Source organism: Mongoliitalea daihaiensis (assembly GCF_021596945.1).
Lineage (GTDB): Bacteria > Bacteroidota > Bacteroidia > Cytophagales > Cyclobacteriaceae > Mongoliitalea > Mongoliitalea daihaiensis.
Genome location: NZ_CP063779.1, coordinates 3,805,397 through 3,920,739 on the forward strand (window position 1 = coordinate 3,805,397; position 115,343 = coordinate 3,920,739).

Below are 115,343 nucleotides of genomic sequence, written 5' to 3' on the forward strand. Positions count from 1 at the left end.
AGGTGATCTGAACGATTGCAAAAGAAAAGTCTATCAAGATTTTTGACATCCCTTTTTGTAGATTCACTGCATCAAAGAAGCGGTTAACCAATTCAGGAGTATAGTTCTTTTCCAATTCATCCATCTTTAGGCGCGGAAGTCTGTAAGCAAAACTAAAACCTACCTTTGCAAATATCCGCTGTTCCAGTTTCTCTGTTAGATACAATTGTGAAATCTGAAGAAATCCACTGAAAGAAATGGCTACTGTAACAACTAAAACCATGATCAACCAAGCCGTACTCACTCTACCTCCAAGCACGAAATTGATAATGGCCTGAATACCCAGTGGATACACCAAAGATAAGGTACCATTCAATAATGAATAGAAATAAATTGCATAAACCTCTTGTTTCTCCTCATTGATCAGTTTGAAGAATCGTTTGAGAGGTGTCAAACCGCTATCAGCTTTCATGTGCGATTGTTTTAAATACTAAGTGATTGAAGAAAATTACTTTTTTGTCATGACCATCGCCTTTTTCCGTAAGACCTGGCAAATGGTTCTCATAATACGTTTGCATCAAACTAGCTTCCATAATCGTTGTCACGAGTGTTTTTGGAAATTCATATTCCGGATTGTAAGCACTTATCAATTCAGCGATTCGCTCCCCAAGTTTATAATACTGATGAAAAAATCCCAGCTTCTGCTCCTTATCAACCTCCTTAGTCATGATTGCTTTAGTAGATTCATCGGTAAGTAATCGGCGCAATTTCACTGGATCAATAAAATCATTTTTACTGAAAATCGGACCTTTTGCTAGCAGCTCTATGGCTATTTCTAACTTTTGCCGCGCTGAGGTAAGATTGGCAGTACAATAAACCAAGTTTTGTTCTAAAAATCCCCAATACCACCCAAATAAATATAATAAAAGTTTGTGTTTGTTTTCAAAATATCTGTAAATCGCTGCCTCTGTGCAGCCAACTGCCTGAGCTAATTTTTTAAAAGTAAAGTTCTCAAAGCCAAGCGCCAACATCATATCCATGCTTTTTTGCACAATATCCACACCCAAATCCGAACTAAATGGATCCTTGAGGTAAATATTTTCATTGACTTCAACTCTTACTCTTTGTAAAATTTTATCCATAGTAAGTTACAAGAACAATGGGCATAACGTAGGCTACTTACAAAAGGTTTTAAGATCTTAACTTTTTGTTAGTATTACTTACAGAAAAATTAAAAAAAGCCTCTGAAACAAATCTGAGGCTTTTTATTTTACTTTTTATGCATTTCCGCTTTCATACCAGCAACCATTTGCAATACTAACTGAAGCATATTTTCATCGACTGAGGTCGGATGACTTACGACCTCAGAGGATTGTCAGCATGATAGTAATTGAAATATTGCATACTGGTATAATTGCAGATAATCATACTACTTTTTCATGTAACTTTCTCTGATACTTTTAAATTCCGAGCCTTCTTTCCATTGAGGTCAACTTGTAGTATTTGACAATTTTTTACCTACTTTAAACAAAACCATTAAGTCTTCCACTGCACTGTCTAAATCCCAAGCTTCAGCGTCATATTTATCCGATGGCTTATGATAGTGATTTGTGATATAATCTGCCATTTGTTGCTTCCCATACTCAACACCAAACTCCACATGATCTGTCCCTGCCCCTACATATAACGCGGGGACACCTATTTTAGCAAAATTGAAATGATCTGAACGGTAATACAAGCCAGCCGCTGGAGTTGGATCAGGTGTAGAAAATCGATTTTTTTCAGATAAAACCGCATCTAAGAGATCTTCCAAATCAGATTGCCCTTTTCCAATCAAGGTCATATCCCGCATAGACCCAAAAATATTTAACCCATCAATATTGATGTTCGCTACCGTCTGAGAAGCTGGATAAACTGGATTTTGGGCATAATATGCAGAACCCCATAGCCCCTGTTCTTCAGCGGTGACCGCTAAAAAGACTACTGTGCGCTCTGGTTTTTCTCCCTCGATAAAGCCTTTCGCTAAAGCCCACATAGCTGCAATACCAGAAGCATTATCTAAAGCTCCATTATAAATACTATCACCACTTGCATCTGGCGAACCGATTCCAAGATGATCCCAGTGAGCAGTATATATAATGTATTCATTCGGCCGCTTGGTGCCTGTAATTTTAGCAATAAAGTTTTTAGAGCTATCAAAAATACCTTGCGCACTAACAGAAGAACTAACTTTCAAACCCATTGGTAAAGCTTTAAATTCCGAAGTTTTTGCCTGTTGGAATAACTCATGAATGGACAAACCTGCTAAATCAACTAGCTTTTCTGCAGTCTCAGATGTTATCCAGCCTTCAAATTTTGGCTGATAAATATCTTTTCCCCGGTTGTCTAAATATAACTTTGTTCCATTCCACCCATTTTGAACCACTCCAAATCCATAGCCTGCAGCACCTGTTTCATGAATAATGAGTGTTCCTAATGCACCTTGCCGCGCCGCTTCTTCAAATTTATATGTCCATCGACCGTAATAAGTCATGGTATTCCCATTGAACAAATCACTTCCTTCTTGACCATAACCAGGGTCATTGACGATCACAACAGCAATTTTCCCGGACATGTCCACATCTTGGTAATCATTCCAACCATACTCAGGCGCCACAATTCCGTAGCCGACAAAAACCAGCTCCACATCTTCAAAAATCTGCTCCTCTTCTATTCTCTGCGTCCACAGTACATAATCTTCCAAGCCTTTTAATTCAATACTCCCTTTGGGTCCTTTCACTTGCATCGTAGGAGCAGCCTTTGATGTAATGGAAACCATAGGAACATCCTGATAATAACTCTCCCCATTGCCAGGTTCTGCACCTATTTCGGAAAAAATCTTTTCCATGTAGGTTAAAGTCTTGGTCTCTCCATCGGTAAATGGCATTCTTCCAGCGTACAGATCGTTTGACAACTCAATAATATGTCCTTCTAAATCTGCTGGAGTTATTTGGTACTCAGAATCCGAGGATCCACCGCAAGCCAATAGCAAATAAGCTAAGGATGGAATTAATACGTATGTAAGTTTTTTCATAATGGTTTAAATTCAAGCGAATTTAACACATTATCAATAAATCCATATCGTATAATGAATGAAGTATGAACAGAAATTAAAACTAAACGCAATTGATAGCAGTATTTTGTAAAGTTCATATGAATTTAATCTTAAATTCACGGCTGATTCTACTACAAGCCTTACCTTGTTGCAGGTTTAGAATGGATTACCCACTTGGTTGACTGTAGGCCAATGGTAAATTTGCTAGTTTAAAGCACAAGCATACATTGAAGACAAAAATCATATCCCAAAAATGAAAACCTTTTTGAAAATTATCTTGGCCTTAGCCATCGTCTTGGCTATCGTTTATATCGCAGGACCTAAGGCAAAAGTCCAAGCTCTTGAGGGTGAGTACACCGAAGTACCGAGCGATCCCTTGCAGTTAGAAGTATTTATCCAAAACATTGAAGATACTGTCAGTCAATTAAAAATTGGCAATGAAGCTAAAATCATATGGGCAGATAGTTTATTGAAAGGAAAAACCCCTTACTCTATTGTCTACATCCATGGTTTTGGCGCCAGCCAAATGGAAGGCGATCCGGTGCACCGAAAAATCGCTGAACATTTCCATGCAAACCTCTATGTGGTCAGATTGCCTGAACACGGCATTGACCGACCCAATGGCATGGAATACCTTTCTGCTCAACTATTGACTGACGCGGTGAGACAAGCTTACATGATCGGCAAAAGCCTAGGAGATGAAGTGATTGTCATAGGTACTAGCATGGGTGGAGCTCTTTCTTTACTCTTAGCATCTGAAAGACCGGATATGAAAGCCTTGGTAGTCTACTCTCCTGCAATCAGGGAATATGGAGAAGCACTTCAACAGTTTTTCAACCCTTGGGCAAAATTTTTAGCTAGCAACTTTGTAATGGAGAATGGAGTCAGAACGGTCAAAAGAGATGGTGATAAAGCGAAGTATTGGTCTGAAACTTATCATGTCAATGGCTACGAGGCTTTAGCTGTATTGCTCCGAAGCAAAATGGTACCTGAAACATTTCAGGCAATTAAAACCCCGGTATTTCTGGGCTATTTTTATAAAAATGATAGTATCCAGGATTTTGTTGTCTCCGTGCCTAAAATGCAGGAAATGTTTCAACAGCTTGGTACTCCAAATAGCTTTAAGCGTGAAATGGCTTTTCCTGAAACAGGCGACCATGTAATTGCTTCGTCTATCACTTCACAAGACTGGGAAACAGTTCTGGAGCAAACAATCGATTTTCTTGAAAATGTAGTCAATCTCAAAGCCTTACAAGAAGTAGAAATTGAGTAACTTAAAAATGGCTAACGTATAAAAGTGTACAAATCCACACGTTAGCCATTTGCTTATTTCTCTAAAAGTCTTCGATGGTAGTTAATCTGTCCTAAATGATAATTGAGATGGCTCACGAGGTGAAACATATAGTATTCATAACTCATAGGTTCTTTGACAGCTCCTCCCGGATAATCCCTAGAAAACCAATCCTCTGGAAACTGCAAGATAGAATCTGTTATCATATGATTAGTTTCATCCAGCATAAGGAGTAATTCCTCTCTTGGGATGCCTTTGACTGAAAATTCCGATTCACGATCCCTCTCGTAACCTGTATCACCCATTTTATTACCAATGTAATGATTCAAGTTACCTATGATGTGCATGGTTAAATTGCCCGCAGAGTTGGAAATACCAGGAGCTATTTCCCAGATATTTTGCTCGTTTTTATAGCAGATAAGTTCGTTTTTCACTTTTTGCAAATCGCGATCAAAAAAATACAGCAATGAACTTTTCATAATTTTTCTATTTAGTCTCCAAAAGATATCCCCAAACCCTTGGCGGCTTGAATAAGGTAATTGTCTGCACCTACATGATTGTAGTCCCGAGTTGCATCCTCTAAAGGTACCGATATGAAATCGTTATTCTTGAATGCAACCATTTTCCCGTATTCTCCCCCCAAAACCATTTCAAACGCCTTAACTCCAAAGACCGAAGCCAGTACTCGATCAAATGCAACGGGCGTTCCTCCTCGTTGGGTATGTCCCAATACAGTTTCCCTGATATCTGCTGTCACTCCTACGTCTTTTAGTTGCTGCGCTAGCTGAAATGCTACTCCTCCTAAGCGCACATGGCGGCTTCCTTCATCTCCTGCTCTTGATACAATACTTCCCTCTTGTGCTTTTGCTCCTTCAGCAATCACGATATTGACAAATCCCCTGCCATTGTCATAGCGGGAATTAATTCGTTTCACTAATTCATGAATATCGTAAGGAATTTCAGGGATTAAACATATTTCTGCTCCGCCCGCAATAGCTGTGTGCAAAGCAATCCATCCTGCATCTCTTCCCATCACCTCCATAATCATTACTCTAGAATGGCTTTCAGCAGTTGTCACCAATCGGTCAAAACTTTCAGTAGCTATCTGAACAGCTGTTTGAAACCCAAAGGTCATATCAGTAGCAGATAGGTCATTATCAATGGTTTTCGGAACACCAATAACAGGTAGTCCATAGTCAAATAATGCTTTGGATATTTTTTGAGATCCGTCTCCACCAATATTGATCAAGGCATCAAATCCCAAAGACTTGATGCGTTCTGCCAGTTCTCTAGTTTTATCAACATAAATGATCTGCCCATTTTCATCCTTTACAGGATAATGCAAAGGATCTGCTCGATTGGTAGTTTTTAAAATTGTACCACCCTTGACATGAATACCAGCTGTCTTGCTTTTAGTCAATTTAATCAAATCTGTGGGATCGCTCCATATCCCCACAAATCCCTCTTTACTTCCATACAATTCCCATCCTTTTTCTTTCCTTGCTCTTTTGGCAATTCCGCGTATCACCGCATTCAATCCGGGACAATCTCCACCTCCCGTAACTACTAAAAGCTTCTTCATTTTGCTAAAATTTTATATTGCAACTTACAAAAATGATGGAAAAAAGGCTCTATACAGTGGAGATTTTTATTTTTTGAGTTTCCACCAACCTACCAACGTGCCCATGCTACTTCCAATACCTAGTCCTAGGAGAATCCACATCACCAAACTTTCTTGATAAACTCCTATGATCAATCCATTAAACAGTCCTGCCATTAATCCGGCCATGATATAGGAAAGGATGGTTTTTTCTTTTTTTGGCTGCATATACTCAGTATTTAAAGTAAAGTTACTCGTTTAGATCCATTATCTGCATGAAATAAAATCCTCACAGGTACAAAAATAGCCGTATATTTAAAGCAACAAGTAAATTTTTATAATGGAAAAAGATATTAAAATAGCCGTTTTGATAGATGCGGACAATGTTTCTTCACACCCCATCAAAGAAATGATGGAAGAAATTGCTAAGTATGGTAACCCTACCATCAAACGGATTTATGGAGATTGGACGACCCCACGGTTAGGGAAATGGAAAAATATATTACTGGAAAATGCCATCACCCCTATTCAGCAATACGGCTATACTGTTGGAAAAAATGCAACCGATGCTGCCATGATTATTGATGCCATGGACATCCTGTATTCCCAAAAAGTCAATGGATTTTGCATCGTCTCAAGTGATAGTGATTTTACTCGATTGGCAACAAGACTGCGGGAGGCAGGTATGTTGGTTATCGGTATGGGAGAGAAAAAAACACCTGAACCTTTTATCGTTGCCTGTGACAAATTTATTTACGTAGAAATTCTTCAAAAAGCAGAGCCAGATACGTCTCCAGGAAAAGCTAAAGATGCTCCAAAACCACAAGTAGATAAAGCTGGACCTAAAATCATTCGGCTAATCCATAATACCATTTCAGATTTAGCAGACGATGATGGCTGGGCCTTTATGGGAGATGTGGGTAATTTACTTCAGAAAAAACAACCCAACTTTGATTCCAGAAATTTTGGTTACCAAAAACTAACGCCTTTCATCAGTTCACTTCCGTATTTTGAAATCGAACAACGAGAAGGAAGCAAAGGCAGGCATAAGTTGATATATGTCAGGAGTAAAGAGTAGAAGCGAGAGTTTAGGGACAAGAAGCAATACTTGCTGATGCGATAATTAAGGTTGTCGATATTTCATCCTTTGTACCTCACCCCTCTTCCTTCATCAACTCCAAACTAAAATCTGCCTTCTAAAATCTAATGTAATATTTCTAGCTTTGTGAACTATCCCATTTGGGAAGAATGTTAGCAAGTATGTATGAAAACTCATGGACCTTGAATCCATGAACAATTTCTCTTATGGAAAAGAAAAAAAGAGTTGTGGTAGGTTTATCTGGAGGGGTGGACTCCTCAGTAGCTGCTTACTTATTGAAAGAGCAAGGGTATGAAGTCATCGGGATGTTTATGAAAAACTGGCATGACGAAAGTGTCACAATCTCCAATGAATGCCCATGGATGGAAGATAGTACAGATGCCATGTTAGTAGCGGAGAAGTTGGGAATTCCCTTTCAAGCAATAGACCTAAGTGAAGATTATCGCGAACGAATCGTAGAATACATGTTTACAGAGTATGAAGCTGGACGAACACCCAATCCGGATATACTATGTAACAGGGAAATAAAGTTTGATATTTTTCTCAAAGCGGCTGAAAAACTCCATGCTGACTATGTGGCTACAGGACATTATTGCCAAAAAGACAGCTTCGAAAAAGACGGTCAGACCATACACAGTCTCTTAGCCGGTGCAGACCCTAATAAGGATCAAAGTTATTTCTTGTGTCAGTTGAGCCAACAACAATTGAGTAAAGCGTTATTCCCCATCGGACACCTACAAAAATCAGAAGTTCGTGCCATCGCCAAGGAGCAGGAACTCATTACAGCAGAGAAAAAAGACAGTCAGGGATTGTGCTTCATTGGAAAAGTGCGCTTACCAGACTTTTTGCAGCAACAATTGAAACCAAAAAAAGGGGATATTCTGAACATTTCAGATAATTATCCAGCATATGAACAATGGAAAGTCCCCCAGGGCATCGATCTATCATCCCTTAATGATGCGGAATTAGACGCTATGTGTACACCTATACATTATCACCCACATGAGGGGAAAAAGGTAGGTGAACATAATGGTGCGCACTATTTTACTGTTGGCCAACGAAAAGGGCTTCAAGTAGGTGGAACTGGGAAACCTTTATTTGTCATCGCAACCGATACTCAAGAGAATGTAATTTATACGGGACTAGGTGAAGAGCATCCTGGTCTTAACAGACTTGGCCTCTTTGTCAAGAAGGAAGATATACATTGGATTCGGGAGGATTTGAAACTAGAGGTAGGAGAATATCAGCGATATCAGGGAAGAATCCGCTACCGTCAGCCTTTGACTGGTGTCACTTTATTGATGCGGGAAAAAGGACTCTATGTGATTTTTGATCAGCCACAAAAAGGAATTGCCTCAGGACAATTTGTAGCATGGTATGAGGGAACGGAAAGTATTGGCTCTGGAACAATTTTCTAATCTAAACTTATGAAACAATCACTTTTCCAAATCGCTCTTGTGATCCGGGATTATGATGAAGCAATCCACTATTACACCACTATTTTAGGGTTTGAATTAGTAGAAGATACCGTCATATCTCCAAGTAGACGTTGGGTAGTCGTAAGACCAATAGGCTCTTCGTGTGCCTTGCTTCTAGCGAAAGCAGCCAACGAGCGCCAAGTACAAAGCATCGGAAACCAAACAGGTGGACGCGTTTTTCTATTTTTACATACGGATAACTTCGATCGGGATTTTGCCCGACTTCAAGAGTATCAAGTTACCATAGTAAGAGGTCCTGTTTTAGAACCCTATGGAAAAGTTGCTGTTTTTGAAGACCTCTATGGTAACCTTTGGGACTTAATAGAACCGAAGGATCATGATTAAGCTAGAGATTATCTTTGAAGATGATTTTTTCATAGCCATCAACAAACCTGCTGGTGTTCTAGTGCATAAAACCCATCTTGCAGATGCGGAAGAAGATTTGATTGCAGTCAAAATTCTTCAGTCTCAAACAGGTGTCAAGGTATTCCCTATTCATCGAATTGACAGGCCCACTACTGGAGTCTTGCTATTTGCAAAATCAAGTGAAGCAGCATCTAAAATGCAGCCTATCTTACGATCCACAGATGTTCAAAAACACTATCTCTGCGTGGTAAGAGGTCATTTCAAAGAAAAAACGGGCATCATTGACCAAGCACTCAAGAAGAAAATTTATGGGGAATTGCAAGAAGCACAGACAAGCTATTGGGTATTAGAGGAATCGAGTATTCCTTACGACACTACTGGCAGGTATCCTTCCAGTAGATATGCCCTGCTGCTATGCCACCCGCATACGGGCCGTATGCATCAGATTCGTAGACATTTGGCTCACAGACGCCATTATATTATTGGAGATACAACCCATGGGGATAATACACAAAATAACTTTTTTCGAAAAGAATGGGGACTCCATAACTTACTCTTACATGCTTGGCAACTGTCTTTCCTTCATCCATTTACCGGGCAGCAAATAACTATCCAAGCAGAATTATCAGAGGTATTTATTAATATGCTGCTGAAAGTTAACTTTTCATGGAAGCCAGAAAAATTTGATGCAAAATCACTACCTGTTATCCCTTAACAATTCACCTTTGGAAGGGGTAATTTCCCTAAAAAGTAGTTTTTATCTGCATTTTTTTAGGATAAACGTTATCTTCCACCGTCAATACACAATCCTATGAAGAAACAAACTCTTATCATCGGCTTTCTTATGACAGCAGCAAGTATGGCTTGCTTGGGTCAGGGAGGAAAAGAAGCCATAGAACGTAACTTCCACGAACGGGAAGCCCTTTCTCATTTTCGATACCTAGCTTCGGACGAACTGATGGGCAGAGACCCGATTCGCCCAGAGATAGATGCTGCCGCACGTTACATTGCCGAACAATTCTGGAAATACGGGGCTAAAGAATTATCCAATGCCAATGGGTATTACCAACACATTCCATTCAGACTTTCTTCCCCTCCTACCAAAGGAGAAGTTGCTTTTGGAAGCAAGACTTTCAGCCAAGGTGATGAAATGTTGGTTCTAGACGGGCCATCTTTAGCTGGATCCTATGAATTAGTAGTAGCAGGCTATGGGCTAGAAGCTGATTTTGAAGGGAAGGATGTTAGCGGCAAAGTTGTGGTTTGCAATGTAGGTGGTCCAGGCAATCTTTCTCCCCGTGGGTTATTTGCTGCTGGAAGACAAAAGTTAGCGCTGGCACAATCCAAAGGCGCTATCGGTTTGGTGGAAGTTTACAATGTTCCGACTGTGCCATGGCCATTTGTGGCTAATTTTCTTAACAGCCCGCAGTTGACCGTTGATAAAACAGGCGGAGGCCAAAGCATTCCCTACATTTGGATTAAAGATTTGAACAACGAGACTATCAATGCCATTGGCAATCGCCAACTGACCAGTGCGGATTTTCAAATCGAAGGAAAAATCAATAAAGCCATCGTAGGTAAAAATGTCGTGGCTGTAATTGAAGGTACAGATCCTATTTTAAAAAATGAGTATTTGATGCTATCTGCACATTATGACCATATAGGTGTAGGTAGACCAAATGCCGAAGGTGATTCCATCTACAATGGTGCAAGAGATAATGCCGTCGGTACGGTAGCCGTTATCAATGCCGCTCGATATTTTGCAGAAAATCCTCCTAAGCGTTCCATCTTATTGTGTGCTTGGACAGCAGAAGAAAAAGGGTTGCTCGGCAGTGAATACTTTGCAGAAAATCCATTGATTCCTTTAAAGCAAATTATTTATAACCTGAATATTGACAATGGAGGATACAATGACACCTCGATTTTCACCGTAATAGGTTTAGGAAGAACGAGTGCAGACTTTTTACTGGAGGAAGCAGCAAAAGCTTTTGGAAAAGAGGCGATTGCGGATCCATCCCCAGAGCAAGGATTATACGACCGCTCTGATAATGTGAATTTTGCCAGAAAAGGGATCCCTGCTCCAACCTTTAGCCTGGGTTTCCGTGCATTTGACGATGAAATCAACAAGTACTACCACCAAGCTGCTGACCAAGTCGACAATTTCGATTTAGATTATGCAGTAGCATATTGGAAGTCCTACATACTAGCTGCAGAAAACATCGCCAATTGGAACCAACGCCCACGTTGGGTAGCTGGAGATAAGTATGAAGAAGTAGGAAAGCAATTATATGGGAATTAGTGTTCTGAAAATAGTGCGCTTCGGTTGTTAATCAATCGCTGCTTCATGAAAACACGTTAAAATACCGAGTCGAGGAAGTCGTTACTAGCTCCCTCAACTCGGTTTTTTTTGTTAGTAACATCTAAAGAGATCTTAGCTCTTTCGTTTCTACGATAGTGGCCCCTGCTGCCTTCATTTCTTCAAGAGCTAAGTCGAAATCATTCACTTGCAAATTGACTGCGCGAGTCGCATCTGCAATTAAGTGTACCTTAAAACCTTCTGCTAAGCCATCCAAAACAGTGAATTTCACACAATAATCAGTCGCTAACCCACAAACAAAAAGTTCAGAAATTCCCGCTTCCTTTAAATAAAAAGCAAGCCCAGTATCTCCCTGTCTATTATTATCAAAAAATCCGCTATATGAATCAACTAATGAGTTGGTTCCTTTTTGGAAAATGGCTTTCCATAGTTTTGTTTCTAATGCTGGATGAAAAGCAGCGCCTGCTGTCCCCTGTACACAATGTACGGGCCATAAGATTTGTTGAACTCCATTCAAATTCACAAACTCCCCTACTTGTTTCCCTTCATGATTAGCAGCAAAACTTCCATGGTCAGCGGGATGCCAATCCTGCGTGGCTACAATAAATTCAAACTTAGATTGAAGCTCATTAATCAAAGGAACAATTGTATTTCCCTCTTGTACAGCCAAAGCTCCTCCGGGGATAAAATCGTTTTGAACATCTACAATTACTAAAGCTTTCATTCGGATAGTTGGTTTACGATGATGTGTGCAATACTTTTTACTTCAACAAAATCTTGGTCTAACCGGGTTGAATTTGGATGCGAATTGGTCGTGATCACTTTTTCGATGACACCCGATGATTTGATTTTATCAATGGCGTTATTCGTAAATAGCCCGTGGGTAGTAATCGTATAAATTTTTTTTGCACCGGCAGCTTTATAAGCTTTGGCAGCATTGATCAGGGATCCACCCGTTCTGACCATATCATCATAGATGACTACATCTTTATCCTGAACATCCGCCGAGATACTGGTGACTTCTGTTTTCACGCCTGATACTCGACGTTTGAATACGAATGCGGCATTTACTCCCATCTCATTGGCCAAGGATTCGACCCATTTTGCACGGCCTGCATCCGTACAGGCCATTACAAAACCCTCATCTGCCAAATTATTCGCAGCCTCAATAATGATGGGTTTACAATAAATATGAGAAATCAATGCTTGTCCTTCAAAATAATGAGGGATACCCTCCGAGTGAAGATCAAAAAAATAAAAGTGATTACCCAAGCTCGTACGAGGCAAAGATGAAAACATGACTGCCCTGGATTTAGCTGTGACAACCTCCCCAGGTTTTACTGCCCTTTCCATTGTTGAGTACCCAAAATAAGGGAAAACCAATCGGATGGAACGAGCACCGTATTTGATGAGGGCGTAGGCCAAATCATACATTTCTAAAGTATCGGTATCAGAAATGGTTCCTCCAACAAGCGCTACGTCCCTACCATTGACAAATGTAAGGATTCGTTGATAGCGCTCACCATCTGGAAATATCTTCACTTCCAGTTCCCCTTTTTCAAAATCAGAGTAACGCAGAATTTCTTCCAAGAGGTATTCATAATCTTTGATTGCAAAAACAACGAGTTTATGCTCCTTCATAATTCTTCATTTTAAGAACCAAGTTGGTCCGTATTTCAAATAAATTCTCTTCTAATCCTACCGGATAAATATGCGGGTTGATCAAACGCTTATGTGCTTTATCGAACATCTGAAGATTATCTTGGGCATTGGCACGAATAGCTTGAATCGTAGGTATCTTATATACTTTTTCTCCTTGGATAAAAATTGGTTTTAATAAAGGTATAAGCTCTAAGTTAGACGATTTTATTTTTTTTCGCTTGGTGGAGTCGGTTGGGTCAATGATTAGGTAATCTGACTTTGTCGCTAAGTCTTCTTCCAAACAAATCATATCGGCAATGGCCTTTCCGTCTTTAACAAACCGAATTACTTCTTGTCTTCCAGGAATATTGATTTTGATACTTTGTTGCGAGACCTTGATTTTTGGGATCCATTCTCCTAATTCATTCTGAATAGCTGCGAGTTTATACACAGCCCCCAGCGCTGGTTGATCGTAGGCAGTCACGAGCTTGGTGCCAACGCCCCAAACATTGATCGATGCCTCCTGAATCTTAAGCGATGTGATGATATGTTCATCCAAATCGTTGCTTGCTACTATTTTGGCACCTGGAAAACCTGCTTCATCTAACATTTTTCGAGCGATGGTACTGTAATATGCCAAATCGCCAGAGTCTATCCGGACCCCTAACATCTCATTGCCCTGCTCCCGCATCCAATAGCCTACCTCTATAGCATTTTTGACACCTTGGATTGTATCATAGGTATCTACTAAGAAAATGCATTTATCAGGAAAAGCTGTGGCATAGGCTTTAAATGCTTCCACTTCCGAATCAAAAGACATGATCCAGCTGTGTGCATGGGTACCTGAAACTGGAATCCCAAACAACTTACCGGCCATTACATTGCTTGTAGATGTACAGCCACCGATGTAAGAAGCTCGAGAAGCCGCTAAGGCCCCATCTATACCTTGAGCTCTTCTTAAGCCAAATTCAAGAACAGGATCGCCTTTGGCTGCTATGCAGATGCGCGCTGCCTTTGTTGCGATCAGTGTTTGGAAATTGATGATATTTAAAAGTGGCGTTTCCAATAATTGACATTGAACTAATGGACCTGTAACCTTCACAATAGGCATATGCGGAAAAACAACAGTTCCCTCCTCTACTGCTTCTACATCACAGGAAAATTTCATTTTTTCTAAATAATGAATAAAGGCAGTTTCAAACGTTGGCGAACCATCGTTATTTTTCATATCCGCTAAGTATTGTAGATCACTGGCATCAAAATGAAAATTTCTACAAAAATCTATTACATAATCAAGTCCTGCCGCGATGGTAAACCCACTTTGAAAAGGATTTTTTCTAAAAAATAGATTAAAAGTAGCGATATCATTGGCTTTACCAGACTTCCAATAAGCATAGGCCATGGTAATCTGGTAAAAATCGGTCAGCAATGCCAAGGAACCTTGATACAGATCTTTGGTTATTTTCATAGTTTAGTAATTGGCTTAAAAATTATCTTACAAATAAAACTATATCCAAACAGAGTGATAACCCTTTATCGAATAATTTTCGAATTTTACCCCAAAAACTCTTTGATATAAAAAATAATTCAGCAAATACTGTTACATATGATATATGAAAAACGACTAATGAGCAGAGAATAATGAAAAAGCATTCTGGATATTCTACCGAAGAATTAGTAAATGCCATTCGTTCCACTATCGGAATAAATGAAGCTATTCAATATTTGTATACTCAACACTACAAATACTTAGAAAATTATGTGCTTCGCAATAGTGGTAATGAAGATGATGCTGCTGATATCATCCAAGAAAGCTTTTTGGTTTTTATCAAAATGGTAGAATCAGATAAATTTAGGCAGGAAGCTGCTATCAAATCTTATCTTTATTCCATTACCAAAAATCTATGGATTACAGAATTGAGAAAAAGAAAAAGTATGGCAGCCAGACAAGAAGTATATTCAAAACAAATGGATGATTTAGAGGTGGACGTTACATTGACGATTGTTCAGAATGAAAGCCATCATTTAATTCTAGATCTCTTTTCTGAGTTAGGAGAAAAATGCAAACAAATTCTTTACAATTTTTACTACGAAAATTTAAGTATGAAAGAGATTTTAAAACTACAAAACTTTAGCAATGAACAAGTTTTAAGAAATAAAAAACATAAATGTTTGAAAGGTTTGATTGAAAAAATCCATTCTGACCCGAAAGTATACACTACTATAAAAAATGCCTTGCAATATGTTAAATGAAAAATACATTGGATTAATTGATGATTATTTGGATGGAGCTCTCCATCAAGAGGATAAAATGCATTTTGAGAAAAAACTTCAGGAAGATTCAGAATTGCGCGAACTACTAGGAATCCAAAAAATGATCAGAGAAAGTATTAAACTTCACGGTCAAAGAGAAATGGTAGCCAAGATTCATCAGAAGCATAAAAAGGCTCATTCAATAAAACCAACCAAAGAAGTTACAATCAAAAATTGGTGGATAAGTATCGCTGCTTCTCTTACATTCTTAATTGTAACCAGTAGTTTCTGGATAAATACACAGGTAGAGACATTTTTTGACAAAAACTATATGAGATATGAATTACCTACCATGCGATCGGCAGAAAATACACAAGATAATCTGCATGAACTGTATAAAAACAAAGATTTTGAAAAAGTACTTGCTTCACTTGGAGAGTCATATGAAAATAGAGAAGTCCTTTTTTTAGCTAGCCTTGCTGCTATTGAACTTAGAAAATTTGACAAATCGGCACAATATTTGAAAAAGTTGGATTTAATAAATAAACAAAAATCAATTAAAGAGCAGCTATTTGCTGATGAGGTAGACTATTATCTTTTTTGGAGTTTGTTGAATTTAGGGCATATAAATGAATCCGAATATTACTTTAAAAAAATGATGGATAACAAGAGCCATAGTTTTCATAAAAGCTTTAGCAAGATCGATCAGTTGAGATTCTCAATCTTTAAAATAAAACACAAAAATTAAAAAAAATTGAAAAAGGAGGTTACATATTCCTTACTGACTACGACCAATTATTAAACTACATAAATTATTATTATGAAAAATTACATCAATTCACTACCAGCTTTAGCAATTGCAGCGATCGTTTCTTTTTCCTCTTGCAACTCAGAGGATGATATCCCCGCAATTGGACAAGGAGAAGGGAGAATAGGTATTGCCTTAGTGCTTAAAAACAATTCCACTACCAGCAACAGTGCAAGAATGGAAAATAGTAATCTTTCCATCGAAAATGGATTTATCCAAATAAAAGAAATTGAATTAGAGCTTGATGGCAGAAATGAGCAGGGAAGCTTTGAAAAAGAAATTGAATTCGAATTCAATGAAATTAAAAAAGTAACCTTTAATGAATTTGACAAATCAGTAGATTTCTTTATCAATATCCCGGAAGGTGAGTACAAAGAAATTGAACTTGAACTTGATCTGATTGATTATAAAAATGAACCATCCATTTACTTTGAAGGAACATTTACAACTAATGATGGCGCTTCTATTCCTTTTCAGTTTGAGTTTTTCGGTGATGAAATAGATTTTGAAGTAGAGATTGAAGCTGAAGACGACCGATACTTTAGAATTGATAGGATCAATAATCCACTAGCTTTATTTGAATTAAATGCATTAAATTGGTTAAGAAATGTGTCAAGTATCGAAATGACTAACGCTGAGCAAACTAACGGTGTTATTCTGATCAATAGAGATAATAATAGCTCGATTTACAGCAAAATTAAATCAAACATTAAAGCTTCTTCAGAAATTGAAGTGGAGATAAATTAAAAAGTAAGTTTTCTTTTTGAAAATAAAGGCAGGTATTTCGTTTACATAATTATATAATTATTTTACTCGAAGCTACCTGCCTTTTTTATATATCCACCAACCTATAAGCCCAAGTAGCGTCATCGAAATATAAAAATAAATAGTACCAAAGAAACTGTTTTTAGACGACCCTACGTCTCCAACTAAAACTAAATGAGACCAATAGATTGGATGATGATATTGAATCATTTTTGGATCATCTAACAATTTCAATTTTGCTTTTCGAAGGGATTGAGCATAAGAACTTCCTTTTTCCAGATTTTTGTAGAATTCAAGGGTAAGATAAGCTGTTGCCTTATCTTCAGCTTTCCAAAGAGTGGAAATAATATTTTGACAACCCGCTAGCATAAAAGCACGAGATATTCCCAATACTCCCTCACTCCTACTAGTAGCTCCAAAGTTAGTTTCGCAAGCACTCAAAAATACAAGAGATGTATGATTCAAATCCAAGTTTACAATTTCATTGGTATATAATCGGCTTTCGATAGTTCCTGGATAAAATGCAATAAATGCCAAATCAGGGTTTTCAGGATCTGGATTAGCGTGAGTAGAAAGCTGAAGATAATCTGCAAAAGGCAATACTTCCAGTAACTTACTTTTTGTTGAAGTTGATCCCAAAAATTTATTTCCTTGAAAAACTCCCACTTCTTCGTTTGAAAAAGACAGTTCTTCCAGCTCAATTTCATGATCTTTCCAGTAATGTCCGAAAAAAGGTGCGAATCCAAATTTTTTTGTTTTTTTTAATGGTTTTGAAGAAGACTTTCCAAGTAATGAAAGCGAATACTGATAAGTAATCGAATGGTCTTCTAAAAGAAACCGGCCAGGCATTTTTTCCAAAATTTCGAATGGAAAATCCACGAGCGTTCCATGCGGAATAAAAAGAAGGTTTTCGAATGGCTCAAGAAAACCACTACTTTCCCCGAAAATTTTCTCGAACAATAATGCACCTTGCTCCCCCTTACTATAGTTTTGTCCAAGTTGATAATTAATCAACCTCTTTTTCATTTCATTGATGTCATCTTCTAAACTAGAATCCAATCCAATAATTCGAGCTGTTAGACTTCGATTATCTAAAAAAAATAGGATTAAACTTGACTTGGTTTCAAATAACGAGACGACTAAACTATTTTTATCCAATATTTCGTTTTGAATTTTAGGAATGTCCAGCGTATTGACCCTCAACTTCTCAGCAACATATGCAGGTATATCATTAAACTCGTTATGCAACCGAGAAAGTTCTAATCGCTTATCAGTAAGTGAATTTTGAAGTTCTTGAATTAGCAATTGATTTTTCTCAATAAGAAGGGATTGTTGTATTCTGGAAATAGCGAATTGAATATCCCTTTCTTTTTGAAGCTTATCTTCAGAAATACCTCCAATTTTCTTAAGTTTTTTTTCTTTTCTACCAGTATATAAGCCCGTAGATTTACTTCTTTCTGCCCACTCAAAAGCTGTAAATAAATAAATATCATCACCTGTATTTTGATACTCACGCAATGCTAAGGAGACTGCATCTTGAAAAGTATTTAAAACAAAATCTCCCAAAAAAATACGGGCTTCCTCATTGTCGTAATGATTAGTAACGTAATAAACCATATCAAATGCAGATCGAAACGTTTGTATCCCAGAGGTTAAAAATTTCTGTTTACCAGTCTTTTCATAAAGCTTAATAAAGGATTTGGCTTTTTCAACCATACTCTCAATCAATAAAAAAGTAGCAAATCCCAACGAATAATCTGTTGGATTAGCATAGACATCATCATTTTCAAAAAAGCCATCTAACTGCATAATCGATTGATGAAAATTAACTAAAGCACTTTCATAATTACCCTCTTCAAAAAGAATTCTTCCTAACAATAGATATGATTTTCCTAATCGAAAATCCTTCTCGGAAGAATCGCTGGAGATTTCATTTTTAACCAATTCATGAAGTGTATTTTTAGCTATTTCTTGGTTACCTTGAAGCCAATAAGTTTCTGCTAGTTGATTCTGATAGGGAATAGATTGCAAATAATCCTCAGACTTGACCTTAATTAAATGTGACAATGCTGAATCAGGTAAATTTTTAGCTAAATATATACTTGCAAACTGAGTATGAATTTGATCCTGATCAAGTTTCAAGGCCTCTAATGTTGCATAAATACTCAATGCGCTATCTAATTCATTGAGCTGCAATAAGGCACTTCCAATATTATTAAGAAAACTAAAAACTGCATATTGATAATACGGATCCAGTTGATCCAAAGACCTATCGCTAACCAAGAGATTTTTTGCTTTGTTAAAAAAATTGATCGATTGAGTGTAGTTCCCCGATTCAAAATAAATTATTCCCAAGGAATTGAATAATCGAGCGCTTTCTTCACTGGATTGTTTATTTTTGAGAAGTGCCTCTGCTTCCTCTAAAAAATATATGCTGCTATCAGCTCTGCTTTGTAGGTAATATGTTTCCCCTAAGAAAAGGTTTGATCCAAAAAAAAGAGTATCTGTTATTGTGTTGTTTTCACGAAGTTTTAATCCTTCTCTGTAGTAAAACACAGCATTCTGGAGCTCTCCTTGAATTAGTGAAAGATTCCCACTTTTCTCATATATATCCAGTTGTGTCTCAGGTGCCAGCTTTTGTATTTCTTTAGAAAATAAAACTTCTCTAAAAAGTGCCAAAGACAAACTATCTGAATAATCCGTCGGCATTTCTGAATCATAAAGCTCGCATGCTTGGGTGTACTTTTGCATGAGTACCTCCAAATTAACCTTAGGAAAATCTTGAAGAGCAATGAAAAGAAATAACAGAAACCACCTATTCACTATCAGAATGCCAAATTAGTCTAAAAGGTAATATTACCTAATTTATTCTAACCTGGCAACAATAATCAAATACGGAGGCCTTGGCTTTACATTAGGATTAATAGTTGCAATTCTGGCATTGGAAAAAGCCTTAGTTTGTGGGTTTCCCAAAATTGATCTTTGCTTTGCTTCCAACTCATCAATAAGACTTTGTGGTACATCTTGCAAGGTATTGAAATAGAAAATTTTGAGATCAATGCGATTCAATGCTCCTAAGCTGTTATCCTGTAATCTGTAATATAATCGAGCATCTAAGTTGGACCCATTAACTGGATTTAAACCAAATGCATTATTTTCGACCGTTTTTTTCAAATCAATGATACCCGTTGAGGAGTCAACTTCTATTCCTATATCTGATAATTGCTGATTGTCAGGCCCTTTTTCATCAAATTTACACGAATCATCATCGTCATCGTCATCATCATCATCGTCATCGTCATCGTCATCATCCTCGTCATCATCACAAGGGTTTAAAGCGGATGCAATCCCGTTAAATACTGGCTTTGCTTTAAAATCTTCTTGGTCAATGATATAGAGCCTATCCAAATAATTTATACCTGCTAAGGTTAACTCAAATTCGCAAGAAGATGATGAGTCTGATGCTGGAAAAAAGGTAACCCTATATTTTAGGCCTGTTTCACTTTTATTAATATCTATCTCACCAGACAAGGAATCTAAAAACAAACCTTCCGGAAAAGATTCAAACTTACCCGTAAGTTGATTTACAGGCCTAATCAGATTCTCAGCAGCATCATTAATGTAAAAAAGAGTATCACTGTAACTAAAAAGAGAGCAGGCAAATGGCGCACTTTCACCTCCCGCAGGATTTATATCATCATCCTGATAATCAGTATTACATGCTACAGAAAATAGTATACTAAGGAATAGAAAAAGTCTAAAATTTTTCATTGCTAATGTTTTTTGGTTAGTCGAAACAGACTGCTTAAATGTAACCTTTACACACACTTAATATTATCAATCGCTGGTCCACAATCATTAATTTCTTTTGATAGCATTTAACAAAACACCTGCCAAAACAATAATAATCCCTAAAAATGTAACGAAGTCATACGATTCTCCAAATATAAAATAGCCAAAACCCAAAGCATAGATGATTCCAACATAGCTTAAGCTTGAAATCTTGGCAACTTCAGCATTTTGATAAGCGATGGTCATAAAATACTGGGCTGCCTGCGTCAATATCCCTACCAATAATAAAAATAGCCAATCCCAACCTCGTGGTTGCACCCAAACCCAATACGTCAACAACGAAGCAATCGGAATAGTAATCATGGGAAAGTAAATCATTATGACCAAAGGGTGTTCACTATTTTTTAGCTTCCGAATTATATTATAAGCAAGCCCCATCGAAAGAGAAGCAATCAAGCCAATAGAAAGATCCATTAAAGAAATTCTGGGATCAAACCCCTGAATAACTAACACACCCAAAAAAGAAATTCCAAAATAAAAAAACTGACGTACCGCAACTTTTTCTTTGACAATAAAGATCCCTAAAATACTAGTGAAAATGGGTGCTAAATAATTGATCGTTACTGCACTTGCCAAGGGAATAGCTTGCAGGGTATAAAAAAATGCAATCAAACCAATAGAACCAACCACTCCACGAGCAATCAGAAGTTTTTTATTGGTTCCCAAAATAGGAACTGTACTTTTTTTTAAGACGGCATAGGTGAAGAAAAAACTAAAAACCGACCTAAATAAAATAATCTCAATAGCAGGTATATGAGGAATCATCTTGACAGATACATTCATCAAGGCAAAAAAGAAGCCTGCCAGTAGCATGTGTAAAATACTCTTATTGCCCAAAACGGATTAATATGGATGATTACCAAACAAAGGAAATTTCAATCAGAATAGTTCGTCGGATCGTGAGTGAAAATTTTTGGATCAATGCCTATTTAAAAAAGAAAGAATATTGCCGTCTTTCATCGTAAGTGTACGATCTGCCATTTTTGCCAATTCCTGATTGTGAGTCACAATTACAAAACTTTGGCCAGATTCTTCTCTCAAGGTAAAAAAAAGTTCGTGCAAGGCTTGTGCATTTTTGGTATCTAAATTACCGCTCGGCTCATCAGCAAAGACTACTTTAGGATTGTTTACCAATGCCCGGGCTACCGCGACCCGTTGCTGTTCTCCCCCTGACAATTCAGATGGCTTGTGTGAAAGTCTAGAAGAAAGACCTAGTAAGGAACCCAATTCATTGGCCCGCTTTTGAATATCCGAAAGCTTCTTACCTGCAATTAATCCTGGGATCCAAATATTTTCCTCAGCAGTAAATTCAGGAAGTAGGTTATGGAATTGAAAAATAAATCCGATATGTTCATTTCTGAAGTCTGCGAGTTGATCTCCCTTAAGACTGGAAATGGTCTTGCCATCCAACCAAACATCACCTGCATCCGCATGATCCAAGGTTCCCAAAATATGCAAAAGCGTACTCTTACCTGCTCCTGAGGCTCCTACAATAGATACAACTTCTCCCGCACTAATGCTAACATCCACGCCCTTAAGCACATGGACTTCTCCGTATTTTTTCTGAATTCCTTTTGCTTCTAACATAAATATTCTTTGTTCACTCTGCAACAAATCACCACTGATGTATTTATTGTCAAAATTGGCATATTTTTCCTAAAAAGAGCATACAGTTGTTTGAAAAATCGGTTGAGAGCGCTTAACTTCGGGCAAAAATTTACAAGGATGAATATACACGAATATCAAGCAAAAGAACTTTTGAAAAGCTATGGGGTTAAAATTCAGGAAGGTATCGTTGCAGATACGCCAGAAGCAGCCTTAGAAGCAGCAAAGAAGCTTAATGCAGAAACGGGAACTTCCTGGTACGTAATCAAAGCTCAAATCCACGCAGGTGGTAGAGGTAAAGGTAAAGTAAAGGAAACTGGATCAAATGGTGTGGTATTGGCGAAGAAGTTGGAAGATGTTTCTACAAAAGCTGCCGACATCCTTGGAGGAACCTTGGTAACTATCCAAACTGGTGAAGAAGGTAAAAAAGTAAATAAAATTTTGGTTGCTGAGGATGTATATTATCCAGGAGCATCTGAGCCTAAAGAATATTATTTGTCTATCTTATTGGACAGAGCCAAAGGTTGTAATGTGATCATGGCTTCCACTGAAGGTGGAATGGACATCGAAGAAGTAGCGGAAAACCATCCTGAGAAAATCATCAAGGAGTGGATTGACCCTAAATTAGGTCTTCAAGGTTTCCAAACAAGAAAAATTGCTTTCAAACTTGGTCTTGAAGGCAATGCATTCAAAGAGATGGTGAAATTTATTACATCCCTTTACAATGCCTATGTTGGGTCTGATTCTTCCCAATTTGAGATAAACCCTGTATTAAAGACATCCGATGACAAAATTTTAGCTGTAGATGCTAAAGTAAACATAGATGACAATGCACTTTACAGACATAAAGATTTAGCAGATCTTAGAGATTTAGCTGAAGAAGATCCCTTGGAAGTAGAGGCTGGTAAATCAGGCTTGAATTATGTAAAATTGGATGGTAATGTGGGCTGTATGGTAAATGGTGCCGGTCTAGCTATGGCTACTATGGATATGATTAAATTATCCGGTGGTGAGCCTGCCAACTTCTTAGATGTGGGAGGTGGTGCCAATGCTACCACAGTTGAAGCTGGATTTAGAATTATTTTACAAGATCCTAATGTAAAGGCTATCTTGATCAATGTCTTCGGTGGTATAGTGAGATGTGACAGAATTGCTAACGGTGTAGTAGAAGCATATAAGTCAATTGGAGATATTCAAGTCCCTATCATCGTTCGTCTTCAAGGTACAAATGCAGAAGAAGGAGCTCGAATCATTGATGAGTCAGGCTTGAAAGTTGCTTCCGCAATTACGCTCAAAGAAGCTGCTGAAAAAGTGAGAGCAGCTATTTCTGCCTAAGATTTTGTTGCACCCGTAGTTCAACTGGATAGAATATCGGATTTCGGCTCCGAGGGTTGAGGGTTCGAATCCTTCCGGGTGTACAAATTATTACATTCCCTGCTTGTAGATACAAGCAGGGTTTTTTTATGATTTTATTCAGGTTAAGAGATGACTCTGGACAGCTTAAATGGCTAAATTAAAGGGTAACTTTAAAATACTAAGAATTAAACCCACAAGAGCCATGAAAAAAATACTCGTCCCTACCGACTTTTCCACTTGCGCAAATGCGGCAGTGGACTATGCATTTGCCATAGGCAAAAAGCTTCAAAGTGAGTTGTTATTTCTTCATATCGTAATCACTCCAGTAGATTGGAGTAAGTTGAGAAAAGATCAAGAAGAATTATTCCCAGAAACCAAAGAGCGCATCGCAAAGGCAAAAACAGAACTTAGTGAGCTCGTTAAAAAAGCTGAAAAAGAAGGATTAACTGCCAAGAAATTACTCGTGTTTTATGATGGAAACGAAAAAATCCATCACTATGTTAAGTCTGAAAATGTAGATCTTGTAATTATGGGCTCTCATGGCCAATATGGCTTCAAAGAGCATATTTTAGGCACAAATACTTACTCTATGATTCGTCGCTCTGAGGTGCCTGTAATCATCGTCAAAGAAAACAACCCTAAAACGGATCTTGAAACGATCGTGTTTGCTACAAACTTCAAGGAAGAGACAGGAAAAAGTTTTCAAGCTACTGAACGCTTAGCAGAAGCATTGAAGGCGAAATTAAAAATCTTGTTTGTGAATACCCCAACTTACTTCCTAGAAACAGACGATATATACAATATAGGTAAGTCGTATCTTGAAGAGTTTGGAACCTACAACCATGAAATTGAAATTTATGATGCCTTTAAGGAAGAGCGGGGAATCATTCAGTATGCTACAAAAATCAAAGGAGACGGTATCGCCGCCATCACGTATGGCAAATCCGATTTAATGCAATATTTCTCTCCTAGCATTACAGAAAACCTAATTGCCATGACAGAACTTCCTGTAATCAGCATACGAGTAAAAAAATAAAAGTACACCAAGTTTAATTGCACTATTCCGGCAGCTTTGAAAAGGCTGCCTTTTTTAATTCAAAGCCAATAAAAAAGCAGGAGAAACTCCCCTGCCCTTTATATGAAAACTAAACCAACTATTATTTAACTACCACAATTGAAACAAAAATAATACATATTTATAAAAATCAAAATAATTTGGTAAAATCTAATTTACAAACCTATTTTTTATTACTGACTTTGTATAAAATACCCATTGCTAGCGCTTGCGAAAATTGAATTCCAGGATCCATATCAATATCATAGACATTAATACTTGTAAAGGTAACATCCACATATTTAGTAATTTTTGCTATCACGGTAAAGTCCAATCGATGATCAATAGTATTAAATGCTAATGTCTCATAATTGGCAAATAATTGGTACCGTGAATTGATAGTCAAATTTTCGGAAATCTTTTTATTGTATGTAGCAAATAATTGAAATGCAAGCCACTCAGTTCTAACGGTCTGACCTGCAGGAACTCCATAATTTTCAGGAACATTTGTGATGATATCAGGATTGCTGACAAAGGTAAATCTTGGCGAAACTGGTGCTAATCGCAGGGCGAAATCTTTATTCGGCTTATATTCCAAACCAAAACCAGTCGTAAGAAATGCTGGCGCAAAAAACCCTGATATCAATCGATTTTCAGGGCCTGAAAAATCAAACCCATCTGTAAACTGAGTAATAAAATTAACAGAGGAAAAATATGCCCATTTCTCATTGATTTTATACCCTACTTTGGAATCGAAGAAGATACGGTCATTTGACTTTCTAAAATCTTGTCCTTCATTTTTCACTACCCCATAGATTAATTCCAGTTGATTATCCCATGAAAACTTATCCTTCGCATAATTTGCTTTCCCTGTAGCTATGGAACCAAATGCAATAGAATTGACCCCTCCTGCTTTCCAATTGCCGCTAAAAGATGCCTGATTAAAGTTAAAACCAACACTGAATTCTGAATCCCAATACGTAGTGTCTCTAGCTTCTGAAACTCCTGCATCCTCTTGGGCTTGTAGACCTCCTACGAAGAATACGCATAAAATAATGAATGTCATTTTTCTCATTTTGACAAAATTTAAAACGTTAAATTAGATGAAGATCTAAAAGTATTAGATGATTTATAAAAATCCTCAAAATTTATGAAAATTATTGAAGCACAGGTTTGATTTTTGTAGACCTACAATCGATCTATTTTCAATAATTACGTTAGTATAAACGAGCTTCGAAGGCCAATGAGCTAAGAACGCTCCATTCTTCACAAGAAAAGGGAACATTGGTATGAATGCAATTCACACCATACTTGTTCAGGGTTTGACTTCTAGAAAACTTACATAAAAATGAAAAAACTACTCATTCTCACACTATTCTTAGGTGCATGCAGCTCAATTGATATCTTTAAAGAAAAGATGGAAGTTAGGCCTATCCCACTGTACCAAACATTTGTGATCGTAAACCAAGAAGCAAAAATTGCAGGATTTCAGGATAACTTCTTAGACGCTATTGCTTCAAGTGGTCTCCAAAACTTTCTTGAAGAACAAGGAATGGTATATGATCAAACCAACCCCGATGTGGTCATTCGCTACACCTCTAACCAAGACCCTAGACAAAAAGACACATACAATTATCCAATCATGCCCATGTGGGGTATGCGGGTTTGGGATCCTTGGATGTTTGACCCCATGTGGAATAATCGCATGAATCCAGTGACTACCAAAAATTATGAACTGTTCCAGTTTATCGTCGATTTCATTGATCCAAAGCAAGAGAAACTCGTGATTCGTATTACGGCAGTAACCGAAACCTCTAATCCAAAAGAACAACAGAAAAAATTAGAAAAATCTGTAAATCTAGTCGGGAAAGCTTATCTTGAACATATCAACAATCAACCCAAAAGATAAATGGCAACAGAACGTATTAAATCCCTGAAAGAATTTTATCCCTATTACCTCAGTGAACATCAAAATCCAACCTGTAGAAAACTACATTTTATAGGTACTGCACTGGTCTTTTTAACCCTTTTTATAGCAATATTTACAGCTAATGCATGGATTCTATTTCTGATTCCTGTGATTGGTTATGGATTTGCCTGGGTAGGACATTTCTTTTATGAAAAAAATAAACCTGCCACTTTTCAATACCCATTTTACAGTTTAGCATCTGATTTTATACTTTTTTTCGAACTTTTAATTGGGAAGCAAAGGTTTTCACCTGATAATTAAACGTTTATTTATGATTTAGTGAAAAAAACCTATTGCATTTATCAAACGAAGCATTATCTTTGTACATATATTTTTGCATTTCAAACAAATCAAACTGCATTACGATGTTAAAGATAGTTCTAATTGATGATGACCCAATCAGCACTTTTGTGACTGAAAAATTGATATCCAAGAATATCACGCTTCCGCACAAAATTTATAAGTACCAAAGTGCCTCGGAGGCTTTAAGGGAAGTTTCTCAAATTATTCCGAATGTTTTATTTCTGGATTTAAATATGCCGGAAATGACAGGTTGGGATTTTTTAGAGGAATTCGAGCCTTCAAACTATCGTCCAGATGTTTATATATTAAGTAGCTCTGTTGATGAAAGAGATATTAATAAAGCGGCCAATTATACATTGGTGAAGCAATATCTTTCAAAACCTTTGATAAAAAAGTACATCAAGAACATTTTTAATTAAGGTTTTTAAAGAACTATCAAACATCATTATTTTTTAATTGTTATATTCATAGCATTAAAATTCTATGAGTATGGCAATTATATCTTTGAAGCTTATCGAAGCGTTTAGAAGAACTATCTCCAAATTAAAAAACAATGCCCCTTATCAGTGGGGTCACATGGGTGCGTGTAACTGTGGAAATCTTGCCCAGGAATTAACCCAATTATCAAAATCAGAAATTCATCAATTTGCAATGCAAAGAAGTGGTGATTGGAATGATCAGCTCCTGGACTATTGTCCTACGAGCGGATATCCCATGGATTTGATGATCTCCAAAATGGTAGAGGCGGGATTAAGCATTGATGAATTGAAACACCTAGAGCGTTTATCAGACCCAAAAATTCTCCAGCATATTCCATTTGATCGTCGGGAAAAAATGGAAAAAAATAAAAAAGAAGATGTCATACTTTACATGGAAACTTGGGCTGATCTTTTAGAAAATGAATGGATTAAACAGAATCCAATTGCATTGGAAGAAATAAATAAAAAAAATATCCTCTCAAAGGTATTGGCTTAATTCTATATTTTGACGTATTTAGTATCCGTCAAACCAAATTATAAGTTACTACTAAATCATTATCACACTATGGAGGAATTTGAAGACGATTTCGATGATTTCGATGACATTGAAGAAGATGAGTTTGCAGAAGATTTCCAAAATGAAGTCTATGACATGGATGAAGAAAGCGAACTAATTGATGACAATTTCGTAGACTTCGATGATGAAGACTTTGATGATGATTTCGAAAATGAAGATCTTGATGACTTTGATGACGAAATCGACTAAAAAAAAGCAGCGAAAATTGATTTCGCTGCTTTTTCCTTTCAAGAGCTTTGAAGAAAACAACAACCGACTTATCTTTGATTCGTTAAAGAAAAGAAACTAAAAATCAGTCTTCATATGTTACTACAAATTTTCAGTTCTCCTATCGCTCCAGGAGCTCAATTATTCTTACTAATCGTATGCATTCTTGCAGGTTTGGGAGCAGGTATATCAGCTATTGATTTCAGAAATACAGTCTCTAAAAAAGACGACAAATAAAAAAGGAGGCCTTGGCCTCCTTTTTTAATGCACATCGCCCATCATTTTTCGAATAGGTTTACTTAGTAACAATAACAAAAGACCCGTGCCAACGGTCGTAGCCACAATCATCAAATATTGACTTGGCATTTGTGCTAAGGCCTCATCTGTTCCACCACTTGCCTCTCCTGCAATCAGTCCAGCTATTAGATTTCCTAATGAAACAGATAGGAACCAAATACCCATCATTTGCCCGCCGTATTGTGCTGGAGCCAATTTAGTCACTAAACTTAATCCGACAGGGCTCAAACTCAATTCACCAAAAGTATGGAGCATGTATGTGAAAATCAACCATGTAGGCGCAGCCAAATCTCCTGAAGCTGCAATTTTAGCTGCAAAATACATGACTAAAAAACCCATACCCAAAAGAAGTAGTCCAAAGGCAAATTTGAGTGGTGAACTTGGTTCTAAATTCCTCCTACCCAACCAAACCCACAGCGCCCCAAAAAAAGGAGCAAATAAAATAATAAATAAAGAATTCACCGACTGAAAATATCCAGCAGGAATTTCCCAACCCATTAAATTCCTATCGGTAAAACGTTCCGCAAATAGATTTAAGGTTGATCCAGCTTGTTCAAAACCTGACCAAAACAACGCTGAAAATAGAAAAAGAATAGCAATGACCCCAACTTTCTTTTGATCACTTAGATCTAGTCCACCGAAGAAAATCACATAACCTAAGTATAGGATTGCTACAGCGGCAATGATGTTGCCCGAAGCCTTGGCTACAACGGCTACGTCAATGGGAATCAATCCTGCAAACAACAAAACTAATGTGAAAGAAAATACAGCTACTCCAATTAAAGCTATTCGTTTAAGCTTATCTTTTTCTCTCAATTCCTCTGGACTAACAAAAGAAACCTCTTCTCCGTAACCATTGAGAGACCCTCCAGTTAACTTGTATTGAATTAGGCCTATGACCATTCCCAAACCCGCTAACCCAAACCCTAAATGCCAATCATAGATAGCCATGGTACTGCAAGCTATTGGAGCAATAAATGCTCCTAAATTGATCCCCATGTAAAATATAGAGAATCCAGCATCTCTTTTTGAGCTACCAGCAGGATACAACTGTCCTACAATGGAACTGATATTTGGTTTTAAAAGCCCTGTACCAAGTACTATCAAAATAAGTCCTAAGAAGAATGAGTTGGTATCTAAAGAAGAAAGCGACTCTTTCACCTCCGTACTAGGAGAAACCCATTCCATTAACCCCGGTAAGGCCATGGTGAAATGCCCAATGGCAATAATTACACCGCCGTACCATACTGATTTTTTCAAACCTAATAATCGGTCTGCAAACCACCCCCCGGGTAAGGCAAAAAGATAAACCCCCATGGTGTACAATCCATAAATTGCTCCCGAAGTTTTATCATCAAACCCTAAGCCACCATCGGCTATGGCGGCTGTCATAAATAGGATTAAAAGTGCCCGCATTCCATAATAACTGAATCGCTCCCACATTTCAGTAAAAAATAAAGTCATCAAACCTTTCGGATGGCCAAATAATGTTGGGCCAGGAAATAAATCAAGTTGCTGATTTTTCATGCAGAGTTGTTGTAATTAATTATCTTTTTATTCAATGCGATCTAAATACAATGATAATATTTTTTTCTTGCTTCCATGCATTCCTAATCATAAATCCATTTTCCTTTTATTTTGCATCATTTTATTGCAAATCACTTACTTTACTATCGAGTTTTTTTCAATTTTGAAAACTATATCAGTTTAGCATAAAAACTTAACGAAATCGATTGAATTGCAAAAAAAAGGGCATTTATCACAAACTCTAGTAATTTTTATCAGTATCTTTAGGCCTTCATTTGCACAGCTAACCTTTTATGGAAACACAAGATTTACTTCTTCAAAACACCACTCAGAAACTTTCATCTTTAGGCATCCAGACTTCTAAACATGTGTTTTGGAACCTCACTCCTGCCGAGCTTGTAGAACATTCACTTCAAAATGACGAAGGAAAATTAACCGATGTAGGGGCCTTGATGGCTGATACAGGAGAGTTTACTGGAAGATCTCCAAAAGATCGCTTTATTGTACTAGATGAACAAACCAAGGACTCTGTATGGTGGGGTGATATCAATATTCCCATTAGTGAAGAAAAGTTTGACATTCTCCACCAAAAGATGTTACTCTTTTTAGAACAGAAAGATTTGTACGCCCGACAAGCTTTTGCGGGTGTTGACCCACGATACAGGCTCAACTTGACAGTTGTGAACACACTAGCTTGGCACAATTTATTTTGTAACAACATGTTTCTTCGCCCCAGCAAAGAGGAACTTGATCATTTTGTAAGTGACTTCACTATTATTTGTGCCCCAGAATTTGAAGCAGATCCCGAAACAGATGGCACGAGACAAAAGAACTTTGCTATCATTAATTTTACCAAGCGAATACTATTGATTGGGGGTACCGCTTATGCCGGTGAAATGAAGAAAGGAATTTTCTCAATCCTCAATTACATTTTACCGTATCAACACCAAGTACTTTCCATGCATTGTTCTGCTAATAAAGGAGCAAACGGAGATACGGCCGTTTTCTTTGGACTATCCGGGACAGGTAAAACCACCCTTTCTGCTGATCCCAAAAGAGCTTTAATCGGAGATGATGAACACGCTTGGACAGAAGATTCAGTCTTTAATTTTGAAGGGGGATGTTATGCAAAAGTAATCGATCTCAGTAGGGAGAAAGAACCCCAAATATGGGATGCTATCAAATTTGGCGCCATTGTGGAAAACACCCGATTCTATTCAGGGACTAGAACTGTGGATTATACAAATAAGGAAGTTACAGAAAATACCCGTACCTCCTATCCTATTGACCATATTTCTAATGCGCTGATCCCATCAGAGGCTGGCATTCCTAAAAATATTTTCTTCTTGACGGCAGATGCATTCGGAGTTATCCCACCGATTTCAAAATTGAACAAAAGTCAAGCGATGTATCATTTTATTTCGGGATACACTGCTAAAGTGGCGGGAACCGAGGTGGGCATTACGGAGCCTAAAACCACATTTTCTGCATGTTTTGGTGCTGCTTTCCTTCCATTGCATCCTACACAATATGCGGCCTTATTTGGTGAAAAAATGGAAAAACATCAAGTAAATGTTTGGCTCGTAAATACAGGTTGGACCGGTGGTCCTTATGGAGTAGGAAACCGTATGAAGCTTGCCTACACCCGCGCAATGATTACTGCCGCCTTAGAAGGAGATCTAGACAATGTTGGCTACCGTAAGCACAGTGTTTTTGGAGTCGGTATACCAGAAACATGTCCCAATGTACCAGATGAAGTCTTAAGTCCACGAGCAACTTGGGATGACAAAATAGCGTATGATAAAAAGGCGCGTGAATTGGGTGCTGCATTTATACAGAATTTTGAGAAGTACAAAGACTTTGCAAGTGAAGACATCCTGGCAGGTGCTCCAAACCTATAAAATCTAATTCTTTTCCGAGTTATAAACCCAAACAGTGAGGGCACTAGCGATAGTGCCCTTTTTGGTTGATCGGAGATGACTGGATCCGCTTGTTCATGATTAGCGGAAGTCTTTGGTTGAATAGTAAATTGACTGAAGCATTTATTCTGTTTTGCTTAACAAGAACTGATGAAAAACACTTATTTTTGAAAAAATTAATAGTTGCGAATGGATAACTAGTCACCCGAATCCCTATTGAGTTAAAACTACCATGGGATTTTATTATAATTTAGCTAGGTCCAAAAAATATAATAATTTAAAAACATCAATGAAAACAGCAGAAATACACACCGCTAAAGGTGTCATGAAAGTGGAGTTTTACGAAAAAGATGCTCCTAAAACCGTTGAAAATTTTGTGACACTTGCTCAAAAAGGGTTTTACGATGGATTAACTTTCCATCGAGTTATTCCGAATTTCGTAATCCAAGGAGGTTGTCCTATCGGAAATGGTGCTGGTGGACCGGGTTACAAAATCAACTGTGAATTGACCGGAGATAATCAGTACCATGACCGTGGTGTCTTATCCATGGCCCATGCAGGAAGAAATACAGGGGGTTCCCAGTTTTTTATCTGTCATAGCCGCACTAACACTAGTCACTTGGATAGAAACCACACTTGCTTTGGCAAAGTAGTGGAAGGTTTGGAAGTGATTGATGCTATCAAAGCAGGCGATGTTATTGAGAAAATCGTAGTCAGTGAAGCGTAATTGAGGTTTTTAAATCATCGTTTACGTTAATAAAATAAAAAAGGCTGTCTTATAAGCTAATGCTTTAAAATATTTCCTAAATTTTATTTGGTATTCATTCAGTGAAACTTAGTGTCTTAGATTTATAGCTAACTATGCCACTAATCTAAGACACTAACTCACAAATGGATAAATCCTTAAACTAAATTTTGTTTGGGTGACAATTCTGAAGTTCTATTTATAAAACAGCCTCTTTTTTTTAGCTCTGTTTTTTTATTATTTATCCAAACAAAGCTCCTGCGATCGTAGCAGTCATCAAACAAGCTAGTGTGGCTGCCAACAACGCTCGCATACCCAATTTAGAGAGATTTCCCTGCTGATTGGGTGCAATGCTTCCAATACCTCCTACTTGAATAGCGATTGAACTAAAGTTTGAAAATCCACATAAGGCATACGTTGCAATGACCACGGACTTTGGCGATAACGAATCTGCCATTTTCATATCGGCTAAACTTAAGTAAGCTACAAACTCATTGATGACCGTCTTTTGGCCTAAGAGAGAGCCTACTTGTAAGGTTTCGCTCCATTCCACTCCGATCACCCAAGCAAAAGCTCTGAAAATATTTCCTAAAATATACTCAAGTGAAAATCCATTAAATTGACCATTCGTGCTACTGACCACCCAAGCGTTCAAGCCGGTGTGTTCTCCAATGACTCCTGATAAAATATAGTTCAAAGCAGCAATGACAGCGATAAAAGCTAAAAGCATACCACCAACATTTAGCGCTAACTTTAAACCCTCTGATGCACCAATAGACATAGCATCAATCAAATTCACACCCATGTTTTCCTGACTAACCTCCAATTTATCATTGACAACTTCTTTATCGGTTTCAGGAATCATGATTTTAGACATCACAATCGCTGCTGGAGCATTCATGATACTTGCACCTAAGAGATAGGCAGCAAATTTTGTCTGCTCCTCTAAACTATCACCTCCCAAAAAAGCTACATAGCCCGCTAAAACTCCCCCTGCTATGGTAGCCATACCTCCAGTCATCAAACACATGAGTTCGGAACGGGTCATTGTTGGAATAAATGGACGGACCAGTAAGGGGGCCTCTGTTTGTCCTAAGAATATATTACCCGCTGCTGATAAACTCTCTGGCCCTGATAATCGCATAGTACGGGACATTACCCAAGCAATCCCAAACACTACTTTTTGCAAGACTCCCAAATAGTACAAGCCCGAGGATACAGTCGAAAAGAAGATAATTGTGGGCAGTACCTTGAAAGCGAAAATAAAACCAAAGGTATTGGTGGCTAAATCTCCAAATATAAATATTGCGCCATCTTCAGAAAAGCTCAAAAACTTAACAAATGCCTCACTAACAGCTGAGAAAATACGTGCTACGAACGCAACTTTGGTTATCAAAAAACCAAAAATTGCTTGTAAAACAACTCCAATTCCTACAAGCCTCCAGTCAACAGCCCTTTTATTGGCTGAAAACAAAAATGCTACCAAAAGGAGCACTATAATACCAATCAGACCTCTGAAATAATCCATGGGCGCTTTTAAGTGTTGGGGTTAATGGTGGTTGATCGCTAAAATAAGTAAGCCTGGCAATGTACCAGGCCTATTTCTTAGTTTCGTCTATTGATTTCGTCTCTGATTCGTGCGGCCCTTTCGTAATCTTCATCGTGAATGGCCTTTTCGAGTAATTGATTAAGTTTGTCTAAACTAAAGTCCTTCAATCCATCAGAACTTTTACTAGACTCTGATTTTCTCGAACTTACTTTTGATTCTTCTTTTTTCTTCTCCTCTTCATCATTGGATTCCAAACCCGCTTCTTCCATTACTTTGGAAATACAATAGACGGGAGAATCAAAGCGAACAGCAATAGCGATCGCATCAGAGGGACGAGAATCAATTTCTACAATTTTAGAGCCACTGCGACAGATGATTTTAGCATAAAAAACACCTTCTCGCATATCTGAGATCAAAATATGATCAATTTTGAAATTAAAATTACTGGAAAAAGACTTAAACAAATCGTGTGTCATTGGACGATTGGGGATGATTTTTTCAATCTCAATGGCTATCGCCTGAGCCTCAAACATCCCAATGACTATTGGTAATCGTCTTGTACCTCCAACCTCTCCCATCACAAGAGTGAATGACCCCGATTGGGAGTGATTAGATGTTAATCCAAGAATTTCAAGTTCAATTTCTTGATCCACGCTACTTATTTTAATGCTTTGACTGCTTCAGTTAACTTCGGTAAAACTTCAAAAGCATCACCAACGATCCCATAATCTGCAGCTTTGAAGAAAGGTGCTTCTGGGTCTTTATTGATGACAACTATACACTTTGAAGAATTTACGCCTGCAAGATGTTGAATCGCACCCGAAATTCCAACAGCTACATACAATGTTGGTGCAACTTTCACACCTGTTTGTCCTACGTGCTCATGGTGAGGTCTCCATCCAATATCAGAAACTGGCTTGGAACAACCTGTGGCAGCACCCAATTCTTTGGCTAATGATTCAATCATGCCCCAGTTTTCCGGACCTTTCAAACCTCTACCACCAGAAACTACAATATCTGCTTCAGGCAATAAAATATCTCCTTCCGCTTTATCGGTAGCAGTAATTTTTCCTGCAAAGTCCGCATCTGATAAGTTTACTGAAATAATTTCAACAGCTGCTGCTGCACCGTCAGTTTTAAGATCTACGGCATTTTTCTTAACCGCTAATATCTTATGCTCTTTGGTAACCTCCGTTACTGCAAACGCCTTGCCTGTGTAAATACTTCTTTTAACCTGGTAACCAGCACTTGTATCAGGCAATTCCACTACATTGGAAACCAACGATGCGTCTAATTTTACAGCCAAACGTGCCGCAACAGCATCTCCTAAAGATGACTTCGCTAGAACTAGCGTGCTTGCGCCGATACTTTTATACACTTCTGCTACAGCCGTAGCATGCGCTTGAATAATACCTGCTGTCAATCGTTCATCTGACACATGCAATACTTTGGAAGCACCAGCTGTACCCGCTTTCGCCAATTCTGCCTCAGCGATGCTACCCAAACCCAGGGCAATTACATCTCCGGCACCTAACTTATCAGCCAAGGCTTTTCCGTATGATACAGCCTCTAAACTCGTTTTTTTAACAGCACCGTCTGCGTGCTCAAGATATACTAATATACTCATGGTCTTATATTTATGGGATTAAGGATTAAAGCACTTTGGCTTCATTTTTCAACAACTTCACTAATTCATCTACATTATCTTTATCTATCAATTTCACAGCTCCTTTGGCAGGTGGCAACTGGAAAGTGCTAACGCTTGTCGCTACCTCATCATTGCTTGGCTCCACTACTTGTAAAGGCTTCGTACGGGCAGACATGATTCCTCTCATGTTCGGGATTTTCCACTCTGCAATTGGCTCTTGGCAACCAGCAATCAAGGGTAATTTAGCCTCAACTTGCTCCTTACCACCTTCAATCTCTCTAGCCATTTTAACTGTGTCACCATCTACTTCCAACTTCATTACAGGAGAAAAAGAAGGCATACCTAATAGTTCTCCTACCATGCCATGGACCATACCTCCATTGAAATCAATAGACTCCCTCCCCATCAAAATCAAGTCATATCCATTTGATTTGGCAATCTGGGCTATTTGATTGGCTACAAATAAGGAGTCTTTTGGATGAGCATTGATACGGATAGCGTCGTCAGCACCAATTGCCAAAGCTTTTCTAAGGGTTGGTTCAGTATCAACTTCTCCTACATTCAATACAGTTAAACTTCCTCCTAACTGTTCCTTCAATTCTACTGCTCGTGCCAAGGCATAGTCATCGTATGGTCCAATAATGAATTGAACACCGTTCTTATCAAACTTGGTATTATTGTCAGTAAACTGGATTTTGGATGTGGTATCCGGCACGTGTGTTATACAAACTAATATCTTCATTATGTATATTTGGATTGATTATTTAATAAATTGCGTGAATTTAGTGATTAAGGCTTTAAGAAAAAAAAGAAATCATGAGCAAATTGTCCCGAATCGAACTCTTACAATCGTTTGCAGAACAAGAGCCTGAAAATCCATTTAACTGGTATGCACTGGCAATAGAGTTTTTGGAGTCTGAACCAGAACAAGCACTTAATTATTTTGATAAACTCTTAATTGAACATAAAGGTTATCTTCCTACCTATTATCATGCAGCCGCTTTATTTGCTGAATTTGGAGATCTTGAAAAAGCTAAAAGAACCTACGAAGAGGGGATTGTTTTAGCAAAGAATCTTTCAGAAACCAATGCTTTGAGGGAATTACAAAATGCCTATCAGAATTTCCAATTTGAATACGAGTGATCTCTTACGAAGTCTCTCGCAGATATAGGAGATTTGGCAGATAAAGCGCAGGTTTTAAAAGATCCGGCAGGATTTAAAATCCTGCCGGATCTTTTTGTGTTATGACACTTGTTTCTCGTTTCTCGCTTCTAAACTCTCGCCTCTAACTTTATCCTTTCAACACTATCTTCCCCATCTGACTCCCTGCCTTCATTCGATCGAAGGCTTGAACAGCTTCGTCTAAGGAAAATACATGATCAATCACGGGCTTGATTTGATGTTGATTGACAAAGTTAAGCATAGCCTCAAAGTCTTTGTCTGAACCCATGGTAGAGCCAATGATTTGGAGTTGGTTCCAGAATACTTTTCTAGCATCAAAACCAGTAGGATTGCCTTTGGTAGCTCCATAAAAAACTATTCGGGCACCTGGATTGGCTAATTTAATCAAGTTATTAAAAGTATCCCCTACCGCAGAATCGATGATCAAATCAAAACCTCCGGTAAGAGCAATTGCTTCTTTGACCCAGGCTTCATTGGTATAGTCAAAAGCTCCTGTTACTCCTAAAGAAAGTGCTTTTTGGCGTTTTTCTTCACTACTGCTGCTTACATAAACTTCAGCCCCTGCCGCTATTGCAAATTGTACAGCAAATTGGGCTACGCCTCCTCCGAAACCAGTTACCAATACTTTCTCATCTTTTTGAAGTCTTCCTTGAACCATCAAGGCTCTAAAGGCAGTCAAGCCACCCAAAGGCAGGGCTGCAGCCTCTTCCCAAGACAGATGGGATGGTTTTTCATGAAGACGGTCTGTCTTTATGTTGATAAACTCTGCCAAAGTACCATTATCAGGCATTCCCAAAATTTTATACTCTTTTACTTGCACTCGCTCATCTTCACCCCAATTCAAGGAAGGGTTGATGATTACCTCTTTTTTTAACCAAGAGGAATCCACCCCTTCACCCAATTCAACCACCACACCAGCACCATCCGAACCTAAAATCACACCATCCTTTAAATTAGGATACAATCCCTGTCTACACCATTCATCCCGATGATTTAAGGCACCTGCTTTTACCTGTACTATTACCTCCCCTTCACCCACCTTTGGCTTTTCAACATTTTTTATTTCTAACTGATTGGCAACACTTCTATTTAAAACAACTGCTTTCATGGTTTATGTTGGATTTATTGGATTTTAACACGATAGGGATGGAATTAGTTTGGTTCTCCCAGATAAAACGGATTGAGCGGATTTGACGCAGATTTTGATGGATATTGGCTGATGCGATATTGGTGGATATTATTGGATATTGAAGGATATTGGCTGATGCGATATTGGTGGATATTATTGGATATTGGTGGATATTGGCTGATGCGATATTGGTGGATATTATTTGATATTTAGATTTATGGATATAGAAAGATTTTTGGGGGTAGTGGGGGGAAATATGCTAGGCGAAATAATGTGGAAATAATTTTTTGGATATTGATGGATATTGGCTGACGCGATATTGGTGGATATTATTGGATATTTAGATATTTGGATATAGAGGTTTTGGGAATTAAATTATGTTGATTCCTTTTGTAAGGTTGGTAAAACCCATAAGGGGCGTTAGCCGGGTAATCTTCGTAGAACATGCCTGTTTGAAATCATTCAGAAGGTCGTAGCCCTGAGGTCTTAAATCAGAAACTATCTGCGTATTCGTGCCAATTCCTGAGTCATGCGACCAAATTTTTCATCTACTTTTTTTCAGCGTTTTCTGTAGATTCTGCGAGAAATATCTATCTGTGGCAATCTGTGAAATCTGTGGACCGCCTTAAGGGAGTCATGCGACCGAATTTCCGCAATAACTTTCAGCGCTTTCTGCGTATTCCCCAAGAACTCCCCTCTTCGTGTAATTCGTGCCATTAGTGGACAGCCTACCCATGTAGTACTGCGCCTACAGGGCAGATGAGAGGTGCCTTGGTCTATCAATCCATGGGTTTGGAAACCCATGGTTACTATTGTGCTGACCCTCACGGGTCAGGGCTACAACATCGATTTCAAAGTTTTCTGTGTATTCTGCGCTTTCTGCGAGCCCCAATTTGCGACAGCAAATCCATCTGTGTCAATCTGTGAAGATCAAATTATCAATCTGTGTCTAATAATCATCTAGCTGGACAAGACCTCAGCGCTACGCGCCTCTAGTTCCCTGCATTATATCAATTGCTACGAAGACCACAGGGCTACGCCCCTGGTTGTTCGGGTACACCAATAAATTTTAGATTTCAGAAGGCAGGTTTTAGATTTGGTTTTCTCCTTTTCGCAAGCTGCAGGCATTCCTTATCTGTGCAAATTTGTGAAATCTGTGGACCGCCTTAAGGGAGCCCTGCGGCCAAATTTCCCCAATAACTTTCAGCGTCTTCCGTGGATTCCGCGAGAACTCCCTATCTGTGCCAATCTGTGAAATCTGTGGACCGCCTTAAGGGAGCCCTGCGACCAAATTTCCCCAATAACTTTCAGCCTCTTCCGTGGATTCCGCGCCTTCAGCGAGCCCCAATTTGCGATGGCAAATCCATCTGCGTTAATCTGTGAAGATCAAATTATCAATCTGTGTCTAATAATCATCTGGCTGGACAAGACCTCAGCGCTACGCGCCTCTGATACCAAGTATTATATCAATTACTACGAAGACCACAGGGCTACGCCCCTAGTTGATCGGTTTCATCAATAAATTTTAAATTTCAGAAAGCAGGTTTTAGATTTGGTTTTCTCCTTTTCGCAAGCTGCAGGCACTCCCTATCTGTGCCAATCTGTGAAATCTGTGGACAGCCTTAAGGGAGCTATCCGACCAAATTTTTCCATATTCTTTTTTCAGCGTTTTCAGTGGATTCCGCGAGAACTCCCTTTCTGTGCCAATCTGTGAACCGCCGTAAGGGAGCTATGCGACCGAATTTCCCCAATAACTTTCAGCCTCTTCCGTGGATTCCGCGAGAACCCCAAATTCCTGCCTGCGGCAGCCAGGCGCGCCATTAGTGGACAACCTTCTTCCCGTGGTAAAAATCTTCGAGGTCTGAAAGACCTTAAAGGTTACATTCCTTTCCTTTCCGTGGATTCAGCGCTTTCTGTGAGCATACTCCTTAGAAAGGTGCAGGCTCACCGCCCCATCCTCCTGCCAATGGATCATCATCTCCGTTGGCTTTGCTTTGTAACCTGATAGTATTTCCGGTTTCAAAATCTCCAGAAGCTGCACTCGGGAATTTGGTGCTGTAAGATACATCTTGTGGCTTGTACGGTACATTCATTTCCAAATCTGTAAACTTCGTGTATTTTCCAATAAAGCGGAGTTTGACATTCTCCAACGAACCGTTTCTGTGCTTAGCAATGATCACCTCACCCACACCCATGGTGGAATGTCCATCTTCATCTTCTGTGATACCATAATATTCGGGCCTGTACAAAAACATTACCATATCCGCATCTTGCTCAATCGCTCCTGATTCCCTCAAATCGGATAATTGTGGACGCTTATCTCCACCTCGTGTCTCCACAGCTCGGGACAACTGCGAAAGCGCAATCACTGGCACACTCAACTCTTTCGCCAATTTTTTCAACCCTCGGGAAATACTCGCAATCTCTTGTTCACGGTTACCACCCGAACCACCAGACTTACTATCCCCTGACATCAACTGCAAGTAGTCAATTACAATCAGCTGAATATCATGCTGAGCTTTTAATTTTCTACACTTGGCTCGTAACTCCAAGATAGATAAGGCAGGGGTATCATCCACAAACAGCGGCGCCTTTGAGAGCTTTCCAGTTTTGTGAACCAACTGCTGCCATTCATATTCTGCTAAGGTTCCCTTTTTGATTTTTTCTGAATCTAGTTCAGCTTCTGAAGAAATCAGACGATTGACCAGCTGTATGGAAGACATCTCCAATGAAAAAATTGCAACCGGTCTTTCATGGTCCACCGCTGCATTGCGCAAAACAGACAATACAAATGCTGTCTTACCCATGGCAGGACGGGCAGCTATGATCACTAAATCAGATTTTTGCCAGCCCGAGGTAACTCTGTCCAAAGCAGTAAAACCACTGGGCACACCCGTCAATCCATCTTTCTGTCCTTTTTTCGCTTCTAATTCCAAAATCGCTTCCTTCATAATAGAGCGCATATCGGAATAGTTTTTTCGGATATTCTTTTCTGAAATTTCAAAAAGTGACTGCTCCATTTTATCAAGCAGCTCGAATACATCCGTGGTATCCTCGTAAGCATCCCGCTGAATTTCTGAGGCTATGCTGATCATTTCCCGCTTCATAGACTGCTCCATGATGATACGGGCGTGATATTCTATATTGGCAGCAGAAGATACACGCGAGGTTAATTCTGTTATAAAAAATGCTCCCCCTGCAATTTCCAATTTCCCCGTTTTCCGTAACTGATTAGTGACGGTCAGCATGTCAATCGGTTGGGATTCAGAAAACAACTCTAAAATAGCCTGATAAATAACTTTATGCGCTTCTTTGTAGAAACTTTCAGTTTTTAACAAATCCACCACATTAGTCAACGCCTCTTTTTCAAGCATCAATGCCCCTAGCACAGCCTCTTCCAAATCAAGTGCCTGTGGTGGTAACTTTCCTAAATTGGTGTTCAAATCGGGTTTTTTCCTACCGATCACTCTATCTCTAGAGCCGGGATTATTCTCTGCCATATCAACAAAAGTACTTCCTTTAACCCAATGTTTTTGAACAATTTACCCACGAGATATCCACAACGCTTTCAATTACTTGAAAATCATCACTTTCTAAAAATATCAAAAGAATCCAACATTTACCGTACAATCTCTCCTCCCTTTAGTACCTTTGGATATTCTTTTAGTCGTATGAGTCAACATTACCACTTTATAGCTATCGGCGGTGCTGTTATGCACAATCTCGCCCTCTCCATGGTTCAAAAAGGCTACATCGTCACAGGTTCTGACGATGAAATCTACGAACCCTCCCGTACACGCCTGGAAAAAGCAGGAATACTCCCCAACGCTAAAGGTTGGTTCCCTGAAAAAATCCATCCCGGATTGGATGGAATCATCCTAGGCATGCACGCGCGCATCGATAATCCAGAATTACAACAAGCTAGAGCATTGGGTATTCCGGTCTATTCCTTCCCAGAATTTATCTATCAACAAAGTAAGGATAAAACTCGGATTGTCATCTCAGGAAGTCATGGCAAAACCAGCATTACTTCTATGATTTTGCATGTCTTAAGCTTTCATCAGCTCGCTTTCGACTATCTTGTTGGAGCTCAATTAGAAGGGTTTGACTTGATGGTCAAACTATCGGATGCTCCTATTATCATCATTGAGGGAGATGAATACCTAACCTCTCCGGAGGATAGAAGGCCAAAGTTCTTCCATTACCATCACGACATTCTCCTCATGAGTGGTATTGCTTGGGACCACTTCAATGTATTTCCCACCTTCGAAGGATACAAAGACCAATTCAGGCAGGTCATCACCATGACTCCTGATACGGGGGTTTGGATTTATTGCGAAGAAGATGCCGAAGTAAAAACTTTGGCAGCAGAAGTCTCCAACCCAGCATTCAAAACAATCCCTTACGGTGTCCACTCCCATAGGATTGACGCTGGAAAAACCTATTTATCAACAGCTACGGGTGAAATCCCACTCCATATATTCGGGGCCCACAATTTACAAAACCTCTCCGGTGCCCTTCAGGTATGCCTACAGATAGGCTTGACCGAGAGTCAATTTTATCAGGCAATCGCAAGCTTCAAAGGTGCTGCAAAAAGGCAAGAAGTACTGGCATCTTCCGACCAATCTATCCTTTATCGGGATTTTGCGCATGCCCCTTCCAAACTGCAGGCAACCGTACAGGCAGTAAAAAATCAGTTTCCTGAAAGAAAATTAATTGCTGTACAAGAATTACATACCTACAGTTCGCTCAACAAAGACTTTGTACACAATTATGCGCATACCTTTGATATGGCGGATGAGGCGATTATTTATTTAAATCCAAAAGCCGTATCTTTGAAAAAGCTGGAACTGATGGACCTTGCTACGCTTCGCGAAGGGTTCCAACGCGCAGACTTGAAGCTTTTTACAGACATCCAGGAATTAAAGTCCTTTTTGGAAAACCAAAACTATCATCAAACCAACTTATTACTCATGAGTTCGGGCAACTACGATGACATGGATCTCCAAAACATTACAAATAAAATCGAACAAACGAATTAAGACATGAATTTGAATATCAAAACCCCCATTGCTTTTTTTGACATCGAATCTACGGGAACGAATGTTTCTACCGATAGAATCGTCGAAATTTCCATTTTAAAAGTTCATCCAGGAGGAAAAGAGGAATTAAAAACAGAGTTGGTCAATCCAACCATACCCATTCCTGCCGAAACATCTGCCATCCATGGCATCTATGACAAGGATGTGAAAGATAAACCAACATTTAAAGATTTATCGAAAGACATGCATCAGTTTTTAGCAGGTGCAGATTTAGCAGGCTTCAATGTGCTAAAATTTGATATTCCATTGTTGGTGGAAGAGTTTTTGAGAGCAGGAATAGATTTCGATATCGAGAAAAGAAATATCCTCGATGCTCAAAAAATCTTCCATATGATGGAAAAGAGAAATCTTTCTGCCGCCTATAAATTCTATTGCGGAAAATCTTTAGAAAATGCTCATAGTGCTGAAGCGGATACCGTAGCAACTTATGAAGTATTCAAGGCCCAAATTGAAAAATATGCTGGAGAAACAGCCGAAGATCTGCTGGGGAATAAAATTGGAGTCTTCGAAAATGACATGAAAAAAATCCACAACATTCTCAACGAGAAAATGGTGGATCTAGCCGGTCGATTTATTTTTAATGAAAAAGGAGAAGAGTGTTTTAATTTTGGTAAACACAAAGGCAAAACAATCGAACAGGTGTTGAAAGAAGAACCTTCTTACTATGATTGGATGATGAAAGGAGATTTCCCATTGGATACCAAGCGCAAATTCACACAGGTGAAGTTGAGGGCTTTCAACAATCGGTAATCTGATTTTATTGAAATAAAGATGTCTTCCTATCTGAATGGCTCATAACCACTATGATAGGAAGACATTTTTTATATAGCTTATTGAATTTTAACGTCTTACATACTTCTCAACCAATCGTTCTGCACATCGCTCTCCATCCATGGCAGCGGAAACAATTCCTCCAGCATACCCTGCCCCTTCACCACAAGGATACAAGCCCTTGATAATCGGATGTTCAAAGGACTCTTTATCGCGAGGAATTCTCACAGGAGAGGAAGTTCTGCTTTCTATTCCGATCAGTTGAGCTTCATTGGTCAAATACCCTTTCATCTTCTTACCAAAAGCAACTAAACCCTGTCTTAATCTTTCTGATATCATTTTAGGTAATACCGCATGCATATCTACCGAGGAAAGTCCTGGCTGGTAAGATGTATCCAATAAGGACTCACTGACCTTTCTGTTAGTAAAATCGACCATACGCTGCGCTGGAGCAACCTGAGTTTCTCCCCCCATCTTCCAAGCCTTTTGCTCCACTTCTGCTTGAAACATCATTGCGGCTAAGGGGCCATAATGCGCATATTGAGGTAAATCCTCGAGTTCTACAGCCACAACCATTCCCGAATTGGCATATTTGCTATCCCTCCTACTTGGAGACATCCCATTCACAACCAACTCTCCTGGTGCAGTAGCGGCCGGAACAATAAATCCACCTGGGCACATGCAAAACGAAAACACCCCACGCTGCTTCCCTTGATATTCCGTCTGCTGTACCAAGGAATAATAGGAAGCAGGTAAATATGGCCCCCTATCCACTTCACAATGATACTGAATCTGATCAATCAAGTTTTGCCTATGCTCGATCCTAACCCCTAAAGCAAAGGGCTTAGCCTCAATCAAGATTTGTTTTTGATGGAGCAAATGAAAAATATCCCGAGCAGAGTGTCCTGTGGCTAAAATCACACCTTTGCCAAGGACTTTTTCTCCATTCTGAAGAACGACTCCTTTCATTTCATTCCCATCTAAGATGAAATCTACCACCTTGGTATCAAAAAGTACCTCTCCCCCAGCCTCGAGGATGGAATTTCTGAGTTCGGCCACCAATTTGGGAAGTTTGTTTGTTCCAATATGTGGATGGGAGTCCACCAAAATCTCTTCCGTAGCTCCATGAGCTACAAAAATCTCCATAATGCGGCGGATGTCACCTCGCTTCTTGGAGCGAGTATATAACTTTCCATCAGAATAAGTTCCTGCACCACCTTCACCAAAACAGTAATTGGATTCTGGATTAACGATATGGTCTTTGTTGATTGCCGCCAAATCCCTTCTGCGGGCACGTACATCTTTCCCTCTCTCAATCAATATAGGTTTGACACCTAATTCAATTGCCCGCAAGGCAGCAAACATTCCAGCAGGACCTGCCCCTACAATGATGATGGGTTCAGCATTTCTGACATTCGGGTAATCGTTGTGAAAAGTGAGCATAGGCTCGGGTGCTTCTTTCACAAAAACCTCTGCGGTAACATTGATTTTCACCTGCCTTCCACGTGCATCAATGGATCGTTTGACTTGACGGGCATATACCTCTGATTCTGATAGCGTTATTCCAGCAGATTTTAACGCCGCAGCTTTAAAAAGCTCTTCCGTGTACGCCACTTCCGGCGTCAGTTGTAATTGAATTTCTTTTTTCATCGTAAGGTGTCTATCCTTAAAGTAGTGATTAGTGTATTTTTGATTAGTGGATTAGTAATTGAGTGATTTAGTGAAATGGTCCAAGGTCCATTGTCGACAGTCAACAGTTCTGCGACTAACAAGTGAGGAGTATGCAATTTCGTTGTTCGAAAGATAAAATCAAGTTTCTAATACGCCCCTGTCTTGATTCTTGATTCTTGCCTCTTGCTTCTAATCTCTCCCTTCTAACTCTCCTCATTCCCAAATATTTCCTTCACTACCCATCCTTTTCCCCATTCATCCATCTCTTCTTGGGTCCAAAGTTCGGGATAAAAGATTACTTTTTGGAAACGTGGGGGAAGGTATTTTTGCCAGTTGGTACCACCCGTAGCTGCAATATCATGAGGGTCACGATGCAAGTAGCGTACCGCAGATTTATAATGTGCCAAGGGCCAAAAGACATTAGCTTTCAGGTCCAGACTACGCATCAACTCTTTTAGTTCCTCGTCCTTATCTTCACAGGATTCATATTTTTTCCATAGATTTTTAGTCCCATAAGCATCAATCAATTCCTTTAATTCCTTTCCATATTTTTTTTCAAAGGTTTTTAAGGTCAGTGTTTTTTCTCCTGTGGCCAATTCCTTAGCCCCGTGTTGCCAATACAAATTATCAAATAGTACTGCTGTCTGTCTTTCTCCTTGCAAGTCTGCTCGTTTATCTCTGTGAAGCAATTGATGTGCCTCTGTCGCAAGGATTTCAATCACTCGATACTGGGCACTTTGGAAGCCACTGGAAGGAAGTAAAGACATTCGGAATTTAAGAAACTGCTCTTTCTCCATACCCTTCCACATCACTGCAAAAGAGGCTATTAATTGATCAAAATACATCAGGACACGCTCCAATCTAGCTTTGAAAAAGGAAGCTTTGATTGCAGGCTCATCTGCCAACTGCTCCATTTCCCAAATGATTAATTTGAAATAAAGCTCAGTGATTTGATGGTAGATGATAAAGATTTTTTCATCCTTGAAAGAGGTCCTCGGCTGCTGCAAAGAGAGCAGCATATCCAAGTTGATATAATCCCAATAGGTCATATAATCCGCATACAGCAACCCTTCCAAATAGGAAGAGAGGTCTTGCCCGGAAGCTTTAAATTTCTCCTGAAGTTGCTCTATCTTCTCTAAAATGTGTTTTGGGGTCTCTGCTGGGTTCATGTGCTAAATTTTATGGGCGCTACGATAGTATTTATCAGCTCTTTGTGTTTATTTCAAGCTTTGAAAGCGTCTTTGTTGCGCAAAATTCCGTTATAATTAGCAATAAACCAAAAACTGTTATGGAACAACTGACAGCAGTACACAAATCATCCAAGCAAGACACATTTGAGGGGGTAGATTTTTACCAAGTGGATGATTTACTGACCGAAGAGCATTTGTTGATTCGTTCATCCGTCCGTGATTTTGTAAAAAGAGAAATCAGCCCATATATTGAGGATTGGGCACAGCGTGCACATTTCCCTTATGAAATCGTAAAGAAATTCGGTGATGTGGGAGCATTTGGTCCACAAATTCCTGCCGAGTACGGAGGTGGTGGTTTGGATTACATTGCCTATGGATTGGTGATGCAAGAAATCGAACGGGGCGACTCTGGCATGCGTTCCACTGCATCCGTTCAAGGTTCCTTGGTAATGTACCCAATTTACAAGTTTGGTTCTGAGGAACAAAAACACAAATACCTTCCAAAATTAGCTTCTGGAGAAATGCTGGGATGCTTTGGATTGACTGAGCCTGACTTTGGTTCAAATCCCTCCGGCATGGTTACCAACTTCAAAGATATGGGAGACCATTACTTGTTGAATGGCGCTAAAATGTGGATTTCCAACTCTCCTAAAGCCGATATTGCGGTGGTTTGGGCTAAGAATGAAGCAGGTAGAATCCATGGATTGATTGTAGAGCGAGGTATGGAAGGATTCTCTACACCTGAAACACACGGCAAGTGGTCTTTGAGAGCTTCTGCTACTGGTGAACTGGTCTTTGATAATGTAAAAGTTCCTAAAGAAAACTTACTTCCCAATAAAAGTGGACTCGGAGCTCCCATGATGTGCTTAGATTCTGCCCGCTTTGGAATTGCTTGGGGTGCAGTTGGTGCAGCGATGGATTGTTATGAATCCGCTCGCAAGTATGCTGCGGAACGTATTCAATTTGACAAACCCATCGGTTCTTTTCAGTTGATCCAAAAGAAATTGGCAGAAATGCTTTCAGAAATCACCAAAGCTCAATTGCTCAATTGGAAATTAGGAAAAATGATAAATGAGGGAAAAGCTACTACTGCACACATCTCCTTGGCAAAACGAAATAATGTAGCTATGGCCTTAGATATCGCTCGTGAAGCACGGCAGATACATGGTGGCATGGGTATCACTGGAGAATACCCCATGATGCGACACATGATGAATCTAGAATCTGTCATCACCTATGAAGGAACTCATGATATCCATTTGTTGATCTTGGGTCATGAGATTACGGGTATTCCTGCTTTCAAGTAAAGTCAACTTCTATCCTTATTATCGAAAAAAGTACAAACCACTGGTCACCCAGTGGTTTGTGTGTTTAATAGTAAAAACAGGGTAATCCAGTGTTTGACTTGAATCGGGACATATTAAAACTCACGAAAAATGTGTGGGTACCATTAGTATACCTTCCAAGCGAGTTAGTTGGAAAATCAAAAGCATACCCTCCTTTAATTTGTTCGGCAATTTTAAATCCTGCCAACAATCCGGCACTTGATTTATTTTCATAATTAACACCTAAAAAAACAGATTCATAAAAATCTGCTATCACTGTAACGAGTGCGCTCATGGGTGCTCCTGTAATTTGTCGGACTAGTAAGTTTGGTCTTACTATTAAATTTCTATCAATTGAAAGATTGAAACCCGACATTAAAAATAAATTGGCATTCCTGACGCCTATCCCAGAATCAAAAGGATCAAAGCGTTCTCTTGAAAAAACACTAGGGGTTGAAAATCCTATGTAGAAATTATCTGTAAAAATATAGGTTCCAAAGCCAATATTGGGTTGAATCAAATTAAACTGACCCTCCTGAATAATATCCTCATCTGGTTCAAAGATATTCAAATCGGAATAATCAACCCTTACATTGGTAAAGCCAAACTTTCCTCCAAAAGACATGCGGAGATTATCGCCCAAACGTAAATAATAAGCAACGTTCCCATTGAATCCCGTTTCTTTTACTGCACCAAAGGAATCATTGAAGAAATCCATACCTATTCCAACACCATTTTCCTCCCATAACCCATGTCCACTGAAATACTGTGTCTGAGGAGCCCCATCAAAACCAACAAACTGACTGCTATGGATTCCAATCAAACTCAATCCTCCCCCTGATCCTGCAAAAGCCGGATTGTAGAAAAGTGGATTCAAGGAAAAAACAGATAATTTAGGGTCTGTTTGAGCGAAGGAATGGTAACAAACCGATAGTAAAATAATTAAAATGGCTGATGACTTTTTCATGGTTCTCTTCGTTGAATGTTGACTAAATAGAGGTAGCCTGTAATGCGTACTGGAAGTGTTTTGGTTGGATCTTTATAGGTAAAGACATAGAGATAATTACCTGTAGGAAGGCCTATTTGGGATTGAGAAGTACTTGCTTGATTGGATTCCCCTGTAAACAAGACCCCCGATTGACCGTAGCCATCAGCAGCCCAAACTAGTACCCCATAGCGGTTAAATATCTCTAAGCGATTTTCAGGAAAGGATTCTATATTTTTAATCCGGAGATACTCATTTTTGGAATTTCCATCTCTTGTGACCATATTAAAAACCTCTACCTCACAAGGTCTTATAACTACTTGTACTGAGATTCGTATACTGCTCTCACAACCCCTGGAAACATTCGCTGCATAATAGGTCTGGCCATCCTGCAATCGCTCCGTTTCACTTAAGGGCTGCCCGCCTGTTTCCATGCTGTACCAGCGGATTTGCTCTCCGCTTGCAGACAATCTGGAAATGGTCGGTGCTTCTGACTCACAAAAAATCTGTTCTGCTTCCTGTACCACAGGAGCCTGAACCTGAATAATGGAGGCCCTTATTTCCTTTCGTGCACTCTCACAGCTACCGATGCGCTGACTTACATAATACAAGGCCCCATCCTGAATCAGCTCATTGGGATTGAGGAGTTCCGGTCCTGTGGCATTCCTGTACCAAACCAGATTGGTCCCTGTGGCTTGGAGAGCTGATACCAGGGACCCGTCACAGAACTCCTGTTGGGAAGATGCTGCCGGTAATTGTGGGCTGTTGATGCGGACACGGACTACAAGTCTCGTCGCGCTCGTACAGGCACCAATTGTCTGTTCGGCAAAATAAGTGACGCCATCCTGCAAAGGCAGATTTCCTGCCAATGGACTTCCTCCACTTGGGGTGGTAAACCATTGGACATCACTTCCGATTACTTGTAGATCATCTACAAATACCCCTTCGCAGAATTCCTGTTTCACATTCCCTGATGGAGCTGTCACCGAATCAATAGTTACCTGAACAGCCACCGGTACACTCTCACAGCCATTTTGAGATTGGGTAGCATAATACGTCCTTCCATTTTCCAACGGGCTGTTTGAATTCAGTTCAGTAGTCAAATTCTGATCCGCATACCAGCGGATATCGCTTCCTGTGGCCTGAAGATTACTTACCGTGGCAGCATTGCAGAAAGATTGGCTAGCTGATGCGGTAACCGGAGCAACGTTTATTACCCTAATCTGTACCGCTCTCCTACCCGCGCTCTCACAGCCATTAACCGTCTGCGAAGCATAATACGTACGTCCATCTACCAAGGCTTCTGAAGCGGAAAGCGGAACATTGACTGTAGGAGAAGCAAACCATCGGATATTCTCTCCGCTGACCTGAATGGAAGCTATCGTTGCTCCCACACAGAATTGTTGGGAAGCAGTGGCAGCTGGAATGTCAATGGTACTTACAGTAACCTGAACAGCTAGCCTCTCTGCACTGACACAGCCATTCACTGTCTGCTCGGCATAATAAACCCTGTTTTCCAACAACTCTGTACCGGAGAGGGCAGTACCTCCAGTGGCTGTTGTAAACCAGCGGATATTATTCCCTTGGGCCACCAATTCGGATACACGGGCTCCAGTGCAGAATCCCTGCGTAGTGGCTCCTACAGGAGTTGCGGCTACATTCACTGTAACCTGAACAGCCAAGGAAGGTCCTTCACAGCCATTGATGGTCTGGGTACCGTAGTAGGTTCTTCCGTTTTCCAATGGACTGGTCGGGGTAAGTTGCTGGGTAAGGTTCTGGTCGGCGTACCATCGGATATTGCTTCCTGTGGCCTGTAGATTGCTTACTGTAGCTGTATTGCAGAACTCCTGGATCTGAGGGGCTGTGGCCTGGGGAGCAGCTATTATCAATACCCTCACCGCAGTCTTTTGGCTCTCACAGTCCCCCACCCTGCTCGCCACAAAATAGGTGATGTTATCTTCTGCCAAAGTCCCGGAGGGGATTTCTTCTCCCGAAGCATCAAACCATACCAAATCAGCTCCCTGAACCGTCAAAGCAGAAAGAGGTGTGCCTGCACAGACTTGCTGCGAGGCGGCAGCAGTAGGCTGCGTAAGGCTAACCAATTCTACCTGTACTCTAAAACGGGTAGGATTGACACAATCACCAGATCGATTCTCTGCAAAATAAGATCTTGAGTTCTGAAGTAGCGTTCCGGGCGGAAGTGGCGTCGGTGCCAGACTACTGGAATACCAGCGAATCTCATCCCCATCTGCAACGAGATCCTCAATAGTGGCCCCTGCGCAGAAAACCTGAGTTTCTTCACCAGATGGTGGTTCTGGATTTAAAATACGAACGGTAACCTCTAGGATTTCTGTTTCACATAAATCAGCGGTTACCCAGTTGGTTGTAAGGTGTTCTGCTTTTCCAAAAAAAATCTCTCCATCAATAAGTTGTGTGTTTGAAGGAACAGGAATTGTTAAATCACTGTCTCTAAACCAAGTAAATTGCCTGTAGCAGCCTATGTCATTGCCTGTCACACAGCCAAAACTATTGGGTTTTTGTACTGAAAAAAAGAGGTCTTCAATCTTGGCGGTACCGCAAAATGCCTGTTCTTCTTGAACATAAGAAAAACTTGGCCATGCTTCACCTACCATAGCACGTACTGGTTTGCCTGAATTACCAGGTGCAGTACCAAAAAATAAATTCCCTGCTACACTGAAAAAACGAAGATAGTTATACTGCTGAACTCCATCAAGTTGGTTTCTTCTTGGAGTATTAGTCCAAAAATCAGCTAATAAATTCCCAGGCTCTACATCCGTCCCAACAAGCCATATACCGTCTTGTGAAAGAAAACCGTTCGGACTAATGGATAATCCGGATGAATTTGTTGGTACTGGATTATTAGGAATCGGAGGGGTATATGTCTGGGGAAAATAAAAACTAGGAACTTTAACCCGTTCACCAAACGTATGATAAAAATTAAAATCTTGTTGGTCAAATCTATTACCAACTACTTCGAAATATAATTCAAACCAATCACAGGCGCTCGGTATAAAAGCACCTTCAGGCGCAAGACCTCTTGGATCTATTAATGCAAAAGCGTTGTACAATAAACCAAATTCATCCTCTGTGGAAGGATCATTTTTAAAGTAGCACCACGCACCAAATCGAGCATTGTTAAAGGCTGCCGGGTTAGGAATAAAAGGAATTGGATCACCATTCCTGTACCTTTTAACTTTTAAATTACTCTTAAACCAACGCTGATTTCCAATCAAAACGGTTTCATACACATTCCCATCGATATCGGTGATGGTTTCTTGGGCAAACAGTTGCCCGGATCCCAAAAGAAGCATTAGCAGGGCAATAAAACCCATCTTAAAAACTGTCCGTAAAGTGAAATTTTTATACATAATTTTTTTACTTTCTCATCTCATTAATCAGATACAGATATCCTGTCTTTCGCTGTGTAGTGAATTTTCCTGGAATCTCATAGGTCAGCACATACAGATAATTACCCGTTGGAAGCCCCATTTCTGTATCTCCTACTCCTGCCTGATTGGTGGCTCCATAAAAAAGATTATCCAACTGCCCATAGGCATCCGAAGCCCAAACTAGTACCCCATAGCGGTTGAATATCTCTAAGCGATTTTCAGGAAAGAATTCTATATTTTTGATTTTTAGGTAATTGTTTTTAGGATCCCTGTTGCGGGTGACCATATTGAACACCTCCACATCACACGGCTGTACAAGTACTCTTACAGGAACTCTATCCGCACTCTCACAACCCCTGGAAACATTCGCTGCATAATAGGTCTGTCCATCCTGCAATCGCTCCGTTTCACTTAAGGGCTGCCCGCCTGCTTCCATGCTGTACCAGCGGATTTGCTCTCCGCTTGCAGACAATCTGGAAATGGTCGGTGCTTCTGACTCACAAAAAATCTGTTCTGATTCCTGTACCACAGGAGCCTGAACCTGAATAATGGAGGCCCTGATTTCCCTTCGTGCACTCTCACAGCTGCCAATGCGCTGACTTACATAGTACAAGGCCCCATCCTGAATCGGCTCATTGAGATTGAGGAGTTCCGGTCCTGTGGCATTCCTGTACCAAACCAGATTCGTCCCTGTGGCTTGGAGAGCCGATACCAGAGAACCATCACAGAACTCCTGTTGGGAAGATGCTGCCGGTAACTGTGGGCTGTTGATGCGGACACGGACTGCAAGCCTCGTCGCGCTCGTACAGGTACCAACTGTCTGTTCGGCAAAATAAGTGACGCCATCCTGCAAAGGCAGATTTCCCGCCAATGGACTCCCTCCACTTGGGGTCGTAAACCATTGTACATCACTTCCGCTTGCTTGTAGATCATCTACAAATACCCCTTCGCAGAATTCCTGTTCGGCATTCCCTGATGGAGCTGTCACCGAATCAATAGTTACCTGAACAGCCACCGGTACACTCTCACAGCCATTTTGAGATTGGGTAGCATAATACGTCCTTCCATTTTCCAGTGGGCTATTTGAACTTAGTTCAGTAGTCAAATTCTGATCCGCATACCAGCGGATATCGCTTCCTGTGGCCTGAAGATTACTTACCGTGGCAGCATTGCAGAAAGATTGGCTAGCTGCTGCAGTAACCGGAGCAACGTTTATTACCCGAATCTGTACCGCTCTCCTACCCGTACTTTCGCAGCCATTAACCGTCTGCGAAGCATAATATGTCCGTCCATCTACCAAGGCTTCTGAAGCGGAAAGCGGAACATTGTCTGTAGGAGAAGCAAACCATCGGATATTCTCTCCGCTGACCTGAATGGAGGCAATCGTTGCTCCCACACAGAATTGTTGGGAAGCAGTGGCAGCTGGAGTGTCAATGGTAGATACAGTAACCTGAACAGCTAGCCTCTCTGCGCTGACACAGCCATTCACTGTCTGCTCGGCATAATAAACCCTGTTCTCCAACAATTCTGTACCTGATAGGGCACTACCTCCAGTGGCTGTTGTAAACCAGCGGATATTATTCCCTTGAGCTATCAATTCGGATATACGGGCTCCCGTGCAGAATCCCTGGGTAGTGGCTCCTGTGGGTGTTTCTACTGTACTGATAGTAACCCGAACAGCTAAAGAAGGGCTTTCGCAGCCATTGATAGTTTGAGTACCGTAATAAGTCCTTCCGTTTTCTAAGGGACTATCAGGAGTAAGTTGGGTTGTTAGGCTCTCATCTGCGTACCAACGGATACCCGTACCAGTAGCTTCCAAATTGCTTACACGAGCGGTGTTACAAAAAGTCTGCGTAGCAGCAGCCGTGATTCTTCCTACACTTGCCAAGGAAACTGATACCTCCCGTCGTTGCCTGCTTTCACAGCCGTCGATGGTTTGCGTGGCGTAATACGTCCGTCCATCTTCCAAAGCAATGGTAGCTTCCAGCGGATTCCCACCCGATGCAACGGCATACCAGCGGATATTTTGACCTGTGGCAGTCAAATCTGCAACGCGAGCTCCTGGACAGAATTCTTGGGTAGCCGTAGCAGGAGGAGTCGCAGGTCCAGAAAAAAGTACCCGAACAGGTGTCCTGGCACTTTCACAATCGGCTACTTTACTGGCAACAAAATAGGTTATTCCGTCCATCACAGGTGTACTGGCAGGAAGCTCTCCTCCCCCAGCATCAAACCAGACCAAATCCGTACCCTGTACTGTAAGAGCTGAGAGCAACGTTCCTTCACAAACTTCTTGTGTGGCAGCGGCAGTAGGTTGGCTTGGGCTGACCAATTCCACCTGTACCTGAAAGCGGGTTGGATTCACACAATCACCAGAGCGGTTTTCGGCAAAATAGCTGCGATTATTTTGAAGGACTGTTCCAGGGTCGAGAGGTGTCGTTGAAGTCATTGTTTGGTACCAGCGGATTTCATCTCCAGTTGCTTGGAGGTCTGCCACCGTAGCCCCAGCACAGAATACCTGGTTTTCTTCTCCTACAGGAGGATCTGGATCTAAAATACGGACTGTGACTTCGAGGATTTCTTCCTGGCATAATCCTGTTAGAGGAAAAGAATTCAAAAAAAGATGATCCGCTCTTCCAAAAAGGATTTCCCCGTCATTTAATTCTTCATTCAGATTGACCGGAATGGTTAGGTCAATGTCCCTGTACCAAAAATTCGATTTGTAACAGTTTAAAGTCAGATTTCCAGGTCCTGCACAGCCAAAACTATTGGGTTTTGTTGCAGAAAACTGCAATTCGTTGGCAGTAGTCTTTCCACAAAACACCTGTTCTTCCTGCCTGATCAATGTCTTTGGTAATTCTTCCCCGACAAGTAATCGAATTGATAAACCATAGTTTACAGTATATCCTGAAACTGGTCGCCACCATTTCCATTCACTTACAAAGGTTGAAACCCAATATGCCGGGAAATTATCTATTTCAAAATGGATGGTATTTGTCCAGAAATTTGCGGCATTTTCAGTGAATTGACCAGTCACTCTTCCTGAGCGGAATCCACTTGGAACAATGGATAAACCAGATGAATTGGTTGGTTGGGAATCACCAAAATTGGGATTAAAAAAGCTCGTTACTTTTACCTTGTCCCCCATAAAATTATTGTCATTTATACTTTGACCCGGAGTACCTTCCAATTCAAAATACAAATCCCCCCAATCACAAGCTGAAGGTAAAAAAGTCCCTTCCGGCACCAATCTACGAGGATCCATAAAAGCAAATGCATTGTAGAGAAGGCCATATTCCTCTTCTGTGGAGGGGTCATTGTTCAAATAACACCAGGCCCCTTGTCGGGTATTTACCCAAGCAATAGGATCCTGAATCTGAAGTATCGGATCCCCATTCCTGTAATGCTTGACCCTGAGGTTGCTTTTGATCCAGCGCTGATTGCCTATTACAACTGTTTCATATACATTGCCATCGATATCGGTCACCGTCTCTTGGGCAAAAACTGAAGTATTGCTTACTAGCAAAGCAAACCCAAGCAACAAATAAAATTTGATATTTTGAAAAGCGGTGGATAAAAAGTCTACCTGCAAAATTTTATCCTTAAAAATCGAATAATCATTCGAAAAATAATTACTTCCAGTTCCCATTGCGTAATTTTTTGACAAAGCAATAACTCAAACTACCTAATTAAAAGCAATACCTAGAAATAGGTAATTTTTGTAATGAAATGCTTTTTCTTAGCAATGAAAAATAAAAAAAACCACCCCAAATTGAGGTGGCTTTTTGATCTGATAAGGTTATCCTTTTATTTTTTTATCAATCTTCCATGGAGATACTGATGATTGACTTTTACCGTCACATGGTACATGCCTTGTGTCAAGCCTTCCAAGTCAACTGTCTTGGTAAAGAGTTCATACTCCAAGGCATTGTAGGTGTACACCAATCTACCAGTAGCATCATAAATCCTCAATTCTACCGCTGACTCTTCTTGCAGCGCAACTGCAATATTGGTTTCGTAATTGGCAGGGTTTGGATAGATCTGTAGTTTGAGTGGCTCGGTATCGGACCAAAGCAGCAACTCCTTACTGATGGTCTGACCCATCCTATCTGTACTGTAAACCATTACTCGTTGCGAGGCTTCCGGTTGTCCCTCTCCTCTCCAGAACAGTTGATTGTCTTCCAGATAGAAGTCAGGATGCTCATCCATGGTATAGGTATGGATATCATCCGAAGGATCAAGTGTCACTAAATTTCCGACTGCACTACCTATCCGTACATTTGAAGCTGGAACTATGCCTCTCAACAAGATATCCAATGCTTCTGGCTTCTCAGCTACCTCAACCATGAAATCCATCACCATACCTGAATCCTCAGCAGAAGAATATCCTATAGAGTAGTACCCTGGAACATCTTGCTCGTAACCCTCAGCATCAAATTGAATACCCATTTCGGTCAAGACCTGCTTGCCTACTTTTTTGCGCTGCATGTTAATGATATCTTCAAATGAAGTATTCCATGGCACAACCAGATCAGGTAAGTTCAGCGATCTTCCATTTTTCGGATTGTTTTTGTTTTTGTTCGGCTGACCAACAAAACGTAGCCTTAGCGTAAGCGTTCGGGTTGAAACATTGCCACTGCCATCTTCTGCACGGATCAAGATAGGATAATCTCCTGCCTTATCGAATACAGTTCCAGCAGCTGGTATCTGTTCCACTTTACCAACACTGCAATTATCTTTGATTTTACCTCTTGTAGTGAGATCAGTTAACGTGTACACTGTTCCAGCTCTCTGAGTCACGTTGACAATGCGAGACAGACAAATATTTGGCGCTCTGTTGTCAATGACAGTAACCTTGAATTGGGTAGTACCTTCGTTTCCTCGGTTATCCCTAACGGTGTATGTAATCAATTGCTCTCCAATATCGCTACAATCAAACTTGCATTTCTCCAGCAATCTTCTGGTAATACGATTACCACAGTTGGTGAAGGAACCATCTTCCACCATGTTTACATTCAGATTTGCTTTGCCTGCATTGTTCAAGAATAGCGTCACATCCCTTGCTTTGGCAACCACACATACAGGATCTCCAATGACCACAATGGTTACGATGGCTATGTCAGAAGCACTGTTTCCATTGACATCCGTCACGGTCAACAACACTAGGTTAGGACCTTCATCAGATTCATTAAACTGTGTTCGATCAACTATTCTAGTTGCAATCGCACAGTTATCTTTAGAACCTGCATCCACCATATCAGGGCTCAGCAAGAATGAGTCTCCTCTATTGATTTCGATGATAATATCTTTGGTGTTTACCACTGGTGCTTCTTCATCTCGCACTACCACATCGAAGGTACAAAGCGTACGGTTACCCGAAGGATCGATAGCGGTGTACGTAACTGTAGTGGTACCTACAGGGAAGAAACTACCCGGTTCTATATCCGTGGTCAGCGTTACTGAACCGGAATTATCCGTTGCAGTAGGCTCCGTCCAAGTCACGATTGCTCCACAAGCGCCAGCATCATTGGATACGCTGATATTCTGCGGACAATCTTCTATCACTGGAGCTTCTGTATCCTCGGAGGCTGTCACAGTCACTGTAAAGCTACAAGTGCTGCTATTATCCGAATCATCGAAGGCTGTGTACGTCACCGTTGTCGTCCCTATTGGGAAGATAGAACCGCTTGCTGGTCCTGAACTCAGCTCAACCCGAACCTCTCCACAATTATCCGTGGCCGTCGGCAGCTCGTAGTTGACTACTGCTCCTGTTTCACCTATACCAACCACCACTGAAATCGGTTCCTGACAAGTGATGACCAGTGCTTCTTCATCCCGCACTACCACATCAAAGGTGCAAAGCGTACGGTTACCCGAAGGATCGATAGCTGTGTACGTAACTGTAGTGGTACCTACAGGGAAGAAACTACCCGGTTCTATATCCGTGGTCAGCGTTACTGAACCGGAATTATCCGTTGCAATAGGCTCCGTCCAGGTCACGATTGCTCCGCAAGCGCCAGCATCATTGGATACGCTGATATTCTGCGGACAATCTTCTATCACTGGAGCTTCTGTATCCTCGGAGGCTGTCACAGTCACTGTAAAGCTACAAGTGCTGCTATTATCCGATTCATCTAAGGCGGTATACGTCACCGTTGTCGTTCCTACAGGGAAAACCGAACCGCTTGCCGGTCCTGAAGTCAACTCAACCCGAACCTCTCCACAATTATCCATGGCCGTCGGCAGCTCATAGTTGACTACTGCTCCTGTTTCTCCTATGCCAACCACCACTGAAATCGGTGCCGGACAAGTGATGACTGGTGATTCCTCATCCCTCACTACCACATCAAAGGTACAAAGCGTACGGTTGCCCGAAGGATCGATAGCTGTATACGTAACCGTAGTGGTACCTACAGAGAAGAAACTACCCGGTTCTATATCCGGGGTCAGTGTTACCAAACCGGAATTATCCGTAGCGGTTGGCTCCGTCCAGGTCACGATGGCTCCACAAGCGCCAGCATCATTGGATACGCTGATGTTCTGCGGACAATCTTCTATTACAGGAGCTTCTGTATCCTCGGAGGCTGTAACAATCACTGTAAAGCTGCACGCTGTGCTATTATCCGAGTCATCGAAGGCTGTGTAAGTCACGGTTGTCGTTCCTATTGGGAAGACCGAACCGCTTACCGGTCCTGAACTCAGCTCAACCCGAACCTCTCCACAATTATCCGTGGCCGTCGGCAGCTCGTAGTTGACTACTGCTCCCGTTTCTCCCATGCCAACCACCACTGAAATCGGTGCCGGGCAAGTGATGACTGGTGCTTCTTCATCCCGCACTACCACATCGAAGGTACAAAGCGTACGGTTATCCGAAGGATCGATAGCTGTGTACGTAACTGTAGTGGTACCTACAGGGAAGAAACTACCCGGCTCTAAATCCGTGGTCAGCGTTACCGAACCGGAATTATCCGTTGCAGTAGGCTCCGTCCAAGTCACGATTGCTCCACAAGCGCCAGCATCATTGGATACGCTGATGTTCTGCGGACAATCTTCTATTACCGGAGCTTCTGTATCTTCAGAGGCTGTCACAATCACTAGGAAACTACAGGTAGTGCTGTTTCCTGCCTCATCTGTAGCAGCAAATGAGATCAGAGTGGCTGTTCCTGTTTCAAAGAAGGATCCACTTGCTGGACCAGCTGTTCTCAAAATCGTCACCGAACCACAATTATCCAGTGCTTCGGGAAGTTCATAGCTCACATTCGCACCTGCCACACCTATTCCTACAGTAACTTCGATAGTTTCTGAGCAAGTTAATACCGGTGCCTGCGTATCGTTAACCAATACTTCAAAGCTACAGATGGTGGTGTTGCCAGAAGGATCTGTTGCAGTATAGGTCACGGTACTTCTACCTATCGGGAAGAAACTTCCTGGCTCTACATCTGTTACAAATTCAACAGAACCGCTATTATCCAAAGCTGTTGGCGGAATCCAGGTAACTATTGCTCCACATGCATCTGTATCATTGGAAACCTCAATGTTCTGCGGACAATTGTTGATTACTGGGGGCTCTGTATCTGCGCTTTCGGCAACTGTTACAGTAAAGCTACACTCTGAAGCGTTACCCACAGCATCCGTAGCACTGAATATTACCGTAGTAACACCCAATGGGAAGAGTGAACCGCTAGCTGGTCCACTGACCAACTGTACATTTGCCTCACCACAGTTATCAACTGCCGTAGGAATAGCATAATTTACCAGTACCGAACCTTCCCCAAATCCTACAGTAACTGTAATATTTTGGGTACATGTAAATACTGGTGCCTGGGTATCCTGAACGGTAACATCAAATTCACAAACAGCAGTATTCCCTGTTGGATCTGTAGCCGTATAAATCACACGGGTAGTACCCACAGGGAAGGATGCCCCTGGTTCAAAATTACTGGTAAGCGTAACAGAACCACTGTTATCGCTGGCTGTTGGTGGTACCCAACCTACGGAAGCGCTACAGCTACCAATCGTATTTGGCACAACGATAGACGCTGGACAATTGATGATCACCGGAGGTACATCATCCTCTTCTTCAGTAACAATCACATTGAAGCTACACTCAGCCGTATTTCCTGCCGCATCTCGGGCTTCATACCTCACCACGGTAGTGCCAATTGGGAACGCTGACCCACTTTCTAAGCCTTCAATCAATGTCAATTCAGGGGTTCCGCAATTATCTGCTGTATTTGGCAAGGCATAGGTAACAATGGCCCCGCTTGAACCAAATGCCACCAATAGTCTGATATCCTCTGGACAGGTGATGGTAGGCACTTGAGTATCTTCCACCAAGACTTCAAAGCTTGAGAAGGCTTGGTTTCCATTTCCGTCAGTTACCGTCCAAGTTACCAAAGTCAATCCTACCGGGAAGAAACTCGGCGCATCATTAGTTAAGGATACATTGCCACAATTATCCGAGGTTAGCGGTGGAATTAACGCTACATTGGAGGCAAAACACTGTCCTGCATCCGCATTCAATTGAATAGTTGACAAAGCAGCTATCGTAGGCGGTGTGATGTCATCGAGTATGATGCGTTGTTCTTGTGTAGTTCTAAAGCCATTTGCATCTGTATAGGTCCAAGTGATCACCCGTGACCCTTGTTGAATTACTGGGAAGACACCTTCATTAGTCACACCAAATACGGTGGATCCGTCCTGTGCAGTAGCTGTAGGGATGATTAAGTCCGTAAAATTCACAATACATTCGGCAATTACATCCGGTAAATTTTCCAGATCAGGTATAGGAGGAACAGGCTCCCCGACTGTAAACTCACGGGTTTCTGCTATACTCCATAAGCCACGGGTATTCAAAACCCGCACGGTCAACGTGTACTCACCTACCGAGAGTTCGGTCGTGGCAATGATGGCATCAATTGAGAAAGTTTCGCCTATGTCATCTAAGGGTATTTCAGTAGCATTTCCTAAGCCTGGATCGTTGTCATTGAAGAAATATTCTACATAATCGACCGCAGCAGGATCTGTGAAGCCTTCACGCTCGACAAAAAATAATCTAGAAGCCGCTAAACCCCATTGATTGGACTGATTTCGAAAACGGATGGACAATCTATGGAAGCCCCTAGGCAATCCTTCCATATTGATGATACCCAAAATCTGTGGATTGGGACCTGGACTTACAGATAAGGATGTACCATTTCCTAAGCCAGGGTCATTGCCAAAAAAGTATTCGGCTGCATCAATGGCAATGGTAAGACCTGAAGTTGCTCTTCCCTTCCAGAAGGTCCGGTTGGCTGTCAATCCCCAAATACCTTCTGCATCCTGAAAGCGTATAAACAATCGGTGAAATCCATCAGCTAAACCCACTGTACTGATGGATGCCTGCTGACTAACTACAGTACCCGAAGAAATGGGTATTGCCGTACCACTGCCAAAACCTGGATCGGTATTGAAATAGTACTCTGCTCCTACCAAGGTAGGTTGCTGTGCTTGCGTGCACCAAGGCAAGAGGCACAGCCCAAGGAGGGCGCACCAAAATAAAAGATACGTTTTCATAGTCGATCTCTTAATTATTGGCTCTGCCTTCGATTCTTACATTCAAATCTCCATTTTGAGGAACAATGGGATTAAGGATATTCAGCAAAGTAACTTGGGGAACAGCTGGTTCGCCACTAACAGTATATCCAATTCCTCCAAAGAGTCCTATTTGGGAGCCTCCTACTCCACCTGTTAAACCTGGGGAACCTGCTTGAAGACTATAATTATGATCATAGCTAAAAGAATTATTTGGAGCATTTACAAACAACGGGTTGGAGAAAATATTATCAACTCCTGTATTCCCATTTGTTGTTGGGAGAGAGCTAGGATTATCCTGTCCAAAAAAGATGTTGTTGTTAAAGGTAGAATTAACTATAGCTCCGGGAGAATTAAAATTAGAATTCAAATTATTCTGAAAAAATATGTTATTGCCGAATATATTGGTAAAAGACCCTGAAAAAATTCCACCACTTGATAAAAATACATTATTTGAAAAAAGGGAATGATTTATATTTTGTATAACTCCACTAATAATATTATTTCGAAAAATAAACCTTTCCTCAAAGTTGGGCGAAACTAGAGAGGAAATCGAGTTGATGATATTTTCTTCGAATATCCAGTTTTGAAAATCTGCAACAAAAACATTAAATTGAATAAAATTCCGTTGAATAATTACATTGTTGATTTGACTTCCTGAATAAGAGGCTTGCAAAATAGTAAAGCCAGCAAGCCTGCTATCAGAGGATCCATTTTGAAAAATAACTGTTCCTAGCGAACTTCTCAAACCATCTGCTGTAGCAGGATTATGTCCTGCCCCAATTAAATTGATTCTTTTATTGATGTTAATATCTCCATAGGAATTTGAAGACCCACTCACATAAATAAAGTCCCCATCAGCCGATGCATCTATTACTTCTTGCAGGGTATTAAACTCGCTTGTTTCTCCGTCTCGATTACTGAATGTTCGGACTACCTGTGCTTCTAAAGTGGACGCTGTCAACAGTAAGCACACAACGAAAAGATTGTAAATTGTTTTCATAAGTTTTGTAAAATTTAAGTGGTGGAATAGAATCAGTAGAAAATTAAAATACGTTGTAAAAGATTTACCTCTAAATTTCCAGCTAATTGAGAATGAATCAAATACCCCAAAAGTGGTATTATAAACTATGTCTTTATTTAAAAATATCCGCAGAAAGAAAAATATGCTGCCACTACTTCCGAAAAATCTACAGATAGGGATAATTAAGCTAAAAAACAGGAAATTATGATTTATTTCAGGTAGTCCTTTTTGATTTCACGTTCTACTGCTAAATTATAATTAACGAGCAGTTGTTGGTATTTCCGTGGTGACATACCTAGATAGGTTGTGAAGTCTTTATATAGATGTGGGCTATCATTGTATCCAAAGTTGATAGCCAATTCTAGGATATCTACGAAAGGGTCTTTTTCCAATGCTATGAGCAGCAAATTGAACCGGACTATCCTACAAAACACCTTAGGAGGAACTCCCACTTGATTTTTGAAATAAATTTGAAAGGCACGCTTACCAATGCCAAGCTGTTCGATCAATTCATCAAGACCCACGATTCCTTTTTTAAGGAAAATATAGTGGACCATGTGCGACATATCTACGTGTGGCTTTTTCGGTTTCATATTGCTAAAATGACCCAGCAGCAGCTCATCTATTGAAGACAACAAATCTTTTAAACTCATAAATGATTGTGAAACTTCTAATATTCGTTGGTGAAGCAGCTTAAAACCTATTTCATTTAGGGGCGTCACTTTATCTGTACATTCGCTTGCAGGTTTATTTAAAAAATGAAAAAGACCTGTAGGTGTAAATACGATGCAAAAAAATTCAAAAACCCCTTCAAAATGGGAAATTCCAACTTTAGTCATTTGACCAAACAGGTATGGATGGTGATTTTTGAAATAGATTCTATCCTCCTTAGTAGGATATGTTAAATAGGAATTTGAATTGATTTTAAAAATAGTTATGATGGCTGCTGTGCCTTTCGGGGTAAAAACAGGCCTCTCTGTACCATCAAATTTAATTTTTGACACCAAATAGCCGTTAATGTAAGGCGCTAAGGATTCATGGGGTTTAAAAAGTTGAATATCATTCATCACAGATTATTTAAAACTACAACTGAATCCTATACGACGATATAAATTGTCTTACGGAAAAATCTTCACATTTTAAGACAAAAAAACACTTTCAATATACTATTTTAATTTTTTTTCACCAACAGAATAGACAGACAAAAAGAAGACATCTTAAAGAAATTCATCAAAACATTACCAACTATCTTACAGCAACTTACTACTATTTTGTAAATAGAAATCGAATTACTAACCATTCAATCTACTAGAAACCCAATTTTAGCTTTATCCTAATTTTTTTATTCAAACCAATTTAATAACTTATGCCTTGTTATTTACCCATACATGATTTCAATTAATCAAAAGTACCTTTTACTTTTCTACCTCAGTGCAGTAAGTTTGCTAGGAGCCTGTTCATATTCACAGGAACCCTTACGCTATCAGGTTTTGGCTGATAAATCATTTTCAGCGGTGGAGGCTTCTGGAAGATTTGAACAAGACTCCATCTGGAAGGAGGGAATTTTCAATGCGGGCATCACCGCTTACAGTTGGTGGATGCGGGTCACTTTACCAGACCAATGGGATGAATCCAAGTACTTTTTTATGCTCAACAATCCACATATTAACCTATTGGAAATATATTTTTCTGATGCAGTCACCCCTACTTACATCATGGGCGATCACTTCCCTTTTGATCAAAGACCCTATTGGAATAAAGACCTCGTGGTTCCTTTGGAATATGATGGACATAAGCCCACTTCTTTACTTCTGAAAATGAGTAAACCTGGGGAAACATTACTTGTGGATCCTATGATCCTAAAAGAAAGCCAATTGCTTCAAAAAGTATCCTTGGAAACATTACTGATTGGACTATTTATTGGCTGGATGGCCATCATGTTCATGGGGGCTTGTTTGTATGCCATCAAACTCAAAGAAATTTCCGGAATATTATATGCGCTTTTCATTCTTTCACTCACTGCTTGGCTTTGCAGTCATTGGGGATTGGGCTTTCAATATATTTGGCCAAATGCAGGCGATTGGACAGATAAGTCCCGACCAATCCTAGGACTTATTACCAATACCATTTTTCTTTTATTGATGACGAGTTTTTTTCCACCTTTAAGAAAAAAAAGCTGGTTGATTTACGCTGTCAAAATCACCATTGCACTGCATGTGTTATTGGCAATAGATACTTTTTTTAGACCCATGTCTACCATCAATATCCCTAATAAAATGACCTTCCTCAAGCTTACCTTGGGATTTTCTATCCTTGTGACAGCCTTGATCATTACCTACTTGTGGCAACAATACAGGGCAGGCATACAATATGCTGCTTACTATCTTTTAGGGATTTCATTTTTGATTGGATTCAACTTGTTGGTTCACTTACATCAAGCAGGTATTTCAATTCTTTTGAGTAATTCTTTATTTGATTTCGGATCATCATTTGGAATGATGGGGGAAACCATCTTTATTACAGCGGCATTTATTGGGAAAGCAGCTGACTTCAAAGTTGAGCGTGAAAACTTACAGCTGAAATTGGTAGAAAATGAGAAACTCATGGCCAATAAACTGATCGATGTGCAAGAAAAAGAAAGAAATAGACTCGCAAGAGATCTCCATGACAGTATTGGAGGGATGCTAGCGAGCATTTATCTCAAAGCCAACCAACTCGAAACACAATTCTCCAGCAATGAAATAACCCATGAGTTAAAGGACCTAGTTTCCAAAAGTATCGTCGAAGCAAGAAGTATCAGTCACAATCTGACACCTCCACACCTCAAAGAAACAGGCTTGGAACTTGCACTGCGTTCAAAGTTACAGTTAATTCAAGACCAGGCTTATTTACCCATAACATTTACCTACTCTTTACCTGCTAACATTAGCCAAAACCTTCAACTTTCGCTGTATCGGATATGTGGTGAATTGGTGCAAAATGTATTGAAACATGCCCAGGCATCAGAGTTGATGATTCAGTTAATAGAAGTAGATGATGAAATTGAGGTAATTGTCGAGGACGACGGCCATGGCTTCGATGCAAATCATTCCAAAAATGGCATTGGATTGACCAATATACAGGATCGTGTTTCCTACTGGAAAGGAACCTTAGCGGTAGATTCCACCCCTTCGGGCACCACAGTTTTAATCAAAATTCCCCTTGTTTACGAGTATGCAGGCTAACATTACACTTTATCACATAGAAGATCATCAACTTTTTGTAGAAGGAATTTTTTCATTGATAGGAAAAGAAGCCGGAATCACTTGGTTAGGAAGTGCCAACAATGCTACGGACGGGCTAAAGGAAGTTATCAGGCTTCAACCTGATGTAGTGCTTTTAGATTACTTTCTTCCCGATATGAATGGCTTGGAAACAGCACAGAAAATCCTTAATCTGTTACCTCATACCGCTATTTTAATTTTATCTATGGAATCGAGTAGGGATCTCATTAGGAAATGTACAAAACTTGGGATTTTAGGCTTTTTACCAAAAACAACCGATAAACAAAGCTTATTAGATGCCATTCACTCCATCTACCGAAAGGAACCTGTATTTCCCGAAATCCAAGAAATCTCCAAAGAGATTCCTACAGGGTTAAATATGTTGAGCAAACGGGAAAAGGAAATTGCGTTTTTAATTGCCCGAGGCTTCACCTCCGCTCAAATCTCAGAAAAACTCTTCTTGAGCTTACTGACTGTCAATACACATAGAAGAAATCTCATCCACAAATTAAAACTCACAAACACAGCACAATTGTCCGCTTGGATCAGTAAATTGATGGAAGAAGAGCTATAATTTCATCAATGAAAAAAACAAAAGAAGGATTTGCCTGTTTTTAAAATTCAATTACCTTTGCAGTGCATGAAAAAATACCCTTCCATAGTTTCACTTTTAGCTGCCAACACCACCGTTGGTACAGTACATCATGCACATCATTCCTCCTAAGGAGGAATTATACAAACATATCGCCCAATGGAGGCTGTTTATCTAATTATGCAGCCAATCAATCCAAAATTGTCTCAAACATTTTGCATCTAACCGTATATTGCATACATGAATTCAATTATCCGCATTGCCGTACAAAAGAGCGGCAGATTAAGTGAAGATTCCTTAAGCCTCATCAAAGAATGTGGCATCAAATTTTATAACGGCACCGGCAAGTTAAAATCTACCGCTACCAATTTCCCGATCGAATTTTTATTCCTGAGAGACGATGATATTCCTGGCTATGTAGCCGATGGGGTGGCAGATTTGGGAATTGTAGGCGAAAATGAATTGGTTGAAAAAGACAAAGAGGTCAATGTCCTGAAAAAATTGGGATTCAGCAAATGTAGACTATCCTTAGCCATTCCTAAAGGAGAAGAATACATGAATATTCACTACTTCCAAGGAAAAAGCATCGCTACCTCCTACCCGAAAATCTTAGGAGACTATCTGACCAAAAATAATGTATCTGCAGAAATCCACGAAATATCCGGATCTGTTGAAATCGCTCCTAGCATAGGACTCGCTGAAGGAATCTGTGATATCGTAAGTTCGGGATCCACCCTCATGATGAATGGATTAAAAGAGGTAGAAGAGATCTTCAAGTCTGAAGCTGTGCTTATTGCCAATAATACGCTATCCGAGGAAAAATTAGCCATCATCGATAAACTATTGTTTAGAATCAATGCTGTACAAACTGGTAAATCCAATAAATATGTCTTAATGAATGCACCAAATCAATCATTAGATAGAATTATTGAACTTATTCCAGGCATGAGGAGTCCTACGATCTTGCCTTTGGCGCAGGAAGGTTGGTCTTCGGTACACTCAGTCTTGAGTGAAGATCAGTTTTGGGAGAATATTGAGGAACTGAGGGCAGCCGGCGCCGAAGGTATACTGGTTGTTCCGATTGAAAAAATGGTTGTTTAAAACACTGAAATATGAAAATTGTCATCAACCCAAAAGTTACTGAGTGGGCATCCATTTTGGAGAGACCTGTACAGAAGACAAAGGATATAGAAAAAATAGTCAAGCCGATTCTTCGGAAAGTCAAGCGCTCCGGTGATAAGGCTTTGAAAAAATTTGCTTTGGAATATGATCATGTACAAATAAAAAATTTGCTGGTCACTCGAGAAGAAATCGTAGCTGCAAAAGCTATGGTCGATCCTGCTTTGAAAGAAGCTATTCTAATAGCTAAGGAAAATATAGAAAAATTTCATGCAGCCCAGCAAGCTCCCGACCTCGTGATGGAGGTTATGGAAGGTGTAACTTGTATGCGTAAGTCAGTTGCCATTCAAAAGGTTGGATTATACATTCCTGGTGGTACGGCTCCCCTATTTTCGACGGTGTTGATGTTGGGTATTCCTGCTAACATTGCGGGCTGTGAAGAAGTAGTATTGTGCACCCCTCCAAATAAAGAAGGAAAAATCCATCCTGCAATTCTATATACTGCCGACTTGATTGGTATTGATAAGATTGTCAAAGCTGGCGGTGCACAAGCAGTTGCAGCAATGACCTATGGGACTGAATCTGTTCCGAAAGTGGATAAAATCTTTGGACCAGGCAATCAATATGTAACAGCAGCTAAGCAACTGGCGGTGAAGAAAGGTGTTGCCATCGATATGCCTGCGGGACCATCAGAAGTATTAGTGTATGCGGACCAATCGTCAGTACCTGCTTTCGTTGCCTCCGACCTGCTTTCACAAGCCGAACATGGAGTTGATTCTCAAGTAATTTTGGTAGCAAGCTCCGAAAAAATAGCCCACAAAGTATTGAAGGAAGTAGAAGTACAACTGGAAAAACTTCCACGAAAAGATATTGCAAAAAAGGCCTTGGACAATTCAGTGGCTGTGATCATGCCCGTAGAAAAAACTGCCGTTGAGCTGATTAATTTCTATGCTCCCGAACACTTGATCATTTGTGTAGAAAATGAAGAACAGGTAGTGAACAGCATTGTCAATGCAGGATCAATTTTTATTGGTAACTACACCCCTGAGTCCGCTGGCGATTATGCCTCAGGCACCAATCACACCTTGCCCACCTATGGTTATGCAAGAAATTACTCAGGCGTATCCTTGGATTCCTTTGTTAAGAAAATTACTTATCAAAAAATCACAGCACAAGGTATTCAAAACTTAGGTCCTACAGTGGAGTTGATGGCAGCTAATGAGCAATTGGAAGCACACAAAAATGCAGTGACCATTCGATTGGAATACTTGGAAAAGAAAAAGTCATGAGCTTCGAACTACAAAAACTCTTGAGGCCCCACATCTTGGGAATCAAGCCTTATTCTTCGGCTCGGGATGAATATTCTGGAAAAGCTGGTATTTTCCTAGATGCCAACGAAAATCCGTACAGTGCATTGACTGGTGAAGCATTCAACCGCTATCCTGACCCTTACCAACAGAATATCAAGGCCAAATTAGCACCAATCAAAGGAGTTAGACCAAGTCAGATTTTCTTAGGAAATGGATCCGATGAAGCGATTGACTTATTGATGCGGGCATTTTGCAGACCTGGCATCGATAATATCGTCATCTTACCACCAACTTATGGTATGTATGAAGTCAGTGCAGGGGTAAATGATATTGCTATCGTTCGAGTTCCTTTGACTGCCGATTTTCAATTACAACCTAAAAAAATCTTGGAAGCAGCAAATGCCAATTCTAAGATCCTCTTCATCTGTAGCCCCAATAATCCTTCGGGTAATAAGGTAAACCGCTCAGATATTGAGTATTTGCTGAAAAATTTTCCTGGCTTAGTGGTCGTAGATGAAGCATACATTGACTTCTCTGATGAGCCAAGTTTCACCACAGAACTGGACTCCTACCCTAACCTATTGGTCATGCAGACCTTTTCCAAAGCCTGGGGATTGGCAAATCTTCGCATCGGAATGGCATTTGCCTCAGAGGAAATCATTCGGATCTTGAACTTGATTAAGCCACCTTATAATATTTCTGGCTTGACCCAAGAAAAGGTGTTGAATTCACTTGATAAGGCCGCAGAGTTACCGAAGGTTATAAAAAGCATTTTAGAAAATAGAGCAATCTTAGTCAATGAATTACATTCATTGACCAGTGTTCAAAACATTTTCCCTTCCCACGCCAATTTCGTTTTAGTAAAAATCAAAGAAGCCAAAGCTTGGTACGAAGCCTTAATCCAACATCAAATGATCGTCAGAGATCGTTCGAAAGTTTTATTATGCGATGACTGCCTACGGATTACTGTAGGAACAGCAGAAGAAAATCAAGCCTTACTAGAGGTCATGAAAACCATTGAGCAGTCCCAAAAAATCTCCTTAAACCTATGAAAAAAGTACTTTTCATCGATCGGGATGGTACCATCATCGTGGAGCCACCGATAGATTTTCAAATAGATAGTTTAGAAAAACTGGAATTCATCCCCAAAGCCATTTCCAACCTTCGGAAAATTGCTGAAGAAACGGATTTCGAATTGGTCATGGTTAGCAATCAGGATGGTCTAGGAACAGCCTCTTTCCCTGAGGAAACCTTTTGGCCCGCCCATAATAAAATGTTGCGTACCCTGGAAAATGAAGCTGTGACATTCACTAAGATTCACGTCGATCCACATTTCGAGTCTGATAATCATCCCAATCGTAAACCTGGAATCGGAATGTTGAAGGAATACTTGACGGGTGACTACGACTTGGCAAATTCCTATGTAATTGGTGACCGAAAGACAGATATCCAATTGGCAAAAAATTTAGGTTGTCAGGCCATCTTTATCGGTGAACCTAATTCAGAAGCAAGTTTAAGCACCCAAGATTGGGATGAGATTTATCAATTCCTTCGTTTACCTGCTCGAAAAGCAAGTGTCTCCAGAAAAACTTCTGAGACTGATATTCATATTGAAGTCAATTTGGATGGAACAGGTGTGTGTAAGATTGAAACTGGCCTCCCTTTCTTTGACCACATGTTGGAGCAATTGGGCAAACACGGTGGTACAGACCTAACTATCAAAGTCAATGGAGACCTTCACATAGACGAACATCATACCATTGAAGATACGGCTTTAGCCTTAGGTGAAGCCTATTTGAAGGCTTTGGGAGATAAAAAAGGTATCTACCGGTATGGCTTTTTGTTACCAATGGATGATGTATTGGCGCAAGTTGCCATTGACTTTGGTGGAAGGCCTTGGATGGTATGGGATGCAACCTTCAAGCGTGAGAAAATCGGAGATATGCCCACCGAAATGTTCTTCCATTTCTTCAAAAGCTTCTCCGACACAGCCAAGTGCAACCTCAATATCAAAGCCGAAGGAGACAACGAACACCACAAAATCGAAGCCATCTTCAAAGGTCTCGCCCGAGCTATCAAAATGGCAGTCAAGCGTGATTTGGCGGCACTGAATCAGTTACCGAGTACCAAGGGCGTATTGTAAAAATGCCACGAAGGCTCCAAGGCACAAAGTTTTGTGATTTTTTTCTTCGTGTCTTGGTGCCTTAGTGGCAAAATTTTAATACCGAATATTTAGATCGTATTTAACAATACACTATAGTGCTAACTACCTAGGCACCTATGTGTCCTATGTGGTTAAACTCACCCCGGCATGCTTGGACGCACCTCGATTTTGCTAGGAAGCGTACGTGGGTGCATTTGCATCAAATCTACCACCATCTGTCCGATATCTTCAATCTGGATTTTCCAGGCATCTGCATCATTCGGTACATGATTATTGAAATAAGTTGCCACAGAACCAGGCATTATGGTGGTGCAGCGGATTCCTTGATTTCTCAAATCCAACATGGCTGCTTGTGTGAAACCTGTTAAGCCAAACTTACTCGCATTGTAAGCAGAGCCTTTGGCAAAGAAATTGGTACCTGCCAAACTGGAAATGCTGATAAAATAACCCTTGGAGGCTTTCAACCCTTCCAAAGAAGCTTTTAAGCTGTAAAACACGCCAGTTAAATTGGTGTCTATGGTCTCATGCCACTGTTCAAGTGTCATGTCCTGAATGGAAGCAAAATGACCCAAACCTGCATTAGCCACCAACAGATCTAATCTTCCCCATTTTTCCATCATCAAGGCAACTGCCTTTTCTTGGGATTCGTAATTGCGAACATCTGCTGCGATACCGATAGCTTCTCCTTTTCCAAGTTTATTCAGTTCAGCCGCTGCGGAATCTGCTGCTTCCTGAGTACGGCCAGTGATGGCCACTTTCATTCCTTGCTGCATCAAAGCAGCCGCAATACCATAACCGATACCTTTCGTACCCCCAGTAATAAATGCGGTTTTATTTTCGAGTGATTGCATAATCGTTTTATTGATTAAAAATTTAAATGTCTATACAAATAACCCAATCAAAGGCTAAGTGGTTCCTCTTCTCAACAGTTAAAAAATAACTCGCTTAAAACTACCCTCAATACGGATCTACATCAACAATGATCCGCACACCCTTAAAGTCTTTCTGGTTTTGAACCTCATTCAAAATATTGCCAAGCGATTCTTTAAAGCTATTCAAGGAAGCAGATGCCCGATCTACCTTCACCAAACTTTCAAAAATATACTGGTTTTTTATCTTTCCGATCAGCCCCTTCTCAGGGCCTAACATAATTTTTTTAACCTGAATATCGTTCAATAAATTATGTAAAATCCTTGCTGCTCGTTCTCCGGCCTTAAAGTCTTTATGGCGTGTACTAATTTTAATAAGCTTGACGAAAGGTGGATAGAAGTACTTTTGGCGCTCAACCATTTCCTGCATATAAAATTGCTCATAATCTCCCGCCGAAATCCAATGAAAAATGGGAGCATCTGTGCGTCTCGTTTGAACAATAACCTTTCCTACCTGATTTCTCCTACCTGCCCTACCCGCCACTTGTGTGATCTGTTGAAAGGCCCGTTCCCCCGACCGAAAATCAGGGAAATTCAAAATCCTGTCCGCATCCATGATCCCCACCACCGTCACGCGATCAAAGTCCAATCCTTTGGTGATCATCTGTGTCCCAACCAAAATATCAACATTACCACCTCCAAAGTCTTCTAAGATACGCTGATACCCATATTTGCTTCGAGTAGTATCTAAATCCATTCTCACCACACGAGCCTCCGGAAATAATAAGCCCAAACTTTCTTCAATTCGCTCGGTGCCCAAGCCTACTGCGACGATTTTATTGCTGCCACAGGCATCACAGGTTTTGGGTACTTTTTCTTTGAATCCACAATAATGGCATTTCAGCTCATCCCCAAACTGATGATAAGTCAAGTTTACATCGCAATGCTCACACATAGGCGTCCACCCACAATCATCGCAACTCACATAGGGTGCATACCCTCGCCGATTCTGAAAAATAAGTACCTGTTCCTGCTTGCTGAGAGCATCCTGAATACTTTCCCTTAGCAAACGGGTAAAATCAAGTTTAAGCAAATTTTTCTTTTTATCCACTAGAATATCTGCCAACTGAAATTCTGGTAATTGTGCATCTCCATAGCGTTGATTCAATGCCACATAGCCATATTTCCTCATTCGGGCATTGTAATATGACTCAAAAGAAGGGGTAGCAGAACCAAGCAATACTTTGGCCTGATGAAGCCAGGCGAGCATGATGCCAGAATCTCTAGCCTGAAAGCGCGGTGCTGGATCGTATTGCTTATAGCTAGACTCATGTTCCTCATCAATGATCACCAAACCTAAGCTATCAAATGGCAGAAATATGGAAGATCGAACACCCACCACCAAGGGAAACCGCCCACTCAATACACCATTCCAAACCTCTACCCGTTCATTATCGGAATACTTAGAATGGAATACACCCATTTTATTACCAAATACTTTGCTCAAACGCCCTACAATATGGGTAGTCAATGCAATTTCAGGCAATAAAAACAACACCTGAGAGCCTCCATCCAAAGCTTCCTGTATCAGATGAATGTATAACTCCGTTTTTCCACTGCCAGTAATCCCATGAAGGAGTACGGTATCTTTTTCCTCAAATTGCTTTTTAATCGATCGCTTGGCTTCCTCCTGTACAGCTGAAAGTTTAATCGAAACAGCTTCCTTCCCATCCTCCAGCTCATCTAAGCGACTGACGATAATTTTAAACTCTTCGAATACACCGTTTTTAATCAATGTTTTCAAGGAAGACATGGATAGATTTGCCTCCGTGAATACCTTCTTTTCCAATCCTTTCGAGTTCAGAGAAAGGTCTTTGTACACAGGAATTTCCTGCAAATACTTAAGTACTACCTCCTCTTGTTTGGGTTTTGAACTTAAGTCGATAAATAACTGCTCTAAGGCCGCTTTATCTGTGGCAAATGGCTGAGTCAGGCGAATTCTTGCCTCTACTTTAGGTGTGTACTTTTCTTTGACTTGCTCAAAAACCAAAATCGCCTCTTTAATAACCAAGCTTTTGATGATTTGGTGAATGCTTTTGACCCCAAGTAAGACTTCACAATCCTCATAGCTCAATTCCTCTTGGCTTTCCAAGGCTTTCAAAATTATCAATTCCCGATCGTCAAGCGGGTATTCACTGAGCTCGGGATCAAAATTAGGGTTGAGCTGAATTTTACTTTCCGAACTTAATTTCAATCCGGAAGGCAAAGCCGCATTCATCACTTCTCCAATATGACAGCAATAATAATCAGCCATCCAAGACCAAAAGCGGATTTGAAGAGGATTAACAGTTGCGTGGGAGTCCAGCACATCCAAGATGGGTTTGGCCTCATAGGCCGCAGGTGGTTTTTGGTGCACTTTACCAACAATGCCAGTCAGGATTTTTTTCTTTCCAAACTGCACAATCACACGGTATCCTATTCCAATGGACTCTAACAGTGCGTTGGGAATACGGTAGGTAAACATCTTAGGTATCGGAACAGGCAGGATGATATCCGCAAAGGTGGCTTCCTGTTGCTCAGTTGCTTGAAAAAGATCTCCAAATAATGTATCCAAGTGTGTGATTTTTCCTTTATGAATTTTTCTCTAAAGTACTTCAAATATCAACTCCCTAAAACCTCCTGCAACTTTTTTTTCGTTTTTGGTCCTAATCTGTTGCTTTCCAAATTGGCATTTTGCATAATGCCTTTGATGCTTCCATATGTTTTCAAAAGGTCCAGTGCCCGTTTCTTTCCAATACCCGGTATCCTTGCCAACATATCCAATTGAATTTCCCAGGGAGTTGGGCTTTTCTTTCGGTGACTTATATTTCCATTGGAAGTCAATTTTTTTCCAGCAAAAGAACGGTAGCAATACAAACTTAAGGATACTGTCTCCAAGATATTTCGGGTAAAAAAGACAGGAATTCTAAATTTCCATTGAATGGAAAATAAAAGACTTTGAAAAGCTGCTTTTCGAAAGTGGCGCTGTTGGAGTCCTTGTGCTTCATCTTCAACAACAAGCAATGCAGGTTTAGGTAATTTTTGAAGACGTTTGATCTGAGAAAACAAGCGACCATCATTTAAGGAATTAAAAAAGTCCTGAAGCGTTTTCCGTTCGATGACCAGGTAATCATCCATGACAATATCCCCCGTGTAGAGGTGCTTTTTGGTGATAATAGAATTCCCAAAGGACTGAAAAGTTCGCATCAGTTCTTCCGGTTCCCGATGATCCAAGTAGATTTCCAAAGGGAAATAAAAGGATGATTTGATCAGGCCTTTAGGCATAGTTAGGGGTGTTTTTATACCATGGGTGTAATTTTCAACCTTGAAAATCAATGAAATCCCCTCCATTTCCAAAAAATAAGTATTTCAGTAAACGTTTAAGTTTTTTGGAGTTTAAGAAAGATATCGAAGAAAACCAGTTATCAAAAACATTGGAAAGTTCAAAGAAATAATCCCCCCGAAGAGTTCGACCCTGCCTTTGCCGACAGGCAGGCCTTTCAGGGTCTGGAGTTTTGGATAGTAGGTACATTTGTGACCATGGGTTGCACCGATGGCTATTGAAAGGTTTGACCCTATCAGGGTCAGGAGTTTTTTATTCATTGAATCCAAGTTTAAAAGGATATATAGGATTATGAAAATTAATTATAGAATACCGCATAATAGACTTCAAAGCTAACACTTGGACACCCTAAATCATTAACTTCTCAATAGTAAAATAGGGTACATAATTTATTCATTTACTGGTATTTACTAGCTATAGACCATATATCGATATAAAAAGCCGACCACGAAGTGGTCAAACCTCTCAATAGCCCTCAGTAAAACTGGGGGTAAAAATTAACATCCTCCTCGGCTATCCCGACTCTGAAGGAGTCGAACTTAAGCACACGAATCTCCTTTAAAAACTATATTTCAATTCGCTCTAGGTAATTAACTTTAAACATCTGAAAATCAAATGAAAAATCCACCAAAACCTAGTCCACAAACTCAATCTATCTAAACTATTTATATTTTAATATTTTTCCATAATCGAAATAGTCGAATAAATTAAAAACCGACCTATTTGAATTCAGAGAAATTGACTATTTTTGATTGAAGCTAAAATTCTTTAGAACCGTGCCTTACATAGAAAAAGAAATAGAAAAAAAATATTATTCCATAGGTGAAGTAGCAAGCATGTTCAAGGTTGCGCCCTCCTTGATTCGCTATTGGGAGGGTGAATTTGATGTGATCAAGCCCAAAAAAGATAAAAAAGGTAACCGCAGATTCACCAAAGAAGATATTGAAAAGATCCGTTACATCTATCAATTGGTAAAAATCAAGGGATATACCTTACAAGGTGCTCAGGAAGTCTTGAAAAGTGGTCAGGAAAAAACCATGGATAAAGCCACCATGATTGACCGATTGTTACAGATTCAGTCATTTTTGAAAGAAATCAGAGATCAAATGCATGTCAGCACAAACGAACGATGAATTAGTTTTTGAATTAGCCCTAAATCTTGTTCCGAAAATCGGTCCGGGCCTGTATCGAAATATCATTGCCTATACAGGTTCGGCCCGTGCTTTTTTTGAAATTCCTTCCGGCAAACTCGCTAAAGTACCCCGTGTAGGGAAGAAACTGATTGAATACCGCAAATCAGCAGATCAATTCATCAAAGACGCTGAAGAAATTATCATAGCCTGCCGCAAGAAGAATATCCGGATTCTTCCCTTTTCCGATCCTGAATTCCCCAAACGCTTAAAAGTCTTAGACGATTCTCCCATGATTTTGTATATCCGTGGAAATGTCAACCTCAATCCGGAGCGTAGTATTGGGATTGTAGGAACGCGTAATGCCACTGAATATGGGAAATCCATCACCAAAAAGATCGTCGAAGAATTAAGCTCTTTCCAGCCTTGCATCATTTCAGGTTTAGCCTATGGTGTGGACATTGAAGCCCATAAGGCAGCCTTGCAGTCCAACTTACCTACAATTGGCGTATTGGGTTCCTCTGTCCATCAAATTTACCCCTCCATCCACAAATCTACTGCCGAGCAAATGTTTGAAATAGGAGGATTGATCAGCGAGTACCCACCAGGCACAGAAATGCACCCTGGAAATTTCCCTCAACGCAATCGCATCATCGCTGCCCTTTCCGATGCCATCATTGTGGTAGAAGCCGCTAAAAAAGGGGGAGCCTTGATCACCGCTGAAATTGCTTATTCATACAACAAGGAAGTATTCGCTGTACCGGGTAATCTACTTTCTTCCTACAGTGAAGGGTGTAACAACTTAATCAAGCAACTCAAAGCTAGCATTTACACAGGAGTCAAAGATATTGAAGATGCATTATCCTGGAAAAAAGAAGGCAATGGAACAAGCAACAAAAAAATTGAACTTGATTTAAGTCAGTTTGAAGGAGAGGAAAAGGTGATTCTCCAGCTACTGTTGGATAAAAAAGAACTCGAGATTGATCAGTTGGCTACACAACTTGAACTTCCTTTATCCACACTTGCTTCCAAACTTTTGGCTTTGGAATTTCAAGGACTCCTCAAGTCACTTCCAGGAAAGAAATATCGGCTACTTGTCTAAAAATGAAAGTCCAGCAACTTATAAACTGCTAGACTTCTATCTTTTTTGATGAATTAGATTCACCGAAGATTTCGATGTTGACCTGTTCTAGAGAGGGGATGAACCACAAAGAAAGCCAAGTTTATTACTCAAAGTACTCAAAGATTCTCTTTATCCACTTCTTTGTGCCTTTGTGGCAATTTTTACCTTAGGGGTTGCTAGGTGAAGCTTAATTTTTTTTGAAAAACAGACAAATTGCACTCATTTGAGCAAAATAATAACCGTGTCTCTTCTACTCGCTTCATCATCTAAATATTGGAAATAGGACTCTCTAGTTGTGTGTATAAAATCAACCACTCCAGGGTAATAATAAACTCCAAACTTATTATAGTCATTAATTTTTAAAACTGCCTCTCCAACAACTTTTTCAAATTCTTCCGAATCAAGACCTGATAATTTGAAAAAGTCCATAATCATAGACTTGGAAGATAATTCCTCTAGCTGAACTTCTTGGATAAGCAAACAATACTCATCTTCAAAATCAACTTCATCAAGATAAAGTTTACCTTTTGCATCTACCGGTTCATTCCCAAATAAATTGGGGAGAGAATCTTCGTATTCGTAAACTCGATCCACCTCCAAAGACGCTCCAAATGGAAAATGTAAAAGCTTTAATTCAGGAACTACAAAAGCTTCAATACCAATTTTGGATTGATAGGTGTTTTTCATTTGAAGCAAAACTTGCTGAATTGCAGGACCTGATTCTTTACCTTCTACTAGTATCGGGGTTAATGTTTCAAAAATTTCATTAACAGCATCCCTTACTTCTTCCCAATTATCAATGCCTACAAACTCTCCATATTCATCAGTAGAATAAATTATCTCTAATATTGGTTTGACATTGAGTGATTGTAAAAGTACTTGATCGACAACTTGAGAACGGAATAACTCATGTGTGTACTTCCATTTTATCTGATACGAAGTCTCCGTTGAGTCAATGACCAAAAATTCAGCTGAATAACTGGATGAATCAAACTTTACCAATTCATCCCCTTTCCATTGTTGCGTGTATTTTGTTATTTCATAGGAATAGGAATCTCCTATTGACCAATAAGCGATAAACGCTACACCTGTAGTATCATTCTTTGAAAAAGATATTGATTGGATTGAAAAAAAAATCACAAATAACAAACTGAATTGGAAAAGCCGATTCATAACCAAAGATTTAGACTATAAATCTAACTAAAAATCAATCAAAAAACTGCAAAAAAAAATCCAGTAACTAGATAAAACTTAATTACTGGACCTAATAACTTATTTAAGCTCTGATCAGCTTTTTAGAAGATTAAACTTGATTCAGAATGTTAGAAGATGGCATGTCTTTTCTTGCCTCTTGGTTCTTGACTCTAGTTTCTAAACTCTAGCCATTACTTTTTTCAGGTACTGAAATTAGATCATTTTTTTAAGAATAATCTTCATTTACACCAGCCTCTAATATATCGCCGATTCTGTCTACCAAAGGTAGGAGGCTCATATCCATTTATATCGCGAACCTGTCTACTGACAGGTAAAGCATATTTCATTCTCTAAAGATTACAATCTCTCGAACTAACTGATATTGGCTGAAGCCTATCTACGCATCTTCGGCATCATACCTCCCAAGGCCTTCTGCGCTCCCCCCATCTTATTCATCTGCTTCATCAATTTGCGCATATCTGCAAACTGCTTCATCAGATTATTAACCTCAGTGATACTTCTTCCACTTCCGTCTGCAATTCTCTTCCGTCTACTTCCATCGATTAAATCTGGATTTTCACGCTCAGTTGGCGTCATGCTTCGAATGATGGCCTCGATTGGTTTGAAGGAATCATCGTCAATATCCAAACCCTTCATCGCCTTACCCATTCCTGGAATCATACCTACCAAATCTTTGATGTTACCCATCTTCTTGATTTGCTCCAATTGGGATAGGAAGTCATCAAAATTGAACTGATTTTTACGGATTTTGGCATTGATACGCTTGGCTTCATCTTCATCAAAGGATTGCTGTGCACGCTCCACTAGGGAGATCACATCCCCCATGCCCAAAATTCGCTGAGCCATACGGTCTGGATGGAATACATCTAAGTTTTCCATTTTTTCACCGGTGGAGATAAACTTAATTGGCTTATTGACCACGTGACGGATAGAAATGGCCGCACCACCACGGGTATCACCATCCAATTTGGTTAAAACTACCCCGTCAAAATTCAAGCGCTCATCAAAGGTCTTGGCTGTATTCACAGCATCCTGACCAGTCATGGAGTCAACCACAAAAAGTGTTTCAGAAGGATTAAGTGCTTTTTTCAAAGCCTCAATTTCCTGCATCATTTGCTCATCCACTGCCAAGCGACCCGCAGTATCGACGATTACAATCTTTTTACCATGCTTTTTGGCATAGTCCATTGCCCGATTGGCAATCTCAATTGCATTTTTATTTTCCGGCTCCGCGTACACCTCTACTCCTATCTGCTCTCCCAATACTTTCAGTTGGTCAATCGCAGCAGGTCTATAGATATCACAGGCCACCAACAATACTTGTTTTCCTTGTTTTTTAAGGTAACTGGCAAATTTCCCTGTAAAAGTAGTCTTACCAGAACCCTGCAAACCTGAGATCAACACAACAGCAGGGTCACCTTTGAGGTTCACATCAACCTTGGTACCCCCCATCAAGTTGGTCAACTCCTCTTGCGTGATTTTTACCAACAACTGTCCCGGAGAAACCGCTATCAATACATCACGGCCCAAAGCCTCTTCCTTAATTTTATCTGTAACCTCTTTGGCAACCTTATAATTCACATCGGCGTCGATCAAGGCTCTTCTAATTTCCTTGACCGTGGTGGCCACATTGATCTCTGTGATTTTTCCGGTACCCTTCAGGGTTCTAAAAGCTCTATCTAATTTTCCACTAAGATTATCAAACATGGTATCTACGATTTGTCGCAAAAATAGGAAATTATTCGGGAATACCCCATGCCGAAATGTCGACATGCTGCTAAATTCTGTAATAGAAGCGCACCTTAAGAGGAAAAAAATGCTTTATATCCTTTCAAAGTCTGCCTAAGCAAATTTATTTTTTAATTTGCGGAGGTTTTAATTACAATTAGCAAAGCGCGCATGAACTTGAATTTTCGAAAAGAGGTGCTTCCACATGGAATTTCCGTTGTTATTTTTTATTTGATTGTCTTGATTTACTTTTCTCCGATGGTATTTGATGGGAAAATCATCTTCCAAAACGATATTTTACAATGGGAAGGGGGAGCAAAAGAAATCTTGGACTACCGGAAGGCTACTGGAGAAGAAGCACTCTGGACCAACCGCCTTTTTGGTGGAATGCCTGCCTATTTGGTGTCTTATGAAATCCCGGGAGACATTACTAACTTTTTATTGAAAATTGTATCCGTAGGATTACCTCATCCCATCAATTCCTTATTTATTGGAATGATCGGGATGTATATGCTTTTACTCGCATTTAAAGTGCGAAGTGAAATTGCAGCAGTAGGTGCTATTGCTTTCGCATTTAATACCTTTCACCTGATCAGCCTAGATGCTGGGCATAACGCTAAAATATGGGCTATTTGTCTCATTCCACTGATTTTCACAGGGATCCACCTCGCTTTTGAGCGCAAAAAACTCTTGGGGATGGCTGTTTTTGCTTTTGCCATGATGCTCCAATTGAAATTCAACCACTTGCAAATCACCTACTATACCATGCTCATGGTACTCATTTACGGAGTTGCCCGTATTTATGAAACCATTCAGTCAAAAAATTATGGGGAATTTGCCAAAAGTATAGGAATCTTGGTCCTAGGTTTGGGTTTGGCCATCGGGAGCAATGCCAGCCGATTCGCTGCAGTATTAGAATACAGTCCCTACTCCACTCGGGGAAAATCAAACCTTTCGACCAATGCAGGGACTGACTCAGGGCTGGATAAAGAATATGCTTTTGCATGGTCTCAGGGGAAATTTGAAACACTCACATTTTTAATTCCATTTATCCAAGGTGGTGGTTCTCAAGAAGCACTTCCAAAAAATTCTGAAACAGAGCGTGTGCTTCGTTCCAATGGGATAGACAATGCACAGATCAATGGATTTATACTGGGTGCTCCCACTTATTGGGGAGATCAACCAGGTACAGGAGGTCCCATATACGGGGGAATCATCATGGTTTTCCTATTTGTCATCGGTCTATTGTATGCAGACAAAAAATGGGTTTGGGTGTTCACCTCTATTACCGTTCTCTCTATTTTACTTGCTTGGGGTAAAAACTTGGAATGGTTCAATTATAGTGTATTTGACTTTTTGCCTGGTTACAATAAATTTAGAGCAGTATCCATGGGCTTGTGTATGGCCTTGTTTGCCATTCCTATCTTAGGAAGTTTAGGTTTGCAAAGCTTATTCCAAAAAGAAGTAGGACCCACATTCAAAAAATTATTCATTGCCTTTGGCATCGTGGGTGGGTTGGCGTTTTTCTTTGCAATTTTCGCTGGGATGTTCTCTTTCCGCGGAAACGTCGATGGAAACCTTCCCGATTGGTTGGTAGACGCCATTCGTTCAGATCGAAAATCTATGATGCAAGTCAGTGCATTCAAAGGGCTTGCTTTTGTTTCCCTCAGTTTTGCGTTGATTATGGCAAGCTTGAAAAATAAGCTTAACATCAGCTATGCTGTTGTAGGGATTGGTCTATTACTGGTAATTGACTTGTGGTCAATTAATCGTAGATACTTAGGCGAAGAAGCGATGCGTGATAGTCCCGCAGCTCAGTTTTTTGCTCAATCGGCAGCGGATACCAAAATCCTAGAGGATAAAGATTATTACCGGGTATTTAACATTGAAAATCCATTTAATGAAGCGCGCACCTCGTTTTATCACAACAGTGTGGGTGGATACCACGGTGCCAAAATGAAGCGAATTCAGGAATTAATCGAGCGTGCCATACAGCCGGAAATTGCAAACTTTATTGGGAAAGCTCAGGAAGGAGATTTTGCATGGAGCGAGCTCCCAGTACTTAACATGCTCAATACTCGATACCTCATGGCAGGAAAATCGGCAGATGCTGTTTTCCGTAACCCACTTGCCAACGGACCTGCTTGGTTTCCTGAAGAAGTCATTGCTGTAAACTCAAATGATGAGGAAATCCAACGCATTCAGCAAATTGATACCCGCCTTGCTGCGACTGTCAATACCCAAGAATTTGGTACCATCCCTGCTGGTGCTGGCACCGTAAAACTGACCAAGCAAAGCCCTGGTAAACTAAGCTACAGTGTCGAAGTCAGTCGGGAGGGTTTATTGGTGCTTTCTGAGGTCTACTATCCCAAAGGTTGGAAAGCTACCATCAATGGAGTAGCTACAGAATTAATCCGAACTAATTATCTCCTAAGGGGTATTGTCGTTCCCATAGGTACTTCCAACATCGAATTGAGTTTTGAACCGGATAGCTTCTATCAAACCAAAGGATTAACAATAGCTATGCAATACCTCACTACGCTACTGTTAATAGGGGCAGTAGGTTTTGTTTTCTTACAAAAACAGCCCAAAGTATAATAGATGGGAAAGCCAAGGCTATTGATGGTGATACCTGCGATGCATTCCTTTATCCAGCAAGATATTGACCTGCTTTCGGAGAGATTTTCCATTAGCATGAATACCTATAATTGGCGAAAAAAAGCCTTAGCACCCTTCTTTTTACTAGCTCAAGCTTTTACATTATTGGTAAAAGCCCCTCGATCAGAGGTGATTTTGGTACAGTTTGGAGGCTATTGGTCGTTGATTCCCAGTTTGTATGGAAGACTTTTCAACAAACGGGTTTATATAATCTTGCATGGAACCGATTGTGCTTCCATACCTTCTTTAAAGTATGGAAGTCTTCGAATACCTTTACTCAAATGGTTCTGCAAACAATCGTACGCATTGGCCACCCAATTACTCCCAGTGAGTGATTCCTTGGTGGATACGACCAACAAGTTTATTGACTGGGAAAAACCAATCAGAAATGGATTAAAGTACCATTTCCCTCAACTTACCACTCCTATACAAGTCATTCCCAATGGATTTGATACAGATTTCTGGGTACCAAATGAGGCAAATAGAACTGAAGTTATTACCTTTCTCACTGTGATGTCTCCAGCCCAATTTACCCTTAAAGGAGGAGACTTAATTGTGCAATTAGCAGCTGAAAAGCCTGATTTTCACTTTCGATTCGTAGGACTTGATTGTCCAGATGGTGTACATGCTCCTTCCAATGTGACTTTCTTAGGAAGAATGAATAGAGAATCCTTGAGAAAAGAGTATCAAGCCGCTAACTACTATTTCCAACTCTCCAGTTATGAAGGTTTTGGCTGTGCATTGTGTGAAGCTATGCTGTGTGGTTGTATCCCCATTGTCTCAGAAGTCAATGTGCTGCCTCAAATAGTGGGTATAACCGGTGTATCCGTCCCTTTCCGAAGAATGTCTAACCTCCTAATCAGTGTACAGATCATTCACAACTTATCCCAAGGAAATAATCTCAATCAAGCAGCGCGTGAACGAATAAAGGCATTGTTCCCGTTATCCAACAGAAAAGAATTATTACTTAAAACGCTACAATCCCCATGAAGGAAGTTTTTTATAAAATTATTTATCAATCCGCTTTCAATAGGCTTTTGCGCTCAATCAATAAGTTTTTGCTCCCGGTACTTCCTAAGTGGTTTCGATTACCTCCAAGTGGCCAAATCACACTTAAACTTCAGCCAAACAAAAAGCTGATCCTTTGTACCAATCAAACCAATTATCTTACCCAATTGGTTTATTGGGAGGATTTCCGAAAGTTTGAATACACTTCACTGTTTCTAGAGCTTAGCCAAAACATCCGAGGCTTTTTGGATATAGGCGCTAATATTGGCTATTACAGTTTATTGGCTGCTAAGCAAAACCCTCTTTGTAAAGTTATTGCATTTGAACCTGCCAAAGGACCATTGTATTATCTGAGAAAAAATGTCGAAGTAAATTCATTGAATAATATTCAAGTAGCAAGTCTAGCATTGTCTGAACAAGAAGGCAGTATCACTTTTCATGAAGTCAAAAGTCGAAAATATCCCTACCTCAAATACAATCTCGCAGGAACAGGGTCCGCAGCCACTCTCAATAAAGGAGAAGATTTTACCAGCAATACAGTGTCTACCACCACTTTGGATACTTACGCTGCATCCATTCAGTTCCCAATTGATCTTATAAAAATGGATACCGAGGGAACAGAGCACTTGATTTTACAAGAAGGATTGAAGGCCTTGACCAAACATCAACCCATCGTTATTTGCGAAACACTTTTTCAAACGAATGAAACAGCACTAGAGACTATCTTTCACAAACTAGGTTATGAATGCTACAATCATTATCCGGAAGGCTTACGATTGACCAAAAGTATTCAACGAACAGTTGATAATGGGATACGAAATTGCTTTTTTGTCCCTCCTTCCAAAAAGCATTTAATAAATGCATTCATAGTGAGTTAATGACCTTATTTCAGTAGTAAAAAACTTCCCTGAATACTTTTGGGTTGCTCACCGATAATCTTGTAATCAAGTTTATACAAATACGTCCCTGCAGGAGAATCTTTCCCTTGACTTCGTCCATCCCAGCCCTCAGCTTGAGGGTCAGTAGTAAAATACATTAACTCTCCCCAACGGTTGTACACTCGGAACACCAATGTTTCCAATTCAATAAATACTGGAAAAAAATAACGGTTTCTTCCTGTACCATTGGGAGTAAAAGCCTCTGGCATTCGGAGGCTACCACTTGAAATTTCAATTGTTTTCACCACTTCTTGTGTACAACCATTTCCATCTACGAGTGAAAGCGTCACTGTGTAAACACCCTTATCTTGGTATCTATGGATTGGATTATCTAACGTTGATGTTGTCCCATCTCCGAAATCCCAAAACACTTCTGTGAATAAGGGAGGTTGAAGTATTTGATGCTGTATGGCTTCTCCAATTAAAAATCCACTAAATTGAGAATCAGGGTTGCCGATAAACTCAAAATCTGCCGGAATAAATAATGCATCAGAATCAATAATGAAGGCTTCACCTTCCAGAATGCAGTTATCGATCGTAGTCAGTCTCCATTGATACCTTCCGGCTCCTAAAAACCCAAATTCATATTCTCCAGCAGTTGGGTTTCGTATGGACCGAACAAAGGGAGCTCCTCTTGTGGGAAAGCCTCTAAGCTCTAATAATTCAAATTCAGCTGCGCCCGTTACCTCTAAAAAAATAACCCCTTTCCTCCCTCCAGGACAAAAATTTTCAAATATACTTTTCTCCTGCATCAAGGTGATATCAAAGCCTTCAAATGACCGAACAGTAAACTCCTTTTCTACCAAGCAATTCCCATCAACTACTTTCAAAACATAATCACCCGGAGCTAATCGTTGGATAGAAGCCAGATCAACCAAAACATCGTTTAGATAAATCAGCGTGGTAGGCTTGAAGCCTTTGATTTCTGGTTCAAAAGCCCTTAATCCATCCGTTGAAACGCACGCTTGATCAATTAGAATGGATACAGATAACGTATTCTCAGTGAAGTTAAACGGCACAAAACAACCTATTTCGTTTTCGTTGAAACTCGCGTAAAAGGTAATGCCTGCCACAGCCGGAAAAGGATTTCCTGAACTTCCTCCGATTTCTTGCGCATTGCTTTCCAAAGGATTTTGATCAAAAAAGCGAGTCCCTTGGGGGAAATAGTTCAATAAAAGCTCCATCGACACTTCACTCATATCGGAGAGATTACATATTTCAATGGAGCGATCCTGCAAATTCAAGCAATTGCTCTGGAAAAAATCGAAAACATCCAAACGCAAATCGATTGACCCCGCGGTACCATCAGTCCTCAAGCAAACTGCTGATTCTTCCTTTTCAATCACTAAAGGGACTTCTCCATAGGATTGTCCGGTACTTGATCGAACACCTGTCAAAAGGCCATCCAAACTGACTGTTGCACCACAGAGTGTAGATATCAATTCACAATTATCTGTAATTCGAATGGTGTACGAAAGTCTCGCAAGTACCTCAAAAACATCTGCGGAAGGATCTAAATTCCCTAATTCCCAAGAAAGGGTACGTACACCACTAGGCTCAAGTGTTTGCGTTACTGTAGTAGTCACAGGCTGCTGAAAGTTGGTACCCTCTGCAGATATGAGCTCTACTCCTCTCGGTAACTTTAGCTCAATTCGGTTACTCCGCAATTGCTCCAAACCTAAATTTCGAATATCAACATGAAAGGTCAGCTCATCTGCAGGCTGAAAGCTATTGGGAACAGCTGTATCCCCATTGACGGATATCAACTGATGAAAACCCTCTATTTTAGGTTCGTCGATATCAATCGCAATAGTCAAGTTATAAATAACAAAGGTATCCCAAACTGTACCGTATTGAAAGCGCAAACTTGTTTGATTATTGGCAATCAATTCATTATTGGGATTATCGATATAAAAAGTAGCTAAATCCATTCCCGTATTATTTCTAAAACTGGGTATGCGTCCTGTGTTTCCTACCGAAATACTGGAATTAAAAAAGTTATCTGAGGAGTTTAGCGGATGAGATAATGGGACAAAATCATTGGTTCCTACCCCTCGCTCAATTGAAAAAAAATCTCCACTGGCAGCTACATCCCCCTCCCCTGCCATAATACCAACTTTGACTCTCACATCCCCTTCTTCTCGCGTTTGAATACCATCTATTGGAATTACAAATTCCTCTGGAAAGTCACCCCTCACATAAGCAAATCCATCGAAAACCGTGATATCCTTCAATGGAAGGATCGGGTTTTCATACACTACTATCAAAGACCATCCTCCAAAAAAATAATCTGTCCCTTGCACTAAAGCAATATCAATACCTGCATAAAAACCTTCTTTGTTAAATTTAACAAAATCAGTTACATCTTGGTAACCTACGAAGATCCCTACATCATTAGCTGGGTCAAGTCCTTCAGGGAAACGAATATTGTTTTCCTCCGTAAGTAAATTTACTTTTTGTCCAAGCCTAGGACCTTGAAAAGTAATCTGCTGCTTATCTAAAGTGCGCGTAGCTCCTTGATCGGTAATATTGACCATTCTACTCTCACCGCTTCTACCAGTCCAATACAGGCCTGCAAATAGCACTTCTGTACATTGGTGGTCAATACCGGAGACTTCAGGAAATCTCAACTCTGCTCCAGAAGAATTAATATGATTGCCTGACCCCCCTTGAAAAGCAGAGGTATAGACCATTTGATTGTCGTTCATTTTAAAATCATCGTAGTCCTCCAAAGTCAGATTAGTGTTTCCAATAATCAGAAAATCTCCGTTGATACGGTAATTCTTTTTGGAAGGATCAGATTTAGGAGATCGTGGTTCAAAAGGAACGCGAACTTGGGCAGAGGTTGTGAAACATACTAATAGCAGCGCTAAACTGAGCAAAAAAAGTGATTGAATCGGTATACCAGAAAATTTGAACATTTTATTCAGTTGAAAGCCACATAAATAATCATAATTCGGGAAAACTACTAAAAAATTGAAGCACTTTTTTAGTAACCTAAACAGAAAATTATATCCAACACGAATGATGCCAACAAATAAAACAGGTATCCTTTTCTAAATACTCCCTTTCAGGTATTTTTTTATTGGTCTAAAAAAGCTAACTTTCTGATGCTTAAACATATCCTAATTCATAAGGCATGAAGGATCGGGTACATTTTCAGAAAATGTTTAAAGACTTACTATTAGAAGTTGTTCAACCATAATTTTTATTACAACGACATGATTGAAAGTATTAAAACCTATATTTTAGATATTTTATCAATCTTCATACCGGGCGCTATCTTGGTGGCGGTATTAGGTCAGGTTCCTTGGTTACATGAATGGTTCCTCACCATTGGAATCCATGAATACGAAGGCTGGATCAATGTTGGGAAATTTTTAGTACTTATTTATATTCTAGGCCATTTTTTATTTTCACTGGGGTCCTTTTTGGACGAATGCGTGTATGATAAGTTTAAGGATAGAATTTGGCCAAACAATGAATTGCAAGAGCTAATAGTGGCTTATAAAATTCATGTAACAGGTATTGAAAGCGGAAATGTACTCAATGCATTCAAATGGTGCTGCTCATGGTTATTGATCAATCAGCCCCCTTTATACGAAAATATGGAAAGACATATGGCAGAATCAAAGTTTTTCAGAAGCTTGGTCATAGTTGGGATCATAGGGCTTGTTATTTTTTCCATCCAATCCACCTACTGGTTAGTTGCCTTGTCTGTTTTCGTGACTATCTTTTCAATGATTCGATACATGACCCAACGCAAAAAGAGCGTAGATATGGCCTATCAGAGTGTGATAACAGCATCTCATACCGAATTCGAAAAATTTATCAATCATCTAGATCCAAAAAAATGAATGAGCTATAGAAAAAAACACACTGTTCAAAATGTGTTTTCTTCAATAAAAACACTAGATTAGTAGGAATAAATTATATTATTTTACCCCTAAGTTAATATAGTATGTACAGATTTTTAGAAAACCCGAATTTCAACTCCAGACATTTCAATTCTGTCCTTCTTCCAAGTATAGCAGCAACTTTCTTAGGTGCCAATTACATCATTTTTACTGAGATTGGTCCCCTACTGAAGTGGAATACATCTTTTGTGGTTTTATACCTATTGCTCCTGATGGGCTTTATTTTTTCATGGATCTATGCCGGCACTATGAATAAAATTTATTTGGAAGTAAAAAACCAACTTCAGGAAGTAGAAGATGTAGAGGTCAAAGATTTACAGGAAAAACTAAAAATACTATCTAGGAAAGAACGAGAGGTATTGAATCTAATACTCCAATTCAAGAGCAATCAACAAATATGTGACGAACTTTTCATTTCACTAAGTACGCTAAAATCCCATATCAATCGTATCTATAAAAAATTGGAAGTTAGCAAACGGCAAGATATTTTAAAGCTATTTGAATTGTAGAATTACATCTATATATACACAAACTTAGGCATCAAAAATAATTGGATCAGGATAGTATTTTTTATCGAAAATACTGATTATTATTGTGTTAGAGCAGAGATGAAAGTTTTAAAATATGTTTGTTGGGCTCATGTAAGGTTTACTGCTTTGAGTAAATGAAATTCATTTACCATTCATTGAAGAGTGTTTTGGAATCATTGATTTACCTAGAGCCATCTTTGGAATCACATTTCTAAAAAACCGAGATTTTCTTTTCCAAAAAATAGTTCCTGATAACTTCACTATGCATAAATCCAATCCTCTCCTCTCTAGATCAATTTTATATGCAAGCATTCTGCTAGTGACTTTATGTATTGAACTATCGTGTAAAAGCATCAGGAACCAATCTGAGGATGAGCCGACAAAGATGCAAATGCCAGCTCCTCCACCGCCACCCTCTTTCCCTTCGATTGAAGAAAATTTTCCAGAGCCTCCACTTGGAGAAATTATTGATGAGTCTGAAAGAGAAGTGAGACCGAATTTGCCAATTGAAGAAAGCCATCAGATATCCCAAACGGAATCCGGATCTGAAAGAGGACCATCAGAAATAAGAATGAGAGGATCGGCAACACCACAGCCCAACTTACCAAACGAATCTTCCATTCCAACCAATACTGTTGACAACAACCAGAAACCTTACGAGGAATTTAAAATAGTTTTGGACGTGGAGGAGGAAATCGCCTTTAATCGATCAGGACATGCACGGGTATGGATTGGGAAGGAAAATTACTTACCTCAGGTACGGGAAGACTTTGTTAGGGATGCACGAACCAGTCCTGCAAATATTGGGGATTTGGCTCGAATAACCCTCATCGCTCCTGATTTTGATATTGAACCCAACTCCTTCGAATGCATACGCATTCATCCCAGTGGGGTAAGTGTTTTATTTTCAATTTCACCCAAGCAACGAGGAGAATTCAAAGTAAGTGCCTTAGTCGAGTTTTTTGAAGAAGGAGATTGTACAGGTGTAGGAATTCCAAAATCTTCCGACTTACTTACTATCCGGGTAAAAGTAGATGGCAATCAATTGATTTGGTCAAAAATAGACGAATTATCAGGTATTTTTTGGGATAAGTTTGTGACATTTTGGGGAGGAGTACTTACGCTGATTTTCGCGGCATTGATGTACTTTTTAAGGAAACTAGTCAAGAAAAAAACAGGATTTAGTGCAGGAGAATAAAACCAATGTTCATAAACCTACCCAACTATTTGTGAAATTATCGCTAAGTATCTATAATTCAACCTTTTTTAGCCCTTATATTTCGTGCATTTGCCGAAAAAATTCAAGACCTTTTGCATGTTAAATTTTTCACTTCATTGATAAACCAATAGGATTACCCCAGCGGGGTTGCTGTTTTTAAATGAAACTTATTCAAATAATTCATTACTATGCCAACAATTCTAACCAAACTTTTCGAGCTCAACAAGTTCAAAGAAACTGGCATCGGTCTATTGATAAGTTATGGTGGATTTTCAGCGTTTTTACCAAAAATACTGGAATCTGCCGGTTCAATAAACGGGACTACTTCATTTGATTTCCTCACCTGGTTTGCCTTGTTTTACTTCCTTCTCCCCTGCTTTTTTTTCCTAACTTATTGGAGCTTTTTAGGATTTATTCCAGCATCTGCCAAGAAAAGACAACATTCTGAAATGGGCCATATGTTAAATCAATTCGATTACAAATGGATATTTTTTGCAGTGCGAATTGCTCCGTTTCTCTTATTTTTCTCAGACAAATTTATTTTTCATTGGGGAACCTTTCAAAATAGTTCTTTTGTAATCATTCTTTGGTACGCATTGATTGGAATCTTTGAATTCTATTTTTTAACCAAAAGAATCGGCCTCAACTTCAAAAAGTATACGCTCGCACCGATCCTATTTCAATCAGCCCTCAAGTATGGGTTGTTATTGTCATTTTTAAATATTGTTTTAGGAATTGGTTTTCTGTACCTATCCGAACCTTGGTTTTTGTTTAGAGACAATATGATACTCATCTTGTGGTCTATAATTTTTCTTTATGCTATCATTGTTAGCTATCTTTTTTTGGATAAAACCAGAAAACTTGGGGTTGAAAAAGCAGATTTACGATTTCTCCTTGCGCCAGTGCTATTGATATTTTCACTAACTTATCTGATGCCTCATGTCAACCGCAGTATTAAGATTTTCTCATGGTCGTTTGATTTGCCTGTAGGATCAATCTTGTTTGACACATTGATTTTTATCACCTTCCTGCTTCTTCTCTTAGGCTTCGTTGTTTTGGCATTTAATTATAATTTGCAAAAAATCAAACAATTACACAAGATTGTTGCAGCTAGGATCAAAGCGCTTTCAGCAGTTGAACTCCTGATTTTGATAGGCTTTTTGCTTGTCCCATTTTTCTTTCAAGGAATGATAGAGTATGAAAATGCCGAATACTACAAACGAAGAGTCAAAGCTGCAGAAAATATTACCGATAGAAAGTTGGTGCCTTCTTTTGAAAATATCGGGAAAGATAACATCGACCAACAAATTGCTGTGCTTGATTTCATACATAAGCACAATCACTTATTCTACTTGCGAGGGAATTGGAGCAATATTGAAGATGAGCCTATTCGATTCTTTAGTTTGGTAGATAAATATGATACGAATCTGGTGAATTTTTTATTTACCCAAGAGAATGACATAGCATCAGACACCCTCATCAACGCATCTTTCTTTAAAGAAAATAAAACAAAGCTTATTCGAATGAGAAGCTTCTTCTATGGTAGTTACGATAAAGATGCACAGAATATAAAACCACCTTCCAATCAGAAAGAAATCAATGCGTTTTATTCCAATCTCTTCACCAATTTAAAAGGAACTGTTTTTCCCAAAACCATTATCCCACTGAGTTATAAAAGTAAGGAGTATGGTGTATTGGTTCACTACCTTCACCCTCTTAACTTTTATTCATATGTAGTAGATCATTATGAAAGTCAAACTGAGTTATTAAAACGCATTCAGTTGAATATAAAGTATTTAAGAACCTTGAATTCATTTTTAGATTTACCTACCAACACCGCACATTTAAAAAACACAGCGATTTCCACAGAAAAAAAAGAGTTATTTCATAAAATCAATACTCAAGTCAATTCGATTGTGGAGTTTCAAGGAACAGGTCTATCCCTTTCCGAAGATAAACTTGACCTATATGAAAGCTATTTGAGCGAATTTTTACCTCTCAAACAAAATCAATATACAGACCGAATCAAAAACGCACAAGCCATTTATCAATCCTATTTGTTCGACTATCAGCGTATTGGGTTGTTCCTCTTTTTGTTACAAGTGATTTTATTTGGAACCGTATATTTAGAATCTAGAAAAGAAGTCAAACGTATCAAGGAATTAAAAGAACGCATTGACAGCGAAAATAATCCTGATTATGAAATCGACAAAGAAGAAATTGAGGAAAAACTTCAGTCATTGAACCCCGTTTTTATAGCCCTTGTCACTATCTTGGCGTTAATGTTTCCCTTAATGCGGGAAATCAAAGCCGAAAATATCGATCCTACCAAACGATTTTGGATGCTCAATCTGTCCAATTGGTATTCTCCAGAATTAGTATTTCCAAGTTCATCGAGTAGACCTAGCCCCAAACGGGAGGAACCCAATACACAATCACCTCCTGCTAAGCCTAACTTTCAAGCAGATGGCATGGAAAAGTTACGTAACCTCGAAAGAAGAGTTCAACTGATGGAGGTAAATATAGATTCTCTAGAGCTTAAAAAAATCTATGATTTCAACCAACTCAGCTTAGAAATTGACGCCCTCAAAAGACGCAGACTATTGGAAGATGCATTGGCGGAAGTTGAAGACTTGGAGGAGTAAAGGGTATTCAAAATAGTGGTTCAACACTATTGAACGAGGCAATTGCAAGAAAAATCATCAAATCGGATCAAAGCAAAGCCGTTCAAGTATTTTATAAAGCAATCAAAAATACTTGAGCTAATTCAAAGGATCAGCATCGCACTGTTCTCATGCAAGCGAATTATTAAACATCACGGAGGTACTGTAGGCGTAGAATCAACTGTAGAATAAGGAAAACCTTTTTTCTTTCACGTCTCAAAAAACACTCGGTGAAAAAAGATGGAAATGGAATAGCCGTGGAAAGGTGACTAATATCCGGGCTATATCACTATTTTTGCCCCAATGAATAGTAGCAAGGTCTCTCAAAGCGTCTGGACAACCGCCTTCTCTTATGTAGGTGTGTTAATCGGGTATTTCAATTTGCTTTGGCTGATGCCTTATGCCATGTCCCCCGAACAAATTGGCACCTTTCGAACCGTACAGGATATGGCTTTGCTCCTTGTGCCCTTTGCACAAGTCGGATTGGGCAATGGCATTACCAAATTTTTCCCTCAGCTTCACAGCCGACACTTTTCTTTTTTGACCTACTCATTTTTTCTGACATTGATGGGATTCGCAGTAGTGGCAGCCCTATTCTTTTTGTTGAATGAGCCCATTGTAAAGGCATTTTCTAGTAATTCGGCTGAGATCTTAAATTTTCTGCCCATCGTATTGATCATCACCTTATTTGCCGTGCTCAATTCCATTGCAGATGCATTTTGTAGATCCTACTACAAAATAGCGATGCCTACCTTTTTCAGGGAGGTCTTGATTCGGTTTTTGCTAGGGATTTCCTTTTTGCTCTATCTTCTAGATTGGATCAATTTCGCACAAGTCATGTGGGCAATGAGTATAGCTTATGGGATCACTTTGCTTGGTACGATCGCATACATGTCTTCCAGAAAGATCTTTGGATTGGAGTTTGCATTTAGCGAAATCCCCGCTGAATTGAAAAAAGAATTTCTGAGCTACAGCTTCATCAGCTTACTAGCCACAACGGGAGCTTTGCTGATCATGAAAGTGGATAGCTTGATGGTGAGCTCTATGATTGGATTGGAAGCCAATGCGATATACACCATTGGTTTTTCCATTGCTATTGTCATCGAAATGCCCCGCAGAGCAGTATCTCAAGTTGCTATGCCTTTGGTTTCGGATTTCTTTAGCCGACAGGAATACCCCAAAATATCTCAATTATACAAAGACTTGGGCGTATCTCAGGTTTTTATCTGCCTTTTGATCTTTATTGGTATTTGGGCCAATATTCATAACATTTATGCATTCGTTCCCAACCGGGAAGTATATGAAGCCGGCAAATGGATAGTCCTGATCATCGGTGGAGCTAAAATCTTGGATGTGATTTTCTCCATCAATTCAGAGATTATTTTATTCTCTAAGTATTATGTATTCAACATCTTGGCAACGGTCGTCATGGCAATAGCGGTGGTAGTCTTTAATCTGTGGTTGATTCCCATCTATGGCATAGAAGGTGCCGCTTTAGCTTCCTTTTTAGCCTTATTGATCTTCAATTTAGTCAAATATGGCTATGTGGCTTACAAGTTGAAGATGCATCCCTGGAGTTGGGATTTAGGCAAAATCCTTGTGCTAGGAGGATTGGTTTTTACTATCCAACATTACTTATTTTTACATGAAACAGCCGGCTTGCAGGATCTAATGATTCGTTCAAGTACCATTTCAATTAGTTATTTATTAGGGGCTTATGCATTAAAAATAGCACCGGATATGCAGCGGCAATTATGGGAAAAAATAAAAGGACTCAAGCCTTAGAGTGTTACCAAACCTCCATATAGACAAGCTTTGAGCTGCCTTAGATCCGCAACCTTCCACTGTTATCCTGCATCCGTAGATACGAGGTCCCGTTGAGCGGGATGAGGCCTGATTTTGGAAAGGGCTTCACTCGGAATTGTAATTAAATTGTGAAGTCGGAACATGTCAGCGACCTGAATCCTTTGTGCAAAGATACGGAATTCTTAAGCAAGCCGTTGTGTGAATTGTGATTTTTACTATTTTTTATTTTCAAAAGCCTGAGAGAGAATCAAAAAACATTTCAGGTTCCTTTGTTAATTTTGTAACTTAGTATTCCATCGGAAAATCAAATAGAATTAGTCATTAAGTTGCCTTGATCTTCTTTTGTAAGGAACAAAATAAAATTTTAATTTTAAGAGTTATTATTGGATAAAGTCAAAATAATATTCCGCAATTAAACTCAACATACTGAATTAAAGCCTAAATTTGCACCCAGTAATTGATAATATATCATGTACCAAATCAAAAAGCTAATCGTTTGCTTGGACAATAGCACCTTGGATGAAACCTTGGTTCGCTTTGCTTCTTTTATTTCGAAAGCCAATCAGACCAAAAAAATCTACTTTACCAATGTCATTCGGAACCTGCATATCCCGAAGGAAGTATTGGAAGAGTTCCCCAACCTGATCGATAACATGGTGGAGGAGAAGAAGGCACACATGAAGGAGGTGGTTGACAAGTTCTTTGGAGACAATGAAGATATAGAGTTCTCTTTTGTAGTGAAAGAAGGACAGCTTTCCAAAAAAATCCTCAAACTTGCCCATGAGAAATCCGCAGATATGATCATTGTGGGGAGAAAGGTCAATCTTCCGGGTACGGGTGTTATTTCCCAGCGTTTAGCCAGAAGAGCATCCTGTTCTTTACTCATTGTACCAGAAGGAACCGCTCCTAAAATGGACCGCTTATTGGTACCGAGCGATTTTTCTGACTACTCCAAAGATGCCATGGAAGAGGCTGTCCTTATAGTTGAAAAATATGGAGGCCAAGCCGAAATTGTCTGTCAAAATGTATTTACCATTCCTTCAGGGTATCATTTTACAGGTAAAAGTTATGATGAATTTACTTCCATCATGCTGATGCATGCAGAAATAAATTTCAAAAAGTTTATCCGAAAAATAGATACCAAAGGCATAGATGTCAAGCCAGTTTATACCCAAGACGAAGATGATGACCCTGTAGAGGATATCTTATCCAAGGCAAAAGAGATCAATGCTGATAGCATTATCATAGGAGCGAAAGGAAGAACGGCTGCCACTGCCCTCTTTATTGGAAGCATGGCCGAACGCTTGATCCAATTGAATGACCAATTCCCACTCCTCGTTACCCGTCCCAAAGGAAAAAATGCAGGGATTCTAGATTACATTTTGGAAATATAATACCTATTCATCAAACAAGTGACTAAACCTGATTTTCGGCAGCAGCTAATTAGCAATTGCTCAAAATCAGGTTTTTATTTTTCATTGAAAAAGTTTCAAGCAAAGGCTTCAACGGAGACCGCAAAGATATTTTCACTAAAATCATATGCTTTCAAACATAGAGAAAATAAGATTAACACAACTTTTCACAGTTTTTTTTGCTAACGCAAATATGTAATCGAGCTATTGATAAAATTTTATCTTTAATACCAGTGGATTTGAGAATCGAGAGAGGTAATCAAGCGCTCAGGGCTAAAGCCCCTTTTGGGCATGCAAACCTCCAAAATTGATTATTAAAACGCCATATTTCAACTTTATTTCAATCCCACTATACCCCAGTAATCATATCAACTAATTTCGCGTAGCTAATATCTATCAATATCCAATATCTAACCCTAATTAGTATTTAAATTTATTTCACAAAGTTTATTTCAACCTTATTCCAATCCCACTATACCCCAGTAATCATCTCAACTAATTTCGCGTAGCTAATATCTATCAATATCCTACTATCCAATATCTATCAGTATTTCAATTTATTTCACAAAGTTTATTTCTACCTTATTTCCATCTTCCCTCCTCCCAATATCCTAGTATCCAGTATCCCAATATCTAACCCTAATCAGTATTTCAATTTATTTCACAAAGTTTATTTCCTTTCATTCATTAAACTTTTCTAATTTCCAACAGTCAAAGAACCGGATGTTGCCTCAAACTGACTTAGAACTTTTAAAATTGATCCAAAACCCCTTCACCAAGGAAAGAGGGTTTCGGTTATTGGTGGAACTTTATCAAAAACGTGTTTATGGGATCGCTAGAAAAATGGTCTTAATTCACGACGATGCAGATGATATCACACAGAATACCTTTATCAAAGCGTTTAGAAATATTCATAAATTCCAACATAATTCCAGCCTCTTTACCTGGTTGTATAGAATCGCAGTTAATGAAAGTTTGTCCTTTTTGGAGAGTAAAAAAAAGCGCTATTTCTTCCCTGTGGAGGACCATATGGAAGTATTGGAAAATTACCTAGACCAATCTGGCTCCATTACAGAGGAAGAAATTGAAATCAAACTTCAAAAAGCACTCTTGAAAATTCCCGAAAAACAACGCTTGGTATTCAATTTGAAGTACTATGAAGACCTGAGCTATGAGGAAATCTCCAAGATTACAGAAACTTCCATAGGTGCTCTCAAAGCATCCTATCATCATGCAGTAAAAAAAATTGAATCAATTTTGGGCTCAGACTAAACCTCTGGCCCTCAAAACAGTCTAATTATCGTCTATGTTACCGAAGCAACCAAACAGTCAACTCTTTAAAGCTCCCGAAGGATACTTCGAGGGGCTACCCGAGCAAATTCTTCAACGACATCAGCAACGGGGTAAAAAGGTGCGTCAACTATGGCTAGCCGCTAGTTTAAGCGCTGCCGTACTACTGATGGGTCTGTTTTTCTGGAATCAACCAGAAATGCCAACAGACTCTTTGAATGCTAATCTATCTGCAGAGATTAACTTTTACATCAATGCAGGCTATTGGGAAGCAGAAGACATTTTGAACTTAAGTGATAACCCTAATCAATTATTGGATGATTTGATCGCAAGTGAATGGAATTTTGTAGAAGAAGACCTCGATTATGAATTTGAAGAAAATTGGTATTATTAATTCGTTTATGAAAATCGCTCCATACATATTTATTTCGTTCTTGATGTTTGCCCTAAGCCTCCAAAGTTTGGCTCAGCAACAAGGCAATAGAAACTACGACAAGGAAAAGCTAGAATCGGCCAGAATCGCCTTTATCACCAACCGTTTGGATCTCAAACCCGAACAAGCAGAAAAGTTTTGGCCAATGTTTAACCAATACAATGAAAAAAGAACTGCGGTAATGGAAAGCATGGTGCAGCTTAATAAAGCCTCCTCTGACGACATGTCAGACAATCAGGCTCGTGAAATTATCAAAAACAGATTGGCTAATCAGCAAAAAATGTTGGATTTGGAAACTGAATTTATGGAATCCATCATCACTGTTATTAGTCCAAAACAAGCAGTAAATCTTAGCAGTGTCAACCGGGAATTTACCCGGCAAATCTACCGAAGCCAACAAAGAGGCGGAGGAGGTAGAAATAATTAAATAAAACTTAAATTACCGATTCAAACAAAAAGCCAACGCTTCACACGTTGGCTTTTGAGTTGATGGAAGTATATAAAGTAACTTACTTTTTCAACAAATCTCTGATTTCTTCTAACAATACTTCTGATTTTGGTGGTGCAGCAGGAGGTGCAGGAGCTGCTTCTTCTTTTTTCTTAAAGCTGTTCATACCTTTGATGGCCATGAAAATCACAAAAGCGATAATCAAGAAATCAACAACATTTTGAATAAAATTACCATAGCTTAACACCACAGCCGCCATTTCCACTCCTGCATCAGTAGTGTAAGCTTCTCGAAGGGTAACGGTAAGATCTTTAAAATCAACGCCCCCCAACAAAACACCTAAAGGAGGCATGACAATATCATTGACAAAAGAGGAAACAATTTTCCCAAAAGCCCCACCAATGATTACAGCTACAGCCAAGTCTACGACATTTCCTTTGACTGCGAACTCCTTGAATTCTTTGATTAATCCCATATTCTCTTTTAGTTTAGTAGATTGATGCTGGAAAAATACCAATTTTTTCAAGTCAAAAAAATTTGATACTCATTTATTTACTTTTTATTATCAAAATAATGCGTAATCATATAGAAGTAATAAATCTATATATTCAACAAAAAGACGAACAGTTCTTAGTAAATTTGTGAGATTTTATATCTTACAAACTGAACCTATTAATACCTATGAAAATTGCATTAATTGCCCACGATGGTAAAAAGGCCGATATGGTCCACTTCCTCACAGGCTACAAAGATGTATTTCATCATAAAGACATACAATTGGTAGCAACCGGGACGACTGGATCTCATATTGAAAAGTCAGGAATTCCTGTAAACAAATTACTTTCCGGCCCTATGGGAGGCGACGCTCAGATCGCTGCCATGGTTGCCGAAAAAACTATTGCAATGGTTATTTTTTTTAGAGACCCTCTAGACAAACATCCCCATGAACCAGATGTACAGATGTTGATGCGCTTATGTGATGTTCACAACATCCCGCTAGCAACAAATCCTGCTACTGCAAATCTCCTATTCAATGAACTAATCACTAGACTTTAATGGAAATCAAAACAATAAAGAAGATAGGTGTACTTACTTCCGGAGGAGATGCTCCAGGAATGAATGCGGCCATTCGTGCAACCGTGAGAGCTGGATTTTATTACAATTTAGAGATGTATGGAATCTACCGTGGGTATGAAGGAATGATCAATGATGAAATCAAAAAACTAGAATCAAAAAACATTGCTCACGTCCTAGAACGTGGGGGAACTTTCTTAAAATCAGCCCGATCAGCTGAATTTAGAACCTCTGAAGGTAGAAAAAAAGCCTACGACAACTTAAAAAAACATGGAATTGATGCCTTGGTAGTAATTGGAGGAGATGGTTCACTCACTGGTGCACATCTTTTTTACAAAGAATTTGGCATCCCTGCAATTGGTATTCCAGGAACCATTGACAACGACTTGGCGGGTACAGATATCACCGTGGGTTTTGATACGGCGTGTAATACGGCCATAGAAGCTATTGATAAAATCAGAGATACTGCTACTTCTCATGACCGATTATTCTTTGTAGAAGTAATGGGCCGTGATGCTGGATTTATCGCCATCAATGCAGGGATTGGAAGCGCTGCTGCAGCTACTCTTATTCCAGAGAAAAAAATGCCAATTGAGCGCTTAGTGGAGCGACTAAAGGCAAGAACAAAGGCGATGAAAAGTTCTAATATCGTGATTGTTGCCGAAGGAGGAAAATCTGGTGGAGCTGCTGAAATTGCCGAAAAAATCAAAAAAGAACTCCCCTATTACGATATCAAAGTGACGATTTTAGGACACTTGCAGCGCGGTGGAGCTCCTTCAGCCTTAGATAGGGTGCTAGCTTCCAAATTGGGAGTAGCAGCTGTAGAAGGCTTACTTCAAGGAAAATACGATGTAATGGCAGGTATCATCAATAATAAAATAGTATACACACCTATTTCCAAAGCAATTGTAGGTGACAAAGAAGTGGATGAAGACGATTTCAGAGTCGTTAGAATTTTATCTACCTAAAACAATGAGAGGTAATAGCAACAGTATAGTTCAATTGTCTATTACCTCTTTTTCTCCATGCTTCCAGTAAATCACAGCATTGGACAAATTATCCATGCTTGATATAACCTGCTTCATGACATTGGTAAGTGTGGAAATGGGGTAATCCATTTTTTCATGTTGAATTCGTTGATACAAGTCACTGATCCAAAAATTATACACTCCTTCGTTGTGAATAAGCCATTTGGGAAACTCAGTAATTTCTTCCTGATGCTCCATGTATCTGCTCAACTCTTCCATAAAATCGAAAGAGTATGACTTAATCTCTTTGTAAAAATACATCAATAAGCTGTTATCGCTATCCTCCATTTCTCGGATATTGTGCATGACATCTTTAAGGTCTTTGGAAGCATAGATAAGCGTCCTCAACGTCAACATCAAAGAAGTTAGTTTTTGAGCTTCTGCCGGTTGCAGGTTTTGGGATAAGAGAGCTAAATGATATTCCGTCAATTCATCTTCAAGCGTCTTCAACTCCTGATAACTTTGATGCAAATCCTTGGGCTGCAAAAGAATTTTCCTCCAGATAGATAGGTTGTTTTTAGAGGGAGTTCCGGCTCTCCACACATTGGAAATGAAATTTATAGCTTTTTGATAAGTGAATAGAATATCTTTCTCTAAAGCTGCAATCGCTGCCTCGGGAACTTCTACCGATACACGCTTAGTATAAACAGAAAAACCTTGTGGTTCATCTTTAGAAAAACGATGAGTCAACCACTTTTCAAAGGGACCCAAAAATGGAGCAAACAAGAGGATTCCTATCAGGCTAATAATCGAATTTAACAATACCAGTTCCATTAAGGGATCTTTGATTTCAACTATTGAGGAAGTTAAAGCTATCAATTGCTCTACAAAAGAGAAAACAACTAAGCCCGTGACCACATTGAAAGTAAAGTGGGCCAAAGCCAATCGCTTCTTATCAGCATTTCCCCCCAATGATCCAATGCTGACTGTTATGGTAGTTCCGATTTTTGCTCCTAAAATCATGGAAACACCTGCAGTCAATGTGATAATATCTGCACTCATGGCACTTAAAACAATGACAATCATAGCAGAACTAGACTGGATAAGGGCAGTAATCACCATCCCAAGCAATAAATAAATCCACAACCCATAGGACTGAAAAGCTTGTAAATCAATTTGATCGGCCACTTCTTCAATAGACGTTTTCATAAAGTCTAAACCCAAAAACAATAACCCAAATCCTACTGAAAACATCCCAATATTTCGAAGTAAGGGACGGCTAGAAAAAAACAAGAAAAATAAACTTCCTATACCCAAAAACGGCATAGAAAAAGATGCTACACTAAATTTAAATCCCAAGGTGGCCACTATCCATGCGGTGGCCGTTGTGCCTAGATTCGCTCCCAGAATCACCCCTAATGAGTTTTTAAGATTGATTACTCCCGCTCCTAAAAATGCTAATACCATTAAGGTTACCAAGCTACTACTTTGAAGAATTGCGGTAATTAAAGCACCTACACTGATTCCTTTGATTGGTGTATTTGTAAATTTTTGAAGCAAATGACGGAAGGATTTACCAGCCATTTCCTTCACAGCGGTTTCAAGTTGATGCATACCCCATAGGAATAGCCCAATTCCAGCCAAAAATTGCCAAAAATCAAAAACAGTTGGTTCCATAAATGTGTACAGCAATTACCAAAATTACAGGTTTAGCTGTAAAAACAAAGTTTTACGTATCAACCGACCCGCTTAAATTTCGCTTTTTTCATTTTTCTGGGATTATACCAAAGGTAAAATCCCGTAATCGCAAATGCAATTAATGCAAGTGAAGTCAATGTGCTGTATATAATTTTGGTGTTTTCACTGCTGGACGCTATCAAAAAATCTAAAATACTGCCATCGTGAATCTTTTCTATCAAATCGGAATTTCGTTGAGCGATGGACAAAACCTCTCCGGAATAGCCATCTACCTGTACTTCTGTAAAATGATTTTTAAACACAATTTTAGCTATACCTTTCTCGGGTCGTACATCCACGCGGTCGATCACATCGGATTTCCCAACACTATCCCGGATGACCTGCCGACCGATCGCAATCATTTCCTCCATAGAAATCCATGCTGTCGGGTTTTCTACCTTGGTTTTTTGGGTTTTGGGAATCAGCCCTGTTTCCTTTTTCCATGCCAACAAAATCGCAGTAATACCAATCACCAACATAAAAACCACAAAAGGCAAGCTTAGCCATTTATGGATTCGACGGTTGATGCGGGTATTTCGGGCCGTTCGGGAGGTATTCAGCATTTCCTTTGTATTAAGAATTAAAAACCACCTGAGCCAACTTCATAGCTTCAGCAAATTCATCTGTTTTCAATCCAAGTTGATAACCCTTCGCTTCCAAAATAGCTATCAACTGCTCAGTAGCCACATTCCCTACCAACTCATCTTTGGCCATCGGACATCCTCCAAAACCTTTGAGTGCTCCATCAAAACGTGTACATCCTGCAGCCAAAGCAGCATTGATTTTTGGTGCCAACTCATGGGCTTGGGTATGCAGGTGAAGACCAAACTCTATGGTAGGAAAAGCCTGAGCATTCACATGGTAAAGTGAACCAATTAATTCAGGACTTGCGGTACCTGTTGTGTCAGCAAATGAAATAATTTCAATATCCAAATCAACTAATTTCTGTACGAAAGAAGCCACCAACTCAGGAGAATAAGGATCCCCATAAGGATTTCCAAAACCCATACTCAAGTAGGTAACGAGACGCTTGCCTTTTATCTCGCACAAATTTTGGATTTCCTCCACAGCTTGTAAAGCATCAGCAATACTTTTATTGGTATTGCGTTGTTGGAAAGTTTCGGATACCGAAAGCGGAAAGCCCAAATAATCAATCTGCTCAAATTGACAGGCATCTTCAGCACCTCGAAGATTGGCTACAATAGCCAAAAGCTTGGAATGGGTTCCAAACAAATCCAATTGATCCAAAACATCCCCTGTATCCCGCATTTGTGGAATAGCTTTGGGACTGACAAAAGATCCGAAATCAATGGTATCAAAACCTACTTGTAGTAATTGATTGATGTAGGCCGCCTTGATGGAGGTATCGATAAAACCGGGAAGCCCTTGCATCGCATCCCGTGGACATTCAATTAACTTAATCATAGGCTAAAGGTAAATTGAAGATATCAGTCCGACAACTCAATTATTTAAATGGTCTGTCGTAATTTTTTCAGTGGCTTTTAAAGCTGAAGACTACCAGACACCAACTGTATATGACCTAAATGATGGTGAGAGTGCCATGCATACAAAGCAACATTAAAATCCAAAGCAATAGACTGCTTGCGCTCTGGATGGTAAAATGTCTTTTGAAAGTCCTCTTGCTTCATAGTGCGCATCAGCAACACCCATCTAGTATGAACAGCTTGAATGATTGCCAAACTATCCTGTACAGGTGCTGATTTGCCGTCAGGTAATTCGGCCCATAGATCTTCGTGGTAAGGTTTAACAGTAGGGTTATCCTCTGTCAATGCCAACTTAAACCTACAAAAGCTGTTCATATGACTATCAGCACAGTGATGGATAACTTGTCTGACAGTCCATCCACCTTCTCGGTAGGGGGTATTTAATTGTTCGTCTGTTAGTGTTTGTACTTCTTTCCTTAACAACATAGGAAAATCCTGTATGCTTTGGATCCAGGCAATAAAATCTTGTTCGCTGTAATCTTTGTGGAAAGTGAATTTTCCAATCGGATACTGTTTGGTACGTTCCATCACATCTTCTATTGAAATATGGTTCCAATCTAGTAAATTGAACAATACAAACCAGCAAAACAACCTCATGTGTGACACATTTGTAGCCTTGGGCTCTCTAACCTTAACTGGAAATACGATTTTAGCCAAAAACTCCGATCGGGAACCGGAAGAGGCCCAAGCATTGGTTCATATCCCTCGAACAAAGCACAGCGCTGCATTTGTCCAATGTACCTTTATTGATATTCCCCAAGTCAGCGAAACATACGAGGTGATTCTTTCCAAACCTTTCCAGATGTGGGGAGCCGAAATGGGCGCGAATGAATTTGGACTTACCATCGGTAATGAAGCGGTATTTACAACCGTAAAAATGTCCCGCACCAATCAAGGCTTGACAGGCATGGATATGATTCGTTTATGTTTGGAGCGGTGTACAAAGGCTACAGAGGCACTTACACTGATCCAAGAATTGCTCCAAACTTATGGACAAGATGCATGCGGTGGCTACAAAAACAACTCATTTTTTTACCATAATAGCTTCATCATTTCAGACCCAGAAGAATCCTTTGTATTCGAAACCGCTGGAAAATCTTGGGCTTACAGACGGATTACGGATCATCACAGCATTTCCAACGGGTTAGGTATCCATACAGATTATGACGCTTTTCATCTAGAAATAGAACCAAAAGCATTCCCGTATTTCTGGAGAAAGGCAGCAAATCCCTTTTCTTTCAAAGATTACTTTTCCGATATCCTCTACACACAGGTTGGTCGGGCCAAACAACGCCAAAGTTGCAGCATAGGACTTTTAAAAAATCATATCCATCCAGGAGTCAGCGTGGAATCAGCTATGGATATTTTGAAAACTCATCATATGCCAGATTCCGATTTTACACCCAAAAAAGCCACTACCGCTTGCCTATGCATGCACGCAACGGGTCTGACAAATCCTAGCACAACCACAGGAAGTATGGTGACCGAATTACGAAAAAATGGCACTCATACCCTATGGATGACAGGAACTTCCATGCCTTGTTTGTCAGTCTATATCCCCTTCTTTTTTGGGACTCCTACGCTTGAGAATTTTCGAGTGCCAACAGCTAAACCAGACGATTCCTTTTGGTGGCAAGCAGAAAAACTACATCAATGGATTTGCCAGGACTACTCAGTTAGAAAAGTTGACTGGCAAAAAGAAACCGACCGTTTACAAAAAAGCCTGATCAAGCAAGAACAAGCCTTATTTTCTGGTCAAACATCAATGGAAAGGCTGAGTGAATTTAGCGGAAAGGCTTTAACTGAAGTTGAGGAGTTATACCAAAAATTCCTTTCCCTAATCTAAACTTAATCAGCTCTTTTTAAGTAAATTGCTACTATGAAAGAGCCTTTTGACAAATCACAGGTAAAGGAGCCAGACCTAAGTTATAGACCATATTCCTATGCCGACTACCTTACATGGGAGCTTGATGAAATGGTAGAACTCATCCAAGGGAAAGTCTTAAAAAAAACCGCTGCACCAAGACGGATTTATCAATATGCAACCACCATTCTGCTTTCGATAGTTTATCAAAAGTTAACAGGAGGACCATGTCAGGTGTATACGGCTCTTTTAAGCGCTTTCTCAGCCACCCATGAAGAGGGTTGCAATAAAAAATCGCCAATAAAATGAGCCAAAAGGAGTTTGATGAGTACAATCATGACATCAGGACTTTAATTTTTTTTCGGAAAAGTCTCTCCACTGCCAATAACTCATCCACATGAGCCCTATTCCATCTGCCGCTTACGGAATTTTGTTTGATCCCTAATTGTCCCCCTATCGCTTGTTGGCTTGTCAATCGCCTTGAAGCCACGATATCTCCTGTTATAACTGCTACCATAGCTAAAATATCGTCGATTTAAACGATATTATGAATCAATACTGTTCCCAAATAGTCGTCATCACCTCTACCATGGCTTCTCGGATAGCTGCTGTTGGGCGAACAAAGTTGTTGTTCATAAAAACAAATCGATACCTATTCCCTTTTTTACTCTCCAGCCATCCACTCTGCAAGTGTGCATACCTCAAAGTACCTGTTTTTGCCCAAACAAAAGGATCCCCCGAATCAGCAGTCTTATACGCATTTTTGAGGGTACCCGACACTCCTCCCGCTGGCAAAATCTCCCGTAACCGTTCTTGTCCCAATTCAACTTCCAACAAGCGCAAAACATCCAAAACTGCACTGGGTGTAACTAAATTAATCCTTGATAATCCAGAGCCATCATACCACTGAGGCTTAAACTTGAAATCAACAAAATACTGCTCTAAACTATAATCAATAGCATTTTTCACCTGCAAATCATCCCCAACCCTACTTGCCAACAGGAGCAATTGCTGCTCTGCTAAAAAGTTATCGGATGGTTGCATCATATGCTTGTATAAGGTATCCGATGGAATGCTATAAAAAGTCCGGAATGAAGCTGGTTTGGAAGCTTGGATCAATTGAACCGACCTCTTAAGGGTATCGGATAATAATAATTGAGAAACGAGGTGGTTACTCGGAAAAGGAATCCGTTCAGAAAAATCCGTTGGTACATCCATGTCAGGATAGCGCAGTCCATCACCCACGATCGTTCTGACAACATCAAAGGTTTTCAATGAAAGGCTTGCATCTTTGGAAATAAACTGACCCATCACCTCAGGACTTGTCTTGACTCCACCTTTCCCATCCGACTGGATAGTCACTGTATTGCCATATATGGGGAAAACAGCTAAATCTGCCCTCCAATAACTTGGCTCGAATTCAGGTTCTTCCTGCTTTACCAAATAAATTGTGTATGGAGTGTTAGTCAAAAAATCAAATACCCTTCCATTGTCCAGTTTGGGATGCAAAAAACTAGGATCTCCTGTACCCCATATCAACAGAGAATCTCCTTGAATACTGTAATCAAAGGCGGGAATGGAATCACCTAATATTTTTAAAGAGGCATATAAGGTCAATAATTTGGTATTGGAAGCAGGAATAAAATACTTATCTGCATGCTCCTTGTAAATGATCTTTCCTTCACCATCCTCTAAAACAAACCCCACAAAATGCTCTTGCAAAACCTCTTGAGATTCCAAAAGCTTTCGAATATGCTTCGCTTTTGGCTTTTGAGCCTGAACAAATACCGGTAAAAAGCCCAGCAGTAAGTAAATTATTGATCGTTTCATCAGGGATTTAAGTGTTTACGAAGAAATGCTACTGTTGCGGCATTCACTTTTACCAAGTTCTCAAATTTCATCCAATGATGGCTGTCATCAGGGATCATCAGGTACTCATAGGGCATATTTCGCTCATCAAATCTTCGGATAATATCCGCGGTGTGACTCACATTGACATTGCGATCATCATCTCCATGAATAAAAAGTACCGGGGATGTCCAAGTATCTAGATATGCAAGCGGTGACGATAACCAGGCCGTGCGCAGTGCTCTATCAAAATCAGGGGCTTTTTCAAATCCAGCAGGCGGCACCAGACGACTGGATAACTCATGCACCCCATGGATATCTACCCCTACTTTGAACAAATCCGAATCTCTTCCCAAAGCCAAGGCTGTCAAATAGCCTCCATAGGACCCTCCATAAATTCCTATCCTTTCTCCATCCACCACATCCAACGAAGCTAGGTATTCACCAGCAGCTTTCACATCCAAGTACTCCTCTGCTCCTTGCCAATAGGTCCGTGCGGGCCTGTGAAATTCAAAGCCATACCCTATCCCCAATCTGAAATTGACCGAAAGCACTGCAAATCCTAACTCTGCTAAGTATTGATTGACCGCGTAGGTATTGGAATAATAATCTCCATAATGCCAGCCAAGCAACATTTGACGCTGAGGGCCACCATGAACAAAAACGATACCTGGCTTTTGTGGGGCACCACCTTCTTTGACAAACAGTTGTCCATGCACTTTTAACCCATCTGGAGACTCAAAAACCACTTGCTTGGGAACTACTAATTCTCTAGGCATAACCGATGGAATTCGATCTTCCGCAATCAGCGTCATCGATTGGGTTTCGTGTGAAAATACAGCAGGAATCAAAGGCCTATGTACAGTAGATGATACCAACCCTACAAAGTTTCCTCCAGCAAGCGGTACAGGAATCGCTTCAATGCCCTCTCCTGGTGTGAGGACTTCAAAGTCACCGGACGCTACATGAACTCTCGTAACGTGTCTGCGATCGATATCTTCTTTCGCAGGGCCTGTGTTGGCTGAAAAATAAAGGTACTGTCCATCATGGCTCAAAGAAACATGCTCCACCATAAAATCCCCTTGAGTCAACTGCCGTCGATTGCCTTGCAAGTCCATGGCATAGAGGTGAGGCCAGCCATCTTCATAGGATAAAAAGGTAAGGGTATTGTTGGCTACCCATCTCAGATTAAAGCTCCCATGAGTCGTGGGTACAGAGCCTCGAAGAGTTTCAGGAGCTTTCCATAAAAACTTAGCTTGGCCGCTCGTACGGTCATAAACCCAGATTTCCCAAGGGCTATGCCTTTGCTCCAAAATCGGAAAAGGCTCAGGTCTTCCTCCCGGAAGTCTGATGAATGCGATGTACTGCCCATCCTGAGACCAAGTAGGTTGAGCATCCTTGTAAAACGATGGCGCTATCCAGCTAACTTGTTTGGAAAACATATCCACCGTAGCAATCATACTATGTGTTCCTCTATTGACCGAAAAAAGCAAAGACTTCCCATCGGGAGACCAGGACACTTGGGAGACAGTTCCTGTTGTCTCTAGTAGTGGAGCAAGATTTTTTCCAGTACTTTCCATCATCCAAAGCTGTCTGTTTTTGATAAAAACGATTCGCGTCCCATCCGGTGAAAACATTGGATCATCACCCTCTGTCAATTTCTCTGCTTTACGATCTGCTATAGCTACTTTCCAAATTTCCACTTTGGGCGTAAATGGCATTTGAGAAGGATTGATCCCAAGTCCCGGGTCCCAGTTGGACCCATGCTCTCCTCCCCTCACGAAAAGCAATTCCTTTCCATCAGGAGAGAACTGTAAGCTGGTAATTTCTTGCCCATCGTCCTGTAGAAAGTCAGTAATTTGCAATGCTTCAAAAGTAGGAGCCTTTGCTATAAAAACATTTCTTTTACCTTGCTCATTCATCGTCCAAGCCAACTGCTCATCCACTGGAGAAGCGGTGAGTTCGGATGGAAATGGAAAGGAAGAAATATCCTGAACTGAAAACCGTTGGGCTTGTACCGAAGCAAGCGACCAACAAAAGAGGATGAGAAAAAAGAATTGTTTCATGACATTGGAGGTTTTTTGAAATTTAATCAAAACAGGCAAAAAAAGAAAACCTAACAGGTTTTAAATACCTGTTAGGTTTCTACAAAGTAAGTACATAGGACTCCGTACTTAGCTTAGGGTCTTACATTGATCGTTATGTTTCTAGACCTGGTAAAGTTACTCTGAGTTACCAATACAAATTGCATGGTTACTGCTGTACCTCTCGCATTTTCAGGTACTGTCCACTGAAAGGTCTCTACATAAGAATCCTGAGTGTTCCAATTGGCGAAATTCCGTGTTTCCAAGGTGGTAGTAGTCCCTCCTTGAACACGGTTCATGCGAAGTTCCGTGGCAGGTTCATGTTCCGAATAGACCGTCATCGTGAAAGTCACCGTACCCCCTACCTCTGGAGTCGTGCTCGATGCAGTGAGTGTTGCGATGGTACCTACGGCGCCCACTACATCATATTCTGGTTCCTGATCTTCCAAGATACAAGCTGTAAAGAAGAAAGGAAGTACCAAAAGAGCGAATATATGTTTGAAATAGTTCATATGCTTTTTCATAAATTTTAATTATCTGTCCCAAAATACTCTGTCCAAATTCGATACATCTGGAACGTTCGCTGAATTATTTACAACCTCCCTATTTGGATAAATAAACCTTCTTGGGAAATTTCCTTGGGTAGTATTGGAAGGCGAAACTGTCAATGAAGGAAGTCCAGATACAGTATTAGGAGATCCTACAGGGATCGTTCTTCTCCAATCCATCCATGCTTCCGGTTGTAAGAACAGGTCGATGTGTTTCTCTTCCATGATCTTTTCCAAGGTAATGGTTGATTCGGTTTCGCTGCCATAACGAGCAATGTAATCAGCATTGGCAGAACCCGTAATTCGCTGCAAAGATGCAGCAACAGCCGCATTATGTGCGGTAGCAGCACGGGCAGATTGTCCAGCTCTCAAAGCGGCCTCCGCTTCGATAAACTTTAACTCACTGAAGTTTAACAAAGGGGTTGGAGCTTCTCTTGAGTTTAAATAAGGTCCAGGCACCACTGTACCTGCAGGCCTGAAGGATGATCCATTGGGAACTCCCACGTAAAGACCGCCTGTAGTGGGACTCACAAAACGGGTCAATCTCGGATCATCAGTTCCTTCACTAATTCGATCTCGCAATAAATCAATGAAGCGCTGGCTGATTCCTACGTTATTTTCTCCAAAAGTTGTCTGAAAATATGGAAACCAAGGACCCGCAAATTCGGAACCGAATAAAATGATCGGTTGATCTGCATTGGACATGAAGCTGCCTGCATCGATGGCTGCAAGGGTGGCGGAAGCCGAGCCTGCAGGATCCACTTTACTCAAGTGATTGTGGTATCGCGCCTTCATAGCCCTCGCTAGCATAATCCATTTTGGAAGAGAATTTGCTCTCCAAGCATTTTCATTCGCAGCTCTGTAAATCAAGTCATTGGTACTGGGACTTGTTGAACTTTGACGCTGCAAATCAGCAATTCCTTCGTCTAACAAACTCTGTACCCGCTGATACAAAGCTGCGGCGTCGTCAAATCGAGGCTGTGGGAATTGTTCTAGATTTAGGGCCTCTGAGTAAGGAATGTCATTCCATAAATCTACTGAATAGCCTATGATTATAGCTTCCATGATTTTGGATGTTCCTAGGTAATGATTTGCTCCTAACTCTTCCGACTTTTCTTTAACAATTCTTAAATTATTGAGGCAATTGGAATAAAAACGATTCCAGGTAGCGTCACTCATATCAGCAATGAAAGAGTAATTGTTTACCTGCTGCTGATCTCCCAAAATACCGGTAAGGTATTGCATCAATATACTCGTAAACTGAGCAGATTCACCATTCATACCATAGACAAACGAAGCCATTGCCGCAGGATAAATTACCTGTATGGATGCATCGGTTGCTTGGTTGGGATTCGTATTGATTTCATCAAAGGTCTCGCAAGAAATCAAGACCAATAGTATCACTAGAAAGGATAATATCTTATTTTTCATATTAGGCTAGTTTAAGGGATTAAAAAGAAGCATTGATGGTTACACCGTAACTCCTCATATTAGGAGTAGTAAATGCATCTAAACCTACTACACCATTAGGACCTGCCAAGTTGGTTTCAGGATCTATTCCCCCATAATTTGTAAAGAGAAGCAAGTTTCTTCCGTAAACACCCACATTAGCTCTGCTCATTCCCAATTTACGGGAAATAGTCTGAGGCAAATCATAGGTCAAATTAACATCTCGCAGACGGATCCATGAACCATCCTGAACCCAACGTTCAGTTAATTCCCTGCCAAAGGCCAAAGCTGCGCCCGACCCTTGGAAAGCGGCCTGATCCAACGTTACAGGGATGGTGTTTGGCTGTCCATGATTATCTCCTCCAGGATTTTGAATGACACCTCGGAAGATTGCAACACGATTTCTGTCCTCCGTATGTTGAGCTACTCCCGAACCGTTACCCATCCAGAAGGCAGTCACGTTGACCACATCTCCGCCTTTGCGAACATCCCAAAGCATAGTCAGATTTAAATTTTTGTAACGGAAATTATTTCTCCATCCAAGTAAAAAGTCAGGGTTGGGATTTCCCACCATTTGCTGAACAGGGTCTAGAATGGGGAAACCTTGTGGATTGATCAACACATCGCCGCTATCATTTCTAAGGAATGCGTTTCCATAAAATACACCAAACTGCTCTCCAGGTATCAACCTACTTTGGATCCGAGCGCCAAACATGTTATTGACAATAGGCTCATCATTTGGAAGGGATACAACAAAGTTTCTGTTTCGGGTAAAGTTCACAATCATATCCCATGAGAAATCACCTCTATTGATGATATTGGCATTTAGTACCGCTTCAATTCCTTTATTCTGGATTTCACCTGCATTGACAATTTGTGTGGTAAATCCGGTAGATGCAGGAATCGGAATGGATACAATTTGATCCCTACTCACCGCATTGTAATAAGTGATTTCAGCACCAAGACGGTTATTAAACAATCGAAAATCAGCTCCTATTTCATAGGTATTGGTAAATTCTGCCCGTAGATTAGAATTTCCCGCAGCAGGACTTAACAAGACACCGCCTACCCCATCCAATGGAAAGCGTACACCTGGAGCATAACGTGTCCCTGTGGTGGCCACATTGAAAAAGGTTTCTGTTCTGTATGCCGGTGGAATGTTACCCGCTCCAGCGATGGAACCTCTTAATTTGGCAAAGTTGAGTGTTTGACTATCTATTTTTAACAGATCTGTCAAAACCACACTCAAACCCGCACTTCCATACGTAAACGAACGGTTGGCCGCTGGAAGCGTAGAAGCCCATTCATTTCTCACAGAAAGCTCTAGGAAAACAGAGTTCAAATACCCCAAACTTGCTCGAGAGAATACTGCTTGTGTCATTCTTCTGAAATCAAAACGCTCAAAACGTGGGTTTTCTTGCGTATTTTGAACCGTAAATAAACTCGGTATGGCAAAATTTGTACCATCCAACAAAAGACTTGTATTGGATGTAGAGAAGAAGTTATGACCTACCAAGAAAGAAGCACTGAATTTATCATTCAAATCCTTGTTGGCAGAAATGATGAAGTCAGAGTTTAAGATTCTATCAGAAATGGTATTTTCGTTGATTCTACCTCCCAAAGCACCGCTCGCCGCAATAGCTGCCCCACCAGAAGAAGATGGTGCCCATACTTGCGTTCTATCTTCATTGGTAAAATCAAAACCCAATCGATGCGAAATCGTCAACCAAGAACTTGGCTTGTATTCAGTAAACAAAAACGAAAGGTAACGATTGACATTATCTGAAAATGGATTATTGTTCACAGTCCAAAAAGGATTATCCGGACTAAAGGGTCTACTACCATCCACTGCACCTCGAAAGTTTCTTTGCTGCCCGTTTGGTAAAACAAACCCTGCTGAGTTATCAAAAGATGGTGGAGTCCTATACAAACCTTGAATTGCATCTGAGAAGTTATCTCCTCTACCAAATTTGGTACTTGTACTGTTCGCATAGGTAATGGAGGCTCCAACCTTTAGTTTTTCGCTCAACTTGGTGTCTGCGGATAACTTGACGGATGTTCTATTGAAGGTGTTATTAGGAATAATCCCTTGCTGGAACATATTTCCGACGGATAAGTAAAAATTACTATTATCGGAACTGGAAGATACCGCAACATGCGTATCATTGGTAAATCCACTCTGGAAAAACAAGCGCTGATTGTCATACACAGGAAGTCGGTCGCCTGCATTGGGATGATTCATATCTACAATGGTCCCTCTTGGATCCTTTGGATTAGGTGTACCAGCATCGTACCGTAAGGTAGAAATCGGTGCGCCAAAATGATTGAAGGTAGTTCCCCCATTGAAAACACCATTATCTCCCTGACTGTATGTCAACTGGGCTGGAAAATAATTCATTATTCTGTCTGTAGAAAAATTAGTCGATACATCTACAGAGAAACCCTTTTGTCTTGCGCCTTTTTTGGTTGTAATCAAGACAACTCCTGTTGCACCTTGGATACCATATAAAGCAGTAGCTGCGGGGCCTTTTAGTACGGAAATATTCTCAATATCATTGGGGTTGATATCAATTGCTCGGTTGGCATAATCTACACCACCGGCGGTTCCAATAGTTGCATTGAAGGAGTTATTGATTGGAACCCCATCTACCACAAACAAGGGCTGATTCTGTCCGGAAATGGATTGAATACCTCGGATCACAATGCTGGATGCAGCACCTGCCGAACCCCCTTGTCTCGTTACTTGTACACCAGCAACTTTGGCATTCAATGCATCCACAATGTTTTGCTCTCGGGAAGCAATGATTTCATCGCCTTTTACTTCCTGAGCAACGAAAGAAATCTTCTTTTTCTCTTGGGTCAAACCAAAGGCCGTCACAACTACCTCGGAGAGTTGCTCGGTATCAGTAACCATC

General features: G+C 40.0%; 95 protein-coding genes and 1 tRNA gene (2 of these 96 running past the window's edge). 48 read left to right on the forward strand and 48 right to left on the reverse strand.

Annotated elements, in window-relative coordinates; all coding sequences use genetic code 11:
- From IPZ59_RS16245 to IPZ59_RS16255, 3 genes are all read right to left on the reverse strand, one after another.
- Positions 1 to 451, reverse strand: partial view of a peptidase domain-containing ABC transporter gene (locus tag IPZ59_RS16245; RefSeq protein WP_236137101.1) — the start only. It extends 1,250 nt beyond the left edge of the window; 451 of the gene's 1,701 nt are visible here — the first part of the coding sequence; it begins with the start codon at positions 449 to 451; its stop codon lies off the left edge, out of view.
- Positions 441 to 1,121, reverse strand: a complete 681-nt coding sequence (locus tag IPZ59_RS16250; RefSeq protein ID WP_236137102.1) for a TetR/AcrR family transcriptional regulator — start codon at positions 1,119 to 1,121, stop codon at positions 441 to 443. Before IPZ59_RS16250 ends, IPZ59_RS16245 begins: the two co-directional genes overlap by 11 nt.
- A gap of 347 nt (positions 1,122 to 1,468) precedes the next feature.
- Complete coding sequence (locus tag IPZ59_RS16255) at positions 1,469 to 3,052, reverse strand: M28 family metallopeptidase (protein ID WP_236137103.1); 1,584 nt, start codon at positions 3,050 to 3,052, stop codon at positions 1,469 to 1,471.
- A gap of 274 nt (positions 3,053 to 3,326) precedes the next feature.
- Between IPZ59_RS16255 and IPZ59_RS16260 the strand changes: the two genes are divergently transcribed.
- Complete coding sequence (locus IPZ59_RS16260) at positions 3,327 to 4,346, forward strand: alpha/beta hydrolase (RefSeq protein WP_236137104.1); 1,020 nt, start codon at positions 3,327 to 3,329, stop codon at positions 4,344 to 4,346.
- 53 nt (positions 4,347 to 4,399) lie between these two features.
- Here the strand turns inward: IPZ59_RS16260 and IPZ59_RS16265 are convergent, their stop codons facing one another.
- The 3 genes from IPZ59_RS16265 to IPZ59_RS16275 form a co-directional block, all read right to left on the reverse strand.
- Positions 4,400 to 4,843, reverse strand: a complete 444-nt coding sequence (locus IPZ59_RS16265; protein ID WP_236137105.1) for a DinB family protein — start codon at positions 4,841 to 4,843, stop codon at positions 4,400 to 4,402.
- Positions 4,844 to 4,854: 11 nt separating this feature from the next.
- Positions 4,855 to 5,946: a 6-phosphofructokinase gene (locus IPZ59_RS16270; RefSeq protein ID WP_236137106.1), complete on the reverse strand. Its 1,092-nt coding sequence runs from the start codon at positions 5,944 to 5,946 to the stop codon at positions 4,855 to 4,857.
- Between the two features lie 66 nt (positions 5,947 to 6,012).
- The gene (locus IPZ59_RS16275; protein WP_236137107.1) at positions 6,013 to 6,192 is read right to left on the reverse strand and encodes a hypothetical protein; all 180 of its coding nucleotides are present in this window, start codon (positions 6,190 to 6,192) and stop codon (positions 6,013 to 6,015) included.
- 112 nt (positions 6,193 to 6,304) lie between these two features.
- Here IPZ59_RS16275 and IPZ59_RS16280 point away from each other — a divergent pair, with 112 nt between their 5' ends.
- The 5 genes from IPZ59_RS16280 (at position 6,305) to IPZ59_RS16300 (ending at position 11,203) form a co-directional block, all read left to right on the forward strand.
- Positions 6,305 to 7,042, forward strand: coding sequence for an NYN domain-containing protein (locus IPZ59_RS16280; RefSeq protein WP_236137108.1), 738 nt, complete (start codon positions 6,305 to 6,307; stop codon positions 7,040 to 7,042).
- 227 nt (positions 7,043 to 7,269) lie between these two features.
- Complete coding sequence (gene mnmA, locus IPZ59_RS16285; RefSeq protein ID WP_236137109.1) at positions 7,270 to 8,481, forward strand: tRNA 2-thiouridine(34) synthase MnmA; 1,212 nt, start codon at positions 7,270 to 7,272, stop codon at positions 8,479 to 8,481.
- A 9-nt stretch (positions 8,482 to 8,490) separates the two neighbouring features.
- Positions 8,491 to 8,886 (forward strand): VOC family protein, encoded by a 396-nt coding sequence (locus tag IPZ59_RS16290; RefSeq protein WP_236137110.1) that lies wholly within the window; start codon positions 8,491 to 8,493, stop codon positions 8,884 to 8,886.
- Positions 8,879 to 9,622: a pseudouridine synthase gene (locus IPZ59_RS16295; RefSeq protein ID WP_236137111.1), complete on the forward strand. Its 744-nt coding sequence runs from the start codon at positions 8,879 to 8,881 to the stop codon at positions 9,620 to 9,622. The genes IPZ59_RS16290 and IPZ59_RS16295 overlap by 8 nt, the downstream gene beginning before the upstream one ends.
- Positions 9,623 to 9,718: 96 nt before the next feature.
- Positions 9,719 to 11,203, forward strand: a complete 1,485-nt coding sequence (locus IPZ59_RS16300) for a M28 family peptidase (protein WP_394800716.1) — start codon at positions 9,719 to 9,721, stop codon at positions 11,201 to 11,203.
- Positions 11,204 to 11,324: 121 nt separating this feature from the next.
- Here the strand turns inward: IPZ59_RS16300 and pncA are convergent, their stop codons facing one another.
- The 3 genes from pncA to IPZ59_RS16315 are packed head-to-tail and all read right to left on the reverse strand — an operon-like array spanning position 11,325 to position 14,330.
- Positions 11,325 to 11,945, reverse strand: a complete 621-nt coding sequence (gene pncA, locus IPZ59_RS16305; protein WP_236137112.1) for a bifunctional nicotinamidase/pyrazinamidase — start codon at positions 11,943 to 11,945, stop codon at positions 11,325 to 11,327.
- The gene (gene prs / locus IPZ59_RS16310) at positions 11,942 to 12,862 is read right to left on the reverse strand and encodes a ribose-phosphate diphosphokinase (RefSeq protein WP_236137113.1); all 921 of its coding nucleotides are present in this window, start codon (positions 12,860 to 12,862) and stop codon (positions 11,942 to 11,944) included. The genes pncA and prs overlap by 4 nt, the downstream gene beginning before the upstream one ends.
- Positions 12,849 to 14,330 carry a nicotinate phosphoribosyltransferase gene (locus IPZ59_RS16315; RefSeq protein ID WP_236137114.1) on the reverse strand — a complete coding sequence of 494 codons (1,482 nt, stop codon included), beginning with the start codon at positions 14,328 to 14,330 and terminating at the stop codon, positions 12,849 to 12,851. Before IPZ59_RS16315 ends, prs begins: the two co-directional genes overlap by 14 nt.
- A gap of 173 nt (positions 14,331 to 14,503) precedes the next feature.
- On the opposite strand from IPZ59_RS16315, the gene IPZ59_RS16320 reads away from it, so the two are divergent.
- The 3 genes from IPZ59_RS16320 to IPZ59_RS16330 all read left to right on the forward strand — a co-directional run bounded on the left by IPZ59_RS16320 (position 14,504) and on the right by IPZ59_RS16330 (position 16,670).
- Positions 14,504 to 15,115 (forward strand): RNA polymerase sigma factor, encoded by a 612-nt coding sequence (locus tag IPZ59_RS16320; RefSeq protein ID WP_236137115.1) that lies wholly within the window; start codon positions 14,504 to 14,506, stop codon positions 15,113 to 15,115.
- A complete protein-coding gene (locus IPZ59_RS16325; RefSeq protein WP_236137116.1) occupies positions 15,105 to 15,863 on the forward strand; it encodes an anti-sigma factor in 759 nt (252 codons plus the stop codon). Before IPZ59_RS16320 ends, IPZ59_RS16325 begins: the two co-directional genes overlap by 11 nt.
- A gap of 72 nt (positions 15,864 to 15,935) precedes the next feature.
- Positions 15,936 to 16,670 (forward strand): hypothetical protein, encoded by a 735-nt coding sequence (locus IPZ59_RS16330; protein WP_236137117.1) that lies wholly within the window; start codon positions 15,936 to 15,938, stop codon positions 16,668 to 16,670.
- A 72-nt stretch (positions 16,671 to 16,742) separates the two neighbouring features.
- Here the strand turns inward: IPZ59_RS16330 and IPZ59_RS16335 are convergent, their stop codons facing one another.
- The 4 genes from IPZ59_RS16335 to IPZ59_RS16350 all read right to left on the reverse strand — a co-directional run bounded on the left by IPZ59_RS16335 (position 16,743) and on the right by IPZ59_RS16350 (position 22,127).
- Positions 16,743 to 18,884 (reverse strand): CHAT domain-containing protein, encoded by a 2,142-nt coding sequence (locus IPZ59_RS16335; protein ID WP_236137118.1) that lies wholly within the window; start codon positions 18,882 to 18,884, stop codon positions 16,743 to 16,745.
- A 669-nt stretch (positions 18,885 to 19,553) separates the two neighbouring features.
- Positions 19,554 to 20,459, reverse strand: a complete 906-nt coding sequence (locus IPZ59_RS16340) for a hypothetical protein (protein ID WP_236137119.1) — start codon at positions 20,457 to 20,459, stop codon at positions 19,554 to 19,556.
- 87 nt (positions 20,460 to 20,546) lie between these two features.
- Positions 20,547 to 21,353 carry a DMT family transporter gene (locus tag IPZ59_RS16345; RefSeq protein WP_236139823.1) on the reverse strand — a complete coding sequence of 269 codons (807 nt, stop codon included), beginning with the start codon at positions 21,351 to 21,353 and terminating at the stop codon, positions 20,547 to 20,549.
- A gap of 105 nt (positions 21,354 to 21,458) precedes the next feature.
- Entirely contained in the window at positions 21,459 to 22,127 is a 669-nt protein-coding gene (locus IPZ59_RS16350) for an ABC transporter ATP-binding protein (RefSeq protein WP_236137120.1), read from the reverse strand.
- A gap of 138 nt (positions 22,128 to 22,265) precedes the next feature.
- On the opposite strand from IPZ59_RS16350, the gene sucC reads away from it, so the two are divergent.
- From sucC to IPZ59_RS16365, 3 genes are all read left to right on the forward strand, one after another.
- Positions 22,266 to 23,480, forward strand: a complete 1,215-nt coding sequence (gene sucC / locus IPZ59_RS16355) for an ADP-forming succinate--CoA ligase subunit beta (protein ID WP_236137121.1) — start codon at positions 22,266 to 22,268, stop codon at positions 23,478 to 23,480.
- A 9-nt stretch (positions 23,481 to 23,489) separates the two neighbouring features.
- Positions 23,490 to 23,563, forward strand: a tRNA-Arg gene (locus IPZ59_RS16360).
- Between the two features lie 140 nt (positions 23,564 to 23,703).
- The gene (locus IPZ59_RS16365) at positions 23,704 to 24,537 is read left to right on the forward strand and encodes a universal stress protein (protein WP_236137122.1); all 834 of its coding nucleotides are present in this window, start codon (positions 23,704 to 23,706) and stop codon (positions 24,535 to 24,537) included.
- A gap of 202 nt (positions 24,538 to 24,739) precedes the next feature.
- On the opposite strand, the gene IPZ59_RS16370 is transcribed toward IPZ59_RS16365, so the two are convergent.
- The gene (locus IPZ59_RS16370; RefSeq protein WP_236137123.1) at positions 24,740 to 25,630 is read right to left on the reverse strand and encodes a DUF3078 domain-containing protein; all 891 of its coding nucleotides are present in this window, start codon (positions 25,628 to 25,630) and stop codon (positions 24,740 to 24,742) included.
- Between the two features lie 273 nt (positions 25,631 to 25,903).
- Here IPZ59_RS16370 and IPZ59_RS16375 point away from each other — a divergent pair, with 273 nt between their 5' ends.
- From IPZ59_RS16375 to IPZ59_RS16400, 6 genes are all read left to right on the forward strand, one after another.
- The gene (locus IPZ59_RS16375) at positions 25,904 to 26,464 is read left to right on the forward strand and encodes a DUF4136 domain-containing protein (RefSeq protein WP_236137124.1); all 561 of its coding nucleotides are present in this window, start codon (positions 25,904 to 25,906) and stop codon (positions 26,462 to 26,464) included.
- Positions 26,465 to 26,785 carry a DUF962 domain-containing protein gene (locus tag IPZ59_RS16380; RefSeq protein WP_236137125.1) on the forward strand — a complete coding sequence of 107 codons (321 nt, stop codon included), beginning with the start codon at positions 26,465 to 26,467 and terminating at the stop codon, positions 26,783 to 26,785.
- A 104-nt stretch (positions 26,786 to 26,889) separates the two neighbouring features.
- Entirely contained in the window at positions 26,890 to 27,246 is a 357-nt protein-coding gene (locus IPZ59_RS16385) for a response regulator (protein ID WP_236137126.1), read from the forward strand.
- A 70-nt stretch (positions 27,247 to 27,316) separates the two neighbouring features.
- Positions 27,317 to 27,802: a hypothetical protein gene (locus IPZ59_RS16390; protein WP_236137127.1), complete on the forward strand. Its 486-nt coding sequence runs from the start codon at positions 27,317 to 27,319 to the stop codon at positions 27,800 to 27,802.
- A 69-nt stretch (positions 27,803 to 27,871) separates the two neighbouring features.
- Positions 27,872 to 28,072: a hypothetical protein gene (locus tag IPZ59_RS16395; protein ID WP_236137128.1), complete on the forward strand. Its 201-nt coding sequence runs from the start codon at positions 27,872 to 27,874 to the stop codon at positions 28,070 to 28,072.
- Between the two features lie 114 nt (positions 28,073 to 28,186).
- Complete coding sequence (locus IPZ59_RS16400) at positions 28,187 to 28,327, forward strand: hypothetical protein (RefSeq protein WP_236137129.1); 141 nt, start codon at positions 28,187 to 28,189, stop codon at positions 28,325 to 28,327.
- Positions 28,328 to 28,351: 24 nt separating this feature from the next.
- Here the strand turns inward: IPZ59_RS16400 and IPZ59_RS16405 are convergent, their stop codons facing one another.
- Positions 28,352 to 29,914 carry a peptide MFS transporter gene (locus tag IPZ59_RS16405; RefSeq protein ID WP_236137130.1) on the reverse strand — a complete coding sequence of 521 codons (1,563 nt, stop codon included), beginning with the start codon at positions 29,912 to 29,914 and terminating at the stop codon, positions 28,352 to 28,354.
- 293 nt (positions 29,915 to 30,207) lie between these two features.
- On the opposite strand from IPZ59_RS16405, the gene pckA reads away from it, so the two are divergent.
- Entirely contained in the window at positions 30,208 to 31,815 is a 1,608-nt protein-coding gene (gene pckA / locus IPZ59_RS16410) for a phosphoenolpyruvate carboxykinase (ATP) (RefSeq protein WP_236137131.1), read from the forward strand.
- A 307-nt stretch (positions 31,816 to 32,122) separates the two neighbouring features.
- On the forward strand, positions 32,123 to 32,560 hold the full coding sequence (locus IPZ59_RS16415) for a peptidylprolyl isomerase (protein ID WP_236137132.1): 438 nt from the start codon (positions 32,123 to 32,125) through the stop codon (positions 32,558 to 32,560).
- 259 nt (positions 32,561 to 32,819) lie between these two features.
- Here the strand turns inward: IPZ59_RS16415 and IPZ59_RS16420 are convergent, their stop codons facing one another.
- From IPZ59_RS16420 to IPZ59_RS16435, 4 genes are all read right to left on the reverse strand, one after another.
- Positions 32,820 to 34,106: a NupC/NupG family nucleoside CNT transporter gene (locus IPZ59_RS16420; protein ID WP_236137133.1), complete on the reverse strand. Its 1,287-nt coding sequence runs from the start codon at positions 34,104 to 34,106 to the stop codon at positions 32,820 to 32,822.
- 77 nt (positions 34,107 to 34,183) lie between these two features.
- Positions 34,184 to 34,780, reverse strand: coding sequence for a bifunctional nuclease family protein (locus tag IPZ59_RS16425; protein WP_236137134.1), 597 nt, complete (start codon positions 34,778 to 34,780; stop codon positions 34,184 to 34,186).
- A 5-nt stretch (positions 34,781 to 34,785) separates the two neighbouring features.
- Positions 34,786 to 35,754 carry an electron transfer flavoprotein subunit alpha/FixB family protein gene (locus IPZ59_RS16430; RefSeq protein WP_236137135.1) on the reverse strand — a complete coding sequence of 323 codons (969 nt, stop codon included), beginning with the start codon at positions 35,752 to 35,754 and terminating at the stop codon, positions 34,786 to 34,788.
- Positions 35,755 to 35,779: 25 nt separating this feature from the next.
- Positions 35,780 to 36,517 carry an electron transfer flavoprotein subunit beta/FixA family protein gene (locus IPZ59_RS16435; protein WP_236137136.1) on the reverse strand — a complete coding sequence of 246 codons (738 nt, stop codon included), beginning with the start codon at positions 36,515 to 36,517 and terminating at the stop codon, positions 35,780 to 35,782.
- 74 nt (positions 36,518 to 36,591) lie between these two features.
- Here IPZ59_RS16435 and IPZ59_RS16440 point away from each other — a divergent pair, with 74 nt between their 5' ends.
- Entirely contained in the window at positions 36,592 to 36,918 is a 327-nt protein-coding gene (locus IPZ59_RS16440; RefSeq protein ID WP_236137137.1) for a tetratricopeptide repeat protein, read from the forward strand.
- 148 nt (positions 36,919 to 37,066) lie between these two features.
- On the opposite strand, the gene IPZ59_RS16445 is transcribed toward IPZ59_RS16440, so the two are convergent.
- A complete protein-coding gene (locus IPZ59_RS16445; RefSeq protein ID WP_236137138.1) occupies positions 37,067 to 38,065 on the reverse strand; it encodes a zinc-binding dehydrogenase in 999 nt (332 codons plus the stop codon).
- 72 nt (positions 38,066 to 38,137) lie between these two features.
- Between IPZ59_RS16445 and IPZ59_RS16450 the strand changes: the two genes are divergently transcribed.
- Positions 38,138 to 38,299 (forward strand): hypothetical protein, encoded by a 162-nt coding sequence (locus IPZ59_RS16450; RefSeq protein WP_236137139.1) that lies wholly within the window; start codon positions 38,138 to 38,140, stop codon positions 38,297 to 38,299.
- A gap of 1,715 nt (positions 38,300 to 40,014) precedes the next feature.
- On the opposite strand, the gene dnaB is transcribed toward IPZ59_RS16450, so the two are convergent.
- A complete protein-coding gene (gene dnaB / locus IPZ59_RS16455; RefSeq protein ID WP_189585113.1) occupies positions 40,015 to 41,586 on the reverse strand; it encodes a replicative DNA helicase in 1,572 nt (523 codons plus the stop codon).
- A gap of 171 nt (positions 41,587 to 41,757) precedes the next feature.
- On the opposite strand from dnaB, the gene IPZ59_RS16460 reads away from it, so the two are divergent.
- Together IPZ59_RS16460 and IPZ59_RS16465 are read left to right on the forward strand one after the other, a co-directional pair.
- Positions 41,758 to 43,128, forward strand: a complete 1,371-nt coding sequence (locus tag IPZ59_RS16460; RefSeq protein ID WP_236137140.1) for a UDP-N-acetylmuramate--L-alanine ligase — start codon at positions 41,758 to 41,760, stop codon at positions 43,126 to 43,128.
- Between the two features lie 3 nt (positions 43,129 to 43,131).
- Positions 43,132 to 43,938: a 3'-5' exonuclease gene (locus IPZ59_RS16465; RefSeq protein ID WP_189585107.1), complete on the forward strand. Its 807-nt coding sequence runs from the start codon at positions 43,132 to 43,134 to the stop codon at positions 43,936 to 43,938.
- 90 nt (positions 43,939 to 44,028) lie between these two features.
- Here the strand turns inward: IPZ59_RS16465 and IPZ59_RS16470 are convergent, their stop codons facing one another.
- Entirely contained in the window at positions 44,029 to 45,609 is a 1,581-nt protein-coding gene (locus IPZ59_RS16470; RefSeq protein WP_236137141.1) for an NAD(P)/FAD-dependent oxidoreductase, read from the reverse strand.
- A gap of 224 nt (positions 45,610 to 45,833) precedes the next feature.
- Positions 45,834 to 46,799 (reverse strand): tryptophan 2,3-dioxygenase family protein, encoded by a 966-nt coding sequence (locus IPZ59_RS16475; protein WP_236137142.1) that lies wholly within the window; start codon positions 46,797 to 46,799, stop codon positions 45,834 to 45,836.
- 119 nt (positions 46,800 to 46,918) lie between these two features.
- Here IPZ59_RS16475 and IPZ59_RS16480 point away from each other — a divergent pair, with 119 nt between their 5' ends.
- Positions 46,919 to 48,127, forward strand: coding sequence for an acyl-CoA dehydrogenase family protein (locus IPZ59_RS16480; protein WP_236137143.1), 1,209 nt, complete (start codon positions 46,919 to 46,921; stop codon positions 48,125 to 48,127).
- A 64-nt stretch (positions 48,128 to 48,191) separates the two neighbouring features.
- Here IPZ59_RS16480 and IPZ59_RS16485 read toward each other — a convergent pair whose 3' ends face one another.
- The 6 genes from IPZ59_RS16485 to IPZ59_RS16510 all read right to left on the reverse strand — a co-directional run bounded on the left by IPZ59_RS16485 (position 48,192) and on the right by IPZ59_RS16510 (position 64,201).
- On the reverse strand, positions 48,192 to 49,112 hold the full coding sequence (locus tag IPZ59_RS16485) for a PorP/SprF family type IX secretion system membrane protein (protein ID WP_236137144.1): 921 nt from the start codon (positions 49,110 to 49,112) through the stop codon (positions 48,192 to 48,194).
- Positions 49,109 to 52,519, reverse strand: a complete 3,411-nt coding sequence (locus IPZ59_RS16490; protein ID WP_236137145.1) for an Ig-like domain-containing protein — start codon at positions 52,517 to 52,519, stop codon at positions 49,109 to 49,111. The genes IPZ59_RS16485 and IPZ59_RS16490 overlap by 4 nt, the downstream gene beginning before the upstream one ends.
- 7 nt (positions 52,520 to 52,526) lie before the next feature.
- Positions 52,527 to 56,186 (reverse strand): Ig-like domain-containing protein, encoded by a 3,660-nt coding sequence (locus IPZ59_RS16495; protein ID WP_236137146.1) that lies wholly within the window; start codon positions 56,184 to 56,186, stop codon positions 52,527 to 52,529.
- A 158-nt stretch (positions 56,187 to 56,344) separates the two neighbouring features.
- Positions 56,345 to 62,092, reverse strand: a complete 5,748-nt coding sequence (locus tag IPZ59_RS16500) for an HYR domain-containing protein (protein ID WP_236137147.1) — start codon at positions 62,090 to 62,092, stop codon at positions 56,345 to 56,347.
- 10 nt (positions 62,093 to 62,102) lie between these two features.
- A complete protein-coding gene (locus tag IPZ59_RS16505) occupies positions 62,103 to 63,113 on the reverse strand; it encodes a right-handed parallel beta-helix repeat-containing protein (RefSeq protein WP_236137148.1) in 1,011 nt (336 codons plus the stop codon).
- A 230-nt stretch (positions 63,114 to 63,343) separates the two neighbouring features.
- On the reverse strand, positions 63,344 to 64,201 hold the full coding sequence (locus IPZ59_RS16510) for a helix-turn-helix domain-containing protein (protein ID WP_236137149.1): 858 nt from the start codon (positions 64,199 to 64,201) through the stop codon (positions 63,344 to 63,346).
- A gap of 321 nt (positions 64,202 to 64,522) precedes the next feature.
- Here IPZ59_RS16510 and IPZ59_RS16515 point away from each other — a divergent pair, with 321 nt between their 5' ends.
- From IPZ59_RS16515 to hisB, 6 genes are all read left to right on the forward strand, one after another.
- Positions 64,523 to 66,358, forward strand: a complete 1,836-nt coding sequence (locus tag IPZ59_RS16515) for a sensor histidine kinase (RefSeq protein WP_236137150.1) — start codon at positions 64,523 to 64,525, stop codon at positions 66,356 to 66,358.
- Complete coding sequence (locus IPZ59_RS16520) at positions 66,348 to 66,971, forward strand: response regulator transcription factor (RefSeq protein ID WP_236137151.1); 624 nt, start codon at positions 66,348 to 66,350, stop codon at positions 66,969 to 66,971. Before IPZ59_RS16515 ends, IPZ59_RS16520 begins: the two co-directional genes overlap by 11 nt.
- A gap of 258 nt (positions 66,972 to 67,229) precedes the next feature.
- On the forward strand, positions 67,230 to 68,090 hold the full coding sequence (hisG, locus tag IPZ59_RS16525; RefSeq protein WP_236137152.1) for an ATP phosphoribosyltransferase: 861 nt from the start codon (positions 67,230 to 67,232) through the stop codon (positions 68,088 to 68,090).
- 11 nt (positions 68,091 to 68,101) lie between these two features.
- The gene (hisD, locus tag IPZ59_RS16530) at positions 68,102 to 69,397 is read left to right on the forward strand and encodes a histidinol dehydrogenase (protein ID WP_236137153.1); all 1,296 of its coding nucleotides are present in this window, start codon (positions 68,102 to 68,104) and stop codon (positions 69,395 to 69,397) included.
- Positions 69,394 to 70,470: a histidinol-phosphate transaminase gene (hisC, locus tag IPZ59_RS16535; RefSeq protein WP_236137154.1), complete on the forward strand. Its 1,077-nt coding sequence runs from the start codon at positions 69,394 to 69,396 to the stop codon at positions 70,468 to 70,470. The genes hisD and hisC overlap by 4 nt, the downstream gene beginning before the upstream one ends.
- On the forward strand, positions 70,467 to 71,561 hold the full coding sequence (gene hisB, locus IPZ59_RS16540; protein ID WP_236137155.1) for a bifunctional histidinol-phosphatase/imidazoleglycerol-phosphate dehydratase HisB: 1,095 nt from the start codon (positions 70,467 to 70,469) through the stop codon (positions 71,559 to 71,561). Before hisC ends, hisB begins: the two co-directional genes overlap by 4 nt.
- A gap of 158 nt (positions 71,562 to 71,719) precedes the next feature.
- Here the strand turns inward: hisB and IPZ59_RS16545 are convergent, their stop codons facing one another.
- The 4 genes from IPZ59_RS16545 to IPZ59_RS16560 all read right to left on the reverse strand — a co-directional run bounded on the left by IPZ59_RS16545 (position 71,720) and on the right by IPZ59_RS16560 (position 76,093).
- Complete coding sequence (locus IPZ59_RS16545; RefSeq protein ID WP_236137156.1) at positions 71,720 to 72,433, reverse strand: SDR family oxidoreductase; 714 nt, start codon at positions 72,431 to 72,433, stop codon at positions 71,720 to 71,722.
- 106 nt (positions 72,434 to 72,539) lie between these two features.
- Positions 72,540 to 75,065, reverse strand: coding sequence for a replication restart helicase PriA (gene priA, locus IPZ59_RS16550; protein WP_236137157.1), 2,526 nt, complete (start codon positions 75,063 to 75,065; stop codon positions 72,540 to 72,542).
- 47 nt (positions 75,066 to 75,112) lie between these two features.
- The gene (locus IPZ59_RS16555; protein ID WP_236137158.1) at positions 75,113 to 75,775 is read right to left on the reverse strand and encodes an ERCC4 domain-containing protein; all 663 of its coding nucleotides are present in this window, start codon (positions 75,773 to 75,775) and stop codon (positions 75,113 to 75,115) included.
- Between the two features lie 111 nt (positions 75,776 to 75,886).
- Positions 75,887 to 76,093 (reverse strand): hypothetical protein, encoded by a 207-nt coding sequence (locus tag IPZ59_RS16560; protein ID WP_236137159.1) that lies wholly within the window; start codon positions 76,091 to 76,093, stop codon positions 75,887 to 75,889.
- A 516-nt stretch (positions 76,094 to 76,609) separates the two neighbouring features.
- Between IPZ59_RS16560 and IPZ59_RS16565 the strand changes: the two genes are divergently transcribed.
- The gene (locus tag IPZ59_RS16565) at positions 76,610 to 76,966 is read left to right on the forward strand and encodes a MerR family transcriptional regulator (RefSeq protein WP_236137160.1); all 357 of its coding nucleotides are present in this window, start codon (positions 76,610 to 76,612) and stop codon (positions 76,964 to 76,966) included.
- Positions 76,944 to 78,065: a DNA-processing protein DprA gene (gene dprA, locus IPZ59_RS16570; RefSeq protein ID WP_236137161.1), complete on the forward strand. Its 1,122-nt coding sequence runs from the start codon at positions 76,944 to 76,946 to the stop codon at positions 78,063 to 78,065. The genes IPZ59_RS16565 and dprA overlap by 23 nt, the downstream gene beginning before the upstream one ends.
- A gap of 240 nt (positions 78,066 to 78,305) precedes the next feature.
- Here dprA and IPZ59_RS16575 read toward each other — a convergent pair whose 3' ends face one another.
- Positions 78,306 to 79,259 (reverse strand): hypothetical protein, encoded by a 954-nt coding sequence (locus IPZ59_RS16575; protein ID WP_236137162.1) that lies wholly within the window; start codon positions 79,257 to 79,259, stop codon positions 78,306 to 78,308.
- 414 nt (positions 79,260 to 79,673) lie between these two features.
- Entirely contained in the window at positions 79,674 to 81,008 is a 1,335-nt protein-coding gene (gene ffh / locus IPZ59_RS16580) for a signal recognition particle protein (protein ID WP_236139824.1), read from the reverse strand.
- A 192-nt stretch (positions 81,009 to 81,200) separates the two neighbouring features.
- On the opposite strand from ffh, the gene IPZ59_RS16585 reads away from it, so the two are divergent.
- Genes IPZ59_RS16585 through IPZ59_RS16595 form a run of 3 tightly spaced genes read left to right on the forward strand, consistent with a single transcriptional unit; the run spans position 81,201 to position 85,573 of the window.
- The gene (locus IPZ59_RS16585) at positions 81,201 to 83,627 is read left to right on the forward strand and encodes a YfhO family protein (protein WP_236137163.1); all 2,427 of its coding nucleotides are present in this window, start codon (positions 81,201 to 81,203) and stop codon (positions 83,625 to 83,627) included.
- A 3-nt stretch (positions 83,628 to 83,630) separates the two neighbouring features.
- Positions 83,631 to 84,677 (forward strand): glycosyltransferase family 4 protein, encoded by a 1,047-nt coding sequence (locus IPZ59_RS16590; protein ID WP_236137164.1) that lies wholly within the window; start codon positions 83,631 to 83,633, stop codon positions 84,675 to 84,677.
- Positions 84,674 to 85,573 (forward strand): FkbM family methyltransferase, encoded by a 900-nt coding sequence (locus tag IPZ59_RS16595; RefSeq protein ID WP_236137165.1) that lies wholly within the window; start codon positions 84,674 to 84,676, stop codon positions 85,571 to 85,573. The genes IPZ59_RS16590 and IPZ59_RS16595 overlap by 4 nt, the downstream gene beginning before the upstream one ends.
- 5 nt (positions 85,574 to 85,578) lie before the next feature.
- On the opposite strand, the gene IPZ59_RS16600 is transcribed toward IPZ59_RS16595, so the two are convergent.
- Positions 85,579 to 88,554 carry a PKD domain-containing protein gene (locus IPZ59_RS16600; RefSeq protein WP_236137166.1) on the reverse strand — a complete coding sequence of 992 codons (2,976 nt, stop codon included), beginning with the start codon at positions 88,552 to 88,554 and terminating at the stop codon, positions 85,579 to 85,581.
- Positions 88,555 to 88,854: 300 nt separating this feature from the next.
- Here IPZ59_RS16600 and IPZ59_RS16605 point away from each other — a divergent pair, with 300 nt between their 5' ends.
- The 9 genes from IPZ59_RS16605 (at position 88,855) to IPZ59_RS16645 (ending at position 99,330) form a co-directional block, all read left to right on the forward strand.
- Positions 88,855 to 89,490, forward strand: coding sequence for a hypothetical protein (locus IPZ59_RS16605; RefSeq protein WP_236137167.1), 636 nt, complete (start codon positions 88,855 to 88,857; stop codon positions 89,488 to 89,490).
- Positions 89,491 to 89,594: 104 nt separating this feature from the next.
- The gene (locus tag IPZ59_RS16610) at positions 89,595 to 90,059 is read left to right on the forward strand and encodes a response regulator transcription factor (protein ID WP_236137168.1); all 465 of its coding nucleotides are present in this window, start codon (positions 89,595 to 89,597) and stop codon (positions 90,057 to 90,059) included.
- Positions 90,060 to 90,471: 412 nt separating this feature from the next.
- A complete protein-coding gene (locus IPZ59_RS16615) occupies positions 90,472 to 91,278 on the forward strand; it encodes a hypothetical protein (protein WP_236137169.1) in 807 nt (268 codons plus the stop codon).
- A 209-nt stretch (positions 91,279 to 91,487) separates the two neighbouring features.
- Positions 91,488 to 93,944, forward strand: a complete 2,457-nt coding sequence (locus tag IPZ59_RS16620; RefSeq protein ID WP_236137170.1) for a hypothetical protein — start codon at positions 91,488 to 91,490, stop codon at positions 93,942 to 93,944.
- Between the two features lie 321 nt (positions 93,945 to 94,265).
- Complete coding sequence (locus IPZ59_RS16625; protein ID WP_236137171.1) at positions 94,266 to 95,747, forward strand: lipopolysaccharide biosynthesis protein; 1,482 nt, start codon at positions 94,266 to 94,268, stop codon at positions 95,745 to 95,747.
- 491 nt (positions 95,748 to 96,238) lie between these two features.
- Positions 96,239 to 97,162 carry a universal stress protein gene (locus IPZ59_RS16630; protein WP_236137172.1) on the forward strand — a complete coding sequence of 308 codons (924 nt, stop codon included), beginning with the start codon at positions 96,239 to 96,241 and terminating at the stop codon, positions 97,160 to 97,162.
- 741 nt (positions 97,163 to 97,903) lie between these two features.
- Positions 97,904 to 98,452, forward strand: a complete 549-nt coding sequence (locus IPZ59_RS16635; protein WP_236137173.1) for an RNA polymerase sigma factor — start codon at positions 97,904 to 97,906, stop codon at positions 98,450 to 98,452.
- A gap of 34 nt (positions 98,453 to 98,486) precedes the next feature.
- A complete protein-coding gene (locus tag IPZ59_RS16640; RefSeq protein ID WP_236137174.1) occupies positions 98,487 to 98,864 on the forward strand; it encodes a hypothetical protein in 378 nt (125 codons plus the stop codon).
- The gene (locus IPZ59_RS16645; RefSeq protein ID WP_236137175.1) at positions 98,836 to 99,330 is read left to right on the forward strand and encodes a Spy/CpxP family protein refolding chaperone; all 495 of its coding nucleotides are present in this window, start codon (positions 98,836 to 98,838) and stop codon (positions 99,328 to 99,330) included. Before IPZ59_RS16640 ends, IPZ59_RS16645 begins: the two co-directional genes overlap by 29 nt.
- Positions 99,331 to 99,412: 82 nt before the next feature.
- On the opposite strand, the gene mscL is transcribed toward IPZ59_RS16645, so the two are convergent.
- Positions 99,413 to 99,826 carry a large-conductance mechanosensitive channel protein MscL gene (gene mscL / locus IPZ59_RS16650; RefSeq protein ID WP_236137176.1) on the reverse strand — a complete coding sequence of 138 codons (414 nt, stop codon included), beginning with the start codon at positions 99,824 to 99,826 and terminating at the stop codon, positions 99,413 to 99,415.
- Positions 99,827 to 100,032: 206 nt separating this feature from the next.
- Here mscL and IPZ59_RS16655 point away from each other — a divergent pair, with 206 nt between their 5' ends.
- Positions 100,033 to 100,407 carry a methylglyoxal synthase gene (locus IPZ59_RS16655; protein ID WP_236137177.1) on the forward strand — a complete coding sequence of 125 codons (375 nt, stop codon included), beginning with the start codon at positions 100,033 to 100,035 and terminating at the stop codon, positions 100,405 to 100,407.
- The gene (pfkA, locus tag IPZ59_RS16660; RefSeq protein WP_236137178.1) at positions 100,407 to 101,393 is read left to right on the forward strand and encodes a 6-phosphofructokinase; all 987 of its coding nucleotides are present in this window, start codon (positions 100,407 to 100,409) and stop codon (positions 101,391 to 101,393) included. The genes IPZ59_RS16655 and pfkA overlap by 1 nt, the downstream gene beginning before the upstream one ends.
- A 30-nt stretch (positions 101,394 to 101,423) precedes the next feature.
- Here pfkA and IPZ59_RS16665 read toward each other — a convergent pair whose 3' ends face one another.
- The 4 genes from IPZ59_RS16665 to IPZ59_RS16680 all read right to left on the reverse strand — a co-directional run bounded on the left by IPZ59_RS16665 (position 101,424) and on the right by IPZ59_RS16680 (position 105,232).
- Positions 101,424 to 103,070 (reverse strand): Na/Pi cotransporter family protein, encoded by a 1,647-nt coding sequence (locus IPZ59_RS16665; protein WP_236137179.1) that lies wholly within the window; start codon positions 103,068 to 103,070, stop codon positions 101,424 to 101,426.
- A 59-nt stretch (positions 103,071 to 103,129) separates the two neighbouring features.
- Positions 103,130 to 103,693, reverse strand: a complete 564-nt coding sequence (locus tag IPZ59_RS16670; RefSeq protein WP_236137180.1) for a PepSY-associated TM helix domain-containing protein — start codon at positions 103,691 to 103,693, stop codon at positions 103,130 to 103,132.
- Positions 103,694 to 103,703: 10 nt separating this feature from the next.
- On the reverse strand, positions 103,704 to 104,555 hold the full coding sequence (locus IPZ59_RS16675) for a hydroxymethylglutaryl-CoA lyase (protein ID WP_236137181.1): 852 nt from the start codon (positions 104,553 to 104,555) through the stop codon (positions 103,704 to 103,706).
- A 77-nt stretch (positions 104,556 to 104,632) separates the two neighbouring features.
- Positions 104,633 to 105,232: a YfiT family bacillithiol transferase gene (locus tag IPZ59_RS16680; RefSeq protein ID WP_236137182.1), complete on the reverse strand. Its 600-nt coding sequence runs from the start codon at positions 105,230 to 105,232 to the stop codon at positions 104,633 to 104,635.
- On the opposite strand from IPZ59_RS16680, the gene IPZ59_RS16685 reads away from it, so the two are divergent.
- Positions 105,231 to 106,481, forward strand: a complete 1,251-nt coding sequence (locus tag IPZ59_RS16685; RefSeq protein WP_236137183.1) for a carcinine hydrolase/isopenicillin-N N-acyltransferase family protein — start codon at positions 105,231 to 105,233, stop codon at positions 106,479 to 106,481. The genes IPZ59_RS16680 and IPZ59_RS16685 overlap by 2 nt on opposite strands.
- Before the next feature lie 248 nt (positions 106,482 to 106,729).
- Here the strand turns inward: IPZ59_RS16685 and IPZ59_RS20355 are convergent, their stop codons facing one another.
- The 7 genes from IPZ59_RS20355 to IPZ59_RS16720 form a co-directional block, all read right to left on the reverse strand.
- On the reverse strand, positions 106,730 to 106,837 hold the full coding sequence (locus IPZ59_RS20355) for a DUF3307 domain-containing protein (protein ID WP_394800718.1): 108 nt from the start codon (positions 106,835 to 106,837) through the stop codon (positions 106,730 to 106,732).
- On the reverse strand, positions 106,834 to 107,016 hold the full coding sequence (locus tag IPZ59_RS16695; RefSeq protein WP_236137185.1) for a hypothetical protein: 183 nt from the start codon (positions 107,014 to 107,016) through the stop codon (positions 106,834 to 106,836). The genes IPZ59_RS20355 and IPZ59_RS16695 overlap by 4 nt, the downstream gene beginning before the upstream one ends.
- 35 nt (positions 107,017 to 107,051) lie before the next feature.
- Positions 107,052 to 108,329, reverse strand: coding sequence for a D-alanyl-D-alanine carboxypeptidase (locus tag IPZ59_RS16700; RefSeq protein ID WP_236137186.1), 1,278 nt, complete (start codon positions 108,327 to 108,329; stop codon positions 107,052 to 107,054).
- Positions 108,329 to 110,413 (reverse strand): S9 family peptidase, encoded by a 2,085-nt coding sequence (locus IPZ59_RS16705; protein WP_236137187.1) that lies wholly within the window; start codon positions 110,411 to 110,413, stop codon positions 108,329 to 108,331. The genes IPZ59_RS16700 and IPZ59_RS16705 overlap by 1 nt, the downstream gene beginning before the upstream one ends.
- Positions 110,414 to 110,526: 113 nt before the next feature.
- Entirely contained in the window at positions 110,527 to 110,955 is a 429-nt protein-coding gene (locus IPZ59_RS16710; RefSeq protein ID WP_236137188.1) for a hypothetical protein, read from the reverse strand.
- Positions 110,956 to 110,964: 9 nt separating this feature from the next.
- Positions 110,965 to 112,410, reverse strand: coding sequence for a SusD/RagB family nutrient-binding outer membrane lipoprotein (locus tag IPZ59_RS16715; protein WP_236137189.1), 1,446 nt, complete (start codon positions 112,408 to 112,410; stop codon positions 110,965 to 110,967).
- A 19-nt stretch (positions 112,411 to 112,429) separates the two neighbouring features.
- Positions 112,430 to 115,343, reverse strand: partial view of a SusC/RagA family TonB-linked outer membrane protein gene (locus IPZ59_RS16720; RefSeq protein WP_236137190.1) — the 3' portion only. 293 nt of this gene lie beyond the right edge of the window; only the last 2,914 of its 3,207 coding nucleotides appear in the window; its start codon lies beyond the right edge, outside the window — the gene reads right to left on this strand; the stop codon is at positions 112,430 to 112,432.

Excerpts from the sequence above, each read along its gene's own strand:
- IPZ59_RS16250 (WP_236137102.1), bottom strand. The coding sequence starts at position 1,121 with ATGGATAAAATTTTACAAAGAGTAAGAGTTGAAGTCAATGAAAATATT.
- IPZ59_RS16255 (WP_236137103.1), bottom strand. The coding sequence starts at position 3,052 with ATGAAAAAACTTACATACGTATTAATTCCATCCTTAGCTTATTTGCTA.
- IPZ59_RS16260 (WP_236137104.1), top strand. The coding sequence starts at position 3,327 with ATGAAAACCTTTTTGAAAATTATCTTGGCCTTAGCCATCGTCTTGGCT.
- IPZ59_RS16265 (WP_236137105.1), bottom strand. The coding sequence starts at position 4,843 with ATGAAAAGTTCATTGCTGTATTTTTTTGATCGCGATTTGCAAAAAGTG.
- IPZ59_RS16270 (WP_236137106.1), bottom strand. The coding sequence starts at position 5,946 with ATGAAGAAGCTTTTAGTAGTTACGGGAGGTGGAGATTGTCCCGGATTG.
- IPZ59_RS16275 (WP_236137107.1), bottom strand. The coding sequence starts at position 6,192 with ATGCAGCCAAAAAAAGAAAAAACCATCCTTTCCTATATCATGGCCGGA.
- IPZ59_RS16280 (WP_236137108.1), top strand. The coding sequence starts at position 6,305 with ATGGAAAAAGATATTAAAATAGCCGTTTTGATAGATGCGGACAATGTT.
- mnmA (WP_236137109.1), top strand. The coding sequence starts at position 7,270 with ATGGAAAAGAAAAAAAGAGTTGTGGTAGGTTTATCTGGAGGGGTGGAC.
- IPZ59_RS16290 (WP_236137110.1), top strand. The coding sequence starts at position 8,491 with ATGAAACAATCACTTTTCCAAATCGCTCTTGTGATCCGGGATTATGAT.
- IPZ59_RS16295 (WP_236137111.1), top strand. The coding sequence starts at position 8,879 with ATGATTAAGCTAGAGATTATCTTTGAAGATGATTTTTTCATAGCCATC.
- IPZ59_RS16300 (WP_394800716.1), top strand. The coding sequence starts at position 9,719 with ATGAAGAAACAAACTCTTATCATCGGCTTTCTTATGACAGCAGCAAGT.
- pncA (WP_236137112.1), bottom strand. The coding sequence starts at position 11,945 with ATGAAAGCTTTAGTAATTGTAGATGTTCAAAACGATTTTATCCCCGGA.
- prs (WP_236137113.1), bottom strand. The coding sequence starts at position 12,862 with ATGAAGGAGCATAAACTCGTTGTTTTTGCAATCAAAGATTATGAATAC.
- IPZ59_RS16315 (WP_236137114.1), bottom strand. The coding sequence starts at position 14,330 with ATGAAAATAACCAAAGATCTGTATCAAGGTTCCTTGGCATTGCTGACC.
- IPZ59_RS16320 (WP_236137115.1), top strand. The coding sequence starts at position 14,504 with ATGAAAAAGCATTCTGGATATTCTACCGAAGAATTAGTAAATGCCATT.
- IPZ59_RS16325 (WP_236137116.1), top strand. The coding sequence starts at position 15,105 with ATGTTAAATGAAAAATACATTGGATTAATTGATGATTATTTGGATGGA.
- IPZ59_RS16330 (WP_236137117.1), top strand. The coding sequence starts at position 15,936 with ATGAAAAATTACATCAATTCACTACCAGCTTTAGCAATTGCAGCGATC.
- IPZ59_RS16340 (WP_236137119.1), bottom strand. The coding sequence starts at position 20,459 with ATGAAAAATTTTAGACTTTTTCTATTCCTTAGTATACTATTTTCTGTA.
- IPZ59_RS16345 (WP_236139823.1), bottom strand. The coding sequence starts at position 21,353 with ATGCTACTGGCAGGCTTCTTTTTTGCCTTGATGAATGTATCTGTCAAG.
- IPZ59_RS16350 (WP_236137120.1), bottom strand. The coding sequence starts at position 22,127 with ATGTTAGAAGCAAAAGGAATTCAGAAAAAATACGGAGAAGTCCATGTG.
- sucC (WP_236137121.1), top strand. The coding sequence starts at position 22,266 with ATGAATATACACGAATATCAAGCAAAAGAACTTTTGAAAAGCTATGGG.
- IPZ59_RS16365 (WP_236137122.1), top strand. The coding sequence starts at position 23,704 with ATGAAAAAAATACTCGTCCCTACCGACTTTTCCACTTGCGCAAATGCG.
- IPZ59_RS16370 (WP_236137123.1), bottom strand. The coding sequence starts at position 25,630 with ATGAGAAAAATGACATTCATTATTTTATGCGTATTCTTCGTAGGAGGT.
- IPZ59_RS16375 (WP_236137124.1), top strand. The coding sequence starts at position 25,904 with ATGAAAAAACTACTCATTCTCACACTATTCTTAGGTGCATGCAGCTCA.
- IPZ59_RS16380 (WP_236137125.1), top strand. The coding sequence starts at position 26,465 with ATGGCAACAGAACGTATTAAATCCCTGAAAGAATTTTATCCCTATTAC.
- IPZ59_RS16385 (WP_236137126.1), top strand. The coding sequence starts at position 26,890 with ATGTTAAAGATAGTTCTAATTGATGATGACCCAATCAGCACTTTTGTG.
- IPZ59_RS16390 (WP_236137127.1), top strand. The coding sequence starts at position 27,317 with ATGGCAATTATATCTTTGAAGCTTATCGAAGCGTTTAGAAGAACTATC.
- IPZ59_RS16395 (WP_236137128.1), top strand. The coding sequence starts at position 27,872 with ATGGAGGAATTTGAAGACGATTTCGATGATTTCGATGACATTGAAGAA.
- IPZ59_RS16400 (WP_236137129.1), top strand. The coding sequence starts at position 28,187 with ATGTTACTACAAATTTTCAGTTCTCCTATCGCTCCAGGAGCTCAATTA.
- IPZ59_RS16405 (WP_236137130.1), bottom strand. The coding sequence starts at position 29,914 with ATGAAAAATCAGCAACTTGATTTATTTCCTGGCCCAACATTATTTGGC.
- pckA (WP_236137131.1), top strand. The coding sequence starts at position 30,208 with ATGGAAACACAAGATTTACTTCTTCAAAACACCACTCAGAAACTTTCA.
- IPZ59_RS16415 (WP_236137132.1), top strand. The coding sequence starts at position 32,123 with ATGAAAACAGCAGAAATACACACCGCTAAAGGTGTCATGAAAGTGGAG.
- IPZ59_RS16420 (WP_236137133.1), bottom strand. The coding sequence starts at position 34,106 with ATGGATTATTTCAGAGGTCTGATTGGTATTATAGTGCTCCTTTTGGTA.
- IPZ59_RS16430 (WP_236137135.1), bottom strand. The coding sequence starts at position 35,754 with ATGAGTATATTAGTATATCTTGAGCACGCAGACGGTGCTGTTAAAAAA.
- IPZ59_RS16435 (WP_236137136.1), bottom strand. The coding sequence starts at position 36,517 with ATGAAGATATTAGTTTGTATAACACACGTGCCGGATACCACATCCAAA.
- IPZ59_RS16440 (WP_236137137.1), top strand. The coding sequence starts at position 36,592 with ATGAGCAAATTGTCCCGAATCGAACTCTTACAATCGTTTGCAGAACAA.
- IPZ59_RS16445 (WP_236137138.1), bottom strand. The coding sequence starts at position 38,065 with ATGAAAGCAGTTGTTTTAAATAGAAGTGTTGCCAATCAGTTAGAAATA.
- dnaB (WP_189585113.1), bottom strand. The coding sequence starts at position 41,586 with ATGGCAGAGAATAATCCCGGCTCTAGAGATAGAGTGATCGGTAGGAAA.
- IPZ59_RS16460 (WP_236137140.1), top strand. The coding sequence starts at position 41,758 with ATGAGTCAACATTACCACTTTATAGCTATCGGCGGTGCTGTTATGCAC.
- IPZ59_RS16465 (WP_189585107.1), top strand. The coding sequence starts at position 43,132 with ATGAATTTGAATATCAAAACCCCCATTGCTTTTTTTGACATCGAATCT.
- IPZ59_RS16470 (WP_236137141.1), bottom strand. The coding sequence starts at position 45,609 with ATGAAAAAAGAAATTCAATTACAACTGACGCCGGAAGTGGCGTACACG.
- IPZ59_RS16475 (WP_236137142.1), bottom strand. The coding sequence starts at position 46,799 with ATGAACCCAGCAGAGACCCCAAAACACATTTTAGAGAAGATAGAGCAA.
- IPZ59_RS16480 (WP_236137143.1), top strand. The coding sequence starts at position 46,919 with ATGGAACAACTGACAGCAGTACACAAATCATCCAAGCAAGACACATTT.
- IPZ59_RS16485 (WP_236137144.1), bottom strand. The coding sequence starts at position 49,112 with ATGAAAAAGTCATCAGCCATTTTAATTATTTTACTATCGGTTTGTTAC.
- IPZ59_RS16490 (WP_236137145.1), bottom strand. The coding sequence starts at position 52,519 with ATGTATAAAAATTTCACTTTACGGACAGTTTTTAAGATGGGTTTTATT.
- IPZ59_RS16495 (WP_236137146.1), bottom strand. The coding sequence starts at position 56,186 with ATGGGAACTGGAAGTAATTATTTTTCGAATGATTATTCGATTTTTAAG.
- IPZ59_RS16500 (WP_236137147.1), bottom strand. The coding sequence starts at position 62,092 with ATGAAAACGTATCTTTTATTTTGGTGCGCCCTCCTTGGGCTGTGCCTC.
- IPZ59_RS16505 (WP_236137148.1), bottom strand. The coding sequence starts at position 63,113 with ATGAAAACAATTTACAATCTTTTCGTTGTGTGCTTACTGTTGACAGCG.
- IPZ59_RS16510 (WP_236137149.1), bottom strand. The coding sequence starts at position 64,201 with ATGAATGATATTCAACTTTTTAAACCCCATGAATCCTTAGCGCCTTAC.
- IPZ59_RS16515 (WP_236137150.1), top strand. The coding sequence starts at position 64,523 with ATGATTTCAATTAATCAAAAGTACCTTTTACTTTTCTACCTCAGTGCA.
- IPZ59_RS16520 (WP_236137151.1), top strand. The coding sequence starts at position 66,348 with ATGCAGGCTAACATTACACTTTATCACATAGAAGATCATCAACTTTTT.
- hisG (WP_236137152.1), top strand. The coding sequence starts at position 67,230 with ATGAATTCAATTATCCGCATTGCCGTACAAAAGAGCGGCAGATTAAGT.
- hisD (WP_236137153.1), top strand. The coding sequence starts at position 68,102 with ATGAAAATTGTCATCAACCCAAAAGTTACTGAGTGGGCATCCATTTTG.
- hisC (WP_236137154.1), top strand. The coding sequence starts at position 69,394 with ATGAGCTTCGAACTACAAAAACTCTTGAGGCCCCACATCTTGGGAATC.
- hisB (WP_236137155.1), top strand. The coding sequence starts at position 70,467 with ATGAAAAAAGTACTTTTCATCGATCGGGATGGTACCATCATCGTGGAG.
- IPZ59_RS16545 (WP_236137156.1), bottom strand. The coding sequence starts at position 72,433 with ATGCAATCACTCGAAAATAAAACCGCATTTATTACTGGGGGTACGAAA.
- IPZ59_RS16555 (WP_236137158.1), bottom strand. The coding sequence starts at position 75,775 with ATGCCTAAAGGCCTGATCAAATCATCCTTTTATTTCCCTTTGGAAATC.
- IPZ59_RS16560 (WP_236137159.1), bottom strand. The coding sequence starts at position 76,093 with ATGAATAAAAAACTCCTGACCCTGATAGGGTCAAACCTTTCAATAGCC.
- dprA (WP_236137161.1), top strand. The coding sequence starts at position 76,944 with ATGTCAGCACAAACGAACGATGAATTAGTTTTTGAATTAGCCCTAAAT.
- IPZ59_RS16575 (WP_236137162.1), bottom strand. The coding sequence starts at position 79,259 with ATGAATCGGCTTTTCCAATTCAGTTTGTTATTTGTGATTTTTTTTTCA.
- ffh (WP_236139824.1), bottom strand. The coding sequence starts at position 81,008 with ATGTTTGATAATCTTAGTGGAAAATTAGATAGAGCTTTTAGAACCCTG.
- IPZ59_RS16585 (WP_236137163.1), top strand. The coding sequence starts at position 81,201 with ATGAACTTGAATTTTCGAAAAGAGGTGCTTCCACATGGAATTTCCGTT.
- IPZ59_RS16590 (WP_236137164.1), top strand. The coding sequence starts at position 83,631 with ATGGGAAAGCCAAGGCTATTGATGGTGATACCTGCGATGCATTCCTTT.
- IPZ59_RS16595 (WP_236137165.1), top strand. The coding sequence starts at position 84,674 with ATGAAGGAAGTTTTTTATAAAATTATTTATCAATCCGCTTTCAATAGG.
- IPZ59_RS16600 (WP_236137166.1), bottom strand. The coding sequence starts at position 88,554 with ATGTTCAAATTTTCTGGTATACCGATTCAATCACTTTTTTTGCTCAGT.
- IPZ59_RS16605 (WP_236137167.1), top strand. The coding sequence starts at position 88,855 with ATGATTGAAAGTATTAAAACCTATATTTTAGATATTTTATCAATCTTC.
- IPZ59_RS16610 (WP_236137168.1), top strand. The coding sequence starts at position 89,595 with ATGTACAGATTTTTAGAAAACCCGAATTTCAACTCCAGACATTTCAAT.
- IPZ59_RS16615 (WP_236137169.1), top strand. The coding sequence starts at position 90,472 with ATGCCAGCTCCTCCACCGCCACCCTCTTTCCCTTCGATTGAAGAAAAT.
- IPZ59_RS16620 (WP_236137170.1), top strand. The coding sequence starts at position 91,488 with ATGCCAACAATTCTAACCAAACTTTTCGAGCTCAACAAGTTCAAAGAA.
- IPZ59_RS16625 (WP_236137171.1), top strand. The coding sequence starts at position 94,266 with ATGAATAGTAGCAAGGTCTCTCAAAGCGTCTGGACAACCGCCTTCTCT.
- IPZ59_RS16630 (WP_236137172.1), top strand. The coding sequence starts at position 96,239 with ATGTACCAAATCAAAAAGCTAATCGTTTGCTTGGACAATAGCACCTTG.
- IPZ59_RS16635 (WP_236137173.1), top strand. The coding sequence starts at position 97,904 with ATGTTGCCTCAAACTGACTTAGAACTTTTAAAATTGATCCAAAACCCC.
- IPZ59_RS16640 (WP_236137174.1), top strand. The coding sequence starts at position 98,487 with ATGTTACCGAAGCAACCAAACAGTCAACTCTTTAAAGCTCCCGAAGGA.
- IPZ59_RS16645 (WP_236137175.1), top strand. The coding sequence starts at position 98,836 with ATGAATTTGAAGAAAATTGGTATTATTAATTCGTTTATGAAAATCGCT.
- mscL (WP_236137176.1), bottom strand. The coding sequence starts at position 99,826 with ATGGGATTAATCAAAGAATTCAAGGAGTTCGCAGTCAAAGGAAATGTC.
- IPZ59_RS16655 (WP_236137177.1), top strand. The coding sequence starts at position 100,033 with ATGAAAATTGCATTAATTGCCCACGATGGTAAAAAGGCCGATATGGTC.
- pfkA (WP_236137178.1), top strand. The coding sequence starts at position 100,407 with ATGGAAATCAAAACAATAAAGAAGATAGGTGTACTTACTTCCGGAGGA.
- IPZ59_RS16665 (WP_236137179.1), bottom strand. The coding sequence starts at position 103,070 with ATGGAACCAACTGTTTTTGATTTTTGGCAATTTTTGGCTGGAATTGGG.
- IPZ59_RS16670 (WP_236137180.1), bottom strand. The coding sequence starts at position 103,693 with ATGCTGAATACCTCCCGAACGGCCCGAAATACCCGCATCAACCGTCGA.
- IPZ59_RS16675 (WP_236137181.1), bottom strand. The coding sequence starts at position 104,555 with ATGATTAAGTTAATTGAATGTCCACGGGATGCGATGCAAGGGCTTCCC.
- IPZ59_RS16685 (WP_236137183.1), top strand. The coding sequence starts at position 105,231 with ATGTGTGACACATTTGTAGCCTTGGGCTCTCTAACCTTAACTGGAAAT.
- IPZ59_RS16680 (WP_236137182.1), bottom strand. The coding sequence starts at position 105,232 with ATGAGGTTGTTTTGCTGGTTTGTATTGTTCAATTTACTAGATTGGAAC.
- IPZ59_RS20355 (WP_394800718.1), bottom strand. The coding sequence starts at position 106,837 with ATGATTGTACTCATCAAACTCCTTTTGGCTCATTTTATTGGCGATTTT.
- IPZ59_RS16695 (WP_236137185.1), bottom strand. The coding sequence starts at position 107,016 with ATGGTAGCAGTTATAACAGGAGATATCGTGGCTTCAAGGCGATTGACA.
- IPZ59_RS16700 (WP_236137186.1), bottom strand. The coding sequence starts at position 108,329 with ATGAAACGATCAATAATTTACTTACTGCTGGGCTTTTTACCGGTATTT.
- IPZ59_RS16705 (WP_236137187.1), bottom strand. The coding sequence starts at position 110,413 with ATGAAACAATTCTTTTTTCTCATCCTCTTTTGTTGGTCGCTTGCTTCG.
- IPZ59_RS16710 (WP_236137188.1), bottom strand. The coding sequence starts at position 110,955 with ATGAAAAAGCATATGAACTATTTCAAACATATATTCGCTCTTTTGGTA.
- IPZ59_RS16715 (WP_236137189.1), bottom strand. The coding sequence starts at position 112,410 with ATGAAAAATAAGATATTATCCTTTCTAGTGATACTATTGGTCTTGATT.